Raw genomic sequence first — 115,343 nt, forward strand, 5'->3', positions numbered from 1 at the left:
TGGTTTACTGCCGGGTATCATGGGACTACACTCTCTAGCTTTGAGACAGATCGGATATCTGACAATGTGATTCAGCAGGAAAAACGTATCTATACATTTGAGAATACAAATTGGGAGCTAGATTGGTGTTATCTTCGCTTTCCGCAGACTGAAAACTATCAATTTGAAGATCATAAGCTAATGCTAAAAGGAACTGATATTACACTGGATCAACCTCTTTCTCCGACCTTTCTCGGGTTACGTCAAAAGGATTTCTATGCTGTGATCACTTGTGATGTAGAAATTATAGATGGAGAAGCAGGCATAACGTTATATATGGATGAACATCATCATTATGAATTAGCTATACGCGGTCAGAAAGATCATTATGAAGTGATTGAACGATTAAATACGCAAGATATCAAATCTGTACAGCAGACAGTTGCATTAACAAGTAATAAAGCTTCAATTATGGTCAAAGCTGAGCCAACATGTTATCACTTTTTTGTAACTGTTGGAGGCGAAGATATACTACTAGGCACTGCTCAGACCAAGTATTTGTCTTCAGAAGTTGCTGGAGGGTTTACAGGAGTGATGATCGGATTATACGCTACCAATCATCCAGCAGGTCATGCTGCGACATTTTCAAATTTCAAATGTGAATATCTTCATTCAATAGATAGAGAAAACGTTTAGTGTATCTGTAGAACAATCAAAAGCGCAACGATCTTATAGCAAAGATCATTGCGCTTTTGGTGTTCATTGGTGATCTGCGCCAAATACTAAGCCAGCAGATTGTTTGGCTTGTTGGATCACATGCATTACTTTTTCACTGTGTTCGAGCATTTCAGAGACTTTTAGCATATCTTGTTCATGAATGATTCGATCAAATTCTACAAATTCATCATACATACGATGAGGATGATCTTTGACATCTATTCGTACAGGCGATTCGGAATCATTTACATATTCGAAATGATCCACAATATTAGTAGAACCTGCAATTGAGATATAGCCTTGATCTCCTTGAATATTGGTACGATTTGGTGCACTCGTATCTTTAGAACCGATACAGGCACATTTGAAATGATCATAATCCAGTAATAATATGCCGGATGTATCTATATTACGCTCTATATTAGCATAATAATGAACAGACTTCGGTACACCAAATAAACCCACAACAAGATGAATATTGTACAAATTAATATCCATTAATGCTCCACCTGACATCGCTGGATTGAATGCAGATAAGACTTCTCCGGTTTTGAATCTGCGGTAACGTGAGGAGAATTGTGAATAGTTACACTCTACGATTTTGATATCTCCAAGCTTGGGCAATTGTTCGCGGATAGCGAGTACATTTTTGAGATATTGATTAGAGATTGCTTCTATTAAGATAAGATGTTGACGTGTGGCAAGTTGTTTGAGTTCTAGAAACTCTTTTAGATTCGATGTGAAAGGTTTCTCACAAATCACATGCTTGCCTTGCTCTAATGCTTGCTTGGCATAAGCATAATGCAGATGATTAGGGAGTCCAATATAAATAGTATCTACTTGATGATCAGCAAGCAATTGATCATAGTCCACATACACTTTCTTAATATGGTATTGATCTTGCCATTGAGCCAACTTCTCTTCATGACCGGCTCTTGCACAGATCGCTTGTAACTGAATCGCTGGAATATCTCCAATAAAACTTAGTAAATCTTCGACAATCATTCCTGATCCTACAATACCTAACTTCATTTTAAGAACACTCCTTTATCCCTTTTTCTAATATTTCCATCACTTTTGATGTTTGGTGATCTTTAATTTGTTTTTCTTTGCCATGTATAATCGCTTCGTATATATCATCATAAATGCGTGTATAATCTCCTTGCTCAGAGATCACTTTTTCTTCGTGATATTGTCCTTGATCATCTATATAAGTCAATGTACCGTAATGCTCGGGTCTATCTATACCAAAGTCAGCATGTCCTTTTGGTAAATAAAACAACTTTAAATGCTCTTCTTGTCGATCTTCGGTTTGCTTGATAAATACTCCTTTTTTACCGTACACTGCAAAACTTGGTCTAGCTATCAGACGAAAAAAGCTTGATTTGATAGATACTTTCAAGCGATCATAATAAAAGTCCAAATCAAAATAATCATTCATTCTACCTGTACCTAGTAATTGGCGCACATCATAATGAATATGCTGAGGTTCACCGAAATAAGAGATCACCTGATCAATCGTATGCACCCCATGTCCGTAGAGATAACTTTGGTAGGTGGAGAAATGATCTATACTTTCTGGTGTCTCTGGTCGGTAATAATCGTAATGCATTTCCACTTCTAGCAATTCACCCAGTTTGCCGGATGCAATCACTTTTTGCATCGTTAAGAAATCAGAGTCATATCGTCTATTTTGATAGCATTGAATCAATAAGTTCTTTTCTTTAGCATATTGAAAAATAGAATCTGCTTCGTCTTTGGTCAGCATAAATGGTTTTTCGACAAGTACATGTTTGCCATGATCCAGTGCCATTTTGGCATACGTATAATGAGACTCGGTATGGGTGCAGATCACGACTAACTGAATATCAGGATCATGAAGTATATTTGTGATATCATCGGTATAGAGGATATTATCCATTCGAGTCCAGTCTGTTTTATAGAGATGACGTGCGTAGATTGTTTTGACATTCAAATAATCGCGATTCATAGAAAAAGGCAAATGATAACGATTTGTACTTTTTCCATTGCCGATATAGCCAATAGTTAACATGATGATTGCTCCTTTTATCACTTGATTTCTTTTATTATAAAAAAAGAATCTATAGCGTAAAGGGATTAGCTGTATAACGGTATATTCGACCAGTATGCGCTGATTAATCACACTAAATATAAGGTGTTCTTTGAACAAAATGTTCAATACAAAGAGATTTCGAACGTTATTGTCGTATCGGAATAGGAGTGAAATCTTTTGAAAGTGCTTTTACAATTAGCTGAAATGAAACAATTTACAACCAATGAACAAAGTATTGCTACTTATATTTTAACTCATCAAGAGAAAATGTTACCTTTCACTATTCAGGAACTGGCGAAAGCTACTTATACTTCTCATTCTGCAATCAATCGGTTAACTCAGAAGCTTGGATTATCTGGGTTTAAAGAATTTAGTCTTTCTCTAGCACGTGAATTTGAGCAGAATCAACATCAGTTGACTGAAGTTGATGTCAATTATCCTTTTAGTCTCGGAGAATCTTCTATACAGATTGCTAAAGAAATTGCTGATCTGATGAAGAATACGATTGATAAAAATCTGGCTCTGATCGAGGATGAGTTACTTTCACAGACAGCCCAATTACTAGATCAAGCTGAACGTATCTTTATCTATGCTTTGGGTGATTCACAGATTCGCGCCAAAAGTTTTCAAAATAAACTATTTAAGATCAATAAGTATGTTGTGATTGCAACCGAGCTATCAGAATGGGCACATCATACACTGAATGTGACAACTCGTGATTGTGCACTATTTTTAACGTATCATGGCAATTCACCTAGCTACACCAAAGTGTCTCGTTACTTACAGCATGAACAGATTCCTTATGTCACCATTACAGCGAATCATCAAGGGAAACTAGCTACATCCAGTACTATCTGTATTAAGCTTCCTGATGATGAGGTAAAGCTAGCGAAGATTGGAACCTTTTCTTCCCAGATTGCACTCGAATATGTACTGAATGTGATCTATGGTTGTATGTATAAAATCGAATATAAGCATCATATGAAGAACACCGAAGAATCTCTGCACAAATTCAATCGTAGCAATATGATTGATGATATCTAGATCATTACTGTACCGATCATACTCAATCTGAATATAGTCATATCGTATATACCAAAAACACCCCTACTCTATATCGCAGTAAGGGGTGTTTGTATTTCATTTGTATTTTATTTCTATTTATTTAGCTTCTTGCATGTATCTTGGAATCATCGTTTCAAAAGAAGGGAACGCATAGATCAGTTTGTCTACATCTTTGGATGTTAAACCTAGTGTAATAACAGGAGTTAAGCTATTAATAATCTCAAGCGCTTCCTGACTGTATGCTGCTGCACCTACAAGCTTTTGGTCTTGATCATAGATAAGAGTCAAGTGAGCTTCGGTTTCATTACGACCTGCAAAGTCCCATTGTTTGCCTAGATCGATCGGCTTCACTGTAAGTCCGGTAGATTCAGCTTCTTCCACTGTTATCCCAATTTGTGCAATCCGAGGTACGGTAAAAGCAATCGTAGCGATTGGTGGATATTCAATCCCTTGAGTCTGAGCACCTAAGAAAGAAGCCGCTAGATATTTCGCTTCAAATACAGCAGTTGGTGTTAGACGTGGTTGTTTTTTATCCAGAATATCTCCACTTGCATAAATGCCTTTTTGGGTAGTCTGTAAATACTCATCCACTACAATACCTTTACTGTTGTACTCGACACCTGCTGCTTCAAGATTCAAATTCTCCACATTCGGTACGCGGCCTGTTGCATTAATAACTAATTTGGTTGTTAATGTTAGACCATTTTCTGTCGTGATCTGTAATTGCTCGCCTTGTTGTTCGACTTTGCTTAGTTTTTCATTGAAATGGAATTGGATTCCGTCTTGTTGCATCTTTTTAAGTAATTTTTGAGCATATGGTTGATAGAACTCATTCAAAATATGATCAGATGATTGAATCACATGCACAGTCGCTCCTACTTTGACAGCGATAGAAGCCAGTTCCATAGATACATAACCTGCACCTACAAATACGATATGATCGGGAAGATCTTCTAAGTATAAAAACTCATTGCTTGTTTTTAAGTATTCTTGACCAGGGATATCCAGTGGTGTCGGACGTTGACCACTTGCAATCACAATTTTGTCTGCTGTGTATTCTTGACCATTCACAGATACTGTTTTTTCATTTACAAAAGACGCTTCGCCTTTGATCACTTCAATGCCTGCTTTTTTGAAGTTTTCTTCCAACATCACAGGTAATGCGTCTAGAACTTTATTTTTGTGAGCCATTAGTTCAGACCAGTTAATTTTCATTTCACTTGTCATGCCGATTCCGTTATACGCTTGTGCATCTTCCATAACTTTGATTGGGCCATCCAAAATAATTTTCGGATTACAACCATAGTTCGTACATACACCGGCAATTTTGTTACGTTCAATAATCGCTACTTTTTGACCTGACATACTAAGTGGCATCGCTGCATTCCATGCACCCTGACCACTACCTATAAATAAAACATCAAAGTTACTCATTATATATTCCTCCATTTTCGAATGTAATCTAAATAAATGTAATATAAATATTTGAATATGATTTGGTATTTGTATTATAACCAAAAACAACCCCAATCAATCGCACACGATTAATTGGGGTTGATGGTAATTAGATATATAAAAATATTCTGCACCATAATAAAAGGCAAATCATCAAGATCATGTGATCTAAAATGATTTGCCTTTTTATTATAAATCGCTTATTTATTTACTAATTCCAAAGCAATTTCTGCTTTTTTGAGGTCATGCTCTACTTGCTCGTCTACATCATAAGCATGATACATTTCGTTTTCGATCATATAGGTTGCAATTTTCTCATGTAAATCAATTGCTTTTTGTAATTGAGCTTTTAATGTTTTGCGGACACTAGGAGTTGCTGTTTCTGTAATCGCAACAGCATAATTACGCACACCAGCTTTGGCAGACATCAGTAAATCAGTAGCAATTGCTAGATCATCCAATGGAGCCGTTGCATTAACTAACATTTCTTTTGTCATATTACTTGTAGCCATAATTACACCCCTTTATTTTTGTAAAATAGATTTCAAGTCTTCTATTGCCTTCGTCGAATTTTGGATATCTTCGTCAATGATTTGTTTGAGTTTTTCATCTTTAACCAGTTCACGCATTGCTACAGCTTTGGTAACACAAGAAGTTTTGAAAGTTAAAAGTTCATGCACTTCAAGCTTTTCGTGAGTTGCTAACTGCTTTGTCATCACTTTAACACTCCTTATTATCTTCTGATTAGTGAAGCTGTTCCCAATTTATATATAACCTCTATTATTCCAAATATATCATGATTAGGTAAAATAATTAAAAAGTTTGAATGATCTATTTTTATAATGCTTGTTTATACAACAACTATCAGAAAATAAGTAAGAAGATGTTTTATTTTAAAGCAAAGCAGTCTGAATATTATAATCGTTCAGTTCAATATCTACATCCATATCCAGTGCTAACTTAGCTAATTGGTAGCCGATAAAAGGCCCCATCGTTAAGCCTGATGCCCCAAGTCCATTCGCTGTTATAATGCCTGTCCAATTCGGAATACTACCGATCACAGGTAAGAATCCTGGAGTAAACGGTCTAAAGCCTACCCGTACTTCTTGCAGTGTACTCTGTGCCAGATCAGGTGCAAGTTCTAGTCCTTTATTTAATACTTCTTGCATACCTCCGGCTGTGATTCGAGTATCATAACCTTCGATATCATTTTCGTGAGTAGCCCCGATAACCATCTTTTGCTGTTCAAACGCAAGCAAGTATTGATCGGCTGGTGGCATAACGACAGGCCATGTTCCAGTATCTGCTGATGGATCTTCTATTTGTAAATGAATAATTTGAGCTTTCTGATAACTGACTTGAAAATCGATACCTAAAGGTTGTAACAATGGATTCGCCCATGCACCTGCACATACGACTACAGTATCTGCTTCAATGATCTGTCCATTCACTATCACTCCAGTGACTTGATGATCTTGATATAATAGCGTAGCATCGCCTTCGATCTTGTGTGCTCCATAGTGCTGTGCAGAACGAATCAACGCATCCCGTAATGCACGACCATCAATACGAGCGGCTCCACTGATATGTACAGCATGATATCCTTTTTTTAACAAAGGAAATTGATCATGAGTCTCTTGTGCATTCAGACAGGTAATATCTCCAATCTCTAGTGCCTGTTCTTTGCGTAGCTGTGCTCGCTCTTCCATTTTCTTAATTTTGTCCAAATCTTCATGAATACTAAGTGCACCTACCCGGGCATAACCTGTATTGGTTTCTCCTGCATCTTGAAGTTCCTGAATGAGTGCAGGGTAAAATTGTGCACCTGCTTTGGCAAGTCGATACCATGCTTGATTACGACGTTGAGACAACCACGGGCAAATAATGCCTGCCGCTGCATCTGTAGCTTGCCCCTTATCTTGGCGATCAATAAGAAAGACTTCTGCCCCCATTTTACTTAACTGATATGCGGTAGAAGCTCCCAAAATCCCTGCGCCTATTACAATTACTTTCTTCATCACTGCATTCCTCTCTATTGTACGAATATGTATATTATAACGAAAATACTTGTAATTCTCTCGTATAGTTACAATAGGTATAACAAAAAGCAGTAGTGCTAAGACTACTGCTCTTCATCAAAACGATTGAGTTATCTATTATCCGTTATCGATATGACATTATAAAGGATAAGGAATTAAGCCTACGACAGGATGTGGAATATATCCTTCTTCAAGAGAACTTACTTCTTCTGGTGTTAATTGTATATCAAGCGCAGCTACAGCATCTTCAAGATGTGATGATTTGGTTGCGCCTATGATTGGAGCACTAACAGGTTGCTTTTGTAATAACCATGCCAGAGCAATATGAGAACGTGGAACGCCTCGTTTTTGAGCAATTTCTGCTACTTTTTCTACGATAACTCGATCAGCATCAGCTGTACCATCGTACTTCGATTTCTGAATATGATCTCTTTCTGAACGATAAGTCGTTTCTTCTGGATCACGCGTTAATCTTCCAGAAGCAAGCGGACTGTATGGAATAACACCTATTCCTTCTTCCAGACAAAGAGGTAACATTTCTCGCTCTTCTTCACGATATAACAAATTCAGATGATTCTGCATCGATACAAATGAAGTCCAACCGTTAGCTTTAGCTACCTGAATCGCTTTTAAAAATTGCCATGCATACATAGCAGAAGCTCCGATATATCTCGCTTTACCGGCTTTGACCACATCATGCAAAGCTTCCATCGTTTCTTCGATCGGTGTCTCATAATCCCAGCGATGAATCTGATACAAATCTACATAATCTGTTCCCAAACGCTGAAGACTTTTATCGATTTCACTCATAATAGCTTTACGAGATAGTCCGCCGCCATTAGGGCCTTCGTGCATTTTCCCGTGAACTTTGGTAGCTAATACGATTTCATCGCGGTTCGCATATTCTTTCAGTGCACGTCCTACAATCTCTTCACTTGCTCCTAGTGAATACACGTTCGCTGTATCAAAAAAGTTAATTCCAAGTTCTAACGCTTGCTTAATAATCGGGCGACTATGCTCATTATCCAATACCCATGAATGAGTCCAACGTTTGGCATCGCCAAAACCCATACATCCCAAGCAAATGCGTGATACATCTAATCCTGTTTTTCCTAATTTGACATATTCCATGATCATTCTCCTCACTTTCATATCGTCAGATTCAAAAGCGCTTGCTTCGTTAATGAACAGATGTCTATAATAGTAAACACATTAAACAGATCATCTGTTCAACGGCTCCTCTATAGTATGCAATATATCCCAAATACACAGGTATCGTATTTATCTTAAATGATTGCCTAATTCTCTCACGACTACGATCTCTATTCAAAATTTATACAAGAAAGGGTTCTCCTATGTCTCAAGAAATGCAACATAAAAAAGACGAACTTGCTAGCTTAATCAAACGTCATTCTACTGCTGAAGGTGTTCAAGAAACAGCTATCTCTTCTTTGTTTTTTGTACGTTATTTGTATACAACAGAACCAGCTTATCATGTGGCCCGTCCTGCACTATGTTTTATCGCGCAAGGTTCCAAAGAAATCTACCTAGCCAAAGAACGATTTTTGTATAATCCTAATGATTATTTAGTAGGTTCTATGAATTTGCCTGTAGTCGGACAAATTATCAAAGCTTCTGCGGAGGAACCGTATGTAAGTTTTAAACTGGAATTTACTCAACAACAGATTCTAGACGTGCTTAAAGATTCTTTGATTCAAACTGTAGCTGGTGAACATGCTGAACGTGCACTATTTGTAGGGCAAATTAATGCAGGGCTACTCGATTCTATTCTCCGCTTAGCTCGTTTGTTAGATCATCCAGAAGATATTCCTTTTCTAGCTCCATTATGTATCAAAGAAATATTGTATCGACTGCTACAAAGTGAATATGGATCGACGTTAGCACAGAGCGCTATGGAAGGAAGCAGTACGTATCGTATTCAAGATGCGATTCAATATATTATCAATCATTATGATCAATCGTTGTCGATCGAGACGCTTGCAGAAGTAGCCAGTATGAGTATTTCTTCATTCCATCGTAACTTCAAAGACATAACAACTATGACCCCTCTTCAATTCCAGAAGCAATTACGTCTGCAAGAAGCAAGACGCTTATTATTAGCTGAATCAGCAGATGCCGCCGATGTGGCTTTTCGGTTGGGTTATGAAAGTGCTTCTCAATTCAGTCGTGAATATGCACGCATGTTTGGCTCACCGCCGCGTACCGATATTAAGCGTCTCAAAGAAAAATACGAACTTACTTTTAACTTATAACGATATAGATATACTTTACGAAAGCCTGGTGCACTTCTTATGTCAAAAATAGATCGCCGTATTCTTAAATCACAAGAAGCGATGAAAACAGCAGTCATTGAACTAATGACAGAGAAAAGCTTTGATGAAATTACGTTACAAGATATTGCTGAACGTGCCAATATAAGTAGGGGGACGATCTATCTTCATTATGCAGATAAATTGGATCTACTGAATAAGCTGATAGAAGAACATATTGAGAAATTAAGAAGTATTTGCCGATCAGTAGCTGAACTTGATTTTAGAGAAGCGATATTGCCGTGGTTTGAATATTTAGAGCAGAACTATCTTTTTTTCTCGACGATGTTAGCTAGTAAAGGTGCTACTTCTTTTCGTACTCAATTTGTTGAATTTCTTAGGGAAGAATTTCAAAACGAAGTCAAACAGTCCGGTGAGAAAAATGACAGTATTAGCGAAGATATCCTTTTGCAATTTATCGTTACTTCGTATGCCGGAATTACCGAATGGTGGATTATTAACAAAATGCCTTATTCTAGTGAAGTGATGGCTGATCAAGTGGGCTTATTATTAGATCGCAACTTATAAGTACTTCTACAGACAACAAACATATGAATTAATGAACATGTATGCAACTATTGTTCATTAATAGACAAATCGCTCTTTTTTATCGATTGTAAGCAATCTTATTTTGGTGATAATATACAGATGTACATTAAAGTATAGATGTTTTACTTTGTAGTGAAATGTTTTATACGTGTAGTACACTAAAAAATTGATCACTTTAGCATTTCAAACGAAATTGATATTGCTTAAGGAGAAGGAGCAGAGAAACTTATGTGCAAAACACACGTACTCAGTGCTGCAAGTCCAAAAGCACCATTTGAGAAAACAACGATTGAACGGAGAGAATTACGTCCAAACGATATTTTAATTGATATCAAATTTAGCGGAATCTGTCACTCGGATATTCATAGCGCTTATGATGAATGGGGCGGCGGTATTTTCCCGATGGTTCCAGGTCATGAAATCGCTGGTGTGGTTGAAGCTGTAGGAACAGACGTGACTAAATTTGCTGTAGGCGACCGTGTAGGTGTAGGTTGTTTTGTAGATTCTTGTGGCGAATGTGAATATTGCCTGCAAGGTGACGAGCAATACTGTACAAAAGGTGTTGTACAAACGTACAACTCTAGAGATTATGATGGTAACCCAACTTATGGTGGATATAGCCAAAAAATCGTTGTTACTGATCGCTTTGTAGTCAGTATTCCAGAAGCATTAGGCTTGGATGTAGCTAGTCCACTTCTATGCGCAGGGATCACTACATATTCCCCTTTGAAACATTGGAATATCGGCCCTGGTAAAAAAGTAGCTATCGTTGGTGTTGGTGGTCTAGGTCACCTTGCAATTCAATTCGCTCATGCACTAGGTGCAGAAGTGACCGTATTGAGTCGTTCTATGAGCAAAAAAGAAGAAGCAATCGGTTTTGGAGCAGATCATTATTATGCAACAGGTGATGCAGAGACATTTACAACACTTGCGAATAAATTTGATCTTATCTTAAACACGGTATCTGCTAACCTTGATGTGAATGCTTACCTTTCTATGCTACGTGTAGATGGAACGCTAGTAAATGTAGGTGCACCTGCTGATCCAGATCAATACAGTGTATTCTCACTAATCATGGGTCGTCGTAGCCTTGCAGGATCACTTGTAGGCGGTATTCCAGAAACGCAAGAAATGCTTAACTTTGCAGCAGAACATAATATCGCTCCAATGATCGAAGTGATCGGTGCGGATTATGTAGGCGAAGCTTATGAGCGTGTTGTAAACAGTGATGTACGTTATCGCTTTGTTATTGATATCGCTACTTTGTAAAAGATCGCTGTCTATTTGGACAAAATTATCCGTTTGTACATGTAAGGGTAGATAGCTAATTATAAAATGAAATCAATTAATCATGATCATACACAAGATTATGGATAATACAAATAGCAAAAAGAAGCCTTTCGACTGTGAAGGGCTTCTTTTTGTTATACATGTTAACGTTATTATATTGATATTAGTCTGTCACTTTAAGTAATATCCATTTCTGATTGGTACCGCCGTTGTCTGTCCACTGAATCACATCGCCGCCATTACTGGTTGAACCACTGCTGATATCAGCGACCTTGTTACTGTTGCGATTGATTAATTTCAGCGTATTATCTGTAAAAACGGGCTTCCATTGTTGATGGGTGCCTCCATTATCTGTCCATTGAACGACATCGCCACCATCGGCTACCGATTGCGCAGACACTTCCAGTGCTTTCCCTGTTTTGCGATTAATTAACTTGTAATAACCATTCGTTGTCGCTACGAATTTCCATTGTTGATTTGTACCACCAATATCCATCCATTGGATAACATTGGCACCATCTGCGGTAGACGCTTCGCTCACATCCAATAATTTGTTACTGTTTTGGTTGACGATTTTGTAATAAGCATTAGCATCGATCGTCGTCCCTCCACCTGTTGCCCCAGAGATTCCTGTAATCACAAATGTACTGACTGAATTAGCAGGTTGGGTATTGGTAAACTTCTTATTTGCTAGAGATAATCCGCTAATTGCCGCCATATTCTCTGAACTGCTTGTCCGGTAACCGGTCACATTGCCTGTCAAAGTAGTGAATTGAGACAGATCATAATTGACTGTATTTGGTGACGTTGTGCTATTCACAGTGACAATGACTAATTTTTTGCCGGCTGTATCATAAGCAGCCACCGAGTTATTGTCGACAATATCAATAATTTTGTATCCCGGGCGTATAAATTTACTCCATTGCGCCATCATATGATATTTCTTTTTGACGGTGTATGTTCCTAGATTGGCACTCGCATTATTCAGATCGGTTTCGATCATGCCCCAACCGCCCGGCGTTTCTACCGCTTGCCAGTAGACCCATGCACTATTTTTCATATATTTGAGATCCGATAAAATCGTACGAGACAACGTCATACCTGTATCATCACCGTCACCATGCTCGGAATTCCACAAACGTTTGCCATTCGCTGAAGTATTCAGCCCTATGCGGTCACTACCCTGATACGTATGAGTATTGTATTGCACTAATTTGGACTTGGTAGCCGCTGAATAGCTGTCGATACTTTGACGAGTTAGATCAATACTTGTTTCTTCAGGAGCACTAATGCCGATCGGCAGACCTTTCGCTGCTATCGCACTGGATAACTGCCCGATCATCACTTGTTGATTAGGCGCAAACATCACATTACCTTCTTGACGATTACCGAAATACCAGTAATCTGAACTGGGCTCATTAAAAGCAGATAATGTACGGAAATTAATGCCCCATTGATCGCGGAACTGTTTGGTTACTGTAGTCAAATAATCAGCAAAATCATCATACATATCATCTTTCAGATTTTCAGCAGCATTGGTATTACCCGTGACACTTCCACTCTTCGTCATCCACCACGGTGGTGAGTTGGAGAAAGCCTCAGCAATAAATTCGCTAGATGGGATGCGAGATTTGGCTGCTTGTAAAATCGAGCGTTGATTACTATCTCTTGTCCAATCATAAGCAGATGTAGCTGAATCTTTGAAGCCCGGAATGCGTGCACGCAGTTCCATATGATTCGGATAAGCTGGATTCTCACCACCGCCAATATTGTAACGAACAATATTCATTTGTAGCCCGTTACTACCAAATAATTTGTCAGCATAATCATTACGTACCGACTCAGAAGCACCACCTACCCGATTCGCCCACCATGCAAGTGATGTTCCCCAACCCTCCCATGTCTGATACTGTACATTCGGATTAACCGTTGCATTATAACTTGCCGCAGACGCATTTTTCATCGGAACCACTCCATACGTTGTGATTAGTAATGCCAGAATGAGTAGACTATGGTTGAGTATTGCTAGACGTTTTTTTAGCTTTGGTTTGGTCATTTAACATGTCCTCCTTCAGATGATGTTGTTAAAATCGTCTTTATGTATACGCTTACAAAATAATTTCTGAAGAAAAGATCGCTCTTTATGAATCGATCTCTTCTATCATACACACAATTAAAATCTATTTCAATTATTTTACAATTAAAATCGAACTTTCTCATAATCTACCGCATGCTTTCGGAAGTTCAAACCGGTGTCTTTTGGAGGAAGATACCGGTTTGGAAGCTAAAAAAAACGCCTGACATTCTTTTGCGTCTATCGAGTCAGAACGATCAATTTGATTCCTCATTTTTTTGTGAGAGTTTCTGATAATCCTTCTGCATTCATGACTCTGCGTTGCTTCTGTCTTGCTATGTTACCTTTAAAAGTAAAAAATTCTTTAGATGGTTATTTATCTCAAAACTTTTTAAATTCATCTTCTAAATAATATTTAAAATGGGAAATCATCTTCTTTGCTCCCATACTCCTTAATTAAACCATCAATTAACTGATCCGCATTACTTTGGCTTCTTTGAGCTAACTTATACAAAGACCAGAGAAATGCACTACCACCTCTATTTAAATCATAATCAGATAATTTGAAACTTACTTTAAAAAGAGGTGTTTCTGAAAAGAACAAATGAATATTTGTTTTTTCTGTTTCTTCTCCAAACCCATCAATAAAGGTAGTATTTGCCTTATAAATAACAATACGGCGTGAATAGTTAACATCTACAAAATAATATGCTCCTTCTACAAACTCTTGCTTTTCTGAGAATTGAGAATAATTCATAAAAGGTACCAGTTCCCATTCAATTTTTTTTTCCTCAGTTCCTTTAATCAAAGCTTTAACTAATTTTATATCTTTATCTTCCAATTTATGCCGCTCCTTCAAATTCAAATGTTTTTTAGATCAATGTCGATTCGTGTTTCCAAAAAACCTATAATTATGCCTAAATTATAACTAATTTGAGAAGAATTTTTCTCGATGACTCCTTTTTTTACTATATTCCCCAATTCTTTATATGCTGTTTTGTCTGTTTTTTTCATATATATTTTAAAATCTTCTAATCTACGTAATGGCTTTGATAAATCATACAAGTTCTGCAGATCATTCGGAGATCTTTCAAGGAGTATTTTAATACTTTCTAATTCATTTCTTAAAGCTTCTTTATCCTCTTTAAAAGCTTTCAACCGAAAAGATCTATTGATTTTTCTTTTAAGACTAGACGTTGTTATCAGCAAAAAAATTGTTATAAAAAAACTTATAACTGTAATCCAAGAACCTATATCACCTAAATTTCCCCAAAGGTTAAAAAAGGAGTTAGAATGTTGTAATGATACATTTGTGTGGTTCAGACCGTCCGTCCACCTCTCAATTATAAATTGATATTCTTATAATTTTTAGTTTATATTTATTTGTAATAATATCACTTAAATGATTTTTAAATTTTTTTCAGAAGTAGCGTTTACGTTCTTTTATTCCTACCCATACGTATGCTAGGTATATGGAACATACTGAACCAAAAGCATATATATCCGTAGTATGAATTTTATGTTAGCAGATGTATTCTTTTTTATTGAGTTTTACTGAATTATTTTTAAATAATTATATTGAATTTCACATTTACTCTTTATTTTAAAATTAAAAACTATCGAATAATTTCTCATGTAATAAATTAGTAAGATTAGTCATATAATATTTACATTTTCCAATCTTATAACTGCTTCTCTGGTTAACTGATTTTTCAATCTCATTTTTGAAGCTATATTTAATTGAGATTCGCTTACTTTCAGCATAAAGAAATCTACAATAAATATTTCTTTTAAAACTCCAGATTTTTCAGCTGCGTATTGAATTAAATCGATATTGGTATCACTTAATTGCCTAAAATTCAAAAGATCAGTTGGATTAGAATTAGAATGATGTACTAATTCTGAATAAGCACTATACAAATCATCCAAATCTTTTTTTTTGCTTAAAGAACCTTCTAATCTTACACTCATTTTCCTTCTTTCATGTTTTCTAATTGAATGTTCTAAAAGATGAGGGTGAAAATGTGCATATAAAATTCTATATAATTTTTCAATTAATAACCGCAAAAGAGAATCAATTAAATATTTATCATTAATAGGTATAATTAATAAAATTCTACTCATATAAACTTTAAACTCATTCAATAAATTATAAAAATTCACACTTTCGTATTCTACTCCATCAAAACAACTACCCATTACAAAAAAATCATTCATTAAAAAGTATAGTTCTTTCAAAGCTTCAACTTCATTTGCTGATAATTTTGAAAAGAAGTTAGGAAAATTAACTTCAATATAATCAATATAATTATTCACAATCCATGAATTAACCATCTTTGTTCTCCTTGTTATTTCTAGAAAATCTGTTAATAATCTGTGTAACTTCATTTGTATGCACGAGACCTTTGTATTCCAATAAATCCAATGTCACCTTCTTAAAAGTGCTTATATTAAATTTCAAGTTTTCTTCTGTGTTTGCTTCTACTTCTCTAATAATTCTTGCTAATAAAGCTGTTCTACTATCATATAAATAATCTTTTAAACTCTTCTCGACTTTTAATTTTTCACTTAGCGCTTTAATATCATTATTATTTCGGAAAATTTCTTTTGATAAAATTGTAGGAATTAATACTGCATAGAAGTCCATCTTCGTCTGCTCAATATCTCTCTTAACCTCTAACAATTTAATTCGCTTCCACAGTATCATCATTATTCATCACTTCCACTCTTTTAAGGAATTCGTCACATATTTTAATCATCATTTCGTCTAAATTTTTATCATTTCTGTCTATGATATTCTTATCAAATGTTGAAGTAGATAATTTATTCGATTCATGAAAACGACTCTCAAAAATGTAGATTTTATTATTTATAACAATATCGGCCACTTCTAAGCCTTCAATAAATTCTGATTGTTTAGGTTTAGTATTAAGTTGTACCCTTGTCCACATTATACCTAAATTTTTAGGTTGCGCATGTTTGAAAACAGTGTTTCTTTGAGAATGTACAATATCTTTTACAACTCGTTCTAACAAATCTATACCTAAGACAGAATAAGCATCTGGCATAGCGGGAACAAAATAATAATCACTTGTGTAAAAAGACATTTCTGTATATACAGAATAAGTAGGTGGACAATCCAAAAAAATAAAATCATATTTTTCTCTTAACTTCTCTTCGAGAATATAGTCCATTAATTTATTAGGAGTACTAGGATTTTGCTGCCTTTGTAAAAAAATTGTTTCTAATTCACCAGGAATTAAATCTAAATTATCATTAAGATCTAATATGACGTGTTTTCTAGTCATGCCTATCATATCCTTATTGAAAATATTATCAACCGAACACTTATAATCAATACTTTTGTCTTCTTTATAGTAAGTAGTTTCTTTGTTGAATCTTTCTAATAATGATTGAGTAAGATTAGCTTGAGGATCAATGTCTACCAACAGTACTTTAACCGAAGATCCATCAGGATAGCTGTAACGTTCTGATAAATAAAGTGCTATTTCTCTACAAAGAGTGGTTTTTCCAACTCCGCCTTTCATATTAATAAAAGAAATAACGTTTGCTTCTTTATTCATTTTTATATCTCCTTCTAAATTTTTATATTAAATTATATATTTATATCTTCGATCAAAATCTTTAGAATTTGTTTATAAAGTTTCAGCTAATGTTCTGATAAGCACGATTCAACTTAAGTTGGACATACGGCAAATGAGGAACCGAGGATGAATGTCCACAGCGTAAATAATCTGTTAGGTGATTTTAATCTCTGCTTTAGGTACGCTTCCTAGCTCTTCCTTAAGAGATTTTTTCATGTCTTTCATTAATTCCTTCATTCTTTTATTTATATATTTATTTGTCTCATTTTTTGATGAATTATAGTAGTCCTTTAATTCATCAAGCGCAGATTCTAATAATTGAATAGCATCTTTCACTAACTGATAAGAGTTCTTCTCAGTTCTTACATCCTTAAAATCTTCGCCATCAACTGTTACAATAAGCTCAAACAATTTAGAAAACACAAAAACCACAATCATCCTAACAAGCAAACTATCATTCACTTTGGTAACTGTATAGTTAAAATTTTCATCTAAATAGTTACCAACTATACCGAAATTGCAATGAGCATAAGTAGAAAGCAAATCATAAAAATTGTAAAAATAATTTTTATCTGCTCCTAACTTGAATTTACTAGGATTCTCTTGCTTTCCAATTATTTCTTTATCTCGGTTCACTATAGAGCCATCTTGTTGAACATTGTAATGAGCGAGCGAAATTCTCAATGGGTGTTCGATAAACTGATCAATTTTGTCATCATTTTCGTGTAAATATCTACAACTCAAGTAATTTTCAAATATACTTCTTACTAATATAAATACATCTTCGTTTAAATCTTCCTTTAAAAGATTTTTTATAGAAATAAGCGTTTTTAAGCTTTTTGTAAAAACAAAGTACTCAAAGTCATACACTAATTGAATGGTTTTCTTCTGAAACTTTATATCATTCAATAACCCATAAGGAAATGAAGAATATTCAACAAACTTCCTTGATTCAAAAACAAATTTATTAATAATCTTATCTAACTTTTTTATTAATTCTTCATCCATGAGTTATCCCTCTTTATTTTAGAGTAATTTGAGCTAACGTTATATATGAACTTCTGTAGCTTCTCTCGAAATTATATATTTATAAACTTCACAAACTTCAAATCTATTGCAGTATTCACGAACTCTCTAATGCTCTTCTTCAAGACCTATGCGTTCGATTCAATGGACTTTGAATATTACCAATATTACGATTACTAAAATACTACACCGAAGATCTGCTCCATTCTCTATAAGATGAGTATAAAATTAACACTTTAACGAATGGATTTTACTCCTTATATTATCATTATCTCCGATATTTTGGAAATGATTTTCATTCAAAAAAGAGGGCTTTTAGATGATATTCATCTAAAAGCCCTCTTTCCTTCAGCAATCATCATTATTTTTTAAAATAAAGTATACGATCTATCAGCTCGGTGACCAGTTACCATACCACGCATAACCCGTTCTTCTTTCCTGATCAATATCACTTAACTTATACTTCACAATACCATCCCGTCCGACAAAGATCGGCTTGTTCGTATTCAATTCATAAAATCTCGCCCAGATCGGCTTGGTCACACTGGCATCATTAACCACTACTACATCATTATTCGCTTTTACCACTTTGATCCCTACAATTTGCACAGCTTTGAACCAGTCTTCAGCAGCTTTGATAGAACTCGCAATTTGCGAAGTCGAAGGTCTGGTTTTGAGGAATTTCACAATCGTTGCACTTTCTTTGGAGCTCAGTGAAGGCACTTCATAGATGCGCGCTGCCGCAGGTTGGAGTGTATTGGAATCATGTTGTTGACCCCATACGGTTAGTTTGCCTCCTGACGTGACTTGAGTTTTCAATAGGCAAGTGACTCCTTTATCGACAGACTGTTTGCTTTTACTCGCTAGATTGCTATCGATAAATGCAAAGTCGCCTTTTTTATTAGCAACTTCATCCAGTAGAATCATCACATTGATCATCGCATCATCATTATATGTAATATGCGTATGATACCCGGAGCTTTGATAAACTTGTGGCCATCCGCCATTAGCATATTGCATATTGATTAGAAAATTAATGCCTTTGATCGCAGCAGCCGAATATTTGCTATCTTTGGTTTTGGTATATTCACTGGCCAGTCTGCGAATCTCAGTATACGTTGCTTTGTTGTCGATCGTCGATTTTGCCCAATCTCCACTCGTTTCTGCATAATCCTTTTTCCAGCCACCATCTGCTTGTTGATTTTTGATAATATCTGCCAGGCTTGCTGTTGTTCCCGAAGCATCTGCCGCCATAATCGTAGTGGTAGGTTGTAACAGCGCCACCGGTACAGACATGAGCATAGTGAAAGCGAGCGCAATCGATATTCTGTTGTTTTTCATATCAATAAATCTCCTTTAGCATCCATTTTTTGATAACGCTTACAGATATTAATAGCGAGTTTAGTCTATTTTTTTATTTTTGTAAATAATTTCCTTTTAATTTGATATTAGATATAAAAAAACAGATCAAAGCTATAATAAATAGCTCGATCTGTTATGTGATTGGTCATTATTTGTGTTGTTGAACCGAAATTATCTTTACATTTATTCGATCTTCGCACCCAAAGAACGTGCTAATAAGACAGCCTGTTCTCGATCTAACTTGGTGTTTTTGATCACCAGCACTTTCATATCTACCCCTTCAAGATTTGCACCTCTAAGGTCTGTTCCATGTAGATTGGCTTTGATTAATACTGCTCCGGTTAGATCGCATTTTCTCAAGTCTGCTAGGGAGAGATCCGCATTAGAGAAATCTGTTTCGTAGAATTTAATCTCTCGCAAATCTTGCTTTTTGAATATCGTATAGCTCAAATTCGTATACGACCAATCGCCCTGATTGAGCGTGATCCCATCCATTTGAGCGCCGGCAAAGTCCGAACCTGTCATTTTGCACAAGTTGAATTTGGCGACAAACAGATTCGCACCAGTAAATGAGCAATTTTCAAAAGCGGATTCGGTATGTATCGAACCGTTCAATGTTGCTCCCTTAAAATCACACTCGATAAATCGGCAATAACTGGTTTCTATTTCATCCATCGATACATTCATAAATGTGCATTTTTTGAACGTACAACGAATCAGTTCACCATACCGCAAATCTCGTCCATCAAATTCTACTGCATCGTATTCTTGATCTTTATATTGATACACAATAGACCTCCAAAATAAATAAAATCATCTAAGCAAATCCATTTTAATATACCATATAGGTGTCAAGTCCCTGCTTAAATGATGTTAAAAGTCAATCCATTTTTTGTAGAGGTAGCAGTATGGTTTTGACAAATTTCTGGATCTCATGCTATCGTATAAAGCAATTACATATCTGGATTGTAACCGCTTACGTGGGCAAAACCTATAAGACTATGTTGGAAGAAGACTGCTCTTCTTTCTATCGTAGCTTTGGGTTTTGCCCTTTTTGTGTATTTACAAAAATCATTCCAGATGAATCAAGCTAACATTAAGGAGGAATTATGTTGAGAAAAAAAGTAAGTATTTACGGGGTGACAATCTTTGCTTTGTTAATGATTCCAGTAGTATTCATCTCCAAACCTTCGATCGCAGAAGCTTCGTCTGTACAGTCGGTAGTCGCCAACACGTATATCGGTGACGCAGGAACTATGGTGGAGTCATTTGATATCACTGTGAATAACATCAGTACATATGATGATCTGCAAGCTAGCGACCTGGATATTACAGGTAATTATAACGGTTATCCGCTAAATGAAGCTGGCGAGATTGTACAACAGAATTACGATAATGATGGTATAGAACTATCGATCAACGATCAGACGATTCATATGAAAGTGGCTCCATTCCGATATCCGGGTGGTTATGTATCACCATTCGCTGTTACAAGCAGTACCTATCCCGATCTATCTTTTACCAAAGAAAAGGTAACCAAAGTGAATACACGTACAGTCGATGATTTTAAATCCAGTTCATTTACAGCAAGCAATGGAGCGACTTTACCTTATCGGTTAAAAGAAACGTCATCTACAAAGCCGCAACCTTTAGTTGTCTGGCTTCATGGCGGTGGTGAATTTGGAACCGATAATATGAAGCAATTAACCGAGAATCGCGGAGCTACGGTCTGGACAGAATCAGGGAAAGACACTTCTGTGCTCGCTGTACAATATCCGCAAAATTACGGTTGGGCGATCTATAATAATCCGGTAGAATTACCACAAATGCAAGCGTACTTCACTCTTCAATATGAACTGATTCAACAGTTGGTAGACGAAGGAAAAGTTGATCCAGAGCGAATTTATCTGGTCGGTGTATCTAGTGGTGGCGGTGGTGCACTTCGATTTATGATGCAGTACCCTGATCTATTTGCAGGTAGTATTGTGATTGCAGCCAAAGATGCAGTTGCCGATTACAAAGGAAGTGTAGAACCATTCAAGCAAGCACTTCAACCTTTAACCGATACTCCGATCTGGCTGATCCATGCAGAAAATGATCCGACTACAGATAGCAGAACTACTACATTATCTTATCAAGCATTGACTGAACTGGGATCAACTAAAGTCAAGCAAACGCTGTATAGCGATGAATTTATGACAGAACACCATTTCTACAATAAAATGTTGCACTGGTCATGGGTTCCTGCATTTAACAATTCTGAAGTCGTTAACTGGTTATTTGATCAATCCCGATCCAATCAGATTGTTCATGCCAACCTAGCAGACGATGCAACAGTTACACGTGCTCAATTAGCACATGCACTTGCGAATGTTCTTCAACTACCTGAACCGACAGCCACACCATCATTTGCAGATATTTCAAATTCAGATATCAACAAACAGATTCAACAGGTGACTGCTCAAGGGTTGATGAAAGGAATGACAGCAACTACATTTGCACCTGATGACAAAGTGACTCGTGCTCAATTAGCTACCGTTATCTCTAACTGGATCAATATGACACAGCAATCTACAGAGTCGAAGTCTCCAATTGTTGTTACTGATGTACCTCAACAACACTGGGCCTATGCTTCTATCGAACATGTCTTACAGATGAAATTAATGAAAAATGACTCAACTTCTCTATTCCACCCTGCTCAACAGGTCACTGGCAAAGAAGTCAATCAGCTACTAGCAGAGATAGCACAATCTCATTCATAATGAACCAAATAAACAGCGAAACGGTATCTTATTAAAAAGATACCGTTTTTTTGTTGCTTCTATTACGAATTTGGGCTACTTTTAATAGATATGACTTGTATCATATCGATGTATTTTTCACAATTCAATTACTAAGTGTTCTAAAATTGTTCACATTTAAATGACATTATTATTAACGAAGTCAAGTTACAGAATTCACCTACTATAAACAGTGATATAATTACTACATTATATAGTATAAAATTTTAATTATATAGAAATGGGTAGATAATAATGATGAATAATAGTGCGCAGTCTAACATTACAGTGGAATACAGTTCAATACCAAAAGCTTTTTTTGATACAATTAAAGTCGGTATTATTAAATCTAATCTGATTGCTGTTATTGCTGGTCTATGTATGGCACTTTATGTATTTAATGAATCCGTCTGGGGACAGATTGTACCGATTATTCTTGCTATGGTAGGTTCGACTTTGATTATTGCTTCCGCAGGAGCATTTAATAACTTGTATGATCGTGATATTGATGCGATTATGGAACGAACCCGAACCCGTCCGACAGTTACCGGTCAAGTGGATACCAAAGTAGGTTTGATTATCGGTTTTACGATGACAATTTTGGGTGCTATTGTATTGTATATGGCTACGCCAATGGCGGCTGTATTCGGTATATTGGGACTTTTTCTTTATGTCGTCCCTTATACCATGTGGACCAAACGTACAACCGTATACAACACTGAAGTCGGTAGTCTTTCAGGAGCAGTTCCTCCACTAATTGGTTGGTGTGCGATTTCACAAGATTTAGGGCATTTCGAAATTTGGGCACTTGTTGTAACAATGTTACTATGGCAGATGCCTCATTTCTATGGTATTGCGATTCGCAGATTTGATGAATACAAAGCAGCAGGCGTGCCTATGCTTCCGATCGTCAAAGGAATCAAACGCACGTATATTCAGACGAATGTGTATATCGTTTTGCTATTATTCTCAAGCTTTTTATTCTGGACACTCAGTCCTTATGTAACACTTGTATCATTCCTAGTAACACTCGCTTGGTTGTACCTGAGCGTATCTACATTTAAAAAGTACGAAAACAAAAAATGGTCACACAAAATGTTTATCTTCTCGATCAATCATATTACCATCATTTTCTTAATGATTATCGCTTACTGTTTGATCGCTTAAGATAGCCAATTGTTATTGATTATGTAAGCTATTATCGACTCTCTTTACTACAGGGAAATCGATAATAGCTTTTTTTTATTTTTGCATAAGAGAAACTTTTTTTCCTTACGTGAGTTTAACCTTTTAAGTGGGCAAACCGAATATACATAAGTGAGTACTATTCTAACCGGAAAGAAGATGAGATAACGATGAATCGAAATCAACGAAATGTATGGATAACGATAGCTTTTGCGATGGTCATGAGCTTTTTTATTCTACTCCCTTCAACGACTCAGGCTGCATCTACACAGATTATGCTAGATAACCAAGCTGTCGAGGGCGCAGGCGATGTAATGATCACCAATCAGACTACAATGGTTCCTATTCGAGTGATCTCTGAAAAGTTAGGCTATAAAGTCAAATGGAAACAATCTGATCAGCTTATTACGATTTCTAACGCTGCTGCCACGATCAAGTTAACTGTAGGTCAACCTCATGCAGATGCGACCAGTGGTAGTGTTGTATTAGAACAAGCTCCATTTATGAAGTCTAATACGACTTATGTACCTTTGCGCTTTGTCGGGACGCAGATGGGCTTGAAAGTAAAATGGGATAACACATCCAAAACAGTCTATTTGGAAAAAGTAGCTGCTGGCCCTGATACGAATAATGGTTCCACTCCTGATCCGAACAATACAACGATCGAAGGTATTAGTTATAGCGACAATCGCTTAATGATTTCGTCTAGCAATCAGGTAAAGCCGGTAGACTCTGTACTGACTAATCCGAATCGGATCGTTATTGATTTCCCGAATACGGCTTTTGGTAAAGGATTCTTACAAGGAACTGAATTAAAACAAGGTGAAGTCGGAACAATCCCTGTTACTGGATCAGCAGATGTGAAGCAGATTCGTTACTCTATATTCAGTAGCCAACCTTCTCAAGTGCGTGTTGTGATCGATCTAAATCAAAGTAAAACGTACAAATTGTATCAGCAAAATGATCTAACGTTTGTTGATCTGAATACAACTGCAACAACCAAGCCTGTAGGTTCTAATGGCAAAAAAGTAGTTATTATCGATCCGGGACATGGAGATACGGATTCTGGTGGTATCGGAGCTACAGGAGTACTTGAAAAAAATGTAGTACTTAAAGTAGGTAACAAAGTAGCGGCATTACTCAAAAAGGAACCTAAAATCGACCTGATTATGACACGTACGGATGATACATTTATTCCTTTAGACAGTCGCGTCAAAATTGCTGAAGATGCTAATGCCGATGTATTTCTATCGATTCATGGTAATGCGGCTCCTAACAAAGATGCCAGCGGCACAGAAACATTCTATGCAGATACCAAGCGAAGTAAATTGTTATCGGATATTATTCAAAAACATGTGCTTGCAGCTACTGGCTTCAAAGATCGCAATTCCAAGCAAGCCAACTATCTAGTGATTCGCAAAACAACAATGCCAGCAGCTCTGCTTGAAATTGGATTTTTGACCAACAAAACAGAAGAAGCCATCATGGTACAAGATGACTTTCAAAATAAAGTAGCTGAAGCGATTGTTGCCGGACTTAAAGAATATTTGAATATCTAATAACCATTTTGCCTGATAATATCCACAATATAACAATGAATCATCCGATTCCATACCAAAAGAGCGTTCTTCACTATCTATGAAGAACGCTCTTTGTATGTTGTTAGATCAATGTCGATAATGATTCAGGTGTGAAATTATGCAGTTCTTGATTACGATTTTCACGTATTTTGATCGCCCAATCAGGGTCACTAATCAGCGCACGTCCTACAGCAACAAGATCGAACTCATTAGCATCTAAACGTTCTAACAAACCGTTGATATCCTTCTGTTCTGAGCCTGTTCCTTCGGTGTAAAGCATTGTAAAATCGCTATCCAACCCTATAGAACCGACAGTAATCGTTGGCTTGCCTGTTAACTTCTTGATCCATCCTGCTAGACTAAGAGGTGATCCTTCAAAAGCAGGCTCCCAGAAACGGCGTGTCGAGCAATCAAAAATATCTACTCCTGCCTGCACTAATACGTCAAGAAATTCTCCTAATTGTTCAGGCGTATCAAACAATGTAGCTTGATAATCACTCATTTTCCATTGAGATAAACGAATAGCTATCGGATAATCTGGCCCAACTTCTGCGCGGATACGCTGAATGATCTCGACAGCAAATTGAGCACGCTTGATGAAGTCTCCTCCATAACGATCGGTACGTTGATTGGTTTTCTCCCAGAAAAATTGATCGATAAGATAACCATGAGCACCATGAATCTCTACACCGTCAAAACCGATTTTTTGCGCTTGCACCGCCCCATCTACAAAAGCTTGTATCACTTCATCTATATCCTGCTGGGTCATTGGATCAGTTACAAGATTACCATCAAAATCAAGACCCGATGGAGCCAATGATGGTGCTTCTGGATGAGGCAAAGAACCTGCTGGACGAGCAATTCCCATATGACCGAATTGAGGGAATATTTTGCCCCCTGCTTCATGTACCTGACGTACTACTTCCGCCCATCCTTGTAGAGCTTCTTCTCCATAAAAGTTAGGGATATTAGGTTCACTGATCACCGCAGGATGATCGATATTGGTACTTTCTGTGATAATAAGCCCGACTCCCTTTTCAGCACGGCGACGATAATACGTAGCTACATCTTCTCCAGGTACACCATTGATCGAAAACATACGACTCATTGGAGCCATAACGATGCGAGTCGGTAGAGTTAATGTCCCTAGTGTATATGGTTGAAATAAAGCTTCAGTTGAATGAGTTTGCTGTTGCTGTTGATTGTTCAAAATAGCACCTCCTGATTGGTATACATCGATCCTATCAAGCTTTGATATGCTCTACAACCAACAATGTTTCTGTTATTTTGCTTAAGCAACATATCGATGATATTGTTGTTTATCTTTTAAATGCTTGTTGCTACAATAGTGTGCGTTTATAATAAGAAACAACAACTGAACCGAAAGTGGTGTATACCTATGGCAAGTGTTCTTTCTCCCAATCCCAATGACCCCCGGGTTATTCGTACAAGACAGTTAATTTTGGATTCCTTTTTGGCACAACTTCATAATAGTGATTTTGACACAATTACGATTAGTGATATTACCAAGCATGCGACGATTAATCGCGCGACATTTTATGCTCATTTTCCTGATAAATATGCGCTACTTGAAGCGATTTTTTCGGATAGCTTTTTGCAATTCGTTGTTAATAAAGTAGATAATCATATTAATCTAACAGAAGAAATGATTTATGAGCTGGTGATGGCGCTATGTGAATATCATGATTCAAGTATGACTTGTATTAAAAAATACGATTCGGTTTCTGCCATTATGGAGGAAAATATTAAGACCCAACTAGAGAAATTTATACTTAAATTAATTACTCAAGAACATGCTGATGCAGATCCTAATACATTAACAACGGCTGCTACAATGATCAGTTGGGCAATATATGGAGTGGCTTACCAGTGGAAAAAAAATAATCAGCAACAATCTTCATCTGCTCTGGCTGAAAGTGTAGTTCCGATTGTGATGGGCGGACTTCATATATTACATTCAACGCAAAAAGGCTGATATATAATATCAGCCTTTAAGTTATAACGTATTTTTTTATAATGTTTTTATAAATCCAATAATACGATTGGCTAATCGCTCATGCCCTTTTTGATTAGGGTGCAGTCCGTCAGGTATACCGTTTTCTCCTGTAAAATACATATTTTTGTGAACTTCCAGTAGTGGCTGAATCCCTGCTGTATTCCATAGGTCACAACAAGGAAAAGAATAGAGCGAAGCGACTTCTCGTACAGCTTGAACGTAATCGCTATAAACTTTACCTGTTGTTCTGTTCGGTAAATGCTCAGGTACGATATTGCTTGATCCATGAGGTGGAGTCAAAAAGATAATTAAGCGATCAGGATAATATTGAATAAGTCCCTCAGCAATATGTTTTAAAGCCCCATAAAAAGTATGTGTATCGTCCACAGAAGTATTTATATCTCCAAATTCATTTTCTACTGATGAGAAATCATTTCGACCTCCCATAAAAAAGATGATATCTGCGTGTTTATTCATATGTTGATATCGTTCACACATCGGTTCCCATCCGCCACTAGATACACTGCTTCCAGAAATCCCATGATTTTCATAAGAACTCAAACCTAAGCTTTCACTAACTAAAGCAGGATATGCTTGTTCTCCTTCTTTTAATTCATAACCAAATGTAATACTATCTCCTAAAAAAACAGCTGTTTGATTCTGATATAATGCACACATATATGTAGCTCCTTTCTTTTGTATACCGATTACTAATATAGCAAAGGTATTTATAAGAAAGATAGCTTACTAAGCATTTGAAAAAGGATTTCTATAATAAAGTGCTTTGTTATAAAGGAAATAGATAAGCAAATGGATCATCTGGTTTAGAGTTCTTCTTTTCTATATCTGATACTTTATCTGTTGCTGCATAACTAGCACTGAGTAAAATGAAAATACATAATAATATCCATAGAAGTAATCCTGAAATGAGTAACATAATACTCCCTTCTTTCTATTTTGATTGTCTTTTTTGGATGGCTATATTAACAGATTCAGAGCTTAATAGCATCGCTACTATAAAAATTAGCACGACAACAGGAAATAGCTGAATACTCCATTGAGAAGCTAAAATACCAAACAGCGGTGGCAAAAAGGTGGTACCTGTATAAGCGACAGCCATCTGGTAACCGATCAATTTAGCCGAATTGGCTTTGCCAAAGCGATGTGGCGTTTCATGGATTAATCCTGGATATACCGGTGCAAACCCTACACCAATCAGAATCAGTCCGATCATACTAGCGATGTCTGGTAAAGGAAGTAAAATAATTACGCCTCCACTAACCGCTATAATCTGACCTGCCAAAATCAAAATACGGTTATTGACTTTGAGCGTGATAAATCCTGTAATCAATCGACCAACTGTAATTCCACCATAATATAAAGACACCCATAGAGCGGCTGTCTCAGCAGTCATGCCTTTTGCATCTACCAGATAACTAGCACCCCATAATCCTACAGTGGATTCTACTCCGCAATAGAATAGGAATGCGATTAGAGTCATTTTTACGCCTTTGATACGGATCGGATGAACTTTTTTCACATTCGAATCTGTAGACGTATCAGATATGGATGATAATGGATCAGATATATCAGTAGCTTCAGCTTTAGATTGCTGAAGATCGGCTACTTTTTTCCAAAGCGGTAATGTCACCAGTAAAATAAGTACCAATCCCCACTGAATCATAGAAACGGTTGAATAGCCTTCACGCCACGATCCATGTTGAGCAATAAAGTAAGACATAATGATTGGACCTGTCATAGCGCCCACTCCCCAGAAGCAGTGCAACCAGCTCATATGATGAGCTTTGTAATGATTGGCTACATAATGATTAAGTCCAGCATCTACCGCTCCTGCACCAAGCCCTAGCGGAATCGCTAATAGCGCTAACCATAACAATGAAGGGGCAAATGAAAATCCAAGCAAAGCACCAGCAGTTAAGGCACAGCTAAATAATGTAAGCTTACCTGTTCCCCACTTCTGAATAATAGTTCCACTCACTAGGCTGGATACAATTGTACCTGCGGCAATAATCATCGATAACAGACCCGCAGATTCAAGGGAAGCACCAATTTGTGGATGCATAACTGGCCATGCTGAACCAAGCAGTGCATCTGGAATCCCCAGACTGATAAAAGCGAGATAAATAATAATCAAAAACCAAGTAGCCATAACGATAGAATCCCTCCGCATTTACTATTTACATTTAAATAAACCAACTTAATAAAGATTATTTATTAAGTATGCAATAGAGAACATTGCCTGTCAATATGATTCCAAACTATTTATAAAAAATACTCCCATTATACAATGAGAGCACTTAAATATTAGGAATATGTGAAAGAAAAGGTTCTAACGCTTTGAGAGTTAACCATTTCATCCCTACTTCAAAATCTTGAAGAAAAGAATCTAGAAAAATTAATTCAGGATATGAAGGCATCAAGCGCTTGACTTGATAAGCTTCCCAATACGGATGCCACTCTTCTTCCTCAATATAACTTTGATACATAATAATCTGTTGTGGTGCTAGAATCGCATTCGTTGTCTGCACCAATTGACACAGCGTTTCGATAAATGTATCTTTGCTCAGATCGCTTTCCCAATCAATATCGATCGGCAAAAATTTGATCTCTCCTGCCATGCCATGTTTTCCTTTGATCAATTGTCCATTCAGATGGATACCCATACCCGGACAATATTTTTCTGGAAAATACATGCCAACTATACATTGTTCTTGTGGAGAATCTTGTTTTACATAATATCCAGTGATCGCGGCATTAATATCATTTTCCAACACAACAGGAATCCCAAAATGAGATTGGATATCTTCACTCATTCGTACACCTTGCAAGTTAGGATGACTACTCACAATAATCTGTCCGTCGATCGCTTGACCGGGAATACCGACACCAATCACTTTAATTGCTGGATAACGATCAAGATAATAAGCGATCATTTCATAAAAGCTAGTACGTTCAAAGATCGGCATATGATATTCTTGTTTCTCCAAAATATCTTCTCGCAAATTGATAACACTGGCTGAAATAGTATCTTTGCCTTGCTTCACGTTCATATAGATCACTAATGCCATACTGAAATCATAATTATAACGATACGTTAGAGCAGGTCGTCCACCATTCGAAGGAATCATTTTATCTTCAGCAATCTCACCTTGCTCTACCAAATCTCTAATCAGCGAGTTGATCGTTACTACACTCAATTGAGTCAATTCAGCGATTTGCGGTTTGGTGCCTACTTCGATATCTTTCATCACCCGGCGCACATTGCTTAGATTAATTTCTTTGATTAAATGTGTACTTATCTTTTTCATAATAACCTTTCCTGACATATAATAAATAGGGTTTATTTAGTATGTGTGAAATCCTATAGACTTGTCAAGAAAAGCAGTAGTGATCGAGATCAATAGTTATGTGAGCCGTATCTCCAAGTATAATTCAGGTCATTATATAAGATCGTTATACTGCTGTTTTGACACCAAATCCGATAAGCGCAAGCCAAGTCAATTTTTTAAAAATAAGCTGAACGTTAGGTTTTTGCAATAGATGTTGAACATGTTGCAGTAACCACACCAGTACGAAAAAACAGAGCACTGCAATGGAAGTAAGAATCCATCCTAAATACAGTAATTGCGTATGAACATGATCCTGTGTATTGATAAATTGAGGGATAAATGTAACCTATACGCCATTAACCTGTCGTTAGACCATACATTTTGCAAGCTTCTTCCAATCCACCGACAAAATACGTTTCTGAAGTGGTAAATGCCCATTCCCCATCGATTTTGCGGAATTGACCTAATACTAACGTATCGCACACCGTACTCGGCATATATTCGAAAGTATGATACAAATTCAATTCATTATCTATTGTTAATTCGACTTTTTGCTTGTACGCATCCAGTGAACCTACAATAACAATCTTCTCGCAATAAGCCGGCAAGCTGGATAGATCAATATACATCATTTTTTCCCATGCTGTATCATTAATTAGTCGTATACACCCACTGGGATGATCGGTCTGATTATAGAAAATAAGATCTTCATCACTTTCACATTGGTCAGATCCATTGACTAGAAAAGCAGAGATATCAATATCGATTTCATCTTCTGCATCTTTTTTGGAAAGTTTGAGCTTGAGCTCATTTTCATCAGAGACACCGATACGTGAGCGTAGGCGATCTTCCACTTTGGCTAACTGCATTTTGTCCCATATTTCTACATCTAACTGTTCTGCTAATTGCAGAGCAGCACGACTAAAGTAGTTGGTGGCTACCACCATATATTTATCACAATTGTACATACGTGCACCTGCATAGACTTCTTGCACCGCTTTGATCGGTACGACATTGCTAAAGCATTTTAACTGTACAGCTTTGCGTACTCCACCTTTGATAGCGATTAGGTCTACACCATAATCCGGTGCATACGGATCGCTGGTAGGCACTTCTACTTCATAACCCAATTTGGTAAACAAATCCTGCATATGATACTCAAACGTTTTCCCATTTAGAGCGATATCTTCTAAGACTTCAGATGTAAAATTATACGTATCTGTTAGATCAGGGATTCCATAGTTTGCACCGATTTTTTCCATGCCTGCATTATAACCATTCCCAATCGCATTAAAGCGCCATTCTTGCTTGTAATAATACAATGCTCCTAATTCCAGCGCAGTATTCGATGCACACGTCTCCATATCGATCTGAAAACGAATCAATTCACGATTATCATAAGTTAGCACCCGAATATACAATTGTTCAGGCGTGCCATCAGGCATAACTAGCGTAAATAGAATCTTATCTTGCCCTGCTTGTTCTATCGCGGATAGATTAACCGTATATTGCTCCATATCCTCTGTCGGTAGTTCTCGACCATCTACATGCGTCATACCGATCGTTGATTTGTTACCGAAAAAAGCGATATTTTCCGCATCCGCTAATTGGTTATTAGTCAGCAACATTGCAGCGCTTAGACATTCCCCTTCTACCGTTTTCCAACCTATGCCTACTTTTAGATTGGTTTGTTCTACTTTAGACTTGGAGCCTTTGATCACATGTTGCGAATCCGCCGTATTTTCAATCTGGCTAATTCGTACTCGTCCATGCATCGGTAGATCAGTTTTGTTCACATACTGAGCAAATTTATTCAGTAATTTGCGATACAATACAGATGTGGCTAGACTGGATATTTTGGGAATATGGGTCAGTATAATATTTTTAGGTGGCTTAGTAGCACAGCGTAACGGCGATCCTTTGATCGAGACAAAATTCCAGAACATATGCGGGGCATTCATCGACTGAATCACTCGTGTATAAGGTGTAACTTCTTCGTCTGTGAACCAGATAATATGAGTTAATTCGCTGGTATGAAATAGTTCTGCAAATAAATCTATTTTTTCTCCGCGTAATGCGTCTTTGCCATAAATCTGTGTTTTCATATATTGGGAAGCGGTATGCTCTGTAAAATCAGGCAATTGATAAAAAGATCCTTCGATCTGTGCCACGACTTGAATCTCACCAAACATCGATAATGGAGAAAGCTTGGTCAATACGGATTGCATATTATTACGTTTCATATATCGTTGTAAGCCGTCGGCTGTATTGATAATAAATATGTACCTCATTTTGGAACCATCGACATCCTGGCGGTTAAGGTAAGACTGATATGATGCTCTATAGTTAGTCGTCGAACTCATGTAAAAACTCCTTTAGTGAAAAAGATAGAAAAAAAGATAGAAACGATATTTAGGTGATCTAATAATCATTTATATTATTCTAACTTTACCTCTTTTTTCCTAAGAAGGAAATGAAATATTTTATGGTGATTAGTACATCATACTTTGGGTCTAATATAATGAGGAGAGCGATATCGTGGAAGGAGAAAAAGAATGACATCATTAAAATGGGTTACTACATCAATCTGGGATGAATCATTATGGCAAAAGATTCAACCCATTTATGAAGAAGCATTTCCACATGGAGCGAAGCCTAAACGGATTTTGCGGATCATGCTTGAACAGAAAAATTCATTTATTCATGCCTTATTTGATCAAGAACAGGTTATCGCTATGGCTATTACCGGTCTGGTGGGTTCTGCTGCTGAATCTATATTAATTATTGATTATATGGCTGTGCATCAAGATTGGCGAGATCAAGGAATAGGTCTATCTTTTTTGGAGCAAATCAAACAGTGGGCTATTGATGAACATGGCATCGCTGCTATTGTAATCGAGGTAGAAGCAGAAGATACTCCGCTCAATCGAAGTCGATTATTATTTTGGGAAAAGTGCGGGTTTATAGCAACTTCTTATGTACATCAATATATCTGGGTTCCAGAACCTTATCGTGCAATGGTATTGCCGTTACAGACTGATTTTGCTGTAACCGATCAAGGCGAATCGTTGTTTCGTTATATTACTTCTTTCCATGAAAAAGCCTACCGTAAAAGGTAGGCTTTATTGGTTATCTATCAAGTTATAGAATGGGATGACACTACATATTTAGTCAATATCGTTGTTGTACTTTAACGTAGTAGATAGTATACGCATGTCTATTGTTTATACCTTTATAGCGCAGGAGCTGTGAAAGAACGTCCGGCAAACTCTGTATCCATCATATAAAAAGCATTACTATCTTGCTCAATACGACGTAACTTTTGAATCAGATTATCAAATAAAGACTCTTCTTCAACTTGTTCGTCGATAAACCATTTTAAGAAATAGATCGTTGCATGCTCACGCTCATTAAGCGCCAGATCTGCAAGATGATAGAATTTTTCTGTATTTCTTTTCTCATGTGCATATCCATGTTCAAAAACATCAAGCATAGATGTATATTCATTTGTAGGTTCTGGCATAGCTGTCAGTGTAGCACGATAACCACGATCATTTAGAAATTTGTAGATTTTCATCGCATGAAAACGTTCCTCTTCTGCTTGTACAATAAAGAAATTTGCAAATCCATCTAGACTTTCTCCTGAGCAGTATGCCGCCATCGCCATATACGTATGTGCAGAGTAAAATTCAAAATTCATTTGTTCATTTAGTGCATGTACTAATTCAGTAGCCATGATTCGAACACCTCAACCTCTATGTAATATAGATTGATTATAACACACAATTGACGCACTAATTTTGAATATCCAGTGACACCAAATTGTGACGAAATTGGGTGTGGTAGAAATTCTTATCATAAGCCCTTATATGATCTACAGCAAACTAACTAAAAAAACAGGATCATTTGCACCAAAGTATGCAGATGATCCTGTCTGTATGTGTTATGCCTTGCAATAATTAACGATTAGACGATTGAAGCAATCTTGGGTTTTCTACCGTATTCTCAGAATACGTCGATGGAGCACTTTCCAAAGCCGGCTCTTCTTTTATCGAAAAAAGGGCTTTTACTTCATTCAGACATAGCTTGAATGAGTTACCGATTTCTTTGGTATTTTGCCCTGCACCTTTAATCGTAGCCATAGCTACTTTCAAATCGGCTGACTTCTGCCCTGCTTGTTCTTTAATCCGATCGACATTTTTCTTTACGCCATCCACATCTTTTTTGACATCATCTAATGTCAATTTAATCTGATCTGCTGTGCTTTTGCACTTATCGATACTTTTTTTGATATCTTTAATCGGGTTACCCATAGGAACGCCTCCTTGTGTCTTTCTTAATGTTCTCATACTCTCTATTACCCAAAATGACCAACTTAACGTAAAAGATTACTTTTTGCTAAATCAATAATCTCATCGCCACGTCCATTTAAGATAGCTTTCATGCTCCATACTGTAAATCCTTCTGCTTGTTTGAGGGTGATTTTCGGTGGCATGGATAGTTCTTGACGGTTAATAACCACATCAAGCAATACAGGCCCATCATGAGAGAGCATGCGTTCAATAGCAGAAGGCAAATCAGCCGGATCTTCTACTCGAATTCCCATAATGCCCAGTGCATTAGCTACAGCAGCAAAGTCAGGATTAACCAGCGAAGTACCAGTTTCAAGGAATCCAGCGGCTTTCATTTCCAATTCAACGAATCCTAGTGCTCCATTGTTAAATACAACCGTTTTGATCGGCAATTGGTGTTGTTTTAACGTTAATAGATCGCCCATTAGCATTGATAGTCCACCATCACCGGATAAAGAGATCACCTGACGCTCTGGAGCGGTTGCTTGTGCTCCAATCGCTTGTGGAAGAGCATTAGCCATCGTTCCATGATTAAATGAGCCTAGAAGACGACGTTGACCGTTCATTTGCAAATAACGAGCTGCCCATACAGTCGGTGTCCCTACATCTGCTGTAAAGATCGCGTCTGCTGTAGCTGCATCGCTTAACAATTTCATTAAATATTGTGGATGAATCGGAGTATGCCCTGGTTTGCCGACAGCCAGTTCATCTAACCCTTCGCGTACTTTAGTGTAACGATCTACACATTTCTGCAAATGATTCGAATCATGTTCTGTTGTAAGTAAAGGTAATAGTTGTTCTATGGTATGTTTGACATCTCCACATAATCCGTAGTTCACATTGGTGCGTCTTCCGATATGAGAAGGATCGATATCTACTTGCAAAATAATCGCTTTTTCAGGGTAAAATTGACGATACGGGAAATCGGTACCTAGCATGAGCAGTACATCACAGTCCATCATCGTATGATAACCGGATGAATACCCGATCAATCCCGATAAACCTGCAAAATAAGGATTATTATACTCTAAATGTTCTTTTCCTCTAAGTGCTGTGACCATTGGAGATTGAAGACGCTCTGCTAATTGCATCACTTCTGCATGAGCTCCTTTGCAACCTGCACCACATAAAAGACTGATTTTTTTACCTTCGTTTAAGTAAGTAGCCAGCTTTTGCAATTCATCTGCTGAAGGATGAACGACCGGACGAGTAACATGAGCCGGAATGTCGGATACCGGGTGTTTTCCCGATTCTAGAGCAGCAATATCTCCTGGTAAAATAATAACAGATACTGTCGATTGAGCAATCGCTGTCTGAATTGCCATATTGATCGTACGTGGCATTTGCTTCTCTGTCATAATCGTTTCGCAAAAAGAACTACATTCTTGAAAGATCTGTTCAGGATGAGTCGCTTGAAAATAGCTACTCCCAATCTCATCGCTTGGAATATGAGCAGCAATCGCTAATACAGGCACACGATTACGATAACAATCATACAGTCCATTAATCAAATGCAGATTTCCCGGTCCACTACTTCCTGCACATACAGCAATACTGCCTTCTAATTCTGCTTCTGCACCTGCGGCAAATGCAGCCACTTCTTCATGACGAACATGTATCCATTCTATTTTGCCAGATCGACGTACAGAGTCCATAACTGCATTCAATGAATCCCCTACAATTCCGTAAATGCGTTTAACACCTGAGTTAATTAATGTTTCTACAACGGAATCTGCAATATTTTTTTTCATACACAGTCACCTTCTCTTTTCCTATAGTCTATGTTTTATTTGTTCTTTCGACATAATTCATTCTTTACCCGCAGATAAGGTATTCTCAAACAATATGTAAATATATACAAAAACCCTCTACCAGATAAATAGGTAAAGGGCTCTTATTGATAAAAAATATATGCTACGATATCCGATAATTATAGATCGAAATATTACATAGCCTTTTGTCATCCAAAAGGATAGTTATCAAATCTTAATCTTCGAACTCTACGTTGTGATAGACCTGTTGTACATCTTCTAAATCTTCAAGTGCATCAATCAATTTCTCAAATTGTGCATATGTCGCTTCATCAGGAAGAGTCAGGTAGTTTTGTGGTAACATCGTCAATTCAGCAACCGTAAATTCAGTTACACCTGCTTCTTTGAACGCTTCTTGTACCGCATGGAATTGATCAGGTTCTGCATAAACGATTACCGCTTCATCTTCTTCAAGAATATCGCGTGCGTCTACATCAGCTTCCATCAGAATTTCCAATACTTCATCAGCCGTTTTACCAGTGATTCCGATAACAGCTGTAGAATCGAACATGTAAGCTACAGAACCAGCTACACCCATGTTACCGCCATTTTTGTTAAAAGCAGAACGAACTTCTGGTGCAGTACGGTTTACGTTATTCGTTAACGCATCTACGATAATCATCGAACCGTTTGGACCAAAGCCTTCATAACGAAGTTCAGCATATTGCTCATCTCCACTACCTTTTGCTTTTTCAAGTGCACGATCAATAATCGCTTTAGGTACGTTATATGTTTTTGCGCGTTCTACAACGACTTTCAAAGCACGGTTAGATTCCGGATCTGGATCGCCTTTTTTCGCAGCTACATAAATTTCAACTCCAAATTTAGCGTATACACGACTTGTGTTAGCATCTTTTGAAGCTTTTTTCTCTTTAATATTATTCCATTTACGGCCCATAGTTATCCCGCTCTCTTTCTAATATTAAATCTATATAATCAGTCAGTGTCTAATTATACTCGTAAAAAGATGCGTGAACAAGTTCATTCCTGCTGTTTTTGTTCATTTTGGTTCATAATAACGTATACGATGAAGCAATTGCTTGATGACAATAGCACTCTTTACCCATATCTATTTGCCTTACAGAAGGAATGTTTTATCATGGTAATTTGATAAATGTGATAATCGACATAGGTTATTCTATTCTTCTGGATCCTATACAAATGCAAACTAGATCGCACACAAAATGCAAAAAAGCACCACAATATAGATAGTGATATCTATACTGTAGTGCCTGCTTAGATGACATGTATTTACGTTGCTTTTATAAGCATATGAATAGAATCGCGTATGACTATGCAAAACGATCTTTATGTACCTACTTTAAATCAAGCATCATTTACAACGATCCACCTGTTTTGAACTTGCGAATATTGACGATAATATTATAGATGGTGCCTACAATATACACAGCAAGTAATACATAAGCGATCAGATTGGATCCAGAAGACTTAACATAGATCAGTAGATAAAGAGCAACAAAAAGAAATTCAGTATTGATAAATACAAACAACAGCTTTTTAGCGATTTCTTCCGGTGTGAAAGCAAGAATAGCATTATTTTCGACAGCAGTCTCACTTTGCGTATGCTTTTTACTCAAGCTCATCCAGCGTAATCCAGTGATGATAATTCCTACAGCAATCAAACCAATCACTATCAATAAAGCAATCTCCAGCTTGTTCATTTGATTCTCCTTTGAAGTAAATAAAAAGTAGGTGATCTTCTTTTTTTCCAAATAATGATAGACTTCGTTTTACATTATACAATAACTTTTATATCAATATATACATTTAAAAATAATCAACAAAAAAAGAGTGCTTTAGAGCACTCTTTTGCAATCTATACGTACATTTGTTGATCTTAAAATACTTTTGTTGTCCAATCTTCACAGTTCCAAGTCTCTGTCACAATATCACGATAGAATTCAGGTTCGTGAGAGATCATCAAAATACTGCCTTTGTATGCTTGAAGTGCGCGTTTTAATTCATCCTTGGCATCGACATCCAAATGGTTCGTCGGCTCATCGAGTACCAGAATATTGGTCTCACGATTAATTAATTTACATAGACGTACTTTTGCTTTTTCGCCACCACTGAGGACAGCAATTTTACTTTCGATATGTTTGGTTGTTAGACCACATTTCGCCAGTGCAGCACGAACTTCAAATTGGGAATACGAAGGGAACTCTTTCCATATTTCTTCGATACAAGAATTGTAGTTATCGCCTTTCATTTCTTGTTCAAAGTAACCGATTTGCTGATGTTCACCACGTTGTACTGTACCCGAAATAGCTTGGATTTCGCCCAAAATACTACGTAGCAAGGTCGTTTTACCGATACCATTCGCACCGACCAACGCGATTTTTTGACCACGTTCCATTTTGAGATCAAGCGGTCTGGACAATGGCTCATCATAACCAATAATCAAATTGTTCGTTTCAAAAATTAATTTACCTGCGGTACGACCGACTTTGAAGTTAAACTGTGGCTTCGGACGTTCTTGCGCAAGCTCGATCACATCCATTTTATCCAGCTTCTTCTGACGGGACATCGCCATATTACGAGTCGCTACACTCGCTTTGTTACGTGCAACAAAATCTTTCAATTGTGAGATCTCTTGCTGTTGACGTTTGAAAGCTGATTCTAACTGTTGCTTTTTCATTTCGTAGACTTCTTGGAAATAATCATAGTCGCCAACATAACGGCTTAATTCTTGATTTTCCATATGGTAAATAATATTAATTACACTGTTCAAGAATGGAATATCATGCGAGATTAGAATAAACGCATTTTCATAATCAATCAAATAGCGCTTCAACCATTCAATATGCACTTCATCCAGATAGTTGGTCGGCTCATCTAGCAAAAGAATATCCGGTTTTTCAAGTAGCAATTTGGCAAGTAACACTTTGGTACGTTGACCACCACTCAGATCGTTTACGTCTTTGTCCAGACCAATATCAGTTAATCCCAGACCGCGCGCTGTCTCATCGACTTTGGCATCGATCAAGTAAAAGTCCTGGTTGGTTAATGTATCTTGAATCGTACCTACTTGCTCTAGCAATTCTTCTAATTCTTCAGGAGTTACATCTCCCATTTTGCCATACATATCATTCATTTCTTGCTCCATATCAAGCAAGTACTGGAAAGCGCCTTTTAATACATCACGAATACTCATGCCTTTATCCAGCACAGCATGTTGATCCAAATAACCAACACGTACCCGCTTCGACCATTCCACTTTACCTTCGTCTGGCTGTAATTTACCAGTCACGATATTCATAAAAGTAGACTTACCTTCACCATTCGCTCCGATTAAGCCAATATGTTCGCCTTTTAACAGACGGAACGATACATCTTTAAAAATAGCACGATCACCAAATCCGTGACTTAACTTCTCTACATTCAATATACTCATGGTTGATATAACACCTTTTCTGTTAGACTTTTTTCCTCGTTTTATTATAGGGGGAAATCGCTAACAACTCAACGGAATAATCTCATGATGTACGAATAATTAGTAAGAATATACAAAAATCCTTTACAGCATCAAAGGCACTGTAAAGGATTTTTGAACAATCATATCAATCTACTCTTATATACTAAGCATTAAGCATGAAATTGCATACCATCTAATACTTCTGCTACATACCCTGCACGAATCACAAAATCACCGAAATGTTCGCCAGCGATCCGTTCTTTGGCATATTGATTGACCATTGGACGTAGTGAATTTAGAATCTCTTCTTCGCCAATATTTTCTTTGTATAGCTTGTTCAGCCGATGCCCTGTAAAGCTACCGCCTAGATACATATTGTATTTACCTGGAGCTTTACCGATAAATGAAATCTCAGCCAGTGCCGGACGTGCACAACCATTCGGGCAACCGGTCATCCGAATCACGATATCTTCATCGCGCAGACCTGCTTCTTCTAAGATCGGTTCGATTTTGTCGATCAATTCAGGTAAATAACGCTCAGCTTCTGCCATCGCCATTCCACATGTTGGTAATGATACACAAGCCATCGAATTACGACGAAGCGCTGAATAATGAGCACCTGCGGTTAATTGATAACGCTCAATCATTTCTTCAATCTTTTTCTTTTTGCGACTGCTTACATTACCGATAATCAGATTTTGATTCGCTGTTAGACGGAAGTCACCATCGTGAATTTTGGCAATTTCACGCAAGCCGGTCATCAATTGATAATCACCATCATCCATAATACGCCCATTTTGGATAAATAGAGTTAAGTGGGATCTACCATTGTTCCCTTTCACCCAACCGTAACGATCTCCATTATGGTCAAAATGGAATGGACGCGCACCCTGTAACTGCCAGCCTAGACGTTCGTGCAATTCATCGACAAACCACTGTAGACCACGATCATCAATCGTATACTTGAAGCGAGCATGCTTTCGTACAGCACGATCACCATAGTCCCGCTGAATCGTCACTGTTTTCTCGGCAACATCAATCATTTGCTCTGGTGTACAGAAGCCGATTACTTTAGACACTTGCGGATAGGTTTTGTCATCTCCGTGTGTCATTCCCATACCGCCACCAACCGAAACGTTAAATCCGAGCAGAACATCATTTTCGACCACAGCGATAAACCCTAAATCTTGTGAAAATACATCGACATCATTAGAAGGTGGAACCGCAATCCCAATCTTGAACTTACGTGGTAAATAGACTGCGCCGTAGATCGGTTCTGGCTCTACCTCATTGCTGTCTATAATCTTTTCTTCATCTAACCAGATTTCATGATAGGCTCTTGTTTTGGGATCTAAATGTTCACTGACTTTGCAAGCCCATTCATACACTTGAGCATGAACATCTGATTGATATGGATTCGGATTGCACATTACATTACGGTTCACGTCACCACAAGCCGCAAGTGTGCTTAGTAGCGATTCATTCACTTCACGAATCGTATTTTTGAGATTCCATTTCAGCACTCCATGCAATTGGAATGATTGACGGGTGGTTAAGCGAATCGTATCATTGCCGTATTTATGAGAAATGCTGTCCATCATCAGCCATTGTGCAGGAGTGACTACACCACCAGAAGCACGCACACGTAGCATAAATTGATAAGCAGGTTCTAACTTTTGCTTATTACGTTCGGTACGCAGATCACGATCATCTTGCATATAACTACCATGATGTTTCATCAGACGGTTATCATCTTCTGGAATCGAACCGGTAATTGGATCTTTTAATGTTTCTTCTAAGCTACCTCGTAAATAATTACTATTGCGCTTAATATCCTCCACATCGCTATGTGCTCGATCATGCGGAGGATACGGTTTTTCTTTTTCTAGATTCCCCATCTGACTGTCTCCTCTCGATATCTACAGAATGATTGACGTTCAACCGTTTGGAACCTTGAACGTTTAATACACATCCCGTTGATAACGTTTTTCCTGTTGCATACATGTTAAATATTCAGTCGCTTCTTCAGGGCTTAATTGACCTTCTTGAGCGATAATTTTTTCTAGGGTCAAATGGACATCGTTCGCCATCTGTTTCTCGTCACCACACACATAGATAGCTGCTCCTTCTTGAAGCCACTCGAACAACTCTTTACTACGTTCTAACATACGGTGTTGTACATATACTTTCTCAGCCGTATCGCGTGAAAAAGCAACATCCATTCGTGTTAATACACCATCTTTAAGCCAGCGTTGCCATTCGGTCTGATACAAGAAATCGGTCGCAAAATGCTGATCTCCGTAGAACAACCATGATTTACCGGAAGCTCCTGTTTCTTCACGCTCACCGACAAATGCTCTAAAAGGAGCGACTCCTGTACCCGGTCCAATCATAATAATCGGGGTATCTGGATTCTCTGGCAGACGGAAATTATCGTTATGTTGAATATAGACCGGCAATGTATCACCAGCTTCCAGACGTTCTGCTAAATGTATAGAACATACTCCATACCGTTCACGACCGCGTGCTTCATAGCGTACAGCACGTACAGTCACATGAACTTCTTCTGGAAAAGCTTGCGGACTACTTGCAATTGAATACAATCGTGCAGGAATTTTGCGTAATACCGATGTGAAATCTTGTGCAGATACACCTGCAAATGAATGATCTTGTATCAGATCAAGCAGATCGATGCCATTGATATAAGTACGTAGTTCTTGTTCACGACCAGATGCTACTAATACTTTCAATTCATCACTTGTAGACAATGCTGCTAATTGCTGCACAATCGGCTTCGTAACGGTTGTAATCTCATAATGATGAAGCAAAGCTTCGTGTAGAGAGGCTTGATCTCCATGCTTGCTGATCGTAACCACTTCATCGCTATTCCAGTTCATCGCAGAGATAATGTCACTTACCAGTTGCGGATGGTTCTGCGGATACACACCCAGACTGTCACCAGGTTGGTATTCTAAGTTAGAACTTTCTAATGAAAGTTCTATATGACGGGTCTCCCGACTGGAACCACGTCCGTTAAGATTTAAATTTTCGAGCACTTCTGCTTGAAAAGGATTGGTACGTGTATATTCAGACTCTACTGCTACACTAGCAGTCGCCGAAGAAGTTACAGCTACTGAAGGGCTAGACGTCTCCGCAGATTGCGTCAAAGCTGTCAGTACATCGTTCATCCATGCTGTCGCTGGTTCTTCAAAATCCACATCACAGTCTACACGCGGTACAAGGCGTTCTGCACCCAGTTCTTCTAAGCGTTTATCGAAATCTTTTCCAGTCTGGCAAAAGAATTCGTAAGATGTATCGCCCAATCCAAGCACTGCAAAGCGTGCATGATCTAATTGAGGCGCTCGTTTACTATGCACAAATTCAAAAAAAGGAATCGCATTATCCGGCGGATCTCCTTCTCCTTGTGTACTTACCACGATCAGCAGGTTTTCTACTTTTTTCAACTGATTAGTCTTAAAATCACCCATCGATGAAAGTGTAATCTGAAAACCTTGCTCTTCTAATTTTTTCGCCATTTTTTTGGCTAAACTATTACTATTTCCGGTCTGTGATCCAAAAAGGATTGTAACGTCTTTGGAAAGGGTTACGGTTGCTTGTCCATTGCTTGTTTCTACTGGCGCAGCAACAGCGTTTGCTGTTGTCGGACCTGCCGCTGATTCAGGCAATGCTGCAATATATCCACTAAGCCAAATACGTTGTGTTGTATTAAGTGTAGGCAGAAGACGATTAAGCAGATCGACCTGCTCTTGATTAAAAGGACTATTCATCACTTGAAGTTCCAACAATATCCACCCCATCTGTAGCATCCTGCGATACTAATTCCTAGTATTGTGATCAGAATTAATTTACTCCTTTGAACTTATCATAGTGCGATGTAACGGTCAATTCACTACCAATCAGAATGCCTTATAGTACTTATCAGTTCTGCTGATAAACGTATAGCAATAATTTTGCACTATACATCTAAATTAACGAACAAGATGAAGTTGTTGCTGTGCAAATTCATAAAATGCGTTAAGATCGGCTTCCGAAGTAAAGGTAGCTTGCGCTGAAAGATCACTTCCTCCGCCTTTTCCATGAAAGGTAGCTAGATGTTCTTTGAAAAAAGCACCGCATTTTAAATGAGGATGACCGTTTTGAGCTAAAAAGACTTTGTATTCGCTTAATGTTGCGAACAGCACTGTCACTTCTTGCTCGACGATCAGCGTAGCGGCGATCCGTTGTAAGTCTGATAATGTTTTGTGTTCAAATATATGTGTTATCTGTTGATTTTGCATCTGAGATAATAATTGATTGGATTCATAAGTATCGTTAGCTTTACGCAATTGTTCTAATACAGCTTTGAGTTGTTGTTGGTCTTCTTCCCATTTGCCAAAGCGTTCCAAAATATCTTTGCGACCTGTATTAAATTTGGTAGCCAGCGTATTCAAAATATGCAGACTGTCGTTATAATCAGCAAGTGCACGAGCACCACATTTGAAATAGATACGGATACTGCCTTTTTGCTTTTCAGCTTTGAATAGTTTGATAAGTCCAATCTGTCCGGTACGCGATACATGCGTTCCTCCGCAAGTATTGTATTCAACGCCTTCTATTTCGACGATGCGGATATCCTCGGTCACTTTCGGCATTTTCACTACAGGCAATTGAGCTAATTGCTCTGCATTGACAAAATAACTGCTGACAGCTAGATTATCGTAAATTCGCTGATTGACTGCTTGTTCAAGTGTAGCTAATTCAGTGTCATTCATTGATTTACGATCAATATCGATCGTGACCATATCTTGCCCTAAATGAAAACTGAGTGTAGGTGCATCGAACAATTGTAATGCTGTAGCCGATAATAAATGTTGTCCGGTATGGTGCTGCATATGATCCAATCGACGTTCCCAGTTCAATTGACAGTGTGCTTCATTATCATTTGGTAATTGGGATACTTGATGCCAGATATACTCATCTTCTTTGACAACATCTAACACATCGATCTCATTGATCTTCCCTGTATCACAAGGCTGTCCTCCACCATGCGGATAAAAAGCAGTCTCTTCTAGCCGAACAAAGTACTGATTATTTTGTTCACGACGTTCTACAATTGTTGTTGTCCATTCTCTCAAAAATGAATCGTTATAATATAAAATAGCTGACATAATCATTTCCTCTCTTTATCCAATGTATACGTTCTAATTCACACTTTATTATCATATCTTCCTTATACATCAGTCGTCTAGTGAACATGCTTCTGTAATCTGCTTTCAAGCCTAACAAAAAAAACGTTAATAAAATATCTGCAACAGAACATTCCACTGCTCTGAATACCGATACTTCACTAACGTTTTATTGATTTACTGGATATGTTTGATCATTTTGCTATGCTTGATACCCACTTCTGTAAAAGGTTCTCCAACTGATGAATAATGAAGCTTTTTATAAAAAGGAATAGCATTCTCACGTGCATGTAAAATGATCGTACGATATCCTTTTGCTATAGCGATCTGTTCTGCTAATTCGACTAGCTTTTTGCCAACTTGCTTACCTCGAACAGTTTCACTTACAGCGACTTGCTTCATCTGGATGACTTGCTGATCGATTGGACGCAATAAAAGAACACCTATAGTATCTTGCTCCAAAGTCGCACAGATATGAATATCGTTGCCTTCTTCTTGCCAAGGATCATCCCATATACTAAGCCCCAAAGGTTGCCGTAATACTTCGTCACGCAATGAAAGACATGCACGATATTGATCTGTATTCCATTGTATCTGCTGCACGATTATGTTTTCCATAGTTCCTCCTGAGTACTGGTTTACCCGGTTTGGCTTTTACTGCGATTAGAACGACTTGGATGATGCTTCAATAATAACTTCATTTTAGGTTCAACTAACCATTTGAATAGAAAACGAATACTGCTAAATGATAACAACATCGTTAATATGATCCCGAAAGGAATCAACAATAACTTTTCGGTCGTCGTTGTAAAATGAGTATAAAAATCACTGGCTGTCAGAACCAGCACAATAAATCCATGGAGCAGGTATGTATACAGTGTGTTGGTTCCCATTGTTGATATCCAGGGAAGTTGGCGCTCAGGAATTAAAATCATTATCATTCCTCCGATCAACACAGCAGCACCATATACAGCGATCCGATATATACCTGCGCTCCATTCGTCATGCCCTAACGATTCATACGAAAAGCTTCCAAAAAACCATTCTTTTTTGTACTTATATCCATACGAAGAGATCATTACATACGTAAGTATCAATCCAATACTTGAATAGATGCGCATCCGGGTTGTACGTAACCGATCAATCCATGATTTATCTAAATAATAACCGATGAGAAAAAATGGGAAAAAGACAAGCGTCCGTGACACACTAGCATAATATTGTGCGTCATTAGCATATCCTGCTAGTATCGCTATCCCAATTACGATCGGCAAAGCATAACGAATACGGATTATATAAGGCATTGCTACTTTCCACAAAATCATACTAAAAAAGAACCACATCAACCAGTACGGAGTAAAATAAGAAAATTTCAACTCTGCTCGATCATAGATCCAGAAATCAAATAAGGAATATAAAGATTCAAATAGCAAATAAGGCACAATTAATCGACTGATCACTTTGTTCAAATAATCACCGCTACCGATATTTTTAGCAAAGTAACCGGATATCAGTACGAATAGTGGAATATGAAAAGTATAAATCATCAAATAAATCGGTCGCAGTACCGGATCTTCATTTAACGGCTCGATCAAATGACCGATTACTACTAACGTAATCAGAAGGAATTTCAAATTATCAAAATAATAATCTCTCGTGTTCATCTCTTTCGCTCCTTTGCCAGAAAACACACTATTGTTCAACATCTGAACAGCAGTCACTTCTGGTTCTGTGCTGAGAGGGCACGTTGTATCATCGTCTCAATATTAATTTCATTGTAAATTTATGCATGTTTTACCCTGCAATTTTATCAATGAATCGTTAACACATTGCGTATGATTATAACAGTGCTTGTATAGCGATGCCACTTTTGCATCCATCGCAGCATATAGAGGGATAGCAAAAAGCTCTGTTCTATATCGAAGCAACAGAGCTTTTAAGTATTATTTTTGGCGGTGTGGAATACGTATTTATACTAATCTTGAGATCGGCTGATATTGGTATACAAAATGATAATGACCGGAGCCGATCGTTATGATGATTGTGCTTTGCATTTCTTGTATATTATGAATGCCTTCAATCTCATGTAATAGCTGACCGTTTTCTTGAATAGATGACAATATTGCATGATCCAGTACAATATCAGCCGTTGTATTAGCAGGAATGATTACTTCTAACTGTCGCTGATCCGCCTGCTCAATCCAGCTAGATTGAATTTTACCATAAGCAGCTTCCAATATAGCACTGGCAGAAGTAATCTCTCCTTCGCCATATCGCGGATGAATTTTACTTTTTTTGTAGGCAGGTATACTTTCGTCCATATCTAGTCCAGCCACATAACGATACAGCCATTCTCCAATAGCTCCATAAGCATAATGATTATACGAGTTCATATCATCCGGCCAGAATGAGCCATCTGTCTTAATACCGTCCCAGTGCTCCCAGATCGTGGTCGCCCCTTTGGAAAGAGGATATAACCAGGATGGATATTGCTCTTGAAGTAATAATTTAATCGCTGTCTCATGATACCCATGATCTGACAAAGCAAAGCATAGATACGGTGTCCCTACAAATCCAGTCGTTAAATGATAATCATTTTTGATCACAAGATTATTCAATTCGGTTGCCGTACGCTGTTGATCACGTTCTTCTAACAAATCAAACATTAACGCTAGCGCATGTGCAGTCTGAGTCGGCGCAGCTAGCCTTCCTGCTGGTGTCACAAATTCATGACGGTATGCCTGAATAATCTGCTCCAGACGCTCACTGTATAATTTCACATCTGCTGCTTGTCCCAATACTACAGCCGTATCCCGTACAATTCGGGTAGAATATGCAAAATAAGAAGTCGCAACCAAATCGACAGGTGTTGCTCCCATATAACTATTTTCTTTGGCATCCAGAGCTAACCAATCTCCAAAATGAAATCCTGTATTCCAGAGATAATGATGACTACCTTGATTGTAAATGTAATCAACCCATGCTTTCATACTGCTATATTGTTTTTGTAATAGGTTCTGATCTCCATAATGTAAATACATAACCCACGGACAGATTACAGCCGCATCTCCCCATGCCGCTGAAGCAGGGAGTTCAGTATCTCCTTTTTCCTCGTCCAATACACTTAATACATCAGGTATAACAAAAGGCACACTACCATTTGAACGTTGATCTGCACTCAAGTCACGTAACCACTTTTGGAAAAAAGGAGCGATATTATAATTGAACGCGGCTGTACGTATAAATACCTGTGCATCCCCTGTCCAACCCAAGCGTTCATCCCGTTGTGGACAGTCTGTAGGCACATCAAGGAAATTCCCTCGCTGTCCCCATACAATATTACGCTGTAATTGATTAATCAGCGGATGAGAACATTCAAATGAACCTGCAATCGGCATATCCGAATGCATAACCTCTCCTGTGACCATCTCCAATAGTTGCTGATCGGTAAGGTGATCTAATCCTTCAATCTGGATATAACGGAAGCCTTGAAATGAAAAGCGTGGTACATGATTAATCTTACGGTCTTGTTGATCATTAGCGATATAATGAACAGCTTGCTTAGCAGTTCGCAAATTACCACGATAAAAGTTCCCTTGTTGATCCAAAATCTCAGCATGATGTATAACATAGTGCGTGTTAGCAGGTATTATACCTGTTACACGTATGCGTCCGACCATATTTTGTCCCATATCCAATACCGTTTCTCCGGCAGGCGTATGTATCACTTTTACAGGAGTCAGTATTTCTGTAACACGAACCGCCCAATTTTCTTGAGCGATCAGATGATCATAAGCCAACTCGGCTACTTTTACCCCTGACCATAAAGAATCATCGTAGCCAGGTTGATCCCAATCTGGTTGTTCTAAGCGAGCATCATAATGTTCTCCATCGTAAATAGATGCTAACGTTATGGGGCTAGGTGCACTATGCCATGATGTATCTGTACCGATAATCTCTTCTTCCCCATTTTCATAATGAACATGAAGTTGTAACAATAATGCTTTGTGTTCTCCATAATGCTGACGCTTATTTTCCCAACCAAGACGACCGGTATACCATCCATCGGCTAGACTGATACCGATTGCATTATCTCCTGCTTGTAGATACTTTGTAACATCGTAAGTCTGATATTGGTGACGATGAGTATAGCTAGTCCATCCCGGTGTGAACCATTCATCGCCTACACGAGTCCCATTAATAGACAGCTCATATAATCCTGCTGCCGTCGCATAAATACGCGCAGAACTGATATTTTCAGGTAATGTAAATGATTTACGTAATTGAAAAACAGATTCTAACTGCGGGTTATGCCATTCTTCTTCAGGAGTGATCCATTGCGCTTGCCATTCTGTATGATCTAGCAGAGCAGTCTCCCACCACTGTATCTCACTCCATGCTGACGTTCTTCCCTGTTGATCTTGAATCTGTACACGATAATAATAACGCGTGCGAGATTGTAAAGGTGAACCTGCATACTTGACTTGAATCGATTGATCACTAACGACGATTCCTGAATCCCATAGCAGTTGTGTCCAATCCTCACTATCTAATCCAACTTGTATATAATAGCTATACTGTATTGTGGATCGTTGATTAGATTGAATAATCCAGCTAAATTGAGGACGAAGATGATCGCTACCTAACCAGTGAGTACGATATTCACATTGCAGTTGTATCACTTCTAATCCATTATTTGAAGCAGACTGATGATCCATACGATACACGCTCCTTCAATCGTTAAGATAGATGCTCATGCTCTCAATAAGCGGCACTTGAGATGCTTTCTTTTTTATCATACGATAGTTGTAAGCGTTTAAAATGGGCTATTCAGACATATTCAAGTGGTAAATCGGACATTAGAAAGGATGGGAAAATATACGATGACGATCAAACGTAGAATCGATACGCTGATAGGTGATTACTTTTTTACGAAAGATATTCCAATCTATATTAATCGGGTAGCCGAATCGTATGAACTTCATGAACATATGCATGATTTTTTGGAATTAAATTATGTTAGTGAAGGTACAGGCAGTCATGTGATCAATGGCATCTCTTCTCCTGTCAAAAAAGGAGACCTTTTTCTGTTGCCGATGGGCATATCGCATGTATACCGTCCATCACCTGCTAGCGATGCTGATCCATTGATTGTTTATAATTGTATTTTCGATGCCAATTCGTTATTAGAGGTATTGTCTACGTATCCGGGGAGTGAAGTGATAAAGCCTTTATTAACTGATCAGCAGTATCGTTATAGTTATGATCGATTTCAAGAATTTCATCGTTTATTTCAACAGGTATACGAAGAGTATCATCGGGAACGGGCAGGCTGGATAACGGCTGTGTATACGTATGTTATTCAAATTTTACTGTTGTTACATCGATCAGATACTGAAAGCGAAGTCTTACTACCACCATCTTCTTCTACATGGGAGGATGTTCTACACGAACTTCATACTCATTATCATCAGTCGATATCAGTAGCAGAAATTGCCGCCAAAATGAAGATTAGTGTTCGTCAGCTTCATCGGTTATTTGTAAAACATACCGGTTCATCCATGTCTCATTATGTACAGATGTTACGAATTCAAGCAGCGTGTGATCTATTACGTACGACAGATCAGCAAATAAGTGCTATCTGCGAGCAAGTCGGCTATCATGATGTATCTTATTTTCATCATTTATTCAAAAGAAAAACCGGCTCTGCTCCGAAAGCATATCGCCGGTTTATTCGTTCTATAGATCATACACAATAATTAACTATTTACAGTGTTACGAATCTCTGCCACTTCACTAATAATTTCATAAGAGCGTAGTCTAGCTTGATGATCATATAACATTCCTGTCACAATCAATTCATCGGCTCCTGTATCTGCAATAAACTGTGTTAGTTGTTGTTTTACTTTTTCAGGGCCACCTTTGATTGTCGATCGTAGTTGTTTTTCTACAGCATCTTGTTCATAAGGTGTCCATTTGCTAGACATATCTGTAGGTGGTTGAACTTGACCTGTTTTGCCACGAATAATATTAAGGAATTGCTGTTGCATAGTCGTACCTAACCATTCTGCTTCTTCATCCGTATCAGCAGCGATCGCGTTCACACCGACCATAGCATATGGTTCTTGCAAAATAGCTGAAGGTTGGAAATGATGACGATAGACGGCTAATGCACGCTGTGTATAATCAGGTGAAAAATGACCTGCAAATGCAAACGGTAGTCCTTTTTGACCTGCTAATTGTGCACTAAAGTCACTAGAACCTAATAACCAGATCGGAATATTCAAGCCTTCACCCGGTACAGCACGAATCGGTGCATGATAAGAAGTCGCTGACGCATCGAAAAAGGAAGTTAATTCTTCCAGCAATTCTGGAAAGTCTTCTCCGCTATCCAATTGTCTACGCAAAGCAAGCGTTGTACGACGATCACTACCCGGTGCACGTCCAAGACCTAGATCAATCCGTCCTGGATACATAGATTCAAGTGTACCAAATTGCTCTGCAATCACAAGCGGAGCATGGTTAGGAAGCATAATTCCACCTGAACCAACACGAATCGTTGAAGTTCCAGCCGCTAAATAACCGATCACTACCGAAGTTGCAGAACTCGCAATCCCTGGCATATTATGATGCTCTGCTACCCAGTAACGATTGTATCCCCATTTTTCAGCATGTTGTACCATATCAAGGCTATTTTTAAAAGCATCTGATGCTGTTGCTCCTGCTGTTATCGGTGCAAGATCAAGTATAGATATGGGTATATTTCCTAATTTATTTGTAGAATGTGATGAATCTGATTGTTGGTGTTGTTCAGACATAATGAATACCTCCTTCTTGTTAATTATGGATGGTGTTATGGATTCACTATCTCTATAGTATACACCTAATTGTTATTAATTATAAGTTATTTATTAAAAATAACTAAATATAATTCAATTTATTCTATATTTCGTAATACATCTTCTCCGCAGATCACCTGATTACGACCTGCTTTTTTCGCTTCATACAGATGGTGGTCTGCTAAAGCCAATAATTCTGCACTGGATTGAGCTTGATCTGTAATCGTAGAAATACCGATACTCGCTGTCACCGGTAAGTTGCCTGTAATGGGACTCCAATCTGCTGAACGAATCGCTTCACACAACATATTGGCATATACTCGGCCTTGCTTGAGATCTGTTTCTGGAAATACAGCTACAAATTCTTCCCCGCCTATACGTGCTACAGCAGCAGTCGAAGGAATCGTAAGCGATAAGATTTTCGCGACATGAACCAGCACAATATCCCCTACTTCATGGGATAATGTATCATTGATTAATTTGAAAAAATCCAGATCGATCATAGCGACAGTCAGAGGTTGCTCCAGTAGAATACAACGCTCTAACAATTTGTTCATGTGCACATCCATAAAGCGGCGATTGTGCAGACCTGTCAAAGGATCACGTAGTGCCATTTCTTTAAAATACTCGCTATCGCGTTTGGCTTCTTCTGCATCGTATACAATTTGTAAAATGCGTGCCCGGGTCTCGCGCTGAGTAGAACGTAATGTTTCATTTTCTTTAAAAAACAAGCGGTGTTCTTCATAAGCTTCTTGATACCGATTGGAAGCGGCATACCATTCTGAACGTTCAAGTCTGACTTTGACACTCAGACGTGCCAGTCCATGTTCTTCCGAGATATGTGCAGCTTCTCGTAGTGTTTTTTCAGACTCTTCTAATTTGCCTTGTAGACGTTGCGCTTTGGCTAGCGTTAACAAACATTCTGGTAAAGTAGCCAGTTCCCCTAACTTACGCGTTCCTACAGGTTCATGAAGCATCGGTTGCAATGTTTTCTCCGCTTCTTCTGGACGACCGGCTTGAATCTCAATCACAGCAATCGTATCTAATTGTTGCGCTTCTAAAGGCACTTTATATTTAACACTTAATTCGCGCATTTGAGCAATTAATTCTAACGTTTCAGGAATATTCTCACGTTCATACTGGGTATAGGCCATATTATTTAAAACAAACATCGAAATTTGAAAATCATTTGTAGCGGTTGCTATCTCTAACACTTCTTGAAAACGATGTACCGAATCTTCATATGCCCCCACCTCATCCAGTGTTAACGCAAGCGTCATCAGATGATCTGCACGAATCGGCAGTGAAGTATCCTCTGGCAAGTATTTAAAAGCAATCACAGCATTTTCTAACGCACTTTCATTATCTCCAATACGTCTATAAAAAGCAGCCAGTAATCGATGACTGCGAGCTAACAAATAATGATGGTTATGATCCAAAGCCCATTTATTGATTTTACGAATTTTGCGTCCGCCTTCAGCAATTTTACCTTGTCTGCCCATAATATCGGCATGGATAAGCTGAGTACGAATAATTAGGTCTTCTACATCAAGAGACTTCGCAATTTCTAGACTTTTACGAACTTCATATACAGAAAGATTGATATTGCGGTAAGGCATCATTTCAAGCGTATCTAACATGTTGGCAAAAGAAGCAGGAGTATGCACAACGGATGTATCGCTTAATAAGGATTTGGTATGCAATTCAAGATTGAATGTAGATTTGTCCTGATGGGAAAAATGAGAATGATTATATTTTTCGGACAAAATAGTTCCTCCTTATAGCCTGTCATCATAAGATCATCATGCATAGTTTTTTATAAAATGAATCTGTATTGGATAGGTTGAATGTACGTTTTTATAAATATAAATAAACCAATGTATACTTATATTACCATTATGTATATCGAGAAATGAACATTATCTTAGTATCAAGAAAGTAAGTATACTTCATTTCTATATCTAGTCTTTATCTACCTTAGTCTATTCAATATATAAGAAGCAAGATTGATGTAAGCTATTTGTTAGTATTATCATTAAACTTAGCCTAACTTCACTGTTTGGAAGGTCAACATAACATGTCATAAACGTTTTAGAGGTTTTTCATTGTAAAGTTTGGTACACTAGAATTAAAAAAATTCTCAGAAAGTGAGAGCACATGAAACGATATTCGCCATACATCGAATTTGATCGCAAGGAATGGGCTTCCTTAAAAGATCACGATACACCATTATCTTTGACCGAGGTTGAATTAGAAAAGCTACGCGGATTAAATGAAAAGGTCTCTCTGCAAGAAGTGGAAGAGGTCTATTTACCGCTGACTCATCTGATTCATCTTTACGTGGGTGCTTCTCAACAGCTCCATCAGTTAACCACTTCTTTTTTGCAGAAAAAAGCCCGCAAAACGCCTTATATTATCGGTATTGCTGGTAGTGTAGCTGTTGGAAAAAGCACCACTGCTCGCTTAATCCAGACCCTTCTTACTCGCTGGGATACGCATCGCAAAGTCGATCTGGTCACTACGGACGGCTTTCTATATCCAAATGCTGTGTTAGAGAAAAATGGGATTATGAACCGTAAAGGATTTCCTGAAAGTTATGATATTAAGCGCTTAATTCAGTTTATTGGAGAAGTGAAATCCGGTAAACCGAAAGTAAAAGCACCCAAATATTCACACTTAACGTATGATATTCTTCCTGATGAGGAAAGCGTTATTGATCATCCTGATATTCTAATTGTAGAAGGTATTAATGTACTACAGGTGAAAAAGGATAGTCCCTTATTCGTGAGTGACTTCTTCGACTTCTCGATCTTTATTGATGCAGAAGAGAAAAATATTGCTCGTTGGTATGTAGAGCGCTTCCAATTGTTACGCCAGACTGCTTTTCAGAATCCAGATTCGTATTTCCATTCTCGATTTGCTGATCTGTCTGAAGAAGAAGCAACTGTAGTCGCTCATCATACATGGGAATCGATCAATGCCAAAAATCTACATGAAAATATTCTTCCTACCAAAGGACGCGCACAGCTAATTTTGAAAAAGGAAGCCAATCATACGATTCAAAATATTTACTTACGTAAATTATAAATAAAGATATAGGGATGTCTATTGGAGGTGGATAAAATGCAAACGATACTGATCATCGGTTGTATCATGATGGTTCTGGCTGTAGCTCTTGGAGCTTTCGGTGCACATGCGCTCAAAAAGAAGCTCAACGCTGATATGATGAAAGTATACGAAACAGGTGTGCAATACCATATTGCACATGGACTGGGAATGTTGTTGATAGGCACACTTGGACAGAATCTAACCCACTCTACTCTTGCAGTAACCGCAGGTTGGTTGCTTTGTATAGGGATTATTTTATTTTCAGGCAGCTTGTACGTCCTTAGCTTTACCGGTGTTCGTAAATTAGGAGCGATTACTCCTCTAGGCGGACTTGCCTTTATAGCAGGTTGGATTGTATTGTTAGTCGCTGTTGTACAAGGCTAATACAGTAAAGCATATAGATTCATCTGTATTTATCCAATAGAAAAAGCCTTGAACGTGTACACTGTTATGCTAGATGCATACCGTAACGTTCAAGGCTTTTTTGTATTCATTTATTTGTGCGAAAAACAGATCAAATCGTATTATTTCGTAACTTGTACTGTCATCGTATTACTTTTTGTTGTACCGGAAGCATTAACCAATTCAGTCACATACTCATACGTACCTGCTGGACGATTAGTGATTCCACTGATCGCATGTTGCGCTTGTGGAGTACCTTCTTTTAACGATTGAGTATCGATCAGTGTACCATTCTCATATAAACGGTATTCTGTCGCATTTGTTCCCCACCATAGATTCATACTTACTTGATAGTTACCGTCCCCATCCCAGTTGTCATTGGACAAAACAGGTTGAGCAGGAGAAGCATCCGTTACTTTTACAACTAAAGGCTGGCTTTTTGTTGTACCGAATGAATTGGTTAATTCTAACGTATACGTGTAAGAACCGTTAGCTTTCCCTTTGATATCAGCTTGTACAGTCTGTGCATTTGGTGATTGATCAGCAAGCTTACCACTGCTAATCACTTGATCACCTTCATACAATTTGTACGTAGAACCATTATTGCCCCACCACATATTCATAGTGATCGTGTAGTTACCATCTCTAAGCCCTGTATCATGTCCGTTATTATCTGTTAATACAGGTGTTCCGGGTACGTCTGTAGCTAATGGATCAGTAACAGGTGGTTCTGTCGGTTCAGTAGGATCTGTAGGAGGTGTGCTCGTAACTGCTGTAATATCTGCTGCACTTCTTGGTTTCAATTGGAATACACCTTTGAAAATAGCTGCTACTCCAGTGATATCTACAAATTGTCCATTTTGATAAGCAAAATTAGCTTGAGTTAGTCCTGTACGTGCATCTACACGAGCATGAGTCGTTACAGGTTGATCGCCATATACATTGCCAGTTACATCAAATTCAAAAGAACCTGTAGGTGTAGCGGCAGCGATATTGCTGATCTGTACATTTTTTAATTGTACCAATTGTCCTTGATTATACGTATCTACAGCGACTGCTGTTGTTGCCGCAGGCAATGTTGCTGTTCCTGTTTTTTCAATTGTTACCGGATCCGTTAACTCTAGCTCAGTATTATACAATGCTAGTGGAGCCGTTACTTTGATCACATCACCTTGATGAAATCCAGCTTGATTTTGGTATACATAGATGCCTGCTGTTTTATCTTGTAAATAAAAAGCTTGTCCACCAAAAGCGCCCGGTTCAGTAGTCACTACACCTTCGATCGTGACCAATTTACCTTCTGCTTGAGCACGAGCATTGGCAATCGTTGTTAGTGCGGGTGCAGGCTGTTCTCCACCATTTTCTTCAGGCAATGGCTCAGCAGGAACATTGGCAATCGTTACCGGCGTAGTAATCAGATTGCTACCATTTAGTCGTAGACGCAGACTTGCTGTTCCTGTTGTACCTGGTTTGACGCGTACTGTAATGTCTTTGTACGCATGACCTTTGCTATCTGCTGTTAGACTATACGTCGAACTGTAGCCGTATGCTGTCGGCCATGTACCATCAGGATTCTGTACTTGACCAACCTGCGTACCACCGGTTAAGTAAATACCACTGCTATAACCGGTCACTGTGCTGTTCGCTGCTAAATTATCAGCTACAATACGAATTTGGAAAGGTTCTGCATTTGGCAATTCAGCCTGGTGTACTAAGCTATACGTTGGCGTAGTAACCGAAACGGCACTACCGTATGAACCTGGTTTGAATGTAGAAGAATCCCACCATTTGTAACCTGCTGCTGGAGCTGCCCACGGTTCTGCTTGAGGCTCTGTAGACGTCTGTGGAGTCTCAATTGGCAACAATGCTGTCGGTTGATCCAATTGCAGACCATCTACCTGACTAAAGTTCGTATAGTTTTCTTTGTCTGACAGCCAGTTAATTGTATTAACAAGCAATACGCCGTCATCTACTTCTTTAAATCCATCATACGTTGTTTTTTTGGTGCCCGTTTCTTCACGTAGATATTTAGGCGAAGCATCTTCAACAGGAGAAGAATCTCCGATAAATGCAGCTTTACCTGCTCCTAATTTGGAAACTGCTACATAAGGGCCTTCAGCAACACCGCCACCGTTGTATACCCCTTGATCCACTGCATTTCCCCAAGACGCATTCGTTTCTGGCAAATATACAATTCCTTTTGCTTTGGCAGGATCAGTGATTGCAAGTGTCGAGCCAGCGTGCATCGCTACACTACTTACACCTTCTGTGATGCCAAATGCTTGATTCGGAGCAACAATCTGGTTAGCATTAATATCTCCTAGTGCATTGTAACGGAAGCGAATCCCGAAGTTATCAGATAACCAATCTGAACTCTCTACACCTTGCATCGCCGCAGAATTTTTTTCTTCTGTGCTCATGCCTTTTGTTGGATCTTCCCAAGCACCACGACGATAACCGTTAATAGCTTCTGATCCGTCCCAACGGTTTTTGTTACGATCTGCATTGTAATGATCGCCTACAAAGAAAATACTGCCACCGCTTTCAACATATTGTTTCATTGCTGCTTGTTCTGTTGTTTTGAACGGGATATTAGGCTCTGCAATAACAAATACATCATAATCGCTCAAGTCACTATAAGTGATTGGTGTACTTTTACGAAGTTCTTTCACATAGTAACCATCATTAGCTAATGCGTTTGCAAAATCAGAAAAACCTCCATCAATTACCCAATCAGCCGCCCCTGCTGTCTGAGCATGGCTATTATCGAACAATACTTTTTTACCAGCATTGTCGTTGACCACTTTAGCCGCGATAAATGGAGCGGGATCAGTTGGGCCTTCTGCATGAACAGCCGTTAATCCGCCTAGCCATCCTGTTTGCATAGGTAAAGCAATTGCCACCATCAACGCATACTTTACCCATCTTGATTTCATTCCACTACGTGTTACCATGTTTTGCCTCCTATGTACTGAAAGAATAGATATCTCACTCATATTATCATGGAAATATATTCAAAAGTAAGCTATTTTGTAAAAAAAGCAAAATAAATGGGTGATATTTTAGTTTGATTTTACATAGTAAGGGAGTTAAGTTTACATTTATATTATAAAAATGACTTATAGATACTAAAAGAGGACTTATTCGATGTGGTATTTGCATATTATATCGAAAAAGAACAACCTTAGTAACAAGGTTGCTCTTTTTCAATAACGTTATTTATTTCAAAGACTTTAAGTCTTCTTGATCAAATGTTTTGATATCATCGGTACGTTGCTCATGTAATTTGGTAGCCCATGCTGCATCGCCAATCAATGCACGACCAACAGCGACTAGATCAAATTCACCTGCATTTAATTTTTCATCCAATTCTTCCAGACGAATACTTTCAGATACATCTTCTGTTTTATTACTCAAAAAGACTTGATTTAGTCCAACAGAGCCAACAGTAATTGTTGGTTTACCTGTGATTTTTTTCGTCCAACCTGCAAGATTTAGGTCAGAACCTTCAAATTCAGGCTCCCAGAAGCGACGAGTCGAACAGTGGAAAATATCAACGCCAGCTTCAGACAACGGTTGTAAAAATTGAGCTAACTCTTCTGCTGTCTCAACAAGGCGAGCATCATAATGATTCATTTTCCATTGGGAGAAACGGAATACGATTGGATAATCTGGCCCTACAGCAGCGCGGCATGCTTTGACCACTTCTACACCAAAGCGTGTACGTGCTACTAGATCGCCACCATATTCATCAGTACGTTGATTCGTTTGTGACCAGAAAAACTGATCGATTAAGTAACCATGTGCTCCATGAAGCTCTATACCATCAAATCCTACTCTTTTGGCATCAGCTGCCGCTTGAGCATACGCTTGAATCACTTCTTGAATCTCATCTTTTGTTAACGGTTCATTTACTTTCTCACCGTTGATATCAAGACCGGATGGGCCAATCGGTTGAGCTTCTACATTCGGTAGTGAGCCGACCGGACGTGCCATACCTACATGCCAGATTTGCGGCATGATTTTGCCACCGACTTCATGAACTTGTTTGACGACTTCTGCCCAACCATTTAACGCTTCTTCGCCATGAAAAACAGGAATATCAGGAGAAGAGACTGCCGCAGGATGATTGATTGCTGTACCTTCGGTAATAATCAACGCAACTTCATTTTCAGCACGACGTCGATAATAAGTTGCTACATCTGCTCCAGGTACACCATTAGGTGAAAAATTACGTGTCATCGGAGCCATAACGATCCGATTGGACAATTCTAAGTTAGTTGTATGAAAAGGTGTAAATAGTTCTGATGTTTTTGGTGAATTGACGCTCATATAAAATCCCTCCAAATATGAATAGTTGTATACCTAAGTAGATCGATATGTTTATAAGGATATCATGCTCTATAATGAAAAGCTAATCCTATATGTAAAATTTTTGTAAAAATAAAAAACGCTTATGGCTGTTATATTCAGCATAAACGTTTCAAATATACTGCAACGATCCGATCATTTGTAAGAACAAATCGCTTATTCTGTGCCTCTCTTCTTACGCGTCACTCCGATCAAGTCGAGGAAAAATACAAATAACGGAATACCGATAATCAATCCCCACGGGCCAATAAAATGCTCGGAAAAAATAAGAATAACAAACGTATAAAAAACAGGTAAATTGGTTTTGCTGGACATCAATTTCGGATTAAGGAAGTATGCTTCAATCGCATGAATCACAACCACCAGAATCAGCAGATAGACAATATATTTGACTCCACCAATACTAAATGCAATCAATCCCAACGGTACAAGCGAGATAAACACCCCTGCAACCGGTATTAAGCCTAACATAAAGATAATTAATGCTAGCCCTAACAAGTTCGGGAAACCCATAAACCAGAGCGCTATAATCGTAATAATACAATTGATCAACGAAATCAATAATTGAGCTTCGATGACTTTACCAAATGTATCTAAAAACATTTTACCGAAATATCCTACTTCTTTAAAAAACCAACCCAGCTTACTTTCTTGGAAAGAAGCTGTAAAACGTGTAATATGCGTACGATCTAATAAGAAGAATAAGCTAAGCAATAATGCTATAAGTAATTGAGAACCTAATTTACTAATTTTTAAAATCACATTAAAGCCTGGCTCTATAAAACGCTGTACATTTAATGTATTCAAAAAGTTAATAATGTACGGGTTCCATTCACTCTCGTGAGGATGGCGATAGGCTTCGATAATCATCTGATATAACTGAGTCACCTGCATAATCACTGTAGGCACCATTCGATACACGCCCCAACCAATCACAGCAAGCAAAATCAGATAAACCAATGGTAATACAAAAAAACGTGAGACATTAGGAATGAACTTTTGAAATAACTTCATTAGTCCATCATACATACTACCGATTAATATCGTCAGCAATAATGTAAGTAAAATAATATTCATCATACTTTGCATAGCAAAAATCACCAGAATCAGAATCGCAAGCACAATAATTCGCCGGATTCCATCGTGATTTATCCATTCCCTTACCTTCATTCATAGACCTCATCTCTATTTATGTCCGCTCCTTTTATCATAACGGTTTTCTGCTTACTTGTCATCGTAGTATCCAAGACAAAACATATCGCATACAAAAAAAGGAACCCACAAGTATATTACCTTGGGATTCCTTTTTTCAGTGTAATGTATATCACGAACGAGGGTGACGTACCTGTTGCAATTGTTCTGTTCTTACCTGACTTACCATATCCATCATCCAACCCGGGTATTCACTAGGAATCTGGCTGATCTTATCGAGTGTCTGCAATTCTTCTTCAGAAAATACAATATCGACTGCACCTAGATTATCTTCTAATTGATGCATTTTCTTAGTACCTATGATAACGCTGGTCACTGCACGCTGATGTAGTAACCAAGCTAGAGCAAGCTGAGCTACGGATGCTTCTTTTTGCTTAGCCATCTCGATCAAAGTATCAATAATATCATACGCACGATCTTTATCTACAGGTGGGAAATCAAACTCATTTCGTCGACTGCCTTCAGAATTTTGTTGATCGCGTGTGAACTTACCGCTTAACAAACCTCCTGCAAGTGGACTCCATACAAGCAATCCCATATCATTATGACTATGTAGCATCGGGATAATCTCGCGTTCTAACTCACGACCGGCAAGGGTATAATACGCTTGCGTAGAGACAAACTTTTCAAGTCGATGTTGATTAGAAATGCCGATAGATTGAGCGATCTGCCATGCTGCCCAGTTGGATACACCAATATATCGAACTAATCCTTGTCGTACAAGATCAGTTAATGCTTGTAACGATTCTTCGATAGAAGTTGCAGGATCGAATCCATGAAGTTGATACAGATCAATATGATCCATTTGTAGACGTTCCAGACTGTTTTTGACACCATCCATAATATGATTGCGAGAAGAACCTTTCTGATTAGGAGAAGACCCCATCACTCCGAAAACTTTAGTTGCAATCACCACTTCTTCTCGTTTGACGCCCAAGTTGCGTAACGCTTGTCCGGTGATTCTTTCTGAATTGCCTTCTGAGTAAATATCTGCGGTATCGATAAAGTTAATTCCTGCTTCCAAAGCACGTGCTAGTAAAGTATCTGCTTCTTCTTGCTGCACTTTACCAACTACATCAAAATTTGCTCCTCCTCCGAACGTCATTGTGCCAAAACATAATTCAGATACAAATAGCCCGCTAGGACCTAATTGATTATAGCGCATATATATTTCCTCCTATTCAATTCATAACATAGATTGGTTACCTTCTATATCCTATCCTCTATTGATATACACAACCAGAGTACGCTTATACTAGTAAAAAAACTAACAGGCAACATGTAAGCTACGTGTTGGTTTGGAAAATAGATAGAAATAAGATATAGCGTTACTATACGGATAGACGGACTGTTACGATACTGGCGAATAGATGCACATATGATAATTTGGATTGTTATCCAGTGTAGAGACCGAATTGGAATCAAAAGCAATAGATTTCTGAGCATCAGGCATGTAAATGTGTAACAGACATGCTTTTTGAATTTGAACACGATGGAGATTCCAGATGGATTCAAATTCAGGACTATCTAGACAAAGACGCTGTACAAATTCTCTAAAAAAAAGATTTTCGGGATGCCGATCATAATAACCACGATATACAGCTACACAACTGATAGCATACTCTTCCCAATTTCCAATACGACGACGAAAATCTTCATTTAAAAATACCACTCGCATAAAAAAGCGTTCTTCGGGTGGCATCTGATCTAGATTCGAAAATAGTGTATTTGCCGCCGGGTTCCAAAAAACAAACTCTGACATATGATTGGTAATAATTGATGGGGAGTGAAGTTGATTAATAATCAATTGCCACTCCGAACTCAAAGCTGTTGTCACATTAGAAATAGTTTCAGGTTCATTTGGATTCCAGAGCTGAAGCAAATGTATTCTTTCATCAGGATTCAATTGTAGCGCTCTGGCTATATTCTCAATCACATCCCTTGAAGCTGTCACATCTCTTCCCTGCTCTAACCACGTATAATAAGTAGCACTGACACCGGCAAGCACTGCGACTTCTTCCCGGCGTAGCCCGGGGGTTCTACGTTGACCGTAAGAATGACTGAATCCTGCTTGCTCTGGTTGTAATTGATAACGGCGTGATTTGAGGAACATTCCTAGTGTTCTCAGTTTGGTATTTTCTTGGATCATAGCGATCCCTCCTGTGCCTTACAAAATATCTTTTAATGCTGTTCAGCAGATACAAATGTATTGCTCAATCTGCCTAGCTTTTCAATCTCAATTGTGACCTGATCACCTGACGTTAACCAGACTCTATCCTGTTCCGGCTGTCCCAAAATCACTCCTTCTGGTGTACCGGTCAAAATAATATCACCAGGATGAAGTACCATATGCTGAGATAGATAATGAATAATATAACGACAATCGAAGATCATATCGGATGTATTGGAATGTTGAACTTGCTCTCCATTCAAATAAGCACTGATCTGTAACTGGTTAGGATCGCCTACTTCATCTGCGGTTACAAGATAAGGGCCAATCGGGGCAAAACGAGGACAGGTTTTACCAAGTAACCATTGACTGGTGAGCATCTGTAGATCGCGAGCAGATACATCATTAGCCGCACAATACCCAAAAACATAATCGAGGGCATCTTCTGTACTCACCCCACTTGCTTGCTTACCGATTACAATACATAATTCAGCTTCATAATCGACTTGTGTACTGGATTGTGGCAAAGGCACTGATTGCAGATGACCTGCGACTGCATCAGAGAATTTGCTAAATACTACAGGTGTTTGCGGAATAGGTGCATTCGTTTCCTCTGCATGGCGACGATAATTCAGACCAATACAGATTACTTTCCCGGGATTCGGTACAATAGGAAGCCATTCAATATCTTGTTCCGCTATCGCTTGATTCATAAGTTCTGTGGTGTGTTGTTCTAGAATATGTTGAATCTGAGTATGTAGTTCAGGTTGAGACCAGAGATCGTCAATGATAACAGGAAGGGATAGTGAGGAAGAAGCAAAACGTTGTAGTGCAGACATAGGTACGATTACATCATCCAATGCAATCCCAATCTGCGGCTGTTGTTGATAACTAAAATGAACATATTTCATATAAGAACACCTCCAACACTAATCATGACAGGCTGAAGGCGTTCTTTCAACTATTGTCTATCTTCTATGAATAGAAATGTAGGTTAAGAATGATAATGAAATACTTCAGGAATCACTTCCGATGTCGTTCCTTGCTGATTAGGAATTAACATATCAGCCATAAATTGCTGCCAGCGCTGATTGGCAGGATGTACTGCCAGTTGATCCATAGCTTGTTGATAATTGTCCACTTCCATATAAGCAAATAAAGTACCTTCATGTAGAAAAATACTATACGTATGAATACCTACCTCACCAAACGCTTGCAGTAGCTCTGGATAGACGGCTTGATGACGCTCAATGTATTGTGCTTGATCTTGCGGATCAATATGTAAAACAAATGAAACTCGTTCCATATTCAACATCCTTCCTCAATAATTTATTGTATCTACCACTCTTAAATTGTAAGCGTTATCCATTTAATAATCAAAAGACTTTTCCTACTTATTTTAGACATTTTTCGACTACTTTAATAAATTTATGACTTTATATATTGTTTCAAATTAATAAATTAGGTCTAAATACATGGAGCTCAGTTAATTGTTATATGTATGATGAACTGTTCGCAAGATGCCTCTTCGTGTGACGCTATACTATGTTCATTTTGATATGAAATAGCATACTAATGATCAACCCACCCCTTTTTCGATCAGAATCATTATTGGAATGTCAATGGTTGTACATACGATAGTTATAGCTTACATCCAAGCAGCTATAAGGTAACGTAAACAAAAAAAGAAATAAGATAAAGGAGTAAAATTTATGATTAAATTTGAAAATGTAAGCAAAACGTATCCCGATGGTTTTCAAGCTGTAAAATCACTTAACTTTGAAATCCGTGATGGTGAGTTTCTAGTCTTTATCGGTCCCAGTGGATGTGGTAAAACAACAACGATGAAAATGATCAACCGTCTCGTCTCTCATACAGGAGGCACTTTATCTGTAAATGGCAAAGATATCAAAAAGCAAGATGCAGTGAAATTGCGTCGTACGATGGGCTATGTTATTCAACAAGCTGGATTGTTCCCCCACTATACGATTGAGCAAAATATCGCGCTAATGCCTGAACTTAAAGGCTGGGATGAACAGAAGAAAAAAGCTCGTGTGATCGAAATGCTTAATCTGGTTGGGCTTGACCCTGAATTATTTGCGAAACGCTATCCAAAAGAATTATCCGGTGGACAGCAACAACGTGTTGGTGTAGCCCGCGCGCTTGCAGCTGACCCTGATATTGTACTGATGGATGAGCCTTTTGGAGCACTTGATCCGATTACACGAGAACAATTGCAAGATGAACTACTACGTCTGCAACGTGATTTGAAGAAAACAATCGTTTTCGTTACTCATGATATGGACGAAGCTTTGAAATTAGGTGATCGCATTGCTGTTATGAAAGATGGCGAATTGTTACAGCTTGATACTCCTGATATGTTGTTGCGTGAACCATCCCATGGTTTTGTAGAAGAATTTATTGGCAAAAACAGATTGTACCAGAATCCAGAGTACATTCCGGTTACGGATCTTATGCGTAAAGATCCATCGACTTCTCTTCCAGATCGTACACCTGCCAAAGCAATTACTTTCATGCGTCAACGCAAAACAGATACATTATTGATCACCGATGCACAAGGGATCTTACTTGGAGTCGTATCTGCATACGATGTTCTTGCTAACATCGATACTGTAGCGACAATTGGCGAAATTATTAAGCCAGTACTTCATATATTAAAACCAACAGATACAGCGCAAGATGCGCTATTAAATGTAGTAGAAGCAAAAAACGGCATTCTACCTGTCGTAGATGAACAAGGAAAATTGGTAGGTATAGTGACTCGTGGTACTTTGCTGACGATGTTTGCTAATCACTGGGCTGGAGGCGAAGTATAATGGAAAACATATCGTTGTGGGAGCAATTTATCCGTCAGTTCAATCTTCGTGGCCCTGAGCTACTTGGAGCGACCGGCGTTCATATTAAATTAGTATTAATCTCGATGTTAATCGCTATTGTGGTAGGTGTACCCGCAGGTATTCTTGTTGCACGTATCAAAGGTCTGCGTACACCGATTATTGGCGTAGCTAGCATTTTGCAGACCATTCCAGGTCTTGCTCTACTCGGCTTTATGATTCCAATCTTCGGGATCGGTACGATTACAGCAGTAGCCGCATTATTCTTGTATTCTCTACTTCCTGTTATTCGTAATACATTTACAGGAATCAAAGACGTAGATCCAGCGATTATTGAAGCAGCCAGAGGCATGGGCTTAACCAGTCGTCAAATCCTTTTCCGTGTTCAGCTTCCGCTTGCTTTGTCTGTGATTATGGCGGGAATCCGCACAGCTACCGTTATTAACGTAGGTACAGCGACGTTAGCTGCGTTTATAGGTGCAGGTGGTTTAGGAGACTTTATCTTCCTTGGTATTACTCGTAATATCGATGCCCTTATTTTGTTAGGTGCTATTCCTGCGGCAATCCTTGCATTGGTATTTGATTACTTGCTGGGATTGGTAGAACGTTGGACAACGCCACGAGGATTGAGATAAGGAATCTGAACGCAGGAGGAATAGTGATGAAGCTAAATAAACGCCTGAGCATGTTATTGATCTGTATATTGACTACAACTGCTCTGCTAACGACAGCCTGTAGCAACTCGGCAGCTACTGAAGGAACGACCGGTGGAGAAATCACTATCGGTTCCAAAAACTTTACCGAAAATATTGTACTGGCTTATCTAATGGCAGATATGATTGAAAACCGTACAGGTATTAAAGTAAATCGTAAAGTGAATCTAGGCGGATCAAGTGTTGCCTGGACAGCTCTTCAAAATAACAATATTCAATTGTACCCTGAATATACAGGAACGATTGTTGCCAATTATTATCAGCAAGAGACGACAGATTCCAAAGGAACATTAGCAAGCGCCAAACGTTTGATGAAAAAAGACGATTTGCAATTTATTGCTCCGTTTGGATTTAGTAATACGTATTCTCTAGCTGTTAATCAAGAAACAGCGCAAAAGTACAATTTAAAAACGTTTAGCGATCTAGCGAAAGTATCGCCTAATCTCGAATTAGCCTCTGAATTTGAATTTACTGATCGTGCAGATACGTATCCTGGATTGAAGAAAAAATACAATATGATCTTCAAAGATGTTAGAGGTATGGATCAAGGCATCAAGTACCGCTTGATTGCTCAACATGATACTGATGTTGTTAGTGTCTACTCTACCGATGGTCAGATCAAAATCAATAATCTATTTGTTCTTAAAGACGACAAGAACTTTTTCCCACCTTATGATGCAGGTGTAGCTGTTCGTTCTGAGACACTACAGAAATATCCAGCAATCAAAGGCGCTTTAGAAGCATTACAAGGCAAAATCACTGAACAAGATATGCAAATGATGAATGCTAAAGTGGATCAAGGTTACCGCGAAGATGATGTAGCTCACGAATTTCTTGTTTCTAAAGGATTAATTAAATAACGATAAAAAGCAGTCATCCCCTTCTTATTCGCATAGGAAGGAATATGACTGCTTTTTTTGTGTTAACGATCTATATTAAATCTGATGTGTCCAGAAGCGTTCTTTACCGAAACGCTCTTTGATTTCTTTATCTTTTAATGGGTTCTGACCTAGCATTTCAACCGCTTGAAATTGAGAACGGTGTGCCTGGATCGATTTCATTTTATTTTCTAAATAATCACTTACATCATTTTCGATATCAGGTTGCCCGAGTTCAGCATAGCAATTTTTAGAAAATGCCATCGTATGCAATAACGGACGTTCTGCTTGAGGTAGACGTTCTACTGCACGTACAACAGCCGCTCCTGTAGCATCATGGTCTGGATGAACGCTATACCCTGGAGAGAATGTAACGATCAATGCAGGCTTGAGTTCAACGATCATATCGTAGATAGTACCATCCAGTACTTCTTTTACTTCAAATTCAATTGTTTTGTCATGGAAACCAAGCATACGCAAATCTTGAATACCGATCGCTTGTGCAGACTTTTCCAATTCGCCTTTACGAATAGTAGGCAATCCGATACGGTTTGTAAAAGGAGGAATCCCCATATTACGTCCCATTTCACCAAGAGTTAGACAAGCATAAGTGACTTGACCTCCGCCAGCAATATGTTTGGCAAGGGTACCGGATAAGCTGAATGCCTCATCATCAGGATGTGGCAATACGACAAGGATACGAGAATCAGCAGGAATAAGAGAGAATGTTGTTTTTTTATTATTGTCCATTAGAAAGGCTCCTTACTTAGTTGCAAGGCAACTACTAATTTACCTTGAGTATCATGACCAGCTAGAATAAGACGCTCTTGCTCGGTTTCTTCATAATGGGTTAATCCTTCGGAATACACCCAACCTAGCTCTGTTTTGAGCCCTACACGATAAGGACCTTCACCAGAGATAGAGCCATGAATATAACGCAACGTCGCATTGCTGATAAAGGTTGCTGCTGGATGCTTGGTGCTATCCAGATGAGCCGCATATGCTCCAGTGGTCATTTCCAAATGAATATACAAATCTTGATCTTGTAGATCATCGATTCGTTGTTGAATCAAAGTTGGTTCGATAAGTAACATAATATATCCTCCATCAGGTCTGATCTTTTATAGCCAAAGATCGGATTAAGTTATTCATAACATTAAAAGGCTAATCGTATATAGTCTACCTTTCAAAGTACTTCATAGCAATACTTAAGGTATTATACTATAATTTCTTTAGTTATGTATCAACATCCTTACACCAAAAATCACCCAAACCCTTTTACGTTAACAAACGAAGAAGGGTCAGGTGATTTTTTTATTTATGATTGTCATGTATAGCAAATACAATCATCGAATCATACATTATCACTAATCATCAATACGACGACTACACAATCAGTACAATCCTTGAGCTTTCATGTTGTCTACTACAATACGAGCTAATTCCGTAGCACCTGCATAATTAGGATGCAACGTATCCCCATTCATATACAGAGCAAGTGTTGCATTCGCACCAATTGAAGTGAAATAAGAAGAACTGAGTACATTAAGATCGATTAACGGTACTTGTTCTTCTTTCGCTAATGCAACAGTAGCTGCCCGATACCAACGACCTTCTGCGTTATGAACACCTGAACTATTGAAGTCTGTAGCTCTTCCTTGAGGTGTAGATAAGATAACAGTTGCTCCTTTGGCTTTGACTTGCTTCACCATATCGCGCATAATCTCTTTAAATTGTGCTTCTGTTGTATTATTTTTGGCATTCGTATCATTAATACCAAGCTGTACTATAAAGTAATCGCCCGGTTTGATGTATTTCAAAATTGCTTCAAGCTGTCCATCATCACGAAATCCACGTGCAATCTGTCCACCGGATGCCATATTACGTACCAGGTAATCATTTGGGTTGATGAATTTAGATAACATTTGCCCCCATCCACCCTGTACACTATTAGCTAAAGGATAGTAGTTAGCTACTGTCGAATCACCGCCTACATAGATCGTAGGGTGTGTTGTAGGATTAGTAGAGACTTGAGTAATCTCTAATGCGCTTAATGTAAATGCTGCTCCTACTTTGCCTTCTGTTACTAACAGATTAAGTTGACCATCTGTAATCGGAATCTGAAATTGATCGGTGGCAAGATCACCTGTCATATTAATAAGCTGATATACTCCTTCTGCTGCTACACTAGAACGAGAAGTATTGCCGAGCGTTACTTTCACTTCATACAATCCATTTGGCAAATCAACATTAAATGTATTATTACTTTTCGTTCCGAATGTTACAAATTGAACAGCATCGCTACCTATACCTGTTCCTGAAGCAGATACATTTTTGATATTTGCAGGTGTATTGAATCCATATCCCGTAGAAGCATTATACGCAGTCGAAGCTTGAACGCCTGTATATCCTGATGTAACGCCACCAGCGCCAAAATCAAATTTGTAAGCGGTTGCAGAAGCGTGTACAGAAGATGATTGTCCCCAACATGTACTTAGTAGTGCTCCTACCAATAATATACAGCTTATTGTGCTCCATTTGCTTCGAGATTTGCTTTTCATTATCCATCCTCCTCTAAAATGTTAACGTTTTCATTACTGTGTTACTTATTCGCCTGACAAAAGAAGTTATCCTTTATATCGATCAAAATATCATTTATCAAAATCTAGAAATAGTCGGTATAAGAATATAGATACTCTATAATCTCATCAGATTACAAAGTAAAACGATACGCCAAATATCCTGCTCTCCCAAAGGAACAAGATATTGGCTATCTATCTTTATTTATTAATCATGAGTTATTGCATCTAACTTGTTTACTTCACAATCATTACTGGAGATTTGGCACGTTGCGTTACATAATGACTAACACTACCCATTACGAATTCACTCACTGTCCCTAATCCGCGACTACCCATAATAATAAGATCGGCTTCAATACGATCAGCGTACTTAACGATACCTTTGCCTGCACTTCCTTGAATAACAGTAGCTTGAGCATTCGGAATGGTTGAGATCAAGCGACGAAGATTAAGGCGTACATCCTCTTCTTCATGGTCAAAATAAGATTCCAGTTCATGAGTAGGAATCACTAACGGCTGTTCTAAGATTTCTGTAGAAGTCGAATCCACATACAATACTTCAATTTGAGCGTTGAGCTCTGTTCCTAGACTGACTGCTTTTTCCAACGCTTTTTGAGAGTGTTCTGAGCCATCATAAGGAACGAGAATGTGTGATAATGACATGGTTAACGCCTCCTTTTGGAATAGTACAGATCATTGATAAGCAAAAATCTTATTCAGTGCGCCGTAACATTTGGCAATATAGATGCTTTTTTTGGATAAAAATCATAGAGCATTCCTTCAAAGCAACTATCTGACCAAATGTCTTGCTGTAGACTTGCCTTTCCCTTCAGCTTAGTGGCTACCTGCTGGATGACTTATAGGGCTTGAAGCTGGCTTGACCAGCGCTGTACGAATCCATGTGATTCCAAAAGTAACAATAGCAATCCATAGTAAGTGAATCACAAATGAGGAAACAGAAGCCCCACTATAAATTAACCTTAAATAGCCCTGTATAGCATTCGGAGCCGGTAAAAAATATCCTATATTTCGATATAAAGGAGATAACATAGCAGCAGGGATAATATTTCCGGCTGTCATCAACTGAAGCGGGATCAGCGCCACATTGAATAATGGAGCGACATTGCCGAATAAAGCGAATGCCATCTGTGTAACAGCAATACAAGAAATATAGACCAACAGATGAAAACTCCACATTTGCCAGAACGAAGCAACCGTATCTGCAAATAGCGATGCTACTGTAGTAATCACGAATGAAGCGACTACAGAGATCACAAGCAGTAATATCTGTCTGCCCCAAAAGATCTGCCACTTACTATGATCACGCTTTAACATCATAGATGCAATATTTAATTGGATATTCATGGTCATTACACCAACATATGTGACGAAACCTAAAATCATCGGCAACATCGAAATTGCAAAATTTGAAATATCATGTGTTTTGACAATATTAGTGGTGACGATTTCTTGATGAACATCTGCAAAAGCATGTTCTCCAATAGTAGAGGAAATTTGCGTAGCAGAACTTTGAACGATCGATTTGGCAATATCGGAATTACCTTGATTGATATAATAATTCATTTGAGTCGTTCCGTTCGATGCGACATCTTCTGTAAAATGAGCCGGAATCGAAATGATCATCGTTAGATCACCATTGTCCATTTGTTGCTGTGCTGTAGTTAATGAATCATAAGATTGGGTCTGATAAGGCACACCTGTCGTGATCGCTTGAGCGATACGTTCGCCTTGTTGTCCATCTTCATTAACAATTCCAACAACCAGTTGATCTACTCGTTCGGTGGCTCCATGATATCCAGTCATCCAAAATAATAAAAATACCAAAGGTACAAAAATAGAAAACACAATCCCTACTTTGGTCTGTGTAATCCCTAAAAAATCTTTAAACGTTTTGAATACAGTCATTTGTTTTCCTCCAACTATCTTTTCTCTTTTTTTAAATACATGCATAGGATATAAATGGTTGTGCATGTATTAGGTCAAAAAATATCCAGCTGACAAAATCAGCGGGATAAATGTTCAAACGTCTGATTGATCATCGCAATAAATTGCTTGGTTTGTTCCGGCGTGAACAATGCGTTAATCTCATCATCCACTTCTTGCATAATCGGCTTGGTCTGCTGAATTAATTCGTGCCCTTTTGTTGTTAAATGTAGCAATACTGCCCGGCGATCTGAAGGATCAACCGTGCGTGTGAGCAATTTTTTATTTTCCAGACGATCCAATGTTTTGCCGATACTGGTCTGGTCTTTGGAATTTAACTCTGCTAATGCTTTCTGTGAGATACCATCATGACTGACCAGATTATTAAGTACACCAAATTGCTCTGGAGTAATATCATAATCAAGTAATAAATGAGATGCTTTTTTCTTATAGGATAAATAGGTTCGAGATAATAACAAACCTAACGGGTTCTGCTCTTGATTAAATGGCATGATTATCCTCCTAAAAAAATACTAGCATAGCCGACTATCGACTATGCTAGTATATTCTGGTTATGAAGGATTTGTCAAAGGTATTTATTTAATCTCTTGGATAGTTCACACCCATGATATCCATAAATTTCACTTTGTTTACTTCTTCTTCATATTGTACATGTACTCGACCTGTACGTGGATCCATATTTACAATCTGACCGCGTACAGGTTCTTCTGCACCCCACACTGTCAGCAAAATTTCCGATTTCTCTTGATAGGCTTCAGTAAGTTGATTACCAATTTCTTCTAGTGCAAATTCATCCCGTGTTGGACGTTTTGCTACCTTTGCTTTAGCCAAAATAAACCCCCCTTTACACTTCTCTATTCTATTTTACATTTAACTTGATATCGATACAATAGTTTACACTAAAAAATAAGCACAAACGTTCGCTTTTTTTGATAATTTGACATTTTTTCATCTGATTTTCTGCAAAATAAAGAGGCACGACATTAATATATCGTACCTCTTGGGTTATGTGGTTAGTTTTTACGAATCCAGACAGCCATATCGCCTTCACCACGATTCGCCCAGAGAAAGTAAGGAATCGCTGTAAAAGGCTGTTCTTGAATGGTAGGAGGACTGTCTTGGTACAAATGGTCATCCCAATCACTGGTCAGCTCACGAGTCGCTGTACCTTCGATCACCACAGCTCCACCTAATAATTCAGCATCAAATCGCGTCGTTAATGATTGCGCTGGATCAATGGATAATGCAGAGATTAATTCTCCATTATCTGCTTGCTCCAGACAGTAGACCAGTGGCCCATGTTGTAAAGCGATTTTGCCAGAAGCAGCGCGCAATCTAGGATGGCTATGAATCACTTGCACATGCATCTTCATATTCCACTCTACACGATCATCTACCGACCATTCTCGCTGAATATAGATATATCCATCCTGTACAAGCGATTGATATTCAATAGACTCACCGTTGATCGTTAGCGAAGCTTTTTTGCACCATCCCGGTAAACGTAAAGCCAATGTAAAAGATTGTGGTTGTTCCAATTGGAATGAAAAGCTTGTCGCCCCATTCCATGGATATCCACTTTCTTGCTGGATCACAACCGATTGCTCGCCAACTGTTAACTCTGCTTCGCCACCAATATAAAGATGTGTATAGATCGTATCTTGATTGGTGCTGTAAATGTATTGCCCTAATGAACTTACAAGACGTGCAATATTAGGAGGACAGCAAGAGCAACCAAACCATTTCTGACGAACAGGCTTCACATGATGCTTGCCTGGGTTATGATGACAAGCAGATGGCCATACTTCCAATGGATTCACATAGAAATAATGTTTACCATCCTGTGCCATTCCGCCTATCACTGTATTATAAAGCGCGCGCTCTAACACATCAGCATACTCACCTTTGGCTTCAATCTGCAACATCCGATGTGCAAAAAAGACAATTCCTACCGCAGCACAAGTCTCCGAATATCCACTATCATTAGGCAGATCGTAATCGATTGTGAATGCTTCACCATGATGAGTAGAACCGATCCCTCCAGTCACGTACATTTGCTTGTGTACCATGTTATTCCATAAAGTCTGACATGCTTGATAAAGACTAGTATCTCCTGTTAATCCAGCAAGATCAGCCATCGCTGTGTACATATAGACCGCGCGAACAGCATGCCCTACTGCTTCTTTTTGCTCTCGTACCGGAACATGTGCCTGACTATATTGAAGATTGATATCATTTGTTTTGCCTACAAAAAAGTTGATCCGATCCCGTTGCTCCCATTCTTGTTCTAGAAAGTTAGGTTGTTGTCCGCGCTCATCAATAAAAAATTGACTCAATTGCAAATACCGTTGTTCTCCTGTAAGACGGTACAATTTAACAAGCGCAAGTTCGATCTCTTGATGACCATCGTATCCGCGTAATTGACCTTCACCTGTTCCAAATACAGTATCAATATAATCTGCTAGACGGCAGACCACATCGAGCAGTTTCTTTTTACCTGTTGCTTGATAATAAGCAACTCCTGCTTCAATCATATGCCCGGCGGTATATAGTTCATGACAATCGGCTAGATTGGTCCAGCGCTTATCCGGTTCTTTAATTGTAAAATATGTATTCAGATAGCCATCTTCACCCTGTGCTTCTGCAACAAGATCAATCACTTGATCGGTCAAGCGCTCTAACTCTGCATCAGGATGAGTCATTAACGAATAGCCAACCGCTTCAATCCATTTCGCTACATCTGTATCTTGAAAAACAAATCCGTTAAATTGCCCTTCTTTACGACCAGCAGCAATTTCAAAATTCTGAATAGCATAACTAGGTTCAGCATCAGCAATACGGTCATGCAGAGCATCATACTGATAAGGAATCACTACCTGACGCACCAGATCATTGTATTTTGTCCAAAATTCATCTACGATACGAACTTCTTTAGGTGTAACCGTATTGAGCACTTTATTTACAGTAGACATTAAGTATTCTCTCCTTTAGATAGGTTCTATTGGATATGATTTCACTTTAAAATGAGTACGCTTTCAAAATAATTGTTTATGTTATCATTAATTAATATCATATTTGTTAACGATATACAATCATTTCATCTATAAATTAGATCACTACATAGAGTTATAGTTTAATCGTAGTTATTTCGATTAATTTATGGTATAACAAAAGTATGAAACCATTACAATCTTCTACTCCATTACATTATCGTAGTTATCTTGCTTTGAGTATTCCGTTAATTATTTCTACAGTTACTACTCCTTTACTTGGTGCTGTAGATACCGCTGTTGTTGGTCATTTATCAAGCAGTATTTACATAGGTGGCGTTGCGATTGGTACCCTTATTTTTAATACGTTATACTGGCTATTTGGCTTTCTGAGAGTAAGCACTTCTGGATTTGCAGCCCAAGCCAAAGGAGCCGGACAATTAGAACGGGGCTTTTCTGAACTGGTACGCCCTACTATTATTGCTATCCTGATTGGCTTCTTTTTTGTGGCGTTGCAGTATCCTATTTTGCAAGGAGTGCTGGCATGGATCAGACCGGGTGCTGATATTCGTGAGCAAGCTTCTATTTATTTTCATATTCGTATCTGGGGCGCTCCGGTTACATTGCTTAATTATGTTATTCTAGGCTGGCTTATTGGTATGGCACATGTAAGGCAGACTTTGTTTTTGCAGATCGGTATTAATGTGCTTAATATGATTCTGGCGATTGTATTTGTACATGTGTTCCACTGGCAAGTCGCAGGTGTAGCTTCTGCTACATTGATTGCAGAGATAGCAGGTCTGGTGTTCGGAATTGTATTGATCTGGCGCTCACCTTATTTTAAATGGGGATCGATCTCTCAAGCAGGTGTGTTTAATCGCGAAGCATTGCGCCGTATGATTAGTGTAAATAGTGATCTATTTATCCGTACAATCTGCTTATTGGCTATGTTCAATATATTTACAGCAAATAGTACTTCGTTTGGACCCGAAATGCTGGCAGCTAATGCGATTTTATTGCAAGTTCATTATATTATGGCTTACTTTTTCGATGGCTTTGCCAATGCCAGTAGTATCTACGCTGGACAAGCTGGAGGTTCTCGTAATCCACTGCTGTTACGGCAGACCATTCGGTGGTCGTGGTATAGCTCATTTCTACCCGCTGTACTCATTGTGCTACTCTACTGGATATTCCATGAGCAGTTATTAGGATTATTTACAGATTCAGCGGCCACGATTGCACTTGCGAATGAATATAGCTTCTGGTTATTATTATTTCCTTTAGTTACAGGTGCAGGTCTGGTATTCTATGGTTTATTTACAGGATTATCTGTAACAGCTCCTATTCGCAACTCGATGATCATTTCGTTTGTATTGTTTCTAGTAGTTCTCTGGATAGCTGTACCGGTATATGGTAATCATGGATTATGGCTAGCCTTTATCGCATTCGGTCTGGGACGAAGTGTATTTTTATTAATCCGTCTGCCTCGATTACTGCAAGCTATTCCTGATCAATAATCTATGTTTTTGTAAAAGAAATGCACAACAACATAGCAAAAATAGGCACCTTATAAATAGGGTGCCTATTTTTATACAAATATGGTACATTATATATGTTATTAACGGACTTTTAAAATTCTTGCTGTGTCGGACGAATCAACACTTCATTAATAGCCACATGTTTGGGACGAGTCACCACATATTCAATAGCATCTGCAATATCTTGTGCTTCTAGTGGTGTAATATTACCAAATAGTTTGCCCATATCTTCCATTACTTCAGAACGTACATGAGAAGACAACTCGGTCTGTACTACACCTGGCTCGATCAATCCTACACGCACACCGCGACCTGTTACTTCTTGACGTAACGCTTCACTAAATGCAACAACTCCAAATTTGGTCATATTGTATACAGCAGAACCTGCACCAGCACGACGACCTGCAACCGAACTAATATTGATCAAGTCAGCGACCTGACGATCAGATTGCTCTGCGGCTTTGAGTAAGTGTGGTAAAGCAGCATGAGAGATATGCAGTAATCCATTCACATTAATAGATACCATGCGTTCCCATTCTTCAGCAGGAGCATTCTCTGCTGGCCCCAATAACATCACACCTGCATTATTGACTACAATATCAAGACGGTTATATTTGCTGATTGTTTGTTCAATCGCTTTTTGAGCTTGGGCTTGATCTGTAATGTCTGCTTCAATAACAAAAGCGGAACCGCCTTGTTCGCTAATTTCTGTAGCCAATTGATCCAGACGATCTTTACGACGTGCTACCACGACTACAGTTGCTCCTTGTGCAGCTAGAGATTTAGCTGTTGCTTCCCCTATTCCGCTACTTGCTCCTGTAACTAATGCTACTGTTCCTTGTAGTTTTTGTGCCATGTATAACACTCCTTTATGCAGATTAAAATACACATATCTATAGTAATATACCCCTATTCAGAAGAACACAATCAAATTTGGAACAATTCATTTAAAAAAAGAAGTTAACCTTTTCTTCATATCTGCTCTATACATACCGATTAAACCTAGTATATATTAAAAATAATTTTAAGATTATGATCAGTATGGTAAAGGAGTGGACCTAAATGAATAGCGAAGATTCACTGATTCATCCGCTTCTTAAGTTAGCTTTTGATGCTATGGAAGATCTAGTGTATATTATGGCTGTCCAAAATCGACAATTTGTATATTGTTATGTTAATCGAAAAGCAGAATTGTTCAGTGGAATCTCGAAAAAGGATATCGGAAAAAACTTTTTCGATCTTTATAGTGAACGCAATCAGTATGAAATGGCTCAGTATTTGCATAACAAATATTCTAAAGTACTGGTACAAGCGCAAAGTGTACGTTTTGATGAAGGTCATTTGTTACCTACAGGAACGTTAAGTGGAGATAGCATTATCTCGCCTATTTTCAATGAGAATCAGACGATCACTCATCTAGTCTGTATTACTCGAAGCTATGAAGAACGCCATCAATACAAAGAAAAAATGCAGTATTATGCTTTCCATGATGAATTGACTCAATTATTAAATCGACGTTTTTTGTATGAGTTTGTTACTCACCCTGCGTATTTATTTATGTTTGATATAGATAATCTCAAATATGTAAATGATACACTTGGCATGGAAAGCGGCGATGCTCTATTGGTCGAAGTGGCAGGTCGACTTAAACGTAATTTCAGTTCGGAATATATCAGTATTCGTCTTAGCGGGGATGAGTTTATACTGGTGTCTAATCGCCAACAAGAACATCCTGAACAGATGGCTCAGATTATTATTTCTTTAATGAATGAACCGTTCACCTTTAACAATCGTCAGATCAAAATCAATGTGAGTGTAGGTATTGCTTATTTCTCAGAAGATATCAATATTTCTATCGCGTTACGACGTGCAGATATTGCGCTTTTTCATGCCAAAACAAGCGGTCGTAACAAACATCATTTATTCTGTGAAAAAACGCAGTATGAACAGGTTGTTCGCTTTAATTATGAGTTAGCATTGAATAGTTGTCTCGAAAAAGAAGAATTACAACTGTTGTATCAGCCGATTTATGGGAACAAACAAAAACAAGTGGTAGCTGTAGAAGCATTATTACGTTGGAAAAAAGATCATAAATATATGGTCTCGCCTGCTGACTTTATCCCGATAGCAGAACAAACAGGTCTGATTATTCCTATAGGCGAATGGGTGATTCGTCAGGCTTGTCATGATCTTGCTATCGTTCAAGCCAAGTATGGACAACAGACCAAGATTGCGATTAACATTTCTAGAATCCAGTTAAGTGAGCCTGATTTTATAGATCGTATTAATCAGATTCTGCAAGAAGAGCAAGTTGATCCTCAGTATATTGATCTTGAAATTACAGAAAGTGTGGCTATGATTGATACCGTTAGTGAATGCTCTTCTCTACTTCAGTTACGTGAGCAAGGATATACGATTTCGATAGATGATTTTGGTACTGGTTATTCTTCATTGAGCACATTAACCCGCCTGCCGGTCGATAATATCAAAATAGATCGTTCTTTTGTAGCTCAGATGAATCCTCCTGTATTAAAAGCATTGCTCGCAATGGCAGAAGCTTTGGAGTTGCATGTGGTTGCTGAAGGTATTGAAGAAGAAGATCAATGGAGAAAGTTGTTAGAGTTAGGTTGTAACGATTTTCAAGGATATTGGATCAGTTATCCGATGCCACTTGAGAACCTGCCAGATCTACCTCAATTTCTGTCGTCTGTACCGACCGATTATGTATAACAATTAGAATGCTTCTATATATGCGTAAACAAAAGACCTTATCCATTATAGGAGTAAGGTCTTTTGCTATTGATTATACTGTTAATCCAAGCATGATTAGGAGCGAGTACGATTGATTATTGTGCTACTCCCCATGCTAATGTACCGCCTTTGTATAGTGTTACTTTGTTCCAATCAGCATATGCTGTTTTGGTAGCATCGAATGAATAATCGTTGCTTTCATCCATTGGGGACCAATCATTTTTAGCCATACGAAGCTGGATATCTCCTGTTTGCGCTCCTGGTTGAAGGGCTCCAGCTCCAGAAGTGAATCCAACTTCGACATAATTAGGGGTAAATGTAGTCGTTACATTACTTTGACCCACTTGCGCCCAATCAACCCACGCTGTCATATCAGCCGATCCATCTTTGGAGAAATAGTAGCGCAATTTGAGATCGCTAAGATTGACAGCAGCCGTACCATTGTTTTTGATATTAAAATAAGGTTTGATCTGGCTATCATTAACATTGGTATCTCCTGCACGATATTGTACGACTAGATCACCGACAGGTGTAGGTGTTGGCGTAGTTGGATCTGTAGGAGTCGGTGGTGTAGTGGTCGTAGCTTGTGGCTTAGCACTCACTACAGTCGAATTCACACTCGAACCTACTGTGTTATTTGCAGTGATAGCATAGTAATACGTTGTGCCATTGGTTACGGCTTTGTCTGTGTATAATGTGGTTGTAACATTAGCCCCTACAGTTGTAAAAGCACCTGTAGCGCTGGTTGCTCTTTTGACAGTATAACTTGTTGCTCCTGTGACAGAAGACCAGTTTAATTTGACCTGACTATCTGCAGCAGTTGCTTTGACACCTGTTGGTGCCGTTGGCGCAGTTACAGGAGGAGTTGTAGGCGTTGTAGTAGAACCACCTACAGCTGGATAAGCATTGTTGATCAACATAACGAATTGATCATGGAACCATGCACCAGAGATTGGAGCGTTAGGCAAAGCCCCTGTTAACACGCCATCTGCTGTAGTAAAGGTAGGATCACACATGCGGTCAAATCCTTTACCTTCATTGTTCGGAATTAGCGAGCTAGAACCATCCGATTCTCCTGGAGGTTTCACCCATACATAAGCATCCAAATGAGCGCCCGGAGCTGAAGTTGGAGCTACCCCAAGACCTGCTCCACTTGCATTACACCAGTTCCCACGATGATCGCGGCGGTCGACACGTCCAGAGTTGACGTACGTATTGATATCATTTCCGATAGCGGCTGTTGGGCGATTAGGGCCACCCCATCCGTTACGTCCAGTATCAATCAAGAATCCAATACTACTTGGCCAGCCGGCAGCGACAAAACCGTTATACAAAGCGCCTGTAAAATCGGCCTCATCAAAGTATGGATTCCATTCGTAGAATTTAGCCGATTTGATCGGTTGTCCACCGACATTCAGATCAGGATTCGGCAGATTAGGCTCATTAAGCGGTGTAGTATTCGCTGTATTGGTGACAAAGCCATCTACACTTGCTAGACCTGCTGTAGTACTTTGCACGACTTTCGTATACAAAGAGATAGTTGCTGTACGGTTGTTATCCCAACCCAACCAGCCAGAGTGACCGATATCTAGATAGTTGTATACATTTGGAATCGCATGAAGTTTGTTTAATGCGTATTTAACGCCTGCTTCATAGATACCTGTCGAGCTTGCTTGAGCACAACGTGCATCATTTAAGTTGGTTACCAGATTCGGTAAGCTGTCCGGTTCAATTACATTGACGATACGAATATCTTGATATTTAGGATTAGCGAAAATATCAGCGATCACATCAATATATTCAGTTTTGTATCGTTCTAAGCCTGCCGGTGTTAAAGGCAGTTCACCATTGGATGCTAAAGCATGACAATCGCGTCCAGGAAGATCATAGATAACAAAGCTTGCTGTGATTGGTGTATTTCCTTTTTTCTGTGCTAACGCAGCATCCAGATGTCCTTCCAAGCTAAGACGACCTGCATTGTTCGCACCACCGCCTATCGCGTCAATCCGATCTAACCAGACTGATGTAGGATAGGATTTTATGGTTTCCATTTTTGCTTTGAGTGAAGCATCACTTACTTTCGCAATTGAGGCATTAACTTCTTTGGCATAATCAGGATTCACATACGCAGTCGCGCCAACAAACGGATTATCGACATGAGCTTCGGCATAAGCAGCCGGTGTAGAAAGGATAGGTAAAAGACTTCCAGTTAATAGTGAAACGGCCATCGTGTATTTCAATGTTTGCCAGATACTTTTTTTGGATTTCAAAAAATTCACCTTTCTTTCTCAAGTAATTTGGTTGGATAGTGTTTATCCATTTCAAAAGTAAGCGTTATCTTTTTTCTGGATTAGCTTGCTTGTTCCCCTTCTGAATCACCTCCTCAGGGCTGATTATACTTAAAGTTTTTACTGGTGTAAATTGGTAATTATGGATTTTAATTGTTTATAATTTCAAAATTGTTAACGTTTTCATCGGTTTTTTTATATATCATAGTGACACTTATAAATGCTTATGCGGAATAAGTTATATCCCTTTAGAATAGACTTACTTTTCCACTTCCTAATTACCATATAATTCCATTAATAAATATATACTCTATCAGCGCAAAAAAAGTGCTTTTCCTACCCTCAGGCAAGAAAAGCACTTCATTTTATTTTAACATATAGACTCTATTTTAGAATCAAAAGTGTCTTATTGAGCGTTGATTGACCAGTTCGATACTGTTAATTTACCGTTACCACTCATTACATCTGTACCGAATTTCACGCCACTTACATAGTCAAAAGATTTCAATTCATTACGATCTAGCAAGTTTTTGATAAAATCAGAAATGTTTAAGTCTACGCTATCTGCATTTTCTGTTCTAACAAATGTGTACACATTGCCATCCATCGTATTAAAGTTGGATTGACCTTCCATATCGCTATTCATACCTTTGCGATATACATCCCAATTAGCGCCATCTAGACTCACTTTACCTAGAGATTCACCCCATGTTGCTGTCGTTGTGGTCATATCTTCATTGGTAGTTGCGGTAGAATCGTTTTTGTTTTCCATGACTGTAGAAGCATTTTGTGAAGTAGACGTTACTAATTTTACAATCGCAGATGGTTTAGATTCTGCTCCAGCCCATTGTGTATTATGAATAAATACAGTGTAACCAGTGCTGTAATCCCCTGTTGCGTTTTCTGTAGAATAACTTACAGAAGTATCAATGTCTTTCATTTGACTTTGACGAGAGCTAGAGCTTGAACTATTGTTGTTACGTCTGTTTTCATTATCTTTATAAATTTGTACAGGGAAATTACCTGCGTTCTCATAACCTGGTGTCCAATTCCAACCATAAGAGATCGCTGGTGAATATTGTGTACCTGTCATATCTTTGGCATAAGCCCAGTTATAACCGAAAGAGGAATTGGTATCATAGAAAATCGATTGTGCAGAATCTTGATTCTCACCTGTCATTGTATCTTTAGTCGTATTCATACCTGCCCAACCCGTATTAGCTAAGTATCCGTTGCTTCCCAAACTATAACTGTCATTCATGTTAGAAGACTCTGCTGCTGAAGCGGCACCTGGTAAAAGCAAAGACGCGCTAATTGCAAATGTAGCTAAAGCAAAAATAGGTTTTTTAAAAGTCGTTGATTTTTTCATGATGTTACCTCCAGTAGAATAATAGTTAGTAATAAATGAGGAACACAATCGATTGACATAGGTGTAGAAAGAACGATCCACTTTTTAACTGTGCACAAAATAAGCACAGTATAGTCCATAGTAGAACAATTGCTGCTCTCATTCTCTCTATTTTCAAATGAATAGGTCGTTTATCCCCAAGCATAACGTTAAATAACACTAGATCATGCTTCGGGATAAACGTTTCATTTGTATTAATCTTCTGTAATGTAGAAGATGTATCTATCGACTACTTCCTATTCATAACTTACCCAACCCTGGATTAAGATAACCGAATTTGATAACCATTTATTGTAAAATTTTTGTTTTGTCTTAAATTTGACATATTTTCAATTTTCCATCAGTATCCATTTCTCTAAATCTTGAACAAAATGGCGCATTTTACGAGCATGTTGACGATCAATTTCTCCACTCTCATACAGCTCTTGTACTTTATCGCGCTGATTCTGGATAGCCGTTGTAATCAGATCAAGCTTTCCTTTATCCAGTGTAATATCGGGTAACGCCTGCCCTGTCTGATATTGAATAGCATGGATCACTTTCTCATAGCGGGCGATAATTTTATTTGAAGCTAGTTGATTGCTTGGATTGATATGTTTTTGAATAGATTCTATCGCAGCAATCGATGTATGCAATTTGAGCTTTTTCAGCATATGCGTTCGCGCGGCTTCGTCTTGAGGTTCGAGCGATTCAGAATGTTCTACATTGTTCAGCGGGATCATGCCTTTCCACTTGTCCAGACATTCTGCAATCCCTGTATCTGATCGATCTCGAAGTACCGTCTCCAGACGATCTAATCGATATTCAAAAGTCATCGCCATCTCTGCTGTAATCTCACCACGATCACGTAATCGTCTTACTTCGGTTCGTTCTGCATGAATACCGTGTAGATAAATTTCCATCTCTTGAGGTCCCATGCCGTTGATCTCCATAATACGCTTTTGGAACGCATCGCTTTTGGACATATATCCTTTAACTTCAGCGATCAAATTACGGGCGGCTTCCTGATTGGAATCATTCATATTCGAATGAACCGATTGTACAGCCGCTTCTAGAATTTTTAGACGAATATCTTTTTCTGATTTTTTCTTTTTATCTGCCAGTGTGACGACAGGCTCAGGATCAGAAGATAATAATGGCAAGAAGATACTCGCTAATATAAGACTAAGCAAAATAACACCTGCTGCAATAAATAAGATCAATTCCCGCTCAGGAAATGCTGTTCCATCATTAAGCACATAGGGAATAGAGAAAGCAGCAGCTAACGTTAATGCTCCTCGAACTCCAGATAAAGAAGTTAACAATATTCCTCTCAGACTAGGTCGATTCGATTCAGAAGGTGTCTGTAACAAATAACGAACACTCCAGAAAGCATAAATCCAGATAAAGCGCAGTACATATAGAAGTAACGTAATAAGTACTACATAACCTAGTACACGCCCATTGTTGAAATTAACATTTTGGAATATCGTACCCATCACTTCTGGAATCTGTACGCCCAGTATCATAAACACCAAGCCATTTAGCACAAATACAAGCACAGACCATGTACTGGTAGATACCAGTTGCATTTTGAGTTGTACCGATTCAGCACGATCCCGCTCCATTGCATGCACAATACCGCCAGCGACAACTGCCAAGATGCCGGATACACCAATTTCTTCCGCCAGTAAGTAGATAACAAATGGAGTTAAGATTTGCCATAATACATGAACTGTAATATCTTCCATGCCCCAGCGTCGCAACCACACCTGACAACGAATAAGAATAAAAGACATCAATGCTCCAAGTGCCAGTCCACCAAGCGCTACAAGTATGAAGCTAAATGAAGCTTGCCATAATGAAAAAGTACCGGTGACAGTAGCAGCGACTGCAAATTTAAAAGCAACCAGACCAGAAGCATCATTAAGTAAAGATTCACCTTCTAATAGACGATGAATCGATTGTGGTAAATGTACACGCTTGGCAAGTGAACCTACCGCAACAGCATCTGTCGGCGACAAAATAGCCGCTAATGCAAAAGCCGCTGGTAAAGGAATACTTGGAATAAGACTATGAATCGCATAACCTGCAATCAACACCGTCGCAAATACAAGACCAAATGCTAGTGCGATAATCGGCACCCGCAGATTCCATAGTTCATCTCTTGGTGTTCGTCGTCCATCGTTATATAGCAACGGTGCAATAAACAATACAAGAAACAGCTCAGGATCAAGAGGTAACTCTACGCCTACAATCGAGACAATAATTCCGAGTGCAATCTGGAATAAAGGTACTGGAACCAGCGGAACCAGACGATTCAAAATATTAGAAATACCAATCATTAAAAGTAGTACAAGTACAGCGATAAAGTACTCCATAGCCTTCCCCCTCTTTTTACTCTATTCGATATGCAATAAATCTTGTCATTATTCCCCTTTACAGTCAAGAAAGAAACAATATTTTTGAACTCAAACAAACGTATACGCTACAACCGTATCCTTTAATGGACTTCGGTGTAGCGTATACGCTCTAATTTTGCATACTGCATAATTGCATAGACATAAGCATCGTCTAGGATTTTAGATAAGAGCTTTTGGGATCTAACCGATCTCTAAGATCATCTCCTATAATATTGATGGCCAGTACAAATACAGTAATCGCTAGACCGGGGAATGTACAGATCCACCATGCGACCGTAAGATAACCTCTGCCTTGAGATAACAATGCACCCCAATCTGGAATCTCATGAATCACTCCTAATCCCAGAAAGCTAAGCCCTGCGCCTGTAAGAATCGATGTACCCAGACCTAGCGTAGCCATCACGAGAATCGGTGAGACTGCATTAGGCAGGATATGCTTCCAGACTATACGTAGACCCGAAGCACCCAGCGAACGAGAAGCTTCTACATAACCACGACTGCGCAAACTTACCATTTGTCCACGTATAACGCGTGCATAACCCGGGATCGCTGATACTGAGATAGCGATAATAATATTGATAAGCCCGGGACCAAGTGCAGCAGCGATCGCTAATGCTAATAATACCCCCGGAATCGTCATCAGAATATCGATCAATCTCATAATCATCGTATCCAGTATGCCACCTCTATACCCTGCTAGCGTTCCTAGCAATACGCCTACAAGTACACCTATGACGACCGAACTGAATCCAATTAATAACGAATCCCGAGCACCATACACAACTAGACTGAATACATCTCTGCCAAAATAATCTGTTCCGAACCAATTGATCATATTCGGTGCTTGTAAAATGCGATCAGCTAGCATTTCTACAGGTGAGTATGGAGCGATCCACTGAGGTACAAGCGCGCACAATATGATAAATGCAATAATCAGCAATGCACCATACCACATATAACGATTGGCAACTGCTTGCCATGACCACTTCTGGACGACATTAGATTGAGCTTGCTTTGCTTCCCAGTCTGCTGTTAATGTAGCGGATGGTGTGATCTGCTTCATCGATATCCTCCTTTCGATCTTATCTAAAATTAATTATGTGAGTGACCGCCGAATACGAGGATCAATATAGGTATACGAGATATCAACAAGTAGATTAATAACGACATAGAGAATAGCTGTAAAAAAGACAACCCCCTGTACTACCGGAATATCGCGCGCCATAATCGCATCCGCGAGAATCCGTCCTATTCCTTGCCTTGAAAAAACAGTCTCAATAACTACCGTTCCTGCTAACATTTCTCCTATCTGCATACCGACTACAGTCACGACAGGAATTAAAGCATTGCGCAGTGCATGCTTATACAAAATGACATGACGAGAGATTCCTTTTGCCCGTAATGTAGTGATAAAAGGTTCACTTAGCACTTCTAACATACTATTGCGAACCATACGAATCACAAATCCTGCTCCAACGATTCCTAGCGTGATCGCCGGCAACACCAGAGTAGATATACCGTCAGAACCCATCGCCGGGAACCAGCCCAGTTGAATTGAAAAGATTAAGATTAGCAAAATCCCTGACCAGAATGTCGGCATCGAAATACCAAACAATCCAATAGTACGAGCCAGTATATCGATCCATCCATTACGATGAACAGCTGACAATATCCCGAGGATCACACCGATCAACACTGCTATACACGTACTCGCTAAAGTTAAGATCAATGTCGAAGGAAAATTCGCTATAATTTTGGGTAGTACTGGATCAGAATTGACCATAGATACACCAAAATCACCACGTAACATATCTGCTAGATAATGACCAAATTGAATATAAAACGGCTGATCTAATCCTAATTGAATACGTAAATTCTCTATCATTTCAGGAGTGGCATATGTTGGATCTATCATGGATAGAACAGGATCACCCGGTAACAGGTAAAAGATTGCAAATACCAGTGTTAATGATCCTAAAATAACCAGTAACGATGAAATCGTACGTGTAATGATCGTCTGTACCATGTATATCCTCCTTATCCTCCAATACGTACATCATTAAAGAGTGGATAGCCTAAATAATCAAATGAAATGCCCTGTACAGTCTGAGATGCCGCAACCGTATACGGGAAAATATAGACAGGAATAATCACAGCTAGTTCGTTAATACGTTGTTGTACGTTGCGATAGATGTTGGCACGTTGATCTTTATCTTTTTCAACAGCGCCTTGTTCTAGCCATTGATCGATTTGTGGATCAGAAAGTCCTGGCAGTGTAGGGCGTGCAGATGGCTCAGCAGTATGATAGAAAGCTGATAAAGCATTCGGATCAGAGTTCACCTGACTATTTCCATACAGATCATATTCTCCATTTTGATAGACAACAGTAGAAATATCTTTGGTGATATTGACTTGTACATCAATACCGACTGCTTTTAGTTGCTGTTGAATCATCGCTGCAATATCATTTCGCTTTTCCCGATTAGGAGAGCCGTCTACATATTTCAGGGTAAGACGTTGACCGTCTTTGATACGTATACCGTCTTGTCCTTTCACCCATCCCAGTTCATCGAGTAGATTATTGGCATGTGTCAGATCAGGTTGGTTTGTATTTTCTAATGATTCATCATATCCCAAAATGCCCGGCGTTAGAGCAGACCATGCACGTTCATACGTCCCTAGATATAACGTTTTGACAATCGCATTGACATCAATAGCCGATTGGAGCGCTTGTCTTGCTTTGACATTATCCCATGGAGCATGACGCTCATTAATAAATAATGTATACGGTAACCCTAATGTGTTGGCCTGAAGCAATTGTAGATCAGGGCTATTTTTTAATGCCAATATATTTTGTGGAGGGACAGTCTCTGCGGCAAGTACCTGCTTACTTTGTACACTACCGATTCGAGTCGCTTCTTCTGGAATGATCGAAAATGTTATTCCGTCTATATGCGGCGCACCTGTGTTTTTTACAGTTTCAGGTGCCCATGTATAATCAGGGTTCTTTTTCACAGAAATCGAGGTATTATCTTTCCAATCGACATATTGATAAGGTCCTGAACCCACTGGTTTTTTGCCAAATTGTTCGCCTTCTTGTTTGGCGGCAGTAGGTGATACTATCCCGAGCATTGCTTGACTGATATTCCCTAGAAAAGCTTCTGAAGGTGTCGACAGATTAACTTGAACAGTATACTCATCAATGACTTTAGACGATGTATACGGACGAATCAGTGCAAGTGCATTTGCCGCTTTGGTTGCTGGATCAATCACACGATCAAAGTTGAATTTTACCGCTTCCGCATTAAATGGTGTTCCATCATGGAATTTTACATCTTTACGTAATTTGAAAGTATACTTTTTACCATCTTTGGATACAGTCCACGACTCTGCAAGCCACGGCTTAATTGAACCATCGGCTGTCTGTACAACAAGACTATCATATAGGGTACGCATAACCCTTACCGATACTGCTAGACCACTTCGATGAGGATCAAGTGTATCCGGTGAAGTTGCTAATGCGTAAGTCAATGTACCTCCATTAGCAGTAGCTACGCTACCTTGAGCATTACTTTTTTCTACAACTCCACCACAACCGGATACTACCAGTGATATTGCGATTAGTAGACCACTTACAGTCAACCATAATCGGTGATGGGTATGATTTCTTTGAGTATCTGTCATAAGTTATTCCTTTCACCATATTATTAGGGATATTTGGAGAACCTCAGAATGTATAGATCAAGCGATGATATCAATACATACGTAGCGATTAAGCGAGCGCATCCAATGCAAATTGAATATGCATTTTAGCTCCTAACAGCAACACACGTTCATCTATATCGAACTTTGGATGATGTAACGGATAAGCAGATGTTGCCTCCTGAGGACGGCATCCGATAAAAGCAAATACACCCGGGCGGTGCTGGGTATATAATGCAAAGTCTTCACCTGCAAGAAAAGGTTGCTCTAATTCCATTACATTTTCTTTACCGAAAATAGGTTCTGCTGCTTGTATTGCTCGATCTACTGCGGACGCTTCATTATTCAGCACTGTGCCTGTACGCTGTGTAATCGTTGCTTTTCCACCATGCAGACAAGCGATACTATGAGCATAATCAGCGATAGCTTTAGTTATGCGTTCGACAGTTTCTGTGCGAAATGCTCGAAAAGTGCCAGTCACTTCACTTTCACCTGCAATCACATTTTTGACCGTTCCCGCATGTAATGTTCCAAACGATAACACTTTGGCTTCTGTAGGATTGATCCCTGTCGTCATAAAAATCTGCATATCATTCACAAATCGCGCTGCCATAATAATCGCATCTGAAGATAAATGTGGCGCACTATGATGACCGGAAGTCCCTTGAAAATGAACTGCAAAATGGCAGGACGCCGCCATCGCTGTCTCCTTGTGTATACCGATGCTCCCTACAGGAAGGTCAGGCCAGACATGCATCGCAAAAGATTGAGACACTCCTTGTAAAATGCCATCTTCGATCATATCTCGTCCTCCGCTAATCCAGCGATCATCTAAAGGAGAACGAAGAGCCCCTTCTTCCGCAGGTTGAAAAACAAATTTGATCGTTCCCCGAAAGTGCTCCCGATGATCGCTCAATACTTTAGCAGCTCCAAGCAACATGGCAGTATGAGCATCATGACCACATGCATGCATATAACCTTCACGCCGGGAAGCATACGCATAATCATGTTCTTCTTGAATCGGCAAAGCATCAATATCAGCACGTAATAGGATCGTCTCACCATCTTCTGCTCCATGCAGAATACCAACTACGCCTTGACCAAAATGCTTGCCTACTCCGCTTTGTACTTCTAGCCCCCATTTGCGTAACAGCCCAATAATCAGTGTGGTTGTATGATCGACATCGAAAAGAACTTCAGGGTGAGCATGCAACTCGCGACGAATACGAATAAGGTCGGACTCAAGTGTGTCCGGCAAAGATAAAGCAACAGCAAGTTCACTCATCCTCCATGTCCTCCCTTTCTTTTTCTAATGTTGTTAATTCCTATCTACTTAATTGGTATTGTTACATAAATGTAGACTTAATCAGGCTCAAGGTCAATGAATTCGCTTATAGATAAGATTGATATAGATATAGAACATATCAATCTTATAGCTATAGCCAGTGAGATACAGTTCTTTTGAAAATAAAAAAAGCCCGTTCACCTTATACAGTGAACGAGCTTGGGGTAGATCTGTATTTCGTTTATACATTTATTTCTTCCGCTGATTTTACTTCATTTTGGTTATCTGCTTTGGTTATTTCTTTTTGATAAATGGTAGTACGATTTCTGCCTTCTCGTTTGGAAGTATACATAGCTTCATCCGCATGACTAATCAAATCATTTGGTGTTTTGCCATGTTCAGGGAAAGCAACTACCCCACTTGATACAGTGATCAATTCTCCTGAAGGACTCACAGTACCATGAAGCAATTCACGTAATCGTTCAGCGACAATATAAGCGCGGGTCACATTACATCCACGTAATAAGATTCCGAATTCTTCTCCACCATAGCGAAAGCATACATCTCCTTCGCGAGAGACATTACGCATCGTGACGGCTAGAAATTGCATGACTCGATCTCCGGTGAGATGACCATACGTATCATTGACTCGTTTGAAATGATCGATATCTAACATCACCATAGCAAAAGGTTCATCCCCGATACACCATGTTTCTAGCGTAGAATCAAAATTACGCCGATTAGCGAGACCGGTTAGACCATCGAGTGCTGTCTCATTTTTTAATTTCACAATATACTTCTGTAGTTGTCTGGTCGTAAAACGAATACTTTGATACAGTACTTTCACTTCATATGTCCCCGAGCGAATAGGCGGTAACGCTTCACTTTTCCAATCATCTACCATACGGTTAGAGTAATCTGCTAAGACCTGCAAAGGACGCACAGCTAGATACGTAATAATCCAACCCGCAGCTAACGTAATCAATAACAAAGGTAACGATAACAAAATACTTTTTTGAAGTAATTCTCGCAGTGGAACACTTATCACCGATGCAGGTGTTTGTACAATCACACCCCAACTGCTTTTCATATTATAAGCATATCCTGTATAGAAGGTCTGATTCTGCTGATCTGTAAATTCAATCTTACCAGCCAAGCCAGCCATCACTTTCCATACAGCTTCATCGGCAGCTTTATTCGATCCTACTAATTTTAGATTAGGATGGAAAATAATATTGCCTTTCGGACCGACTGCATATACATAAGAACCATCTGATGAATAATCTTGCTCCAGAATACCTTGTAATACATTAGACTTCTGTAAATAAATCGTTCCGGCAATATAACCGTAATACCGTTCTTGTTTGTCAAACAACGGGCTGGTCACTAATACAATCCATCTACCGTCTTTGCTCATAAAAGGTTCGGTAATATGAGGGATTTGAATTTCTAGTAGCGTATTGTTAATAGGTCCACTCAATTGTTGCCCTGCTTTGACGCCTGATGTTGCGGGTACTGTATTGTTTACGATCAAATCTTTATTTACAATAACAATCGAATTAAAATAATTTTTGTTATTCGTATACAAATCTTCTAACAAATCTTGATCGATTTTATTTTCACGTTGCCATATTGTAGCCAATGCATCTATACTTTCTTGCATCGTACCTAATATATTACCTGCCGCATTTGCAAGTTCAGTGGCATGCTGGTAATTATTATCTAAATAATTATTAATCAGGGCTTGCTTACTAACGATATAGGCCGAATAAATCGAGATAATCATCGTAAGTAAAATAGAGAAAACAATGATAGTGCTTACAATGGTGACAAGCCTGAATCCTTTTTTAGGATATAAACGCAATCGGACACCCCACCTGACAAATCAAATATTAATCAACTTTAATTTTAACACAACCTTTTTCACAAAAGAAAGCAAAAGACACTTTAAATCGTCTTTTGCTTTCTAGAATATTATAAAAAGAAGATTACGACCGTACTGTTTGTTCTTTACGGCTCGTTTTCATTTTAGATAACGTTTTATTGATCCAAATAGCTGCCTGTGCGCCTTCACCCATTGCAATATTAGCTTGCTCAGAATGTGCACCCAGATCTCCAGCAATCCAGACATTTTCAATATTGCTCATTTTGGAGCGCGGATCTGTCTCGATATGATGATTATGAATAGTCTCTACACCTAATTGCTCTGCAAGTTCTGAATTCACATGATTGCCTCCAAAAGCTATAAAACCACGCTCTGCTTCTATCACCTGACCGCCTTCTAACTCTACACTATGGATAATACCACCTTCGTGATAATTGACCATATCTACAGCCGATTCAATATACGATATTTCTTTTTCTTGTAGACGTTCCATCGTTTCTGGACGGAATGGCTTGGATTCATGATTGATATAGATAAGATCTGAAGTACGCTCTGACAAAATCAAAGCCATTTGAGCACCAGCTTCACCTGCACCGATCACGACAGTACGGCGATCTTCAATCTCATATCCATCGCAGTCCGGGCATACATACACACTATACCCTAATGTTTCGACCAGCCCGGGTAAGCGTGGGAATCGATCGATCAAGCCTGTCGCTAGCAATAAGGTTCTAGCTTTATAACTTTCTCCTTGTGCTCCTTTAAGCAAGAAATGATCTTCTTCTTTTTTCGCTTCCAAAATGCGATCTTCATGAAATTGTACGCCTAATGGCTCAGCATGTTCCCGTCCAATTTTGCGTAATTCCTCTCCTGATATTCCATCAGGAAAGCCAAGAATATTTCCGTAGTTCTGGCATAATGTTGAACGTCCATGCCCTGCATCGATGACCAGTACCTCATGAGCAGAATATCTTCCTAGCTGAATAGCTGCTTGTAATCCTGCTATTCCTCCTCCTACAATAATGCAATCGTATAAAGTATTATCACTAATCATCGTTGTTGACCTCCTTGAATTGATGTTGCATTTGATCACTTTTTTATCGTTAACGACCGCTTATTTCTGTTCATAACAAGGCTAGATGGATAGATAAGAGTATGTTAATAAATGTTTGATACTTACTTACGATTAAAAAGATCGTATAAGATAATATGTAAACCTCTTATATATTATGAAACGCAATCGACTACATATTACAAAAAATCCTCTTCTTCTGTAGCCTAATATCTACAGGAAAAAGAGGATTTGATTTGTACTATCGTATTAATTAAGATCTGCTGGTGTTATTTCATATAAAGAACCGCTCATCATCCCACCGAATCCGCCGCTATTGTTCGTGCGATTCATCCCATTCATCGGGCTGTTCATCGTAGCAGTAGGCACTTTAGCATTATTTGCACCGGAAAGGCTGTTTTGCAACACCGTACTTGTAGTATCCTGCCACTCTTCCGTTGGAATTTCGGTACCATGTTCTTTGATCCATGTGATGATCTCATTTGATTCTCCACCACGACCACCGATCCCATTAATCATGAAGTATTTTATTTCTCCTTTACTAATCAATGCTTTCAAAGAATCGACTGTCAGAATCGGATCACTTCCACCGAATCCGCCCATTGCCATAACAGGCTTACCGGTCTGAATAATATACGGAGCGGCTGAACTGGCATTCGATACAGCAAATAGATATTTTTCACCTGTATTGTGTTGAGTTACATATTGCAATAATTTTTCGTTGGCTGTTTGATACATTCCACCGCGATTAGGCGTTCTTGCAGGTGCTGTATTAGTATTCTCTGAAGGCAAAGTATTTTCGGTAGGTGTCATCGTAGTATCCGGGTTAGCAGGTCTTATAGAAGCATTACTGCCTCCTGCACCTATCATATTAGGAGGATTACCACCGAATCTACCGAACCCTTCCTTAACTTCAGGGCCGCCAGCTGGGATTGCTACATTACCAGAAGCATTAACAATCGAAAAAGAAGACCAGTATAATGGAGTCAACATCAGTAATATGATTGCTCCAGAAGCGAGATATAACTTGTTCGCTTGAAGAATAGAATCTTTTTTGCCAATCAGTAAGCCTATCGTTAGTACCAGTCCTACACCACCAATAATATAAAACCATGCAGAACCGATAGTCGCATTAAATGGATAGATGACATACATTTGAAAAGCTGTAGTGACAGCCACGTTAATAGGTAACAGCCACGATAACCATCCACGCCCTTCACGATAATATCTCCATTGAGCCATAAAACCTGTTGCAGCAAGTACAGCTACAGGTGGAGCTAACATAATCAGATAATATTGATGGAAAAATCCTGCAATACTAAAAAATCCAGCTACAGGCAGTAACCACATTACCCAGAATATACTATCAAGGTACTCTGGACGGCGCCATGTATTTCGGCGTACTCCTGCGAATAAAGCGATTAACGATACAATGGCAAACGGCAATAATAGACTTGCTTGACCGGATAGACTGGATTGAAATAACCGAAGTGGGCCTGCATCTCCAATATTGAACATTTTTCCTGTATTTCGATTGCCTGTCGGAGGAGACATCTGGCTATTCGTCATGCCTGTTATCTGGTTGTTGCTATTACTGGTAGTCGGGGGAGCCGTAACTTGCGCTGTATTCTCTTCTGGTGATAGTACAGACGTCTGTCCTGTTAAGCGATTAAGACCGTTATACCCAAAAGCCAGTTCCATAACAGAGTTCGTCAGACTACTTCCTTCATAAGGTCGTTCACTTGCAGGTACACTATCGACAATCATTGCCCATGAGACCGAGATCCCTGCGAGTAATACTGTTCCTATCGCAAGCACCGATAGTTTTTGCTTCCAATTCACTTGATAAGCCAGTAGATAAAATACATATAAAGCAGGCAGAATCATATACGCTTGTAGCATTTTCACATTAAAAGCAACACCGATCATAGAGAAACCAGCGATAATCCACAGCGCTTTCTGTTGCTTTACACCTTTAAGTAGCATCCATGTCGCTAATAGTAAAAAGAATACTAATAGACTATCTACATTGTTGGAACGTTGTACTGCTATCGCTACAGGAGTAACCGCCATCATTAGCGCTGCAAGCCGTGCTGTATTTACTCCAAAAGTAGGCTTAACAATCAGATAGATTAATCCAACCGATCCTACACCTGCAAGTGCCATAGGCAAGGTGACGCTCCATCCATGCACTCCAAAAATAGATGCAAATAACGTCTGCACCCAGAACGCTACAGGAGGCTTATCGATCGTCACAAATCCACCGGGATCGAACGAAGCATAGAAAAAGTTGTGAAAACTTTGAAGCATACTTGTTACTGCCGCTGTATAGTAGGCATTGGCGTTTCCATTTTCCCAAATCTTCCACACATTTAGAAAAGCAGAAAGGATTAAAATCAAAATCAGCGGAATATCTATTCTTGATCGTGATTTTGATAGACTGCTTGCTCTTACTTCCATAGGTATTCCTCCCCAATCATCCATCATTCAGATATACTTTTTATGTAGATTTCATTTTGGCGCATTAACCTTAAATTTAGATCATGAATTACTTAAAAAAAGATTAAATATGAAATTTCTGATACATCTGGCATCTGAAAATATACGTTGACTGCTTACATTGTTATGCACAAAAAAGAACCTCCATACTCACTAAGATGTGAGTTGGAGGTTAAATGTTGTATTTATAGCAAGGGGGGATTTGCTAAGAACAAGGACAAATAAGGGTTAGTGTTGGGCAAACATATGCGCAAATGCTTGAGCTAGCCAAGCATTAATATTCATTAGTATTGAGTGTTACCACTTTCCGTAATGTTTTTCACACCGATAAATTTAGTGCCTACATTATGGTAACGAGTATTAGTCATTTTCACTGTACTGGTAGAACTATCTGTACGGAAAATCGCTTCTTTCATATCAGAAATATCGCAATTGTCGATCGTTACATTTACTTTAAATGTACTTCCGCCCAATTGACGAATAAATTTACCTGCTTTAGAACCTTTAAAGTTGCTTACTTTGAATGTAGAAGCTGCATTGATCTGGAACATTTTATCATCACCATTGGTAGCCGAACCACCTTTAAGAGTAACTGTTCCACTTTCTTTGATTGTCATTGCATCTTCACCGATATCTTCCCAGACGATGTTCTCCAGAGTAGCGTTCCCATAAGTATGTACGCCATCAGCCGCTGGATAACCAAGTACTACATTTTTCAATGTACCTCCATTTTCAACGCGGAAAATAGGTTTTTGACCTTCTTTTTGACTGCCATCTCCAAGAGCACTTCCTGCGATGAAGCGTGCTCCTTTGCCATCATACACTTCGCCTGCTTTGACAACGATTGTAGTGTTAGTGACACCGGCTGCTTCTACTGTAGTTGTTGGTACAGCAGTTGTCGGCACAATTGTTACAACTGATGCTAACATCGTAGCCGCTAATACCGTTGTTACCCATTTTTTCATCCAAAAATCGCTCCTTTTGAATACATTTTTTTAAACCTGTTACTTAAAATGTAATTTATCAGGTTTAAGTTAACAATATCATTTAGAGTATAATTTTTCCATATGAATATAACGAAACCTTTTTGAAAATAATATGCAAAATATCGAAAAATTATCCAACAATAAATACAGCTTCTTCCCTATATAATATTTAGAAAAATCAATATAAAATTCCTTTTAATACTATATTGTAAACTATACTTTAGTTCAATAACTTGTTGTACCAAAAAAAAAGAGAAACCTTGGAATATAAAGCTTCTCTTTTTTTGGTGTTATTATTCTTTATCAAAAAAGAAATGTTCGGCTGATACTTGATCGCCTTCGATTATAATTTTACCGTAAGAGTATCTTGGTTCGCGACGCTTGTCTGTCGGTGATCCTGGATTGAATAATAGGATATCTTCCCGTATCTCAGATAAAGGCGTATGAGAATGCCCGAATACGATGATATCGACAGCTTCATTAGGAAAAGTGTTAAACGCTCGATCCGGCGTTGTACCTCTCCATCCATCTCCATGAACCAGACCAATTCGCTTGCCAGCAACCTCTATTATTTTCTGCAATCCAAGTCGTTCTACAATATCGTCTCCATCATTGTTACCTGCTACTGCTTCGACAGGAGCCAATTCAGATAACTTTTCATACACCCACCAATCACAGAAATCTCCTGCATGTACAATAAGGTCTACCCCTTGCAACCCTTCTAATAAATGAGCTGGCAGATAACGATTACGACTAGATATATGTGTATCGGATACAATGCCAATAATCAATTAGTTCCCCTCCTTACTCTGATAAGCGAGACGACGTTCATCTCGATCGGTTTCACTAAGCTTAGGACAAGAGAAACAATAATCTCCGTCATCCATACGATGATACAAGCAACAAGCGCTTTTTAACGGAATTGATTGATCTCCTTGAATACTGGTCGTATAACGAGTGGGTATATGGAGCGGATTGCGTGATAAGCCAAACGTTTCCGCTTCCATTTGTGTGGTCACATAGTGATGATCTTCTTTAATCTGCTCTACAATCGTTGTCGATGAAGCTTCTTCTTGCCATGCTTGAATAAAATAATTAAACTGGCTTGGGAATTGCCGCCAGAATACGCGAGCATGAGCGCCTGTAACTGTCGATATTGCTTCGATCAAAGGACGAAGCGTTTGTTGATACAACTGTTTGAGATGAGTCTGGCGAAATAATTCTCGCTCCGCAGAAGCACCGGTTCCTTGCTCTTCACTCCACTGCTGAATCCGAAATGCAAACTGACAATATCCATTACTTTCATACATATCCATCGTTAGATTTTCTAAGTCTAATGCAATACTTCTATTATAAAAGGAAAGATAATATTGCTCTGCCAAAGCAATGCGACCTAACCAGGAACAGAAAAAAGTTCCTGCTGGCTCTGTATCCGGTGCTTTTAGCAAAGGAGCATAGAACTGTAAAAACTTCCTCATGCCTTCCACTGTACTTAATTCTGCAAAAGAAGCGCTATATATGGCATCCGGATGTGGTTCCATTATGAGATAAAATTTAGCTTTTAACATATCACGATCCAAGCTAAGCTCCATACTTCCCAAACCCTTCCTTTATTAAGATTCATTATCATTTATCCTATACCAATCTCTTCGATTCTTCAAATCAACATTAAAAAAGACAGCCCTTGAATAAAGGACTGTCTTATAACGGAAGGTATAACTATGATTTGATTAAGAAGAAGATTTCGATTCAACCGGTTGCTTTTTGGTGCTTACAACAGATTCTACAGCCGCTATACGGCGATCTTCAGGCTGTCCGGTTGCTTGAATTTTTCTGACTTTGTGAAGTACTTCTTTGTTCGGTAAGTAATGAAGAGATTTGATATAACGGATCGTTTTGGTTTTGGCACGCATAACGATTGAATGCGTCTCTGCACGATCATCCGCCAGATAACGAACACCACCCAGGATTTCACCAGGCGTTACACCTGTTGCGGCAAAAATAACATCGTCGGTGCCGATCATATCCTGCATCGTAAGAATCTGGTACGGATTTTCGATACCCATTGCCTGACAGCGTTCAAACTCCGCTGCATTGGCTGGCATCAATCTACCTTGTAGTTCACCACCAAGGCAGGATAGTGCAGCAGCAGCCAGTACACCTTCCGGTGCGCCTCCTGATCCTAAGTAAAGATCAATCCCTGCTTCGGGGAAAGCAGGAGCCATAGCGCCTGCTACATCGCCATCGCTGATAAATTTGATCCGAACGCCTACTTTACGCAATGTTTTGATAATACTTTCATGACGATCACGATCTAATATCATAACCGTGATATCCGCCATATTTTTACCGAGTGCTTTGGATGCTTTATGCAAAGTCACATCGACAGGATCTTCAATACTGAGCTTGCCTACTAATGCAGGGCCTACAGCTAATTTCTCCATATACATATCAGGAGCATGCAGAAGGTTACCTTTATCGGCTACAGCAATAACCGACAGTGCATTATTCAACCCCTTCGCCACAATGGCTGTTCCTTCTAACGGGTCTACTGCTACATCTACTTCTGGTGAATCTGTGTTTCCCACTTTTTCTCCAATATACAACATTGGAGCTTCATCCATCTCACCCTCACCGATTACAACAGTACCGTTAATCGATACAGAGTCGAACATCGCACGCATCGCTAGTGTAGCCGCCTCGTCTGCGCTGTTCTTGTCACCGCGTCCCATCCAGGGAGCCGAAGCCAATGCCGCGACTTCTGTTACTCTTACAATTTCCAATGCCATCTCGCGTTCCATGTCTTCCACTCCTTTAATTGGGATTTCAAAGATAAATGTTGTTTACTAGAGCATATAATATCACTATTTCAAACAAAAATGTTGTTTTTAACGAAAATAATCTTCTAAAACAAATTTATATGTTTGATAAATAAATATTATAAAGGTTTTCAAAGTACATTATAACTGATAAACAACATATTTCTTGAATACAGAAATTAAATCTGTGTTTTTAATTTCATTTTATATAAATAACCACATTTTCATGAATGAAACCAAAAAAAAAGAAACAGCAAACAATCTCTAAGAGATCATTTACTGCTTCTTTATTTACGACGATTGGAGATTAGTTGATACCAACAGCGCTCAAAGAGTTTTTAACAGCTGTTGTTTGAGCAGAGTTTGCACCATACAAATCTGTAGATGCTTGGATCATTGCAGAACGGTAAGCAGAGAAGTTAGAGCTAGAAGTCAAGTAGTAGTTCAATGCACGGTATACGATTTGGATCGCTTGTGAACGACCGATACCTGTTGTATTTACTCCACCAAATGTTCCACCTTGCGCTAACAAGTAGTATGCTTTGTTCGGAATACCACTGTTTGTGTGTACGCCACCGTTATCACTGGATGTATTTACATAAGCAGACATTGAAGCTGGTTGTCCACCTTTAGCAGGGTTATCCATGTAACGAAGAGCATCACCAGAAGTACCTGGAGTATAGATTGCATCACCGATCAACCAGTTTTTACCTTCGATCGTGTTACCGAACATATCAGAGATTGCTTCATTCAAAGCACCGGATTGACCATAGTATTCAAGGTTAGCTGTATACTCGGTTACACCGTGAGTCAATTCATGACCTACAACATCCAAGTCACCAGACAATGGAACGAATGTAGAACCGTCGCCATCTCCATAGACCATTTGCGTTCCGTTCCAGAATGCATTGTTGTAGTTAGTAGAGTAATGAACTGTAGATTTAAGAGCTAGACCATTACCATCAATACTGTTACGTCCAAAGTTAGATTTGTAGAAATCATATACTCTTTCTGCGTAAGTATGAGCATCTACAGCAGCAGGATCATTAAATGTACTGCTTGTGCTGGATACTGTTGATCCTGGCAAAGTACTACGGTTAGCTGCTGTATATGTTTGTACACCTTTTCCACGTGTACTATCGATTAACAAGTTGCTAGAACCAGATACAGTTGTTGTGAACGACTTCGTATCGCCCAATACCCCTTTACCTGTTCCTGTAGCATGCTCAATCAAGTCATATTGGAACAAGATTGAACCATCTTTAGCATCGATAAAGTAACGTGTACGAAGTGGTTCAGGAGTAAGTACGTTTACTTCAGTTACATAAGCTAAGCTAGCTTTATCTTCTGGAGCATATACATACAATTTAGCACTTGGTGCTTTTTGAGCTTCACCTAATGAACCAATTTTAGAAGCAGCATCTTTTTCAGCAATTTTGATTGCTTCAGAAGCGCTAATTTTTGGAGTTACAGCTGCTTTTGCATCTTTAGCATCGCTTAATTTACCGTAGACATCTTCAACTACGCTACCCAAGTACAAAGATACATTTCCTGTTTTATCAAAGTGCAATGTTTGTTCTGCACCGTATACTGGAACGCCTTCGTAGATTTGGTTGATGCGATAATGTTCTGTACCTGTAGAGGAATCTGCTTGACGTTTAGTAATATCAAAAACTTGTTGTGCAGTTGCTTGTTGATCTCCGGCAATTGTACGTTTTTGTCTGTCCAAGAATTTCCATACTTTTGCATCACCAGCCAATCCGCTTGTTACCAAAGTAGATTGTGTAATTACTTGTGGAGTGTAATCTCCTAGTGGTGTTACTTCATTAGCAGAAGCAGCAAAAGCTGGAGCCTGAGCACCAATCAACAAACTACCGGCAAGTATAAATCCAAACGTCTTTTTCAAAGTATTCTCCCCTGTTCACTTGGTTTTTTGGTATTGCCTAATAACAACTTTTTGTGATTTTTCTTCTAAGTACCTGTGAGCCTTTGCCAAAATTCAATGATAGCATTCGTATCGAACGCTCAAGCGCCAGCTACAAACTGCGGGCAACATCTACAACAACAATCAGTAACCGGTACCCCTCCTTTTGGACGCTCATATTTTACCAAATAAATCATTTTGTGGATTTCTTCTTGCGTCTGAAAGGAATCGTATCATGATTCCTAAAAAAAATAAATACCTTTTTAGATAAAAATATGGAAAAAGATGAAAATAGCTGATTTATCTGACATGAGCTGTACAGTTTAGTATCATTTGGAGAAAACTACCTTACTTTTCGCACGTAAAAAAGACTTAATTCTACTTTTCAGCAGTAATTAAGTCTTAATTAAATTCAGATTCATAAAAAGAGAAAAAAGGTTATAAGAATCAGGGCGCTTATAAACATATTTTTATCAATTTAACTGGAAATTATTTTGGTGTACTGGCTTATTTTTTAAAGACTACTAACTTAGTCTCTAACATTTCTTCTAACGCATACTTAATTCCTTCACGACCAATTCCACTTTGTTTTACTCCACCATATGGCATATGATCGACACGGAATGATGGGATATCATTAACAATCACTCCACCTACTTCTAATTTCTCAGCCGCTTGAAATGCTGTTGACAGTTGTTGTGTGTAGATCCCTGCTTGTAATCCATAATTAGAACGATTGACTTCACGAATCCCTTCTTCCATATCTGCTACAGGATTGATCATCACAATAGGAGCGAATACTTCCTGACAAGCGACACGTACCTCGGGATTCACTCGTAACAAGACAGTAGGTAAAAGAAGATCTTCTTCTATTGTACCTCCATACGCAATCTCTGCTCCTTGAGATACAGCTTCTTCTATCCATTCTATTGCTCTTGTCTGTTCTTTGGGTGCGATCATAGCAGACACATCAGTATCTTCATTCATCGGATCACCTAGCTTCAGTTGACGCGTTGCTTGGACAAATTGATCTACAAAATCATCAAAGATGTCTTGATGTACATAAATACGCTGAATAGAAATACAGACTTGTCCCTGATTGCCAAATGCACCGGAGACCGCACGCTGAATCATTGCAGGAATATCGGTATCACGGTCAATAATCAGTCCCGAGTTAGAACCTAGCTCTAATGTTACCTTTTTAAGACCTGCTTTGGATCGAATCGAGATGCCTACTGCCGGACTACCTGTGAATGACAATGCTTTGACACGTTCATCCGTTACGATAACATCACCTACCACTTTGCCATCCCCTGTTACTACATTTAGCGCTCCCGCAGGTAGACCAGCTTCTTGTAATAATTCTGCTAATAAGAAAGAAGATAATGGAGTCTGCTCCGCAGGTTTCAATACCACTGTATTTCCGGCAGCAAGAGCAGGTCCTACTTTGTGTGCAACCAGATTCATAGGGAAGTTAAATGGCGTGATCGCTCCTACCACACCTACAGGCTCTTTGACCGTATAAGCGATTCGTCCTTCTCCACTTACAGAAGCATCCAGTGGAATCGTTTCTCCATGAATCCGTTTGGCTTCTTCTGCGGCAAATTTATACGTTTCTACTGTACGACCTATTTCTGTTCGAGCAGCTTGTAGCGGTTTAGCACCTTCAAGTGCTATCAATTGTGCTGCTTCTTCTGAACGTTGTTCTAGCAGCCGTGCTAGATTTTCCAAAATAGATGCGCGTTGGTGTGCTGGCATAGCACGCATCGTTGCTCTAGCTTCATAAGCCGCCGCTATAGCCTGCTTGGTTTCTTCCTCATTAGCTTCGGCAACTTCCGCAATCAGGGAACGATTGTATGGAGAATATAAAGGCGTATAGGACTGAGCTGTAACCCACTCCCCGTTAATATATAAATGTTTTTTATCCACAATGATCTTCCTTTCTTCATTCAAAATAAAGCTACGCTGGAAATAAGCGCTCCTACTCAATACCCTTTTTTGCAACAAAGTATGTTTATTTATTTTATATTTAGTAAAATAGGGTCTTTTATACTAAATAAATTACGACTATATTCGACAATTAATATTTGTTTATTTATTTTTTAGATAACTATACATTTTTTAAAAAATTTGCCGAAATATAATTTGTTACAACAATAAAATGTTAATAAATGCTTTTATTCAGGGATTTATAGGTATTTTTCTAGTTACCATTTTAATATTAATGTTTGCTTAAAAATACATTAAAATACATTTAATGAAAAAATGTTTAAAAATCTATCGACATATTCGACAAAATGTGAGATATTTACATTACTTAAAAACCAAGACTTATTAACTACTAATTATTAATGGAATGAGATGAAGCTGATGAAACATTTAAAAGTACAAACCAAAATTATAAGCTTAACGTTACTCAGTGCATTGTTTATGATTATCGTTGGATTTGCAGGTTACAAAACAACGGATCTTATGTCTACCGAATCTAATGAAATGTATAACCAGAATGTCCGAGCCATTAGTGATGTAAGTCAGATCATTATTGATAATAGAACAATTGAAGCAGCATTACTTGAATTTATTATTACTACAGATAAAGATCGCAATGCAGCATTAGACTCTTCGATCAAAGAACGTTTGACCCAAAATCAAACTTTATATACAGATATGAGTACGATCACTCTTACTCCAGAAGCAACCAAGCTCTATGATACTTACAGCAAGTCACTTACAGATTACACTTCCAAAATTGAAGAAGTACTCCAAAATGCATCACAAAATAATAACACTGAAGCTTACCGTATCTTCCAAACCGATGTCGAACCATTACGCGTTAGTATGAATGATACAACCAAAGCACTAAATGCTTTACTAAAAAAAGAAGCACAAAACAATAATGAACAAGCTATACATCTAGCATCTGTTGCCAAATTCGTATTGATTATTGTATTTGTTGCTGGTGCTCTAATCTCTGCTCTTGCAGGTCTTTGGATTAGCCGTATAATCAGTCGCCCTCTCAAACAGTTACAACAATTAATGGGTAGTGCTGGTGAAGGTGATCTTACCGTTAACGGTTCTTATCAATCTCGTGATGAAATTGGACAAGTGACCACTTCATTTAATGCGATGATGACTAATGTAAGAGATATTATCCGTAAAGTTGATGAAAGTGCGATGACGTTATCTGCTTCTTCAGAAGAATTAACAGCAAGTGCAGATCAGACAGCCCAAGCAGCAGAACATATTGCAGTGGCTACCAATGAAATGTCTACCGGAATCGAATCTCAAGTCGAATCTGTTAACCAGGTCAACCAATCAATCGGCTTGATGTATGAACGTATGGGTCATGTAGCAGCAATAAGTAACGAAGTTAATCAAATGACAGAACAAATGAATGCTGATGCCAAAAATGGACTAAGCGAAGTTACCGAGATTACCCAGTTAATTCAAGGTATAGCTCAAGATATGCAAGATAATCTAGCCGTTATGACTAATTTGAATGACAAATCCAATCAGATTAGTATTGCTTCATCTGCAATTCAACAGATTGCACAACAAACGAATTTGCTTGCTCTTAACGCTTCGATTGAAGCAGCTCGTGCAGGTGATGCAGGTAGAGGATTTGCGGTAGTTGCTGAAGAAATTCGTAAACTTGCTTCCAGTACAGCGGATTCTTCTACATTGATCTCTAATATGGTTCAGTCTATTCAACATGATAGTCATATGGCGGTTGAACAGGTTCATAAGTCGTCAGATAGTATTCAAAGTACAGTAGCTAGTAGTACTCGTGTAAACACAGCATTTGAAGCGATTCAACATTCTGTTAGTAATACAACAGAGAAAATTATTCGTACAGGTTCTTTGATTCAAGAAGTTGCTAAGCAATCCGAGACGATTGCAGAAGCTATGGGACATGTAAGTGCAATATCAGAAGAAAGTTCTGCGGGTATCCAACAGACAGGCGCTGCAAGTGAAGAGCAATTGTCTACAATGGAAGAAGTCTCAAGTGCAGCACGTTATTTGGCTGATTTAGCTGAGAACTTACAAACAACTCTTGCCCGCTTCAAAATATAATATATATTCAGTCAGGAGAAAATAGCATGAGAAATTGGAAAGTTAGAACTAAAATCATTACGCTTATTGTAGTAAATCTACTCGTTTTAGTGATGTTAAGCGCTACAGGCACATTAATGACTAATCAAATGTCCAAAGTCGCTTCAAATATGTACGAAGTCAATATGCGCTCTCTTACGATTATGGATCAAATTATTATGAACTATGGTGATAATGCCGCTAGCCTTCTTGAATTAATGCAGACGACTGATCCAACCGTTAATAAAAGTTTGATGAATCAAATTAATGTCACTGCGGCCAATAATAAAGAACAATTTGAAATGATGGGACAAATGACATTGAGTCCTTCGAATCAAAAGTTAGCCGCTGAACTGGTTCCGTTAGCAACAGCATTTTCAGAACAACGCGATAAAATCGCCGCATTAGCAGCCGCTAACCAGAATCAACAAGCTTTTCAAGCCTATGCGAATCTTAATAGCCAACGTACTCAGCTAAACGAAGTACTGAATGCTATGCGTACTAATCTTATTGATGAAGCAGGCAATGCCAAAGTAGCTGCTGATCAACAATATAGCCAATCCCAATGGATTACAGGCATTCTATTTGTAATAGGATTGATTATCTCCCTACTACTAGGTGGTTGGATCGTACGCTTGATTGTACGTCCTCTCAACAATGTAACACAATTAATGACTAATGCTTCAGATGGTGATCTTACAGTTCATTCCGACTACGCATCCCGAGATGAGATTGGTCAATTGTCTGCTGGATTCAATACTATGATATCGAGTATTCGTGAAATTACGAAAAAAGTAGACGAAAGTGCAATGACTCTCTCTGCTTCATCAGAACAATTAACAGCTAGTGCTGAACAAACAGCCAAAGCTTCTTCCCATATTGCTACTTCTTCTGGTGAATTATCAACTGGATTCGAATCTCAAGTCGAAACGGTTAACCAGGTAACGAATGCAACAAATGAAATGACCGATAAAATGAAACAGTTACAAACAAGCAATAAAAATGTTCAAGCACTTACGAATCATATGGAAGAAACCGCTGGTAATGGAATTAGTGAAGTGCAAGAAATTACCCATTTGATCAATAATCTGGCAAGTAATATTCAGGATAACTTGAATGTATTGACTAGCTTGAACCAAAAATCAGATGAGATTGGACTAGCTTCACAAGCGATTCAACAAATTGCCAAACAAACCAACTTGCTTGCTCTAAATGCTTCAATTGAAGCGGCTCGTGCCGGTGAGTCTGGACGCGGATTTGCAGTCGTTGCAGATGAGATTCGCAAACTTGCAGAAGGTGCAGCACAATCTTCTACGCAAATTACAGCATTGATCTCAGATGTACAATCAGAAAGTCAAAAAGCAGTCGAACAAGTTCATACGTCTGTAAGTAATGTACAAGCCGGGGTTCAAAGCAGTGAACGTGTAAATGTAGCGTTTGAAGCGATTCGTCAAGCGGTTGCAGATACTGTAGAACAAATCGGTGGCACACGTTTGATGGTTGGATCTATCACTGTACAATCTCAACAAATCTCTGAAGCGATGGAACATTTAAGTGCTCTATCTGAACAAGGCTCAGCGGGTATTCAAGAAATGAATGCTGCGAGTGAAGAACAATTATCAACTATGGAAGAAGTATCTGAATCTGCTCGTTACCTCTCTTCACTTGCTGAAGATCTTCAACAACTATTAGCTGGATTCAAACTTTAATTTGCAACTTGCTTTGGTTACGCTTTGATTTCTTTTTAACTGTCTGCTTTATTATAAAAAGGAAGCTCTCTACAAGATGATGTAGAGAACTTCCTTTCTTTTTTTTATTTCATATATTTAGAGAACAGTTCGCCTGCTCTTTTCGCAAATTCTTCAAGATCGATATTCGTTTTACCTAGACGTGAATACCAATTTTTGACCGTATCGAGTACCCATGACGGAATACTTTTCCCGGATATCCGACTATAAAATTGATAATATGCCCATACGAGATGATCCCAGCGCTTATCATCACCTTTTTGAATATATTCAGACACATCAATTACTTTAGCATGTCCATTTTGTACAATTACATTTTTTAAATGAATATCCCGCGGATTCAGACCAATGCTACGTACATACTCTCTAGCAGCTTCTACATCCAAAATGACTTGCTCGGGAACTTCAATCCCTTGTAACAAACAATCTTGTAGTGTCGGCCCTTCTTCATAACTCATTACCAGATAGTTCGTACCTCTACCATAACAGGTCGGAAAATAAGGTGAACCTGCTAATCGCTCATATACAAATACTTCAGATTGAATTTTATCAATCGCTTCCGGTGTAAACAGCTTAAAGGCATACTCAGGAACTTGATCATACGTAAATACAGCCGCATCTGTTCCTATCCCTATACATCGTGCTCCATCTGCATAACCAGATATAACTACCGGATCATTATCATCACTACCACTGACACCTATGCGGCGTAATGCTTCTTCTGCTACTCTCCAATCGGATACCATCCAGATTGCCCCTCTCTTACCTCACATCAACCGATAACGGATTCATAATAAATATATCAATTTATACAGTATTCTAGACCATTTTTTTAAAGAAACCAAATTTTATTTTTGGATATGGAAATTTATACATTTATACATTTTGTTTTCTTTGTGAATAGATTCCTGTAAAATAGATAAGACGGATCATAAAATGATTCTTTGACACATTTTTGTATTTGAAATGGAGGAATTTATCAATGTCAGATTTTCAGAGCAAATTAGAACAGTACGCCGAACTTGCGGTACGTGTCGGTGTTAATATACAGCCAGGTCAGCGTTTGGTGATCAATGCTTCGATTGATGCTGTTGAATTTGTACGTGTAGTGACCAAAAAAGCATATGAAGCTGGTGCTGTTCTTGTTAAAGTCAATTGGAGTGATGATCAAATCGCACGTATGCGTTATGATTTGGCTCCAGATGAATCATTTGAAATTGGTCCAAAATGGTATGCTGCTGAAATGGAAGAACTTGCAGTAGATGGCGGAGCGATTTTGCATGTCGTTTCAGATGATCCTGATTTGCTCAAAGGAGTTAATCCAGAACGCATTTCTACCTATCAAATGACTGCAAATAAAGCATTAGCTAAATATCGTGAATATGTACAATCTGAAAAATTAAGCTGGTCGATTGTTGCTGTACCTTCAGAAGCTTGGGCTGCTAAAGTATTCCCGGATGTAGCTAAAGAAGAACAAGTATCTGCTATGTGGGATGCGATCCTCAAAGCAGTACGTGTAGGTAATGGCGATGCGATCGAAGCATGGGAAAAACATGTTGAATTATTAAATACCAAATCCAAATATCTAAATGATAAAGCATACAAACAATTACATTATGTTGCACCTGGAACAGACTTAACGATTGGACTTCCTGAAGGTCATCTATGGGCAGCAGCAGAAAGTACAAGCGAACGTGGATTTACATTTATGGCAAATATGCCAACAGAAGAAGTATTTACAGCTCCACTGAAAAGTGATGTTAATGGCTATGTAAGTAGCACTAAGCCATTAAGTTATGGTGGTAACATTATCGACAACTTCAAATTAACATTCAAAGACGGTCGTATTGTAGGTATAGAAGCACAGCAAGGACAAGATACATTAGAGCGTCTGGTAAGTATGGATGAAGGTTCTCACTATCTTGGTGAAGTTGCATTAGTGCCTCACAAATCACCGATCTCTGAGTCCAATATTCTTTATTACAATACATTGTTTGATGAGAACGCTTCGAATCACCTTGCGATCGGTAGTGCATACGCATTTAACTTGATCGGTGGTAAAGAATTGTCTCGTGATGAATTGAATGAACGTGGACTGAATAACAGTCTTACTCATGTCGACTTTATGATTGGTTCCGGTGAAATGGATATCTATGGTATCACTAAAGACGGCGAAAAAGAACCTGTATTCCGTCAAGGCGAATGGGCATTTTAATGTTATTTCTTTGATTATCTATCCGTAGTGTGTTCATTCATATGAATAACGATAAAAGACCTGTCATTTGTGATATGACAGGTCTTTTATTATAATTATTTCAGCACATTTTCTCACAATACATAGAACCAAAGATATTTCAGAGTTGAAAGGAATGAATACACGCTATGCAATATTATGTTTTGGAATATCAGTATCCACGCAAAGGATTTATTTCAGGAGGAGCTACATTCCTGCCTGCACTGGATCAATATTATGATCCAGACCACACAGAATTACCAACACATACGACTGCTGAAGTCATCTTGGATTCTAACTTGAGAAAAATGGATGTTGATTTCTTCTATACGGGTAATAGAGCTACTGTTGTATCCGATGCATGGAAGCAACTGCTAGAACAATGGAATGTAGTCGCACAGTTTATCCCTGCACAGATATACTATTATAATCAGGAGCCTGTACCGGGAACATACTGGATTGCTCATCGATTAAAGTCTCTCGATTGTGTCGATTACGAACAATCTCAATATGCTGGCAAGAAACTGGTTCTACGCTCTATCGAGCAACCACCTCGCCGCATAGCCAAAGGATTTGAGCAAATTATACTGGATGAACAAAAAATCAAACAAGATGAATTTTTCACACTAGAATATACATACATTTCGAATCCGATCATTTCTGAGAAGCTATATCAGGAGATCCAAAAACACAAATTAAAAATTCATGCAACACCGATTGAGCAGTTCAGACCTTAACTTTTCGATAATACTCAATACCGATCGATCTTTGTTAATTCTTCATCCGGCTCATTCGTCGTCCACATACCAGTGCAAGCATCCGTACATCATGCATTAATGCGGCATATTCTTCTGTTGATAAAGCTTGAGTCGGTGTAGGATAGGTGCTGGCTTGATTATTTTCAGCCGTAGACTTCAATTCTAATAATAATCCATCCGCTCCTACTGCTACACAGGCTTTGGTCAGTGAGTTAAGCGTATTTCCATTAGAGATACAATGTACAGGATAAGCAATAACAGGTAGATGAGTTAATTGGCGCAATTCTGGAATCGCAGCTATATCTAGCGAGTTATATTGTATATTTTCAAAAGGGCACATACTTCCTTCACATAAAATAATATTGGGGTTACCATGAGATAATAAATATTCAGCGGCTCCTAACAAATCTTCATACGAATCTTGATGGCTACGCTTCAAAATAATCGGGCGCTTCACACTACTTAATCGGCGTAATAATAATTGATTACGTAGTAAACGAATATCAATAGCAATCAGATCCGCATATTCTTCACATATTTTCAATTGTTCATGAGCTGTTACTTCGAGCATTGTCAGTAGTCCATATTGATTGGCTACACGTTGTAATATACTCATTTTACGAAATGGAATGCCTTCATTCTGCTCTTTCCAATGACCGGCGATGATTTGTGCTCCTGAACGACTAATCGCAGCGGCATCTTGCTCCATTTCGATTCTTGATTCTGCTTCTGTCGACACAATCGCTACAAAGCGCCCCCCACCAAACTGTACTTCTCCTATTCGAATAATACTGTCTGGTTGTTCAGGCTTGCGCAAAGATAATGTATAAAACGCATGGTGAAATGCGGGAAGAGAGATATTCATTTCAACGCTTCCTTTCAGAAATAATAATTCGAATAGCAATAATCAAGTTTACTTTTCTTTCTCTAATTGAAAATGATTATCATTATCAAATTATAAGATGAACATATCGCTTTTGCAAGATCAGAGCACAAAAAAAGTGCAGACTCCACAAGGAATCTACACTTTTATAATCGATGAGATACATATTGTTAACGGCTAGTCTACTGATTAATAACCTATTATGGTTTCAGTACGACTTTGATACAGTTCTCTTCTTTGCTATCAAACACATGATAACCATGCTCTGCTTCATCCAAAGAAAGACGATGAGTGATAATATCAGCAGCGCTGAACTGTCCTGTTTGAATTTGTTTGAACAACTCTGGCATATAGTGAACTACAGGTGCTTGACCCATTTTCAACTGAATATTACGTTCAAATAAGTGACCTAGTGGGAATTGGTTATAGTTCAATCCATATACCCCTGTTAATTGAATCGTACCGAATTTGCGTACTACATTACTTGCTAATTGGAAAGCTCCTAGTGAACCGCCTTGAATTTTCAAAGCAGTTTCTACTTTCTCAATCGTTGATTTCTCTGCATCTAGACCTACACAGTCGATAACAACGTCTGCTCCACCGCTTGTAAGTTCAATCAGATATTGATCTGCATCGCCTACATCTTTGAAGTTAACCGTTTCTACATTATTAGTACGCTTCGCATGAGCTAGACGATAATCGATATGATCGACAGCGATAACGCGTTTTGCTCCTTTTTGCCAAGCGAATTTTTGAGTGATTAAGCCGATTGGACCGCAACCAAGTACGATAACCGTATCGCCTTTTTTCACGCCAGCGCTTTCAACACTCCAGTACGCCGTTGGGATAACGTCAGACAAGAATAGCACGTCTTCATCAGGAACTTCCAAACTATCTGGAATAACAAATGGTAAGAAGTTACCGTATGGTACACGTAAGTATTCTGCTTGTCCACCAGCGAATCCGCCATAAGTATTGGAATAACCGAACATTGCGCCTGTATCTTTTTCAGGATTCTCATTTGCATTATCACATTGACTTTCCATTTCGTTTTTACAGAAGAAACATTCACCACAAGATACGTTAAAAGGAATAATAACACGATCGCCTTTTTTCACTTTGGTTACTTCTGGCCCTACTTCTTCTACGATTCCCATTGGCTCATGTCCGATAACATAATCTCCATCCATACCCGGGATATTACCATTAAATATATGCAAATCAGATCCGCAAATTGCTGTAGATGTAATACGGATTAGAACATCATCTTGTTTTTGTAACTTCGCATCTTCTACCTCTTTGACTTTAACTTTACGCTTACCTTGGTATGTTAGTGCTTTCACATTAATTCTCCCCTTTCAAATTTTAATGTTGCTAGTTTTGTATTAACCAAACTTTCCCTTTTATTAACAAGCGATTGATTTTGAGTGTAGTAGGGTAATTGGAGAATAGATTATACAAACTAACATATACTTAATAACTTGACGATAACTCGTTTTGAAAGGGGCAATATCCAATGAAACATTTAACATCTGCACAAATTGAGGAATTGAAAAATAGTCTTTTAGAAGATAAAGAGGCACTTGAACGCCATTTTAATATGGAAAATGATACAACTGATGGCCAAGTTGAATCTGAGCTTGATTCTACGGGTGAATTGTCTTCTGTAGATAACCACCCTGCTGATTTGGGTACAGAAACATATGAGCGTGAACGTGATATGGCTATCGACGACAATATGGATGATAAGCTAGATCAAGTCAATGCTGCACTACAACGTATCGAAGATGGCACATATGGAGTCAGTGAAATTAGTGGTGAGCAAATTCCTTTTGAACGTCTACAAGCACTGCCTTATACGACTATGTTAGTCGGTGAAAGTGCTGAAGAAGGCGGCGGTGTGAATGATTACCGTCCTATCGAGGAAGATTTGATTACACCTGCTGCTAAAGGTGCTGGTGAAAACCGTCAAAGTCATACCGGTAAATTCGATGATGCTGGCGCATGGCAAGCTGTCGAAGAATATGGTGTAGCTGATTCACCTGCAATGTCTACACAACGTGATGTAGAAAGCTACAACGAACTTGCTGAAGGTGGAGAAAATAAAGACACTGGCACTGTAGAAGATATTGAGAAGTTTGCTGGTAACGATATTGAAGGCGGTCAACGTCATGTACAGCGTGGTGAAGATTTAGACCGTTATGTAGCTGATGATGAAGGCGATACCGAGTTACAGGTAACGGAAGAGGACGAAGAAATCGACGCTGAAAGCGAAGATGCAGATCGTCGTCGCTAAGTCGTTACATCGTTATAATGAATTTTATACTTCATTTTTAAGTATATAAATATAAAAAATAGCCACAACTCTCTTCTATTTCTGTTAAGAGGGTTGTGGCTATTTTAGTGTTTACTTTTATACTTCTACTCTTCTATTCTATACGTTGTTATCATTTTTATATTAACATATCAACTTTTCTATTCTTTATCTGGTTTCTTTTACGCTACGATACTTTCCAAATCAGGCTGTAATTTGTTACGCAATATATACAGCATGATAGCTCCTACCAGAAATGCCACGACATCCGAAATAACCAATGACCAGATCACTCCGTGAAATCCATTTATTTGATTAGCGATATACAATACAGGGATCAATGTTATCCCTTGAATAATAGACATCACAAATGCCGCAGTTCCTTGCGCGGTTGCTTGAAAAATACCTGTAAATAATACAGTGATTCCAGTGATAAATAAAGATAAAAACGTTACGTGTAGAATATAACTTCCCATTTCGATCAATTGTATATCTTGTGTAAATAACCCTATTAAATGATCTGAAATCAAGTAAACAACAGCACCGAATACAGTCGCTAATATCACAATCATTTTAATCGTAAATGTAATCGTTTGTTTCATCCGTTCTTTATTTGCTGCAAAATTAAAAGCAATCATGGGTACAATACCTTCACACAATCCCATCAAAATAAATTCAGGAAATTGCAGCAAACGTGATGAAATTCCAAATCCAGCTACAGCTTGTTCTCCATATTCGATCAGAAAACGATTAAAAATTAAAGACATGGCTCCCATAAAAAGACTCATAATAAACACCGGTACTCCAATTTTGAATACATTGCTTACTATTTCTGTATTGATTTTGAACACTTTGATTGAAACCGTCAAAAACTGACTACTGTATCTGATATGAAAAATATAATATGCACTTGCTACTAAATTAGAAATAACTGTAGCAGAAGCCACTCCAATAATACCCCAATGAAAAACGAAAATGACTACCATATCCAGAATAATATTTACAATCACATTCAAAATCATACCCATCATCGAAGTAGTAGCTGCACCTTCAGAACGTACAATATTTTCAAGCATAAAAAATAATAAAATAAACGGTGAACCAGCAAGCATAATCATGACATAGTCTTTGGTAAACGCAAATGATTCTGAATTAGCTCCCAAAAAATGCACGATGGGATCAAGCAAAGGAAGTCCGAATACTACCACCAGTAAGCCCAGTATTAGACTACTATAAAAAGCAAACGAAGATACATGTTTGACATCGTTATATCTTTTCTCCCCTAATAAGCGAGAGATAAACGCCCCGCTTCCTATCCCTAGCAAATTGCCTAACGCCATAATCACCGCAAATAAAGGTAATGTTAATGCTAGTGCAGTTAACATCGCTGTATTGTGGAGTGTACCAAT

Annotated in this window: 95 protein-coding genes (2 of these 95 running past the window's edge); 23 read left to right on the forward strand and 72 right to left on the reverse strand. The window is 38.6% G+C overall.

Features of this window, described 5'->3' with window-relative positions; all coding sequences use genetic code 11:
• Window positions 1–675: the 3' end of a glycoside hydrolase family 43 protein gene (locus tag PQ456_RS11395; RefSeq protein ID WP_273612380.1), read on the forward strand. Its footprint begins 843 nt before the window's first position; 675 of the gene's 1,518 nt are visible here — the last part of the coding sequence; its start codon lies off the left edge, out of view; its stop codon occupies window positions 673–675.
• Between the two features lie 63 nt (window positions 676–738).
• Here the strand turns inward: PQ456_RS11395 and PQ456_RS11400 are convergent, their stop codons facing one another.
• Both PQ456_RS11400 and PQ456_RS11405 read right to left on the reverse strand, forming a co-directional pair.
• A complete protein-coding gene (locus PQ456_RS11400; protein WP_273612381.1) occupies window positions 739–1,728 on the reverse strand; it encodes a Gfo/Idh/MocA family protein in 990 nt (329 codons plus the stop codon).
• A gap of 1 nt (window position 1,729) precedes the next feature.
• Window positions 1,730–2,749 carry a Gfo/Idh/MocA family oxidoreductase gene (locus tag PQ456_RS11405; protein ID WP_273612382.1) on the reverse strand — a complete coding sequence of 340 codons (1,020 nt, stop codon included), beginning with the start codon at window positions 2,747–2,749 and terminating at the stop codon, window positions 1,730–1,732.
• 198 nt (window positions 2,750–2,947) lie between these two features.
• Here PQ456_RS11405 and PQ456_RS11410 point away from each other — a divergent pair, with 198 nt between their 5' ends.
• Window positions 2,948–3,814 carry a MurR/RpiR family transcriptional regulator gene (locus PQ456_RS11410; RefSeq protein WP_273612383.1) on the forward strand — a complete coding sequence of 289 codons (867 nt, stop codon included), beginning with the start codon at window positions 2,948–2,950 and terminating at the stop codon, window positions 3,812–3,814.
• 117 nt (window positions 3,815–3,931) lie between these two features.
• Here the strand turns inward: PQ456_RS11410 and PQ456_RS11415 are convergent, their stop codons facing one another.
• The 5 genes from PQ456_RS11415 to PQ456_RS11435 all read right to left on the reverse strand — a co-directional run bounded on the left by PQ456_RS11415 (window position 3,932) and on the right by PQ456_RS11435 (window position 8,460).
• Window positions 3,932–5,269, reverse strand: coding sequence for a dihydrolipoyl dehydrogenase family protein (locus tag PQ456_RS11415; protein WP_273612384.1), 1,338 nt, complete (start codon window positions 5,267–5,269; stop codon window positions 3,932–3,934).
• Between the two features lie 221 nt (window positions 5,270–5,490).
• The gene (locus PQ456_RS11420) at window positions 5,491–5,802 is read right to left on the reverse strand and encodes a spore coat protein (RefSeq protein ID WP_273612385.1); all 312 of its coding nucleotides are present in this window, start codon (window positions 5,800–5,802) and stop codon (window positions 5,491–5,493) included.
• A 12-nt stretch (window positions 5,803–5,814) separates the two neighbouring features.
• Window positions 5,815–6,006, reverse strand: a complete 192-nt coding sequence (locus PQ456_RS11425) for a spore coat protein (protein WP_273612386.1) — start codon at window positions 6,004–6,006, stop codon at window positions 5,815–5,817.
• A 177-nt stretch (window positions 6,007–6,183) separates the two neighbouring features.
• Entirely contained in the window at window positions 6,184–7,308 is a 1,125-nt protein-coding gene (locus tag PQ456_RS11430) for an NAD(P)/FAD-dependent oxidoreductase (RefSeq protein WP_273612387.1), read from the reverse strand.
• A gap of 159 nt (window positions 7,309–7,467) precedes the next feature.
• Window positions 7,468–8,460, reverse strand: coding sequence for an aldo/keto reductase (locus PQ456_RS11435; RefSeq protein ID WP_273612388.1), 993 nt, complete (start codon window positions 8,458–8,460; stop codon window positions 7,468–7,470).
• Between the two features lie 224 nt (window positions 8,461–8,684).
• Between PQ456_RS11435 and PQ456_RS11440 the strand changes: the two genes are divergently transcribed.
• From PQ456_RS11440 to PQ456_RS11450, 3 genes are all read left to right on the forward strand, one after another.
• Window positions 8,685–9,602, forward strand: coding sequence for an AraC family transcriptional regulator (locus tag PQ456_RS11440; RefSeq protein WP_273612389.1), 918 nt, complete (start codon window positions 8,685–8,687; stop codon window positions 9,600–9,602).
• Window positions 9,603–9,641: 39 nt separating this feature from the next.
• Window positions 9,642–10,187, forward strand: a complete 546-nt coding sequence (locus tag PQ456_RS11445) for a TetR/AcrR family transcriptional regulator (RefSeq protein ID WP_273612390.1) — start codon at window positions 9,642–9,644, stop codon at window positions 10,185–10,187.
• 249 nt (window positions 10,188–10,436) lie between these two features.
• Entirely contained in the window at window positions 10,437–11,477 is a 1,041-nt protein-coding gene (locus tag PQ456_RS11450; RefSeq protein ID WP_273612391.1) for an NAD(P)-dependent alcohol dehydrogenase, read from the forward strand.
• 184 nt (window positions 11,478–11,661) lie between these two features.
• On the opposite strand, the gene PQ456_RS11455 is transcribed toward PQ456_RS11450, so the two are convergent.
• The 9 genes from PQ456_RS11455 to PQ456_RS11495 all read right to left on the reverse strand — a co-directional run bounded on the left by PQ456_RS11455 (window position 11,662) and on the right by PQ456_RS11495 (window position 20,354).
• The gene (locus tag PQ456_RS11455; protein WP_273612392.1) at window positions 11,662–13,554 is read right to left on the reverse strand and encodes an RICIN domain-containing protein; all 1,893 of its coding nucleotides are present in this window, start codon (window positions 13,552–13,554) and stop codon (window positions 11,662–11,664) included.
• A gap of 433 nt (window positions 13,555–13,987) precedes the next feature.
• Window positions 13,988–14,413 carry a hypothetical protein gene (locus PQ456_RS11460; RefSeq protein ID WP_273612393.1) on the reverse strand — a complete coding sequence of 142 codons (426 nt, stop codon included), beginning with the start codon at window positions 14,411–14,413 and terminating at the stop codon, window positions 13,988–13,990.
• Between the two features lie 20 nt (window positions 14,414–14,433).
• Window positions 14,434–14,730 carry a hypothetical protein gene (locus PQ456_RS11465; RefSeq protein ID WP_273612394.1) on the reverse strand — a complete coding sequence of 99 codons (297 nt, stop codon included), beginning with the start codon at window positions 14,728–14,730 and terminating at the stop codon, window positions 14,434–14,436.
• Between the two features lie 498 nt (window positions 14,731–15,228).
• Entirely contained in the window at window positions 15,229–15,906 is a 678-nt protein-coding gene (locus PQ456_RS11470) for a hypothetical protein (RefSeq protein WP_273612395.1), read from the reverse strand.
• Entirely contained in the window at window positions 15,899–16,255 is a 357-nt protein-coding gene (locus PQ456_RS11475) for a hypothetical protein (RefSeq protein WP_273612396.1), read from the reverse strand. The genes PQ456_RS11470 and PQ456_RS11475 overlap by 8 nt, the downstream gene beginning before the upstream one ends.
• Window position 16,256: 1 nt before the next feature.
• A complete protein-coding gene (locus PQ456_RS11480; protein ID WP_273612397.1) occupies window positions 16,257–17,156 on the reverse strand; it encodes a ParA family protein in 900 nt (299 codons plus the stop codon).
• 174 nt (window positions 17,157–17,330) lie between these two features.
• Window positions 17,331–18,185 carry a DUF5677 domain-containing protein gene (locus tag PQ456_RS11485; RefSeq protein WP_273612398.1) on the reverse strand — a complete coding sequence of 285 codons (855 nt, stop codon included), beginning with the start codon at window positions 18,183–18,185 and terminating at the stop codon, window positions 17,331–17,333.
• 408 nt (window positions 18,186–18,593) lie between these two features.
• Complete coding sequence (gene pelA, locus PQ456_RS11490) at window positions 18,594–19,544, reverse strand: pectate lyase (protein WP_273612399.1); 951 nt, start codon at window positions 19,542–19,544, stop codon at window positions 18,594–18,596.
• 204 nt (window positions 19,545–19,748) lie between these two features.
• Window positions 19,749–20,354 carry a pentapeptide repeat-containing protein gene (locus PQ456_RS11495; RefSeq protein WP_273612400.1) on the reverse strand — a complete coding sequence of 202 codons (606 nt, stop codon included), beginning with the start codon at window positions 20,352–20,354 and terminating at the stop codon, window positions 19,749–19,751.
• Between the two features lie 323 nt (window positions 20,355–20,677).
• Here PQ456_RS11495 and PQ456_RS11500 point away from each other — a divergent pair, with 323 nt between their 5' ends.
• From PQ456_RS11500 to PQ456_RS11510, 3 genes are all read left to right on the forward strand, one after another.
• Window positions 20,678–22,327 carry an S-layer homology domain-containing protein gene (locus PQ456_RS11500; protein ID WP_273612401.1) on the forward strand — a complete coding sequence of 550 codons (1,650 nt, stop codon included), beginning with the start codon at window positions 20,678–20,680 and terminating at the stop codon, window positions 22,325–22,327.
• 273 nt (window positions 22,328–22,600) lie between these two features.
• The gene (gene cyoE / locus PQ456_RS11505) at window positions 22,601–23,512 is read left to right on the forward strand and encodes a heme o synthase (protein ID WP_373461962.1); all 912 of its coding nucleotides are present in this window, start codon (window positions 22,601–22,603) and stop codon (window positions 23,510–23,512) included.
• 188 nt (window positions 23,513–23,700) lie between these two features.
• A complete protein-coding gene (locus tag PQ456_RS11510; RefSeq protein WP_273612403.1) occupies window positions 23,701–25,089 on the forward strand; it encodes an N-acetylmuramoyl-L-alanine amidase family protein in 1,389 nt (462 codons plus the stop codon).
• Between the two features lie 103 nt (window positions 25,090–25,192).
• Here the strand turns inward: PQ456_RS11510 and PQ456_RS11515 are convergent, their stop codons facing one another.
• Window positions 25,193–26,320, reverse strand: a complete 1,128-nt coding sequence (locus PQ456_RS11515; RefSeq protein ID WP_273612404.1) for an NADH:flavin oxidoreductase — start codon at window positions 26,318–26,320, stop codon at window positions 25,193–25,195.
• Window positions 26,321–26,509: 189 nt separating this feature from the next.
• Between PQ456_RS11515 and PQ456_RS11520 the strand changes: the two genes are divergently transcribed.
• On the forward strand, window positions 26,510–27,106 hold the full coding sequence (locus PQ456_RS11520; protein ID WP_273612405.1) for a TetR/AcrR family transcriptional regulator: 597 nt from the start codon (window positions 26,510–26,512) through the stop codon (window positions 27,104–27,106).
• Window positions 27,107–27,142: 36 nt separating this feature from the next.
• Here PQ456_RS11520 and PQ456_RS11525 read toward each other — a convergent pair whose 3' ends face one another.
• From PQ456_RS11525 to PQ456_RS11545, 5 genes are all read right to left on the reverse strand, one after another.
• On the reverse strand, window positions 27,143–27,805 hold the full coding sequence (locus PQ456_RS11525; protein WP_273612406.1) for an SGNH/GDSL hydrolase family protein: 663 nt from the start codon (window positions 27,803–27,805) through the stop codon (window positions 27,143–27,145).
• A 109-nt stretch (window positions 27,806–27,914) separates the two neighbouring features.
• Window positions 27,915–28,064, reverse strand: coding sequence for a hypothetical protein (locus tag PQ456_RS11530; RefSeq protein WP_273612407.1), 150 nt, complete (start codon window positions 28,062–28,064; stop codon window positions 27,915–27,917).
• A gap of 15 nt (window positions 28,065–28,079) precedes the next feature.
• Window positions 28,080–29,297, reverse strand: a complete 1,218-nt coding sequence (locus PQ456_RS11535; protein WP_273612408.1) for an MFS transporter — start codon at window positions 29,295–29,297, stop codon at window positions 28,080–28,082.
• A gap of 148 nt (window positions 29,298–29,445) precedes the next feature.
• Window positions 29,446–30,456, reverse strand: a complete 1,011-nt coding sequence (locus PQ456_RS11540) for an ROK family protein (RefSeq protein WP_273612409.1) — start codon at window positions 30,454–30,456, stop codon at window positions 29,446–29,448.
• 377 nt (window positions 30,457–30,833) lie between these two features.
• Complete coding sequence (locus tag PQ456_RS11545; protein WP_273612410.1) at window positions 30,834–32,840, reverse strand: TerD family protein; 2,007 nt, start codon at window positions 32,838–32,840, stop codon at window positions 30,834–30,836.
• Between the two features lie 192 nt (window positions 32,841–33,032).
• Here PQ456_RS11545 and PQ456_RS11550 point away from each other — a divergent pair, with 192 nt between their 5' ends.
• Window positions 33,033–33,596 carry a GNAT family N-acetyltransferase gene (locus tag PQ456_RS11550; protein ID WP_273612411.1) on the forward strand — a complete coding sequence of 188 codons (564 nt, stop codon included), beginning with the start codon at window positions 33,033–33,035 and terminating at the stop codon, window positions 33,594–33,596.
• 113 nt (window positions 33,597–33,709) lie between these two features.
• Here the strand turns inward: PQ456_RS11550 and PQ456_RS11555 are convergent, their stop codons facing one another.
• From PQ456_RS11555 to PQ456_RS11610, 12 genes are all read right to left on the reverse strand, one after another.
• The gene (locus tag PQ456_RS11555) at window positions 33,710–34,213 is read right to left on the reverse strand and encodes a ferritin (RefSeq protein WP_273612412.1); all 504 of its coding nucleotides are present in this window, start codon (window positions 34,211–34,213) and stop codon (window positions 33,710–33,712) included.
• A gap of 223 nt (window positions 34,214–34,436) precedes the next feature.
• On the reverse strand, window positions 34,437–34,790 hold the full coding sequence (locus PQ456_RS11560) for a hypothetical protein (protein WP_273612413.1): 354 nt from the start codon (window positions 34,788–34,790) through the stop codon (window positions 34,437–34,439).
• Window positions 34,791–34,852: 62 nt separating this feature from the next.
• Window positions 34,853–36,580: a ubiquinone-dependent pyruvate dehydrogenase gene (gene poxB / locus PQ456_RS11565; RefSeq protein WP_273612414.1), complete on the reverse strand. Its 1,728-nt coding sequence runs from the start codon at window positions 36,578–36,580 to the stop codon at window positions 34,853–34,855.
• A 235-nt stretch (window positions 36,581–36,815) separates the two neighbouring features.
• Window positions 36,816–37,538, reverse strand: coding sequence for a YebC/PmpR family DNA-binding transcriptional regulator (locus PQ456_RS11570; protein ID WP_273612415.1), 723 nt, complete (start codon window positions 37,536–37,538; stop codon window positions 36,816–36,818).
• Between the two features lie 439 nt (window positions 37,539–37,977).
• Window positions 37,978–38,322, reverse strand: coding sequence for a hypothetical protein (locus PQ456_RS11575; RefSeq protein ID WP_273612416.1), 345 nt, complete (start codon window positions 38,320–38,322; stop codon window positions 37,978–37,980).
• A gap of 176 nt (window positions 38,323–38,498) precedes the next feature.
• Complete coding sequence (gene abc-f / locus PQ456_RS11580; protein WP_273612417.1) at window positions 38,499–40,055, reverse strand: ribosomal protection-like ABC-F family protein; 1,557 nt, start codon at window positions 40,053–40,055, stop codon at window positions 38,499–38,501.
• Between the two features lie 191 nt (window positions 40,056–40,246).
• On the reverse strand, window positions 40,247–41,974 hold the full coding sequence (cysI, locus tag PQ456_RS11585; protein WP_273612418.1) for an assimilatory sulfite reductase (NADPH) hemoprotein subunit: 1,728 nt from the start codon (window positions 41,972–41,974) through the stop codon (window positions 40,247–40,249).
• Between the two features lie 63 nt (window positions 41,975–42,037).
• The gene (locus PQ456_RS11590) at window positions 42,038–43,879 is read right to left on the reverse strand and encodes an assimilatory sulfite reductase (NADPH) flavoprotein subunit (RefSeq protein ID WP_273616303.1); all 1,842 of its coding nucleotides are present in this window, start codon (window positions 43,877–43,879) and stop codon (window positions 42,038–42,040) included.
• 186 nt (window positions 43,880–44,065) lie between these two features.
• Window positions 44,066–45,244, reverse strand: coding sequence for an alanyl-tRNA editing protein (locus tag PQ456_RS11595; RefSeq protein WP_273612419.1), 1,179 nt, complete (start codon window positions 45,242–45,244; stop codon window positions 44,066–44,068).
• Window positions 45,245–45,439: 195 nt separating this feature from the next.
• Entirely contained in the window at window positions 45,440–45,880 is a 441-nt protein-coding gene (locus tag PQ456_RS11600; protein ID WP_273612420.1) for a GNAT family N-acetyltransferase, read from the reverse strand.
• Window positions 45,881–45,900: 20 nt separating this feature from the next.
• A complete protein-coding gene (locus PQ456_RS11605; RefSeq protein WP_273612421.1) occupies window positions 45,901–46,926 on the reverse strand; it encodes an acyltransferase family protein in 1,026 nt (341 codons plus the stop codon).
• Window positions 46,927–47,232: 306 nt separating this feature from the next.
• Complete coding sequence (locus PQ456_RS11610) at window positions 47,233–49,980, reverse strand: alpha-L-rhamnosidase (protein WP_273612422.1); 2,748 nt, start codon at window positions 49,978–49,980, stop codon at window positions 47,233–47,235.
• 165 nt (window positions 49,981–50,145) lie between these two features.
• Here PQ456_RS11610 and PQ456_RS11615 point away from each other — a divergent pair, with 165 nt between their 5' ends.
• On the forward strand, window positions 50,146–51,021 hold the full coding sequence (locus PQ456_RS11615; RefSeq protein WP_273612423.1) for an AraC family transcriptional regulator: 876 nt from the start codon (window positions 50,146–50,148) through the stop codon (window positions 51,019–51,021).
• On the opposite strand, the gene PQ456_RS11620 is transcribed toward PQ456_RS11615, so the two are convergent.
• Together PQ456_RS11620 and PQ456_RS11625 are read right to left on the reverse strand one after the other, a co-directional pair.
• Complete coding sequence (locus PQ456_RS11620) at window positions 51,022–52,080, reverse strand: LLM class flavin-dependent oxidoreductase (RefSeq protein WP_273612424.1); 1,059 nt, start codon at window positions 52,078–52,080, stop codon at window positions 51,022–51,024.
• Window positions 52,081–52,199: 119 nt separating this feature from the next.
• On the reverse strand, window positions 52,200–53,867 hold the full coding sequence (locus tag PQ456_RS11625; RefSeq protein WP_273612425.1) for a GGDEF domain-containing protein: 1,668 nt from the start codon (window positions 53,865–53,867) through the stop codon (window positions 52,200–52,202).
• Window positions 53,868–54,258: 391 nt separating this feature from the next.
• On the opposite strand from PQ456_RS11625, the gene coaA reads away from it, so the two are divergent.
• Both coaA and PQ456_RS11635 read left to right on the forward strand, forming a co-directional pair.
• Window positions 54,259–55,188 (forward strand): type I pantothenate kinase, encoded by a 930-nt coding sequence (gene coaA / locus PQ456_RS11630; protein WP_273612426.1) that lies wholly within the window; start codon window positions 54,259–54,261, stop codon window positions 55,186–55,188.
• A gap of 36 nt (window positions 55,189–55,224) precedes the next feature.
• A complete protein-coding gene (locus PQ456_RS11635; RefSeq protein ID WP_273612427.1) occupies window positions 55,225–55,593 on the forward strand; it encodes a DUF423 domain-containing protein in 369 nt (122 codons plus the stop codon).
• A gap of 140 nt (window positions 55,594–55,733) precedes the next feature.
• Here the strand turns inward: PQ456_RS11635 and PQ456_RS11640 are convergent, their stop codons facing one another.
• The 7 genes from PQ456_RS11640 to PQ456_RS11670 form a co-directional block, all read right to left on the reverse strand.
• A complete protein-coding gene (locus PQ456_RS11640) occupies window positions 55,734–58,565 on the reverse strand; it encodes a chitinase N-terminal domain-containing protein (protein ID WP_420540611.1) in 2,832 nt (943 codons plus the stop codon).
• Window positions 58,566–58,830: 265 nt separating this feature from the next.
• Window positions 58,831–59,943, reverse strand: coding sequence for an NADH:flavin oxidoreductase (locus PQ456_RS11645; RefSeq protein ID WP_273612428.1), 1,113 nt, complete (start codon window positions 59,941–59,943; stop codon window positions 58,831–58,833).
• A gap of 195 nt (window positions 59,944–60,138) precedes the next feature.
• The gene (locus PQ456_RS11650) at window positions 60,139–61,152 is read right to left on the reverse strand and encodes an AI-2E family transporter (RefSeq protein ID WP_273612429.1); all 1,014 of its coding nucleotides are present in this window, start codon (window positions 61,150–61,152) and stop codon (window positions 60,139–60,141) included.
• A 154-nt stretch (window positions 61,153–61,306) separates the two neighbouring features.
• A complete protein-coding gene (locus PQ456_RS11655; protein ID WP_273612430.1) occupies window positions 61,307–62,359 on the reverse strand; it encodes an aldo/keto reductase in 1,053 nt (350 codons plus the stop codon).
• Window positions 62,360–62,545: 186 nt separating this feature from the next.
• Window positions 62,546–63,343: a helix-turn-helix transcriptional regulator gene (locus PQ456_RS11660; protein WP_273612431.1), complete on the reverse strand. Its 798-nt coding sequence runs from the start codon at window positions 63,341–63,343 to the stop codon at window positions 62,546–62,548.
• Between the two features lie 32 nt (window positions 63,344–63,375).
• Window positions 63,376–64,275: a fumarylacetoacetate hydrolase family protein gene (locus tag PQ456_RS11665; RefSeq protein ID WP_273612432.1), complete on the reverse strand. Its 900-nt coding sequence runs from the start codon at window positions 64,273–64,275 to the stop codon at window positions 63,376–63,378.
• An 83-nt stretch (window positions 64,276–64,358) separates the two neighbouring features.
• Window positions 64,359–64,670, reverse strand: coding sequence for an L-rhamnose mutarotase (locus tag PQ456_RS11670; RefSeq protein WP_273612433.1), 312 nt, complete (start codon window positions 64,668–64,670; stop codon window positions 64,359–64,361).
• A 406-nt stretch (window positions 64,671–65,076) separates the two neighbouring features.
• Between PQ456_RS11670 and PQ456_RS11675 the strand changes: the two genes are divergently transcribed.
• From PQ456_RS11675 to PQ456_RS11685, 3 genes are read left to right on the forward strand one after another with little or no spacing between them, the layout of a single operon-like run.
• On the forward strand, window positions 65,077–66,201 hold the full coding sequence (locus PQ456_RS11675) for an ABC transporter ATP-binding protein (RefSeq protein WP_273612434.1): 1,125 nt from the start codon (window positions 65,077–65,079) through the stop codon (window positions 66,199–66,201).
• Window positions 66,201–66,854: an ABC transporter permease gene (locus tag PQ456_RS11680; RefSeq protein WP_273612435.1), complete on the forward strand. Its 654-nt coding sequence runs from the start codon at window positions 66,201–66,203 to the stop codon at window positions 66,852–66,854. Before PQ456_RS11675 ends, PQ456_RS11680 begins: the two co-directional genes overlap by 1 nt.
• A gap of 26 nt (window positions 66,855–66,880) precedes the next feature.
• On the forward strand, window positions 66,881–67,792 hold the full coding sequence (locus tag PQ456_RS11685) for a glycine betaine ABC transporter substrate-binding protein (protein WP_273612436.1): 912 nt from the start codon (window positions 66,881–66,883) through the stop codon (window positions 67,790–67,792).
• Between the two features lie 75 nt (window positions 67,793–67,867).
• On the opposite strand, the gene bshB2 is transcribed toward PQ456_RS11685, so the two are convergent.
• The 8 genes from bshB2 to PQ456_RS11725 all read right to left on the reverse strand — a co-directional run bounded on the left by bshB2 (window position 67,868) and on the right by PQ456_RS11725 (window position 75,329).
• The gene (gene bshB2, locus PQ456_RS11690) at window positions 67,868–68,560 is read right to left on the reverse strand and encodes a bacillithiol biosynthesis deacetylase BshB2 (protein WP_273612437.1); all 693 of its coding nucleotides are present in this window, start codon (window positions 68,558–68,560) and stop codon (window positions 67,868–67,870) included.
• Window positions 68,560–68,904, reverse strand: a complete 345-nt coding sequence (locus tag PQ456_RS11695; protein WP_204824056.1) for a YojF family protein — start codon at window positions 68,902–68,904, stop codon at window positions 68,560–68,562. The genes bshB2 and PQ456_RS11695 overlap by 1 nt, the downstream gene beginning before the upstream one ends.
• Before the next feature lie 300 nt (window positions 68,905–69,204).
• Window positions 69,205–70,371 (reverse strand): rhamnogalacturonan acetylesterase, encoded by a 1,167-nt coding sequence (locus PQ456_RS11700; RefSeq protein ID WP_273612438.1) that lies wholly within the window; start codon window positions 70,369–70,371, stop codon window positions 69,205–69,207.
• A gap of 255 nt (window positions 70,372–70,626) precedes the next feature.
• Entirely contained in the window at window positions 70,627–71,055 is a 429-nt protein-coding gene (locus PQ456_RS11705) for a universal stress protein (protein WP_273612439.1), read from the reverse strand.
• A gap of 171 nt (window positions 71,056–71,226) precedes the next feature.
• Window positions 71,227–72,318 (reverse strand): YhgE/Pip domain-containing protein, encoded by a 1,092-nt coding sequence (locus PQ456_RS11710; RefSeq protein ID WP_273612440.1) that lies wholly within the window; start codon window positions 72,316–72,318, stop codon window positions 71,227–71,229.
• Window positions 72,319–72,416: 98 nt separating this feature from the next.
• A complete protein-coding gene (locus tag PQ456_RS11715; RefSeq protein WP_273612441.1) occupies window positions 72,417–72,848 on the reverse strand; it encodes a MarR family winged helix-turn-helix transcriptional regulator in 432 nt (143 codons plus the stop codon).
• An 88-nt stretch (window positions 72,849–72,936) separates the two neighbouring features.
• Window positions 72,937–73,188 carry a YolD-like family protein gene (locus PQ456_RS11720; RefSeq protein WP_204824052.1) on the reverse strand — a complete coding sequence of 84 codons (252 nt, stop codon included), beginning with the start codon at window positions 73,186–73,188 and terminating at the stop codon, window positions 72,937–72,939.
• A 182-nt stretch (window positions 73,189–73,370) separates the two neighbouring features.
• Window positions 73,371–75,329 carry a glycoside hydrolase family 127 protein gene (locus tag PQ456_RS11725; RefSeq protein ID WP_273612442.1) on the reverse strand — a complete coding sequence of 653 codons (1,959 nt, stop codon included), beginning with the start codon at window positions 75,327–75,329 and terminating at the stop codon, window positions 73,371–73,373.
• A gap of 203 nt (window positions 75,330–75,532) precedes the next feature.
• Here PQ456_RS11725 and PQ456_RS11730 point away from each other — a divergent pair, with 203 nt between their 5' ends.
• Entirely contained in the window at window positions 75,533–76,864 is a 1,332-nt protein-coding gene (locus PQ456_RS11730) for an MATE family efflux transporter (RefSeq protein ID WP_273612443.1), read from the forward strand.
• Between the two features lie 112 nt (window positions 76,865–76,976).
• Here PQ456_RS11730 and PQ456_RS11735 read toward each other — a convergent pair whose 3' ends face one another.
• A complete protein-coding gene (locus PQ456_RS11735) occupies window positions 76,977–77,741 on the reverse strand; it encodes an SDR family NAD(P)-dependent oxidoreductase (RefSeq protein WP_273612444.1) in 765 nt (254 codons plus the stop codon).
• 206 nt (window positions 77,742–77,947) lie between these two features.
• Here PQ456_RS11735 and PQ456_RS11740 point away from each other — a divergent pair, with 206 nt between their 5' ends.
• Window positions 77,948–79,615: a GGDEF domain-containing phosphodiesterase gene (locus PQ456_RS11740; protein ID WP_273612445.1), complete on the forward strand. Its 1,668-nt coding sequence runs from the start codon at window positions 77,948–77,950 to the stop codon at window positions 79,613–79,615.
• 116 nt (window positions 79,616–79,731) lie between these two features.
• Here PQ456_RS11740 and PQ456_RS11745 read toward each other — a convergent pair whose 3' ends face one another.
• From PQ456_RS11745 to PQ456_RS11820, 16 genes are all read right to left on the reverse strand, one after another.
• Window positions 79,732–81,864 carry a glycoside hydrolase family 6 protein gene (locus tag PQ456_RS11745; RefSeq protein ID WP_273616305.1) on the reverse strand — a complete coding sequence of 711 codons (2,133 nt, stop codon included), beginning with the start codon at window positions 81,862–81,864 and terminating at the stop codon, window positions 79,732–79,734.
• A gap of 466 nt (window positions 81,865–82,330) precedes the next feature.
• Window positions 82,331–83,293 (reverse strand): hypothetical protein, encoded by a 963-nt coding sequence (locus PQ456_RS11750; RefSeq protein ID WP_273612446.1) that lies wholly within the window; start codon window positions 83,291–83,293, stop codon window positions 82,331–82,333.
• A 368-nt stretch (window positions 83,294–83,661) separates the two neighbouring features.
• Complete coding sequence (locus PQ456_RS11755; protein WP_273612447.1) at window positions 83,662–85,692, reverse strand: Na+/H+ antiporter; 2,031 nt, start codon at window positions 85,690–85,692, stop codon at window positions 83,662–83,664.
• A gap of 193 nt (window positions 85,693–85,885) precedes the next feature.
• Complete coding sequence (locus PQ456_RS11760) at window positions 85,886–86,797, reverse strand: ABC transporter permease (RefSeq protein WP_273612448.1); 912 nt, start codon at window positions 86,795–86,797, stop codon at window positions 85,886–85,888.
• Window positions 86,798–86,830: 33 nt separating this feature from the next.
• Window positions 86,831–87,760, reverse strand: a complete 930-nt coding sequence (locus tag PQ456_RS11765) for an ABC transporter permease (RefSeq protein ID WP_273612449.1) — start codon at window positions 87,758–87,760, stop codon at window positions 86,831–86,833.
• 11 nt (window positions 87,761–87,771) lie between these two features.
• Entirely contained in the window at window positions 87,772–89,418 is a 1,647-nt protein-coding gene (locus PQ456_RS11770) for an ABC transporter substrate-binding protein (protein ID WP_273612450.1), read from the reverse strand.
• 88 nt (window positions 89,419–89,506) lie between these two features.
• A complete protein-coding gene (locus PQ456_RS11775; RefSeq protein ID WP_273612451.1) occupies window positions 89,507–90,721 on the reverse strand; it encodes a M20 metallopeptidase family protein in 1,215 nt (404 codons plus the stop codon).
• A 241-nt stretch (window positions 90,722–90,962) separates the two neighbouring features.
• Window positions 90,963–92,585, reverse strand: coding sequence for a sensor domain-containing diguanylate cyclase (locus tag PQ456_RS11780; protein ID WP_273612452.1), 1,623 nt, complete (start codon window positions 92,583–92,585; stop codon window positions 90,963–90,965).
• A 124-nt stretch (window positions 92,586–92,709) separates the two neighbouring features.
• Entirely contained in the window at window positions 92,710–93,660 is a 951-nt protein-coding gene (locus tag PQ456_RS11785) for an NAD(P)/FAD-dependent oxidoreductase (RefSeq protein ID WP_273612453.1), read from the reverse strand.
• 267 nt (window positions 93,661–93,927) lie between these two features.
• Entirely contained in the window at window positions 93,928–96,138 is a 2,211-nt protein-coding gene (locus tag PQ456_RS11790) for an ArnT family glycosyltransferase (RefSeq protein ID WP_273612454.1), read from the reverse strand.
• Between the two features lie 323 nt (window positions 96,139–96,461).
• Window positions 96,462–97,106, reverse strand: coding sequence for a pectate lyase (locus PQ456_RS11795; RefSeq protein ID WP_273616306.1), 645 nt, complete (start codon window positions 97,104–97,106; stop codon window positions 96,462–96,464).
• Between the two features lie 350 nt (window positions 97,107–97,456).
• Window positions 97,457–97,954: a metallophosphoesterase family protein gene (locus tag PQ456_RS11800; protein ID WP_273612455.1), complete on the reverse strand. Its 498-nt coding sequence runs from the start codon at window positions 97,952–97,954 to the stop codon at window positions 97,457–97,459.
• Entirely contained in the window at window positions 97,955–98,755 is an 801-nt protein-coding gene (locus PQ456_RS11805) for a (2Fe-2S)-binding protein (protein ID WP_273612456.1), read from the reverse strand.
• A 138-nt stretch (window positions 98,756–98,893) separates the two neighbouring features.
• The gene (gene glpX / locus PQ456_RS11810; RefSeq protein ID WP_273612457.1) at window positions 98,894–99,964 is read right to left on the reverse strand and encodes a class II fructose-bisphosphatase; all 1,071 of its coding nucleotides are present in this window, start codon (window positions 99,962–99,964) and stop codon (window positions 98,894–98,896) included.
• A 325-nt stretch (window positions 99,965–100,289) separates the two neighbouring features.
• Window positions 100,290–101,888, reverse strand: a complete 1,599-nt coding sequence (locus tag PQ456_RS11815) for a M4 family metallopeptidase (protein ID WP_273612458.1) — start codon at window positions 101,886–101,888, stop codon at window positions 100,290–100,292.
• Between the two features lie 525 nt (window positions 101,889–102,413).
• Window positions 102,414–103,841 carry an aldehyde dehydrogenase family protein gene (locus PQ456_RS11820; protein ID WP_273616307.1) on the reverse strand — a complete coding sequence of 476 codons (1,428 nt, stop codon included), beginning with the start codon at window positions 103,839–103,841 and terminating at the stop codon, window positions 102,414–102,416.
• Window positions 103,842–104,276: 435 nt separating this feature from the next.
• On the opposite strand from PQ456_RS11820, the gene PQ456_RS11825 reads away from it, so the two are divergent.
• Complete coding sequence (locus PQ456_RS11825) at window positions 104,277–105,980, forward strand: methyl-accepting chemotaxis protein (RefSeq protein WP_273612459.1); 1,704 nt, start codon at window positions 104,277–104,279, stop codon at window positions 105,978–105,980.
• Window positions 105,981–106,006: 26 nt separating this feature from the next.
• Complete coding sequence (locus tag PQ456_RS11830) at window positions 106,007–107,707, forward strand: methyl-accepting chemotaxis protein (protein ID WP_273612460.1); 1,701 nt, start codon at window positions 106,007–106,009, stop codon at window positions 107,705–107,707.
• Window positions 107,708–107,811: 104 nt separating this feature from the next.
• Here PQ456_RS11830 and PQ456_RS11835 read toward each other — a convergent pair whose 3' ends face one another.
• The gene (locus tag PQ456_RS11835; RefSeq protein ID WP_069328818.1) at window positions 107,812–108,492 is read right to left on the reverse strand and encodes a serine/threonine protein kinase; all 681 of its coding nucleotides are present in this window, start codon (window positions 108,490–108,492) and stop codon (window positions 107,812–107,814) included.
• A 236-nt stretch (window positions 108,493–108,728) separates the two neighbouring features.
• Here PQ456_RS11835 and PQ456_RS11840 point away from each other — a divergent pair, with 236 nt between their 5' ends.
• Together PQ456_RS11840 and PQ456_RS11845 are read left to right on the forward strand one after the other, a co-directional pair.
• Window positions 108,729–109,961, forward strand: coding sequence for an aminopeptidase (locus PQ456_RS11840; RefSeq protein WP_273612461.1), 1,233 nt, complete (start codon window positions 108,729–108,731; stop codon window positions 109,959–109,961).
• 167 nt (window positions 109,962–110,128) lie between these two features.
• Entirely contained in the window at window positions 110,129–110,716 is a 588-nt protein-coding gene (locus PQ456_RS11845) for an imm11 family protein (RefSeq protein WP_273612462.1), read from the forward strand.
• Window positions 110,717–110,750: 34 nt separating this feature from the next.
• Here PQ456_RS11845 and PQ456_RS11850 read toward each other — a convergent pair whose 3' ends face one another.
• Both PQ456_RS11850 and PQ456_RS11855 read right to left on the reverse strand, forming a co-directional pair.
• Window positions 110,751–111,602, reverse strand: coding sequence for a hypothetical protein (locus PQ456_RS11850; RefSeq protein WP_273612463.1), 852 nt, complete (start codon window positions 111,600–111,602; stop codon window positions 110,751–110,753).
• Window positions 111,603–111,820: 218 nt separating this feature from the next.
• A complete protein-coding gene (locus PQ456_RS11855; RefSeq protein WP_273612464.1) occupies window positions 111,821–112,963 on the reverse strand; it encodes a zinc-dependent alcohol dehydrogenase in 1,143 nt (380 codons plus the stop codon).
• A gap of 173 nt (window positions 112,964–113,136) precedes the next feature.
• Here PQ456_RS11855 and PQ456_RS11860 point away from each other — a divergent pair, with 173 nt between their 5' ends.
• A complete protein-coding gene (locus PQ456_RS11860) occupies window positions 113,137–113,916 on the forward strand; it encodes a TraR/DksA C4-type zinc finger protein (RefSeq protein WP_273612465.1) in 780 nt (259 codons plus the stop codon).
• A 200-nt stretch (window positions 113,917–114,116) separates the two neighbouring features.
• Here PQ456_RS11860 and PQ456_RS11865 read toward each other — a convergent pair whose 3' ends face one another.
• Window positions 114,117–115,343, reverse strand: partial view of an MATE family efflux transporter gene (locus tag PQ456_RS11865; protein WP_273612466.1) — the 3' portion only. 126 nt of this gene lie beyond the right edge of the window; the window shows 1,227 of its 1,353 coding nt (coding positions 127–1,353); the start codon falls outside the window, past its right edge; it ends in the stop codon at window positions 114,117–114,119.

This window comes from Paenibacillus kyungheensis, assembly GCF_028606985.1.
Classification (GTDB): Bacteria; Bacillota; Bacilli; order Paenibacillales; family Paenibacillaceae; genus Saccharibacillus; species Saccharibacillus kyungheensis.

Excerpts from the sequence above, each read along its gene's own strand:
- PQ456_RS11435 (WP_273612388.1), bottom strand. The coding sequence starts at position 8,460 with ATGGAATATGTCAAATTAGGAAAAACAGGATTAGATGTATCACGCATT.
- PQ456_RS11440 (WP_273612389.1), top strand. The coding sequence starts at position 8,685 with ATGTCTCAAGAAATGCAACATAAAAAAGACGAACTTGCTAGCTTAATC.
- PQ456_RS11850 (WP_273612463.1), bottom strand. The coding sequence starts at position 111,602 with ATGAATATCTCTCTTCCCGCATTTCACCATGCGTTTTATACATTATCT.
- PQ456_RS11510 (WP_273612403.1), top strand. The coding sequence starts at position 23,701 with ATGAATCGAAATCAACGAAATGTATGGATAACGATAGCTTTTGCGATG.
- PQ456_RS11610 (WP_273612422.1), bottom strand. The coding sequence starts at position 49,980 with ATGGATCATCAGTCTGCTTCAAATAATGGATTAGAAGTGATACAACTG.
- cysI (WP_273612418.1), bottom strand. The coding sequence starts at position 41,974 with ATGGGGAATCTAGAAAAAGAAAAACCGTATCCTCCGCATGATCGAGCA.
- PQ456_RS11725 (WP_273612442.1), bottom strand. The coding sequence starts at position 75,329 with ATGTCTACTGTAAATAAAGTGCTCAATACGGTTACACCTAAAGAAGTT.
- PQ456_RS11430 (WP_273612387.1), bottom strand. The coding sequence starts at position 7,308 with ATGAAGAAAGTAATTGTAATAGGCGCAGGGATTTTGGGAGCTTCTACC.
- PQ456_RS11620 (WP_273612424.1), bottom strand. The coding sequence starts at position 52,080 with ATGTCTGAACAACACCAACAATCAGATTCATCACATTCTACAAATAAA.
- PQ456_RS11655 (WP_273612430.1), bottom strand. The coding sequence starts at position 62,359 with ATGCGCTATAATCAATTAGGTCCTAGCGGGCTATTTGTATCTGAATTA.
- PQ456_RS11785 (WP_273612453.1), bottom strand. The coding sequence starts at position 93,660 with ATGATTAGTGATAATACTTTATACGATTGCATTATTGTAGGAGGAGGA.
- PQ456_RS11560 (WP_273612413.1), bottom strand. The coding sequence starts at position 34,790 with ATGGGTAACCCGATTAAAGATATCAAAAAAAGTATCGATAAGTGCAAA.
- glpX (WP_273612457.1), bottom strand. The coding sequence starts at position 99,964 with ATGGAACGCGAGATGGCATTGGAAATTGTAAGAGTAACAGAAGTCGCG.
- PQ456_RS11750 (WP_273612446.1), bottom strand. The coding sequence starts at position 83,293 with ATGAAAAAATCAACGACTTTTAAAAAACCTATTTTTGCTTTAGCTACA.
- PQ456_RS11685 (WP_273612436.1), top strand. The coding sequence starts at position 66,881 with ATGAAGCTAAATAAACGCCTGAGCATGTTATTGATCTGTATATTGACT.
- PQ456_RS11405 (WP_273612382.1), bottom strand. The coding sequence starts at position 2,749 with ATGTTAACTATTGGCTATATCGGCAATGGAAAAAGTACAAATCGTTAT.
- PQ456_RS11695 (WP_204824056.1), bottom strand. The coding sequence starts at position 68,904 with ATGTTACTTATCGAACCAACTTTGATTCAACAACGAATCGATGATCTA.
- PQ456_RS11665 (WP_273612432.1), bottom strand. The coding sequence starts at position 64,275 with ATGAAATATGTTCATTTTAGTTATCAACAACAGCCGCAGATTGGGATT.
- PQ456_RS11540 (WP_273612409.1), bottom strand. The coding sequence starts at position 30,456 with ATGAAAAAGATAAGTACACATTTAATCAAAGAAATTAATCTAAGCAAT.
- PQ456_RS11825 (WP_273612459.1), top strand. The coding sequence starts at position 104,277 with ATGAAACATTTAAAAGTACAAACCAAAATTATAAGCTTAACGTTACTC.
- cyoE (WP_373461962.1), top strand. The coding sequence starts at position 22,601 with ATGATGAATAATAGTGCGCAGTCTAACATTACAGTGGAATACAGTTCA.
- PQ456_RS11670 (WP_273612433.1), bottom strand. The coding sequence starts at position 64,670 with ATGGAACGAGTTTCATTTGTTTTACATATTGATCCGCAAGATCAAGCA.
- PQ456_RS11830 (WP_273612460.1), top strand. The coding sequence starts at position 106,007 with ATGAGAAATTGGAAAGTTAGAACTAAAATCATTACGCTTATTGTAGTA.
- PQ456_RS11740 (WP_273612445.1), top strand. The coding sequence starts at position 77,948 with ATGAATAGCGAAGATTCACTGATTCATCCGCTTCTTAAGTTAGCTTTT.
- PQ456_RS11645 (WP_273612428.1), bottom strand. The coding sequence starts at position 59,943 with ATGAGCGTCAATTCACCAAAAACATCAGAACTATTTACACCTTTTCAT.
- PQ456_RS11860 (WP_273612465.1), top strand. The coding sequence starts at position 113,137 with ATGAAACATTTAACATCTGCACAAATTGAGGAATTGAAAAATAGTCTT.
- PQ456_RS11425 (WP_273612386.1), bottom strand. The coding sequence starts at position 6,006 with ATGACAAAGCAGTTAGCAACTCACGAAAAGCTTGAAGTGCATGAACTT.
- bshB2 (WP_273612437.1), bottom strand. The coding sequence starts at position 68,560 with ATGGACAATAATAAAAAAACAACATTCTCTCTTATTCCTGCTGATTCT.
- PQ456_RS11605 (WP_273612421.1), bottom strand. The coding sequence starts at position 46,926 with ATGAACACGAGAGATTATTATTTTGATAATTTGAAATTCCTTCTGATT.
- PQ456_RS11805 (WP_273612456.1), bottom strand. The coding sequence starts at position 98,755 with ATGGAGCTTAGCTTGGATCGTGATATGTTAAAAGCTAAATTTTATCTC.
- PQ456_RS11680 (WP_273612435.1), top strand. The coding sequence starts at position 66,201 with ATGGAAAACATATCGTTGTGGGAGCAATTTATCCGTCAGTTCAATCTT.
- PQ456_RS11470 (WP_273612395.1), bottom strand. The coding sequence starts at position 15,906 with ATGGTTAATTCATGGATTGTGAATAATTATATTGATTATATTGAAGTT.
- PQ456_RS11420 (WP_273612385.1), bottom strand. The coding sequence starts at position 5,802 with ATGGCTACAAGTAATATGACAAAAGAAATGTTAGTTAATGCAACGGCT.
- PQ456_RS11575 (WP_273612416.1), bottom strand. The coding sequence starts at position 38,322 with ATGAACAAGCTGGAGATTGCTTTATTGATAGTGATTGGTTTGATTGCT.
- abc-f (WP_273612417.1), bottom strand. The coding sequence starts at position 40,055 with ATGAGTATATTGAATGTAGAGAAGTTAAGTCACGGATTTGGTGATCGT.
- PQ456_RS11445 (WP_273612390.1), top strand. The coding sequence starts at position 9,642 with ATGTCAAAAATAGATCGCCGTATTCTTAAATCACAAGAAGCGATGAAA.
- PQ456_RS11755 (WP_273612447.1), bottom strand. The coding sequence starts at position 85,692 with ATGGAGTACTTTATCGCTGTACTTGTACTACTTTTAATGATTGGTATT.
- PQ456_RS11535 (WP_273612408.1), bottom strand. The coding sequence starts at position 29,297 with ATGGCTACTTGGTTTTTGATTATTATTTATCTCGCTTTTATCAGTCTG.
- PQ456_RS11745 (WP_273616305.1), bottom strand. The coding sequence starts at position 81,864 with ATGGCCGTTTCACTATTAACTGGAAGTCTTTTACCTATCCTTTCTACA.
- PQ456_RS11520 (WP_273612405.1), top strand. The coding sequence starts at position 26,510 with ATGGCAAGTGTTCTTTCTCCCAATCCCAATGACCCCCGGGTTATTCGT.
- PQ456_RS11710 (WP_273612440.1), bottom strand. The coding sequence starts at position 72,318 with ATGACTGTATTCAAAACGTTTAAAGATTTTTTAGGGATTACACAGACC.
- PQ456_RS11570 (WP_273612415.1), bottom strand. The coding sequence starts at position 37,538 with ATGGGCCGTAAATGGAATAATATTAAAGAGAAAAAAGCTTCAAAAGAT.
- PQ456_RS11760 (WP_273612448.1), bottom strand. The coding sequence starts at position 86,797 with ATGAAGCAGATCACACCATCCGCTACATTAACAGCAGACTGGGAAGCA.
- PQ456_RS11550 (WP_273612411.1), top strand. The coding sequence starts at position 33,033 with ATGACATCATTAAAATGGGTTACTACATCAATCTGGGATGAATCATTA.
- poxB (WP_273612414.1), bottom strand. The coding sequence starts at position 36,580 with ATGAAAAAAAATATTGCAGATTCCGTTGTAGAAACATTAATTAACTCA.
- PQ456_RS11835 (WP_069328818.1), bottom strand. The coding sequence starts at position 108,492 with ATGGTATCCGATTGGAGAGTAGCAGAAGAAGCATTACGCCGCATAGGT.
- PQ456_RS11675 (WP_273612434.1), top strand. The coding sequence starts at position 65,077 with ATGATTAAATTTGAAAATGTAAGCAAAACGTATCCCGATGGTTTTCAA.
- PQ456_RS11525 (WP_273612406.1), bottom strand. The coding sequence starts at position 27,805 with ATGTGTGCATTATATCAGAATCAAACAGCTGTTTTTTTAGGAGATAGT.
- PQ456_RS11845 (WP_273612462.1), top strand. The coding sequence starts at position 110,129 with ATGCAATATTATGTTTTGGAATATCAGTATCCACGCAAAGGATTTATT.
- PQ456_RS11530 (WP_273612407.1), bottom strand. The coding sequence starts at position 28,064 with ATGTTACTCATTTCAGGATTACTTCTATGGATATTATTATGTATTTTC.
- PQ456_RS11635 (WP_273612427.1), top strand. The coding sequence starts at position 55,225 with ATGCAAACGATACTGATCATCGGTTGTATCATGATGGTTCTGGCTGTA.
- PQ456_RS11485 (WP_273612398.1), bottom strand. The coding sequence starts at position 18,185 with ATGGATGAAGAATTAATAAAAAAGTTAGATAAGATTATTAATAAATTT.
- PQ456_RS11775 (WP_273612451.1), bottom strand. The coding sequence starts at position 90,721 with ATGAGTGAACTTGCTGTTGCTTTATCTTTGCCGGACACACTTGAGTCC.
- PQ456_RS11790 (WP_273612454.1), bottom strand. The coding sequence starts at position 96,138 with ATGGAAGTAAGAGCAAGCAGTCTATCAAAATCACGATCAAGAATAGAT.
- PQ456_RS11715 (WP_273612441.1), bottom strand. The coding sequence starts at position 72,848 with ATGCCATTTAATCAAGAGCAGAACCCGTTAGGTTTGTTATTATCTCGA.
- PQ456_RS11480 (WP_273612397.1), bottom strand. The coding sequence starts at position 17,156 with ATGAATAAAGAAGCAAACGTTATTTCTTTTATTAATATGAAAGGCGGA.
- PQ456_RS11840 (WP_273612461.1), top strand. The coding sequence starts at position 108,729 with ATGTCAGATTTTCAGAGCAAATTAGAACAGTACGCCGAACTTGCGGTA.
- PQ456_RS11595 (WP_273612419.1), bottom strand. The coding sequence starts at position 45,244 with ATGTCAGCTATTTTATATTATAACGATTCATTTTTGAGAGAATGGACA.
- PQ456_RS11700 (WP_273612438.1), bottom strand. The coding sequence starts at position 70,371 with ATGAAAAGCAAATCTCGAAGCAAATGGAGCACAATAAGCTGTATATTA.
- PQ456_RS11455 (WP_273612392.1), bottom strand. The coding sequence starts at position 13,554 with ATGACCAAACCAAAGCTAAAAAAACGTCTAGCAATACTCAACCATAGT.
- PQ456_RS11545 (WP_273612410.1), bottom strand. The coding sequence starts at position 32,840 with ATGAGTTCGACGACTAACTATAGAGCATCATATCAGTCTTACCTTAAC.
- PQ456_RS11730 (WP_273612443.1), top strand. The coding sequence starts at position 75,533 with ATGAAACCATTACAATCTTCTACTCCATTACATTATCGTAGTTATCTT.
- PQ456_RS11415 (WP_273612384.1), bottom strand. The coding sequence starts at position 5,269 with ATGAGTAACTTTGATGTTTTATTTATAGGTAGTGGTCAGGGTGCATGG.
- coaA (WP_273612426.1), top strand. The coding sequence starts at position 54,259 with ATGAAACGATATTCGCCATACATCGAATTTGATCGCAAGGAATGGGCT.
- PQ456_RS11770 (WP_273612450.1), bottom strand. The coding sequence starts at position 89,418 with ATGACAGATACTCAAAGAAATCATACCCATCACCGATTATGGTTGACT.
- pelA (WP_273612399.1), bottom strand. The coding sequence starts at position 19,544 with ATGAAAAACAACAGAATATCGATTGCGCTCGCTTTCACTATGCTCATG.
- PQ456_RS11600 (WP_273612420.1), bottom strand. The coding sequence starts at position 45,880 with ATGGAAAACATAATCGTGCAGCAGATACAATGGAATACAGATCAATAT.
- PQ456_RS11795 (WP_273616306.1), bottom strand. The coding sequence starts at position 97,106 with ATGTTAGCATCAGTTGTAACAATTGTGCCGACAACTGCTGTACCAACA.
- PQ456_RS11400 (WP_273612381.1), bottom strand. The coding sequence starts at position 1,728 with ATGAAGTTAGGTATTGTAGGATCAGGAATGATTGTCGAAGATTTACTA.
- PQ456_RS11660 (WP_273612431.1), bottom strand. The coding sequence starts at position 63,343 with ATGATCCAAGAAAATACCAAACTGAGAACACTAGGAATGTTCCTCAAA.
- PQ456_RS11615 (WP_273612423.1), top strand. The coding sequence starts at position 50,146 with ATGACGATCAAACGTAGAATCGATACGCTGATAGGTGATTACTTTTTT.
- PQ456_RS11555 (WP_273612412.1), bottom strand. The coding sequence starts at position 34,213 with ATGGCTACTGAATTAGTACATGCACTAAATGAACAAATGAATTTTGAA.
- PQ456_RS11765 (WP_273612449.1), bottom strand. The coding sequence starts at position 87,760 with ATGGTACAGACGATCATTACACGTACGATTTCATCGTTACTGGTTATT.
- PQ456_RS11640 (WP_420540611.1), bottom strand. The coding sequence starts at position 58,565 with ATGGTAACACGTAGTGGAATGAAATCAAGATGGGTAAAGTATGCGTTG.
- PQ456_RS11650 (WP_273612429.1), bottom strand. The coding sequence starts at position 61,152 with ATGAAGGTAAGGGAATGGATAAATCACGATGGAATCCGGCGAATTATT.
- PQ456_RS11705 (WP_273612439.1), bottom strand. The coding sequence starts at position 71,055 with ATGTCATTATCACACATTCTCGTTCCTTATGATGGCTCAGAACACTCT.
- PQ456_RS11450 (WP_273612391.1), top strand. The coding sequence starts at position 10,437 with ATGTGCAAAACACACGTACTCAGTGCTGCAAGTCCAAAAGCACCATTT.
- PQ456_RS11735 (WP_273612444.1), bottom strand. The coding sequence starts at position 77,741 with ATGGCACAAAAACTACAAGGAACAGTAGCATTAGTTACAGGAGCAAGT.